Raw genomic sequence first — 102,488 nt, 5'->3', positions numbered from 1 at the left:
ATGACAAGAGTTAATAAAGTAACGATTTTTGGTAACAACATACTCTATGTAAACCTCTTTCTCGGGCCTTAAAGCAAGAGTCTATAGTTAGTAATTCTGAATTGATTAAAATCACTTAGATTTGTATCTGATCGTATTGCTTAGGAAGTATATAATAGCAATTACTATTATAGCTTTGTTGTACATAAGCTAAATAATCCAAAAAGATAGATTCAAGTTTTCAATGGAAATAATTATTAACTTTTTTAAAAATAAAAAAATAAATTTTTGGGTTAGAAACGGCTTTATAATTGTAGTGCTTTCTATTTTGATTAACCACCTTACTGAGCCAGAAAATTTTCCACTAAATAAATCCTACAAATTCCCTTGGTTTCCTATTGTTGCTTCAATTATTGTAGGAGGTATAGTACTTATTATCGCTAGCTTTAATTTTAAATATTTCAAAAACAAATATTTCACTAAAAAAATTAACACACAAATATTATTACGTTTCCTATTTTCAACTTTAGGTTATATTACCATACTATATATCCCTTTATATTATGGTTTAAATGGTTTGATTAATGGCACTGAATCATACAGTATTTATCATCTACTAACGGGATTTTCAATCTCCCTACTAATGTGCACTCTTGGAATTGCTCTTTTATTTTCAAAAGATATTTATAAACTTCACAAACTTACCTCTATAGAAGGTACACTTAAAGTTCGGCAAGGAGGTAAAATAACCTTGGTTAAGTATCCTGAAATTGCCTTTATATATAGTGAAAACAAAATAGTATATATTGTAAAAACTGACGGAACTACAATTAGTACAGATTTTACTTTAAATGAAGTTGAAAGTAAAATTAGCGAACAGAGTTTTTTTAGAGCGAATAGACAAATAATTCTTCATGCTCGTTCTATAGAACAAGTACAATCAATAGAAAATGGAAAACTATCTATACTACTTAAATCTATTTTTTCAGATAAAAAAACTTCTCAAATAACTATAAGTAGATATAAGAGACAAGCGTTTATGGATTGGTTTAATAAGAAATTATAAATTAAGGTTGATTATTCAGGTACTTTTTTGATACCATTCGGTAAAAGTTGCTGTTTTTCAGGAGTTTTTCTTACTTGATCATTGTTACTTCGTTTAAAATTTAAAAACGAAAAAAATGAACAAAACTTCTTTAAAAACAAATTTGACTCCTATAATCACTATAATTCTTTTCTGCCTTTTATACTTATCTGGCTATTTTCAAATGATTACAGCAGCTTTTTTAGTATTAATTGCGAGTGCAATAGAATACAAAAAAGACCTCTTTAAATCATTAGGTTTTCAACGAAAAAGGTTAAATATAAAAAGCCTCTTAGTTATAGCACCTCTATTGGGTACAACTTTTTTTCTATTTTATTACTACATCATGGTGCCAAGTGTTACTTATATTACAGGGCAACCTATAGACTTTTCTGTATTCGAACCTTATAAAGGGAATCTACCTGGTATATTGAATTTACTTGTTTTTATGTGGGCAGCAGCAGCATTCGGCGAAGAAATTGTGTTTAGGGGATATTTAATGAGACAGTTTACCAAGTTTTTTGGCTCAAGCAACATAAGCCTTGTAATCAATATTTTATTATTTGGATTTATTTTTGGTTGGGTACACGCATATCAAGGTATAACTGGTCAAATCGTAGCAGGTATAACTGGTATGCTTTTAGCAATTATTTTTCATATTCGTAAGAACGATTTGTGGTTTAATGTTGCTGTTCACGGATTTATTGACACTGTTGCTTTTCTATTTATATATTATGGGTGGATTTAATAGTTTACTATGTAAAAAGCTTATGTATAAGAAAACATAAGGCTTTTGCGCTTAATCAAAAAGTCTAGTTCATTTACAAAGTCGTTAAATACAAAATTTACATTTCTAAAAAGATAAAAGTAAAATACTATATTTGGCTTAGTATGGATCCGAAACGTATCGATTATCACCTACCCCACGTTTCTTATACTAGGCATTGGCAGTAATTTAGTTAAATCGAACTTTTTAAAAAAATGTAATAAATTGAATTTCGAAAAATATGCAATACGATTATTAAAGATAAATGATTTAAATAATTATTTTCATCTTATCAATGATAATCGAAAACGACTTGAAGAAATATTTACTGGAACTGTTCTTGAGACAAAAACTATTGAATCAACCAAAGTCTTTATGCTCAAGAATTTAGAACGAATAAAAGATAAATCATACTTCCCGTATGTCATTATAGATGAATCTGACAACAGGTTTGTTGGATTTATTGATTTAAAAAATATTGACTATAATATCAAAAAAGCCGAATTAGGATTTTATATGGATGAGAACTATGCTAGAAAAGGTATTATGACCAAAGCACTTAATTGTTTTTGTGATTATTATTTTGAAAAATATCAATTCAACAAATTATTTTTAAGGACTCATCCTGACAACTTCTCAACACGGAAGCTAGCTGAAAAGTGTGGATTCAAAATTGAGGGAGTTATTCGAAATGATTATATGACAACTTCAGGTAAAATTATTGATTTAGTATATTATGGTAGATTGAGCTATGAAAAACAAACTACTACCAACAATGAATAACTGTTAAGAAGAATAAGGTAAAAAACAAATAAAACACTCTACAACAATTCATATAAGCCATATCTACCATACAATAGAAGTCGCGCATCATTAGAACAGAAATATGAAAAAACATAAATATTGGGGGAAAATCGAAGAGGACTGGGCTGGATTTTCGGCAGAAATAGTTTTTAATTCTCAATATTTTGATAATAATAAAGTCACCATATTCTTAGGTAGTGAATTTGATGATGATGGGGAAGAAATTGAAACCATCCCAAATGAAGTTGAATTAAACAATTTTGAAAATACTTTTATAAAGTTCATTTCCAATTTAGATACAATCATAAATAATATAATGCATAAGACTTTTGAAAGGTATCTTAAATTGTATGCTCATTATTATGAAAATGAAGAAAAATCAGGAGAAAAACCTTTAAATATTGATTCAAAAGAAAAACATTTTGAAAAAATCAGAAACCTTATTTATATAAGAATACTTGATAACGGAAATATTAAAATTCTAATTCGTTATGAATTAGATATAGAACACGGCCTTGAAATAAGATTAGAAAACAATAAAATAATTGCTATTGGAGGAATAGCAGAAACGTAAAAGACAACGTTATACAACAATAACTACATACAAATAGATTGTATGTAATTTCATCACAAAATCGAAAATTCTCTAAAAAACATGAATTCAATAATTCGCTATACACTAGAAACTATACACCCTCTTTCAGAAAGTGAATGGAAATTTATTGAACCTCTTTTTAAACGAAAGCAATATTCAAAAAATGAACATATTCTAAATGTCGGTGAAGTCGAAAAATACCTTTACTTTATTGAAAAAGGAGTTTTGAGGTCTTATGTAGATAGAAATGAAAGTGAAGTTACTTTAGAATTTTCTTTTGAAGAAACCATATTTAGTGCTTACGATTCCTTTTTACTGCAAACTAATTCTCTAATCAATGTGCAGGCAATCACACCAACCGTAATTTGGCGAATCCATTATAATGAGCTGCAAACCATTTATAACAAATTTCCAATCGGAAACTTAATAGGACGAGTTGCCACAGAAAAGATTTATCTTGAAAAAAGCAATAGAGAATTATCTTTATTAACAAAAACTGCCGAAGAACTTTATTTGGATTTATTATCCCAACAGCCAGAATTAATTAGGGAAATTCCTCTAAAATATATTGCATCATTTATTGGTATTACTCCGCAAGCATTGAGTAGAATAAGAAGACGAATTACTTAACTTGGGTTCAGCAGATTCACCAATCTCTTTCAGAAATTTGCATCGTAAAAAAATAAAGATGCAAAGAAAAAAAGAATCTAAGTTTTATAGTGTGCTTGCCATCGCTTTGTTGGTGTTCTCGATCGCGCCGTACGCGTTCGTTCTACTACTTCCGTATTTTTCTCTTACAGCAACGCAAAATGCACTTTTTGTAAGTATACTAATTGTATGCGGAGAAGTTATACAATGGATTGCTATACTGATCATTGGTAAACAACTTATTATAAAATTTAAAAAACAACTGAATCCAATGAACTGGTTCAAAAAAGAAAACATTAAAGTTTTTGTATTTAAAACTTCGGTGACAAATGAAACAGATATTTCGATCATAAAATCTCATTTAGATGATTTACCTCAAATATTAAAATGGAATTTTGATCTTGAAGATGATGATAATATTCTTAGAATAGAGTCACAGTCAAATATCATACAACAAGTCGTCAAAGAATTTAAAAAGTTAGGTTACCAATGCGAGGAGCTTATATAAAAATAGAATACCCATATTACAATAAATAAAGAACATAATGAACTTAAAAACAAAAAGATTAGAGCTTACCCCAATCACAAATAAAGATTTGGATGTTTTTCACAATACAAATACGAATCCATTTGTAAAAAAATATTTGTGGGACAATCAGGATATTCCAAAATCAGTCTCTATAGATATTCTTAACAAAACCGAAACAAAATTTAAAACCGAAAAGTGGGGCCTTTGGAAAATTATTAATTTAGACAATGAAGAATACATGGGATATATTGGGTTTTGGTTCTTTTTTGACGAAAAATTGCCTCAGCTTTTATATGCTTTATTACCAGAATTTACTGGAAATGGTTATGCAACTGAAGCTTCACATGAAATTATTGATTATGCCTTTAAAAAGTTACGTTTTAAACATCTAATTGCAACAATGGATAAACCCAATCATAATTCGGTTCATGTTTGCAAAAGATTAAATATGGAATTAATTGAAGAAAGAGTAATAAATGAAAAAACCACATTATTCTTTAAACTGGAAAATAGAAACTATAACTAATGAAAAGTATAGTGTATTGCTTCTGAAACTCTTACTATGAATTTTAACGTAAATAACTATCTTAGTTCCTCTATTGAAAAATCTAAATAGATTTTCATACAACCAAACTATGTATAAATTGTGATAACCAATCATCGAAATAATAAGTTATATGAAACAACCACTTTATCTTTTCCTGTTTTTTTCACTATGCTATTCGTGCAATTCTAATGTTAAAAAGCAACAGGAAAACACAAGAGAAAAAAACTCTATTGAACAGTTATTTTCAGAAATAGAAAACGGGAAATACCCTGCAACTAATGCCATTCTTATTTCCCAAAATGATAGTCTTCTTTTTGAAAAGTACTTTAATGGTTATGGAAAAGATAGCCTGCAAGATGTTCGATCAACCACCAAATCAATAACAGCACTATTGACAGGAATTGCTGTAGATAAAGGAATTCTGAAAGTAGACGAGCCCATTTTCACCTATCTTTCGCAGTACAACAAAGATAATCTCGACAATTGGGACGATAGAAAATCTTTGATAACCGTTGAAGATTTACTGACTATGCGAACCGGAATTGGTTGTGAGCAGTTTTTTGGAGATATGGGATTTCCGGATTGTGAAGATAAAATGTTTGACCAAAAAGACTGGGTTAAATACGGACTTGATCAAAAGATGGCTTTTTCTCCAAAAGAAAAATGGTTATACACAGGAACGGCTCCAATGATTATGGGAGCTGTAATTAGTGATGCATCTCATGTTAATATTGCAGAATTTGCATCAGACTATTTATTTACTCCTTTAGATATTACAAACCATTATCGATGGGCAAAGAATAAAATGACAGGAAGATATTTTACTGCCGGTAATCTAAGAATATCACCAAGAAATATGCTTACTATAGGTCATATGGTTATCAATAAAGGAAAATATAACGGAAAGCAGGTGATTTCGGAGAAAATGATCAGCGAAATTTTAAGCGAAAAGGTAGAATTACCGCAAAATTATTCTTTTTTTAATACAGCTGGCAATTCCTGGGAAGGGCAAGATGCTGCTACTTATGGTTATTATTGGTACACTGAAAAAGTAAAAATAGATGACCGGGAAATTACGTTAAAATTCACTTTCGGAAACGGAGGTAACTATATTGTACTCGTACCTGAATTAGATAATTTGGTCATTGTTTTTACAGGAAGTAATTATGGTAAACCTATCATAAACAAGCAACCTTTTGACATGATGTACACCTATGTATTACCTCATTTCCTGAAATAATATAACCGATATCTAAAATGAAATAGGAGAATAAATGGTAAAAGAAACAGAAACAACTAGAGGAAGAAGAATATAAAGGAGGTATGGCTTTTATAATAGTGATTGCCATTGTAGTTTTAGCTTCACTATTTGGGATCGTTAACTATTTTGGGGGTTAGTATTTTTGTAATTTGGTCTTTGGAAAATGACTAAACTAAAAACAGCATGCATGTATCTGCAAGAATCAAAAAACTTCTTAAAAGATTACCCTAAGATAACTTCAAAATTCAGAGGTTGCTCCGAGCAAGAAATAAATAAATTAGCTTCAATACTTGATGAGGAAATACCTGAAGCTTTTAAAGAGTTTTTAAGATGGTTTGGAAAAAGCGGAGGAAAAATTCTTAGAGGAACCGATTACTATTATGAATACTTATCTGGGGAAGTATATGAGGATTTAAAAGAAGAAGAAATCTTATCTCAAAACTATACGTTTAAAAATGTAGGAATAGATTTGTTAAACGAAAACAATTTTAATGGTAAAGAATTATTAAAAGATACCATTTTATTTATGAGTCATCAAGGCTATTCGATTGAATATATCAAAACCAATGAAGGAGACAATCCGCCCGTATATACTTTTGTAGAACAAGGAGAATGGCTAGAAAAAGGTCCAACCCTTTGGGCTAATTCTTTTAGTGAATATCTTTTAAATATGCTACAACAAGAAATTAAAGCACTCAAACAGATCGGTCAAGTAAAATAAAGAATATATATAATATATATATATAGAACTCATTTAAACTTTTTTGATATTAATAGCAGAAAAACGTTAATTTGAGTGATTTTACGGTTTTTTCATAACCATCGAATTAGTTATTTTAGTAGTTTCAGTTACAGGCTAATTTATAATGAATCTATGTGTACTAGCACACACATACCTTTGTTGGTAGTAATTCCCTAGCATTTGTCCCAGGTTTGTCCTTCTATATTAAATACCTTTTTTCGGTGTTCTACACCCCAACGATACAATTCACTCATCACAGATTTACACGTTTTTCCGTATTCTGTAATGCTGTAAGTAACAGTAATCGGACGGGTATCTTCTACCTTTCTGATGATCAATAAATTCTCCTCGAGAAACTTTAATTCTTTCGACAACATTTTCGGTGTTATCCCTTCTACAATACGCTCCAATTCTTTAAAACCGCAAGTCTCGTAAAAAGTAAGTGCCGTAATAATTGGAATCTTCCACTTACCACTAAAAACCTCAAGTGCATCTCGAACGGGTACCATGTAATTACCAAAATGCTCCTTCATAGGAATCTTTATATCCTTCACTTCTTTGTTTTTCATATCACTATACTTTTGGATACCACTATATTTTATATAGTTGCTTTCCAAATTAAAGCAATCGAGTTAAATTTGCCAAACAAAACAGTAAATAAATTTTAAGATGAAAAAAAGAGATTTAATAATCTACCGTGTGGTAACAGCCTTATTTAGTTTAATGCTTCTAGCTGGGGCTATCACCTATTTCGTCCAATACGAAATGGTAAGTAAAATGTTCACTAGCTTAGGTGTTCCCACCGAAATAATATATCCTCTGGCAATAGTAAAAATACTGGGGGTATTGGCGATTTGGCTGATCAAAAACCCGGTAATCAAAACGTTAGCCTACCTGGGATTCGCGCTTGACCTCGTCTTTGCGATAATTGCCCATTTAAATGCTGGTGACGGCGGTGCTATTGGCCCAGCTATTCCGCTTGTCTTGTTGATCATATCTTATGTGTTTTATAGGAAAAAAAGGCAGGTATATAACTAAAATATTGACGTGTACTCGTTGGGAACAAAAGTTAGCAATCAATGCACAAGAAAAATCAAAAAACAAAGTAACAATTACCCAGCTACGACACAAATATTAAACATTAGTAGTAATTAAAATAAATAATGGATAATTTCGAATTTGTATCAGACGATGCATTCTATATTTGGGGTCGATGTTTCAACTTTCAAGGAAAAGTTGTTTCAGGGGAGGTTTCTACAGATGAAGAAGTAATGATTCAAACCAAAGATGGATCATTGTATGCCAAGGTAGATCTAATAATTAGGCTATCGGATAGAAAAGTCATAGAAAAATCCATCAATGGAGAACGAATAGCTATCGGACTTCATAAATTTAGTAGAGAGAAGTTAAACAATGTCGATAAAAAATTTAATCCTGAGGTTGATAAAGAACCATCAACTACTGAACTTTTAGGTGTAGAATACCCTATTCATATACACAAGTCAGACAAAACGTAAAAACAATTTTTTTTAATGATGGGGTACATAGAATGTAAAATTCACGGAGGAAATGTAGCTGGTTTAATATCTGAATATCACGCTGAGAAAATAAATAAAATGGAGGAACCCATTGATTCTGAGATTCTGAATATCGAAGTGTTAGACAAAAAAGGGCTTTTTAATGGACATTATATTGTTGATCCAACTTTGGTAAGCGAAGCAGGAATTCGAGAATCAAAAATTGACGTACAATCGGAATTTGAAAAGTATGAAATGATGTTTAATAAGCTCTCCCCTATTTGCCCAAAATGCCTTAATAATTATTTGAAAAAAGAATAAAACTACTCACAACAACATACATATGATCATAGTAACTAATGCGAAGCAAAAACAGAAACCTTTACTATGATACATAAATTAAACGCTAACACTAAAGAAAACCCAACTACTACAAAAAAATTAATTCAGAATTAATATCTTTATAGTCTGTTATACTAATTCGACATATGATCTGAGTCTTTATAAAAAGACATTCTCTATACAACGAGAAATTAATGCATAAAAATTCTTCTGATTTTTTAATGCACAGATAAGCATATCCAATTATTTTATCAAATTTTAATACTAGTAATCGATTAGAAATCAATTGCTTTATCACTATGCAATGCATGCTGCATTTCGAAATGTGATGATAATACAGTGATTAAAAATGAATAGTAAACAGTTAATAAGCAGAAACATAGAACTCTTTTATAATACAGCATCCGAAGAAACCAGGCTTAACAAAGGAATGGGTATTTTTGAATTTGAGAGAATCAAATCACTCATAGAAAAATACATTTCGACCTCACCATCAAAAATAATTGACATTGGTGGCGGAACAGGAAAATATTCAGAATGGCTTGCCAACAAAGGACACCAGGTACATTTGGTCGAACCTATTCCTAAACATATAAAAATAGCCCAAAACAGAGCTCATAAATTAAAAAATAAGTATTCGGTTCATTTGGGGGAGTCTAGAAATTTAAAATTTCCTAATAATTTTGCCGATCTAATACTGCTGCACGGCCCTTTGTATCATCTTCAAAAAAAAGAAGATAGAGCGTTAAGTATCCGCGAAGCAAAACGTGTTTTGAAGAATAACGGAATCATTTTGGGTTTTGCCATTAATTATACTGCATCTACCCTGGTCGGTCTTTTAAATGGTCTTATTCATAAAAAATCGTTTTTTGAAATGTGTAAAGACGAATTAACAAGTGGAATACACAATCCCCCTGATGATTTCCCCTGGCTTTTGGCAGAAGCATATTATCATACACCAAAACAGCTTAAAAACGAATTCATAAGTCAAGAATTAACGTATCTTACTACTTATGCAGTTGAGGGAATGGCCTGGTTAGACAAAAATTATTTTACTAATATGCTAAATGACAAAAAGAAAGAAACATTGTTAGAACTTACAAAGATTACAGAAAACGACAGCTATCTTTTACCTTTTAGCCCACATATGATGATAGCGGTAAAAAAACAAACAACGTATGAAAAATAAAGAAAAATATTATAACGCATTAATAGAAAATAATGGTCGGTTAAACGAAATCGACCTTGGAGAAAAACTCGGATTTGATGAAAAGGAAACAAGAGAAATCATTGTTCGACTGTTATCTGAACATAAAATTGAATATTTAGAGAATGGAGCTTGCGATTATAGTCGTATGAAAACAGCGAAAAGGAAAAATAAAAAGGAAACACAATATCAAAAAATATAATCATAGCAACTAAGTGATAAAGCAAATGCCTCGACTTTTGGAAAAACACAATGCTTACAATAAAAAAGTTTTGTAATTAATGCTCAAAAAAAAACAAAAAGCGAGGTAACAATTTGCACTACTTCGATACTTACGTATACTGTTGTGATTAACACAGAAATTCTAAAATATAAAACATATGCAAAAAATTGTTTATTACGTAGCAAGTTCTCTCGACGGATTTATAGCAGGAAAGAACGACGACATAAGTAAATTCATACTTGAAGGGAAAGGAGTTGAAAAATATCAGGCTGAACTTTTAAAATTTGAAACTGTAATAATGGGAAGAAGAACGTATGAGTATGGTTTTCAATACGGTCTTCAGCCGGGACAAGCTGCCTATCCAAATATGGAGCATTACATTTTTTCGGATTCAATGAAAATTGAAAACCTGGCAAACTCTGTTCATATTGAAAAAAGATCAATTCATCGGGTAAAGGAAATTAAAGCAAATTCTAAAACAGATATTTACTTATGTGGTGGTGGAGACTTTGCGGGCTGGCTTTTAGATAATGATTTGATTGATCAGCTCAAACTAAAACTTAATCCAATAATTATTGGAGATGGAATTCATTTATTTGGTAATTCTATAACGAACAAAAAATGGAAGTTGATCGAAAAAGAATCTTTTGATGATGGGCTTCAGATCTTAACGTATGAAAAAGAATAATATAAATAATGAATCATAAAAAAATACAGAAAACACATCAGTTGATATATTCATCAATTAAACAATAAACATAAAGAATATAAAAATATAATGCGATCTATAGTAATTTTAATAATTATTCTGTTTAACAACACCTGTTTTGCTCAGAAGGAATTAAGTTGTTTAAAAAACATCAAAAAAAGTAACTGGAATTACGCTATTTGTACCGATTCTATCATGGACGTTAATTTGGCTAACATGTCTGAAATACTTATAAAACAGCAAGAAATTTCGGATTCAGGAAAACTTACTCGTCAATTATCGATAAGAATGTTATACAATTATAAAAATAAGTCTGTTAAAGAGTTATGGTCTTCTGAATTTGAAGACATAAAGTTTAAAGAATCTAAATTGGTTTCTGCAACAGATAGTCTTTTTAAAGTAAATGACAATAGTTTTTATTCAAAACACATAGTTTATAAAGATGAAAAAGACAAAATATGGACTTTATCTTCGGCAATTGGGATTTATAAAAGTCAATATTATTCTTTTCATACTATGGGGATTAATAAGGGGAATGACTCCTACAAATACCTTTTAAAAGTAATTAATCGAAGTAATTTCTTTGATACCCCTACATTAAAAAATGATAATAAAATAAGAGACAGTTTTCTCGATAATTTAATCAAAAGCATAACGAATGAGAAATCTTTAAATGAAATTCTTTTAGACGTTAATACTTTTATATCGATTGCTCCAGAAGAAGAGAAACAAATATTAGAAAAGGATCATCCAAAAATTGAATTGATGATTAATAGTTGGAATAAATCGGTTTATCCTTTCATAAAAGAAATGAAAGAATTCGAAACTGTTAGTATTAAAAACTCATCTTTTATACCAGATAATCCACAACCAAATGCAACAACTTATTTTATTAGGGTTCTTTTTAATTGCGATCAACAAGAAATCAGTTACAAAATGCTTTGTATGGCAATAGATGGAAAAATATACTTAGGACAAATGATGAAAAGTTAATTCGATACACGTTATAGAAAAACGTTATTTACGATTAACGGTATGAAATTATTCGCAGGAAGTAAAAAAGAAAATGGGAAAATAAAGCTTGTAATTATAGTCTTATAAAAACAGCTAGCCATATATCCTATGCAAAGCGTCGTCTAAAATCTTAGGCAAAAAGATGTGGTTTTCTACCATGAATATTAAGATAAACTTAGTAATTTGGAGTGTTAAATAAACATTGAGAATACAAAAAGGATATATGTATACCGCACATATATCCTTTTGTTGGCAACAAGCTAAAAAAAAAATGCAACAAGAGTATAAAAAATATATCGAAGACTATATCAAATTATTTCCCGATTTAAACTCAGAGGAAATAGCTTTTATGAATTCATATCTAACCATAGCCAAGTATGCTAAAAAGGAGTTTTTATTCAAAAGCGGAGAAGTGCAAAAAGAGGTTGGGTTTGTGTGTAAAGGGCTCTTAAGAAGATATTACATAAACGAAAAAGGGAATAAAATAACAACTGGGTTTATTAATGAAAACAAATACGCAACCGATTATCCTTCCTTTATAAGACAAAAACCATCTAAGTATTTTATTGAATGTTTAGAACCATCTGTTATAATAAAGTTGCCCTATGACAAAATCCAGGAAGGATACAGCAAATTTAAGGTTAGCGAAATGTACGGAAGGTTAATCGCCGAATATGTGTTAACAGTACAAACCGACAGGGTTGAAAGTTTTTTATTCGAAAATGCCGAAGAAAGATATCTTAACTTTATTGAGCAAAATAAAGATATTATTAATAGAATTAGTCTATCCCATTTAGCATCTCATCTTGGTATTGAGCGCCAATCATTAAGCAGAATAAGAAGTAAAATTGCCAAAAAATGATTTTGTCACAAATGTGACAGGTAAATCATACTACAATATCACATTTTTGCAGTATACATTTTAAAGAATTGTAAAATATGACTTCAAAAATAAAAATAATTAGACTTATCCTAACCGTACAATTTCTACTTCTTGGATTGGTTTCTTGCGGTCAAAGCACAAATTCTCAACCTTCTATACATGCAAAGATCCAGGAACAGACCCATAAAATTTTCGATAGTCTTGTCACCATCCGTCGAGACTTTCATATGAACCCTGAAGTGTCTGGAAAAGAGAAAAGAACGTCAGATAAGATTGCTAAATATTTATTGTCCTTAGGATACGAAGTGAAAAGAGGTATTGGTGGTTACGGTGTTGTTGGTATCTTAAATACCGGAAAAAAAGGAAAGCGAATTGCCTGGAGAGCAGATATTGATGCAATGCCATCGGATATACCAGATGTAGTAGGTTTTGCATCAAAAAACGAAGGTGTTCGTCATATTTGCGGGCATGATGTAAATACAACAATCGCACTTGGTATAGCCAACGTAATAGCTAGCCAGAAAGAAGAATTGACAGGTGTTGTATATTTTATTTTCCAACCTTCAGAAGAGCCTTATACGGGCGCAAAAGCAATGATCGATGATGGTTTATTCGAGATGATTACTCCTGATGAAATTTATGGTTCGCATATTGCACCTATGGCAACAACTATGATTTCAACAAAACCCGAATGGATGTTTGCCGATTACAAAGTACTTAACATATCATTTAAAAATTCAAGTGAAAATGAATCAATCATAGCATATGGTAGAGAACTCATTATGAGTCTACAAAATGTAGGGCCTTCAAGCAAATTTTGGAATCCCCAAAGTTTATCAGATCCTAATATAGGTCTTGCAAGTCCAAACACCATTTTCAAGAACTATACCTTTGTAAATCAAGACAGTTTTAACGTAGAGAAAACTGAGAATGAAATATCTATAAAGGCTTATATCGGATCAAGCGTAAAGGAGAAGTTTGATGCTATACCTCCACAATTAAAACAAAAGATAAGCAACTCTAAATTTGCAGAAAACCTAATTGAAGTTGAGTATACTTACGAAAGAGCAAATCTATACAATGACAAAACTCTAACTCAAAATTCTTTAGCTCACATAGCTCAAATTTACGGAGCAGAAAACATTATTTTTTTACACGGAATAATGGCTGATTATCGAGGAGATGATTTTGCATATTATCAAGAGAAAGTACCAGGAGTGTATTTTTATTTAGGGGGTTCAAATTTTCAAAAAGGAATACTCTCTATGCCACATGCACCCAATTTTCAAGTTGATGAAAATTGTATTAAAACAGGAGTGAATTATTTTTCATCATTGATAATTGAAAGGCTGTTTAACTAAATAGAAAAGGTAAAACTCTCTAAAAGGATGTTTCAGAGAACCTTTAGTTTTAGACTTAAATTCTCAAAAATACATTATGCTATAATGTGTTTAAATATTGATTTTATGGTTTCCACAATAAACGTTTACAAATTTACTACATACGTTTATGCTTAAATTAATTACAATTACCAATCAAACAAGATTGTCTAAATAAAATCAATTAATATAGATCTACATAACTTAAAAATATAACATGAAAACATTACAACAAAAATTCAGCAATTTCAAAATTGAAAAAAAGAAATTAAAAACCATTTATGGAGGAGGTATACAAACTATTTCTAAAGAAAAAATTACATACAAATGTTGGCATTCAAGGTCTTCATTACATCCTACCACATTTCATCATATAAAAGATGTCCAAAGATGGGAATCCCTGGTGCCAAAAGGGGAGTGTTTTATTGTTCGCTAACAATATAAAAAAAAGCTACCTATTTATGGGTAGCTTTTTTTTATTCATTTTTTAATAAATGTATTGGAAAAGAACCACGCATCTCTGCTCCTAATCTATTAATCCAGGAACAAAAAACATAACCGTTTGTATCAACTCCGCTAACAGTCATTTTTGGACTATCTGTTTCTAGTTGTACGATGTCATTTTTTGTTAACTCGTCCATTTTTATTTATTGAAATTTATTTTTATTCCTTCTATTTCTTACGTACTCAATATACCATAAACATAATAACCATAGGTGAATCATAATGATTAAATGCCACCATTCAAACTTATATTCCATTCTATTTTATTTCTCTTTCTTAATAATAGATTGAAAATATCTAACACCTAATTGCCCTCCGTAAAATAAAGCAGATACTCCTCCTGTAGGTTTCCATTCATCATCTAAATAAATATTAACCTTTTTTTCCAGTTTTTCTTCAGATGAATCAGAGAGTATTTTATATATCATTTACTGTTACTTTATTAAAGTGATTTTATCAATAAACAAATCTATAATTACTCTTTATTTTTTCTTTACGGTAATCCGCAATCAAGTTAAATTCTTTATCAGTAGATTTTAACCCCACTCAAACTTATACTGCATCAGATTATTAGAAATCATATCTAGTTTGTTTTCTTTGATTATTATGCCTTCTTTTTTTAGATCAGATTTTAGATGTCTACATATTTTGTTCTCTACGTTTATGATAATATATCCTTTTAGGCGTTTGCTTTTTATTTCTAATATCTTTTTAAAAATAAGAGCATCTATTGATTCCTTGAAACCAAGATTCATAATAAAACATTATTTAATTTTTCCCCAAGTAAATCTACCAATTATAAACTTTCCTTCCACACTTAAGACAACACTTACTTTCTGGGGTTAATAATTTTATAGGGTTACAAATACACAGATTGTTCTTTTTTGATCTGTAATTGAAGAATCAATATGCCAGCCATTTTTTATTATAACTCTAAGATACAATAGGGTTATTTTATGTTCTTGTAATTTTCCATAGAGCTTATTAAATTAAAATAGTTTCCATTCTGAAATCATGTTTCTTGCGCTTATAAATTTAGCTATTTCATTTAGCCAAATTTTCCTTACACTTATAAACTACCCACAATATGGTCGCTTAATAATTATACTTTAGAAGTATGTTTAATTTTAAAATATATTATGAAAAATACTCTTAAAGATCTCAAAAAATTCAAATTATCTAACCTATCCGCTATTAATGCCGGAAACATGAGCTCAACCCTTGATCCTAAACCTACAAGTTGGACTTGTGAAAAAACTGTTAATGGAAGAACTTTAGAACAGGATGTTAAAAATGCTGACTTTCTTATAAACCATGGATGGGAATGTTACCCAGTTTATGGATAGTTCTATGTAAACATACTCATCCTATTTTTAGCTAAATTTAAAAATGGGGTGAGTTCATAGATTAGTCTTGATCTTAGATTAAAAGCATGTAATCTAGTGATAAAAGAAGATAATTAAAACCTATTAGAAGTGTATTCTATAAAGATATATACTATTACCTAAGGATAATTCTAAGTAAAATCTTCTCATTTGCCTTACTTCTTATATATACAAATATAAAAAAGGGATTACCAAAAAATAATCCCTTTGATAGATTTAAAAAACAAATGCCCAAAATTTGTTATATCTCTATTACTTACGAATTGCATAACTAGAAGCCTTAGGGAGTTCTCTTAAAAAATTTACAATACTCTTAAAATTCAACCCAAAAGTGGAATAAAAATGATTCATAATTGTGTGATTTAAGGTTAATTACCTGTAATATAACAAGTTATTAACAATATTCCAAATTATTTGTTGATTTAATGTTAATAATTTGTTTAAAACTACAATAATAACGATATAATACCTTATTTATCTATTTTTATTAATAATTAACACGTAAAAACCTACTTTTATTGTTAATAACCATGTTAATAACTCTAACAAGCCTTATCCATCAACGATTTACATATCAAACAGTTATCAAAAAAAGTACAAAAAACATAAAGTTATCTTGGTATAAAAGGATCAAAGTGCCGATATACTATTGTTATAAGTTAAAAATGAGTTAGCGGTTAGAAACTATTGTTTTATTTAAATTGCATACAGGAAAAGTATCACCATAAAACAAGCACTACGTATAGATGAAAACTGCTACCGTAAAAGAACTAAAAACCGAATTAACAGATCGTTCACACCAGGAGCTTATAGAATTATGTCTTCGTCTATCCCGATTTAAAAAAGAAAATAAAGAATTACTTACCTATTTATTATTCGAATCAACCCATGAAGAAGAATATATCATAAGCATACATAGAGAAATTGATGAGCAATTCGAAATGATCAACACCACATCATATTATTATATTAAAAAGAGTATTCGAAAAATTTTGCGTACGATAAAGAAATATATTCGATATTCGAAAAACAAAGAAACCGAAATAGAATTGCTTCTTTATTTTTGCAAAAAGTTAAAAAACTTCACTCCTTCTATACAAAAAAATACAGTTCTCAAAAACATCTATCATCGCGAAACATCAGCTATCAAAAAGAAGATTACAGTACTGCACGAAGATTTACAGTACGACTATACATTAGAATTACAAAAACTACTTTTTTAAGTAATTACATAATATACAATCATTTATAACTGTATATTATATGTATTCAGGAGTCTTTGAGATTTGTCAAATTAATTATTTTATACCTATATTAGCAATAAACACTTAAAAATTGTGTTAACAAGTAAAGTAAAAAACATCTTGATGATGATCATTTAGATATTTGGCGTTATCTTTGATTTTTATTAACTAATTTAAATTTTAACAATGAACAAAGGAACAGTAAAATTTTTCAACGATGCCAAAGGATTTGGATTTATCACTGAAGAAGATTCTAACAAAGAACATTTTGTACACATCTCTGGACTAATCGACGAAATTCGAGAAGGGGATGTAGTAGAATTTGATTTGCAAGAAGGCAAAAAAGGATTAAACGCAGTAAATGTAAAAGTAATTTAATATATACTACTTAATTTTTTAAAGCACTATAACCTGTCAAAAATGACAGGTTTTTTTTATCTATATCAAATCCTAAGTTCCATTTTAAGCACTTATACCAATTATAAGTATATCTTCTCATTTTAAAAAAAATCAAAACAAACCTAACTAAAGTAAAAACAAACTGTAAATCAACATAATATACATCTTAATCCCTTTTTTTTGTGTAATCACAAGTAATAATTACTAATTAAAAATCGTTTTTTAAGGGTTTATATATCTAATGTTTTAACAATTGTTCGTAGCTTTAAGGGGCTTAAAAATTATATGTTATACACAAATAGGTTAACCAAAGAATCTAAAAACGCCTATTAAATGTAGCATTAGACTCTTATGGACACACTAATTTTCTATCAAATCTTAATTTTTCTTTTTCAAGGATTTGTTGTTGCCTTCCTAATATTACTACTGTTTCGTTTGCGAACGATAATAGGCTTAGGAGTGCTATTCGCTTCTTTGGGATTATTTCAGTTTGTACAGGTTTTTATGGCCAGTACGCTTTACTTTAAAATCTCTGATGCTATTGTAGTTTCTCCGGGTTCATCTGTTTTATTTTCTGCTACACTTTTTGCCATACTTTTAATATACATCAAAGAAGATGCAACTACAGCTCGAAAACTAATTTATGCATTAGTTATAGCCAATATTGTATTATGCTTTCTTTTACTTGCTTTTAGAATGAATATGGAAGGAGCTTATAGCTATAATCCTTTCGAAATTTCTACAGATTTCTTCTATACGAATGTACTGGTACTATTTGTAGGAACAGGAGTACTTTACCTGGATGCCATATTGATCATATTTTTATACGAATTTATCTCAAAACATACTTCTAGCTTATTTCTTAGAGTAATGTTTACTATGGTACTAGTACTTAGTTTTGATGCTATCTTTTTTACACTAGGCTCGTTTTGGTATTTTGAAAACATACCAAAACTCTTGTTATCAGGGTTATTATCAAAGGGATCTATGGCTATTTTTTATAGTGTAATATTTACGTTATATCTAAAGTATTTTGAAAAAGAAACCTACCATGTAAATTATCTTACTTTTAAAGATATTTTTCATTCCCTAACGTACAAACAAAAATATGAAGTAGCCGAAAAAGCAGCTCAATTCACCAAAGGCAGATATCAAACATTAACCAATCTGATACCGGTAGGTGTATTTATGACTCAAAGTGATGGAAAGACCATATTTGTTAATCCCAAATGGTGTTCCATCTCGGGGTTATCACAAGAAGAAGCCTTAAATGATGGATGGCTTAATGCAGTACATCCAGAGGATAGAAAAAGACTAAAACAAGGATGGTATTCGGCTACAGATAAAAAAGAAACCTCTGATGCCGAATACCGATTTCTTAAACCCGACGGTACGGTAACTTGGGTATTAGGTCGTGCTATACCCGAGTACAATGATAAACATCAAATTATTGGGTATGTTGGTACTCTAACAGATATCACAGATATTAAGTTATATGAAATTGAGCTAAGTCGATTAAAGGAAAAAGCCGAAGAAAGCGATCGCCTTAAATCTGCTTTTCTTGCTAATATGAGTCACGAAATAAGAACTCCCATGAATGGTATTCTTGGTCTTGCAGAACTCTTAAACGAACCTAAACTTACCGGTGACGAACAACAGCTGTATCTGGATCTTATCAAAGAAAGTGGAGCACGCATGCTTAATATTATCAGGGATATTATCGATATCTCCAGAATAGCCGCAGATCAGGTTAAAGTCAATATCGAAGAGGTTGACATCAACAAACAAACCAAGTATTTATTTAACCTCTTTAAACCGCAAACAGATAAAAAAGATATTGTTCTATCATTATCAAATGATTTATCAACAGAAGATGCAACCATCAAAACCGATAAAGAAAAATTTAATGCAATCCTTTCTAACTTAATAAAAAATGCTATTAAGTACACGAATGAAGGAGGAATTGAATTTGGATATCTAAGAGATAAAGATATTCTTCAATTTTATGTAAAAGATACTGGTATGGGGATTGCAAAAGATCGTCAGAAAGCTATTTTTGAACGATTTGTACAGGCAGATCTCGAAGATCGCTATGCGCTAGAAGGTGCAGGTATTGGATTATCTATTGCCAAAGCCTATGTCGAAATGCTAACAGGAAAAATTTGGTTAGAAAGTAAAAAAGGTAAAGGATCTACATTTTATTTTACTATTCCATACACCAAAGTATCTCAAACAACAGTCTAATTCTTAGCATTAAAAACAATACATTTCAAAGAAATAAAAGATATCCAAAATTCTTTTTTGGCCTTTATGCAATCGTTCAAACCATAAGAAATGACATATGAATCAAAGGTCTGCAGCTAGTTATCTAATCTCTTACATCAAAAACACGCATATATTACACCTCAACCCTAATAATCTTAGCTCCTATTGCTCTAAGGCGTTCGTCAATATTTTCATATCCACGATCAATTTGTTCGATATTATGAATAGTTGATGTTCCCTTAGCACTTAATGCAGCAATTAATAATGATATTCCAGCTCTAATATCGGGAGACACCATTGTAGTTGCTTTTAATGTAGACTGAAAATCATGACCAATAATTGTAGCTCTATGCGGGTCACATAAAATAATTTTTGCCCCCATATCAATAAGCTTATCTACAAAGAATAAACGACTCTCGAACATTTTTTGGTGCACCATTACTTCTCCTCTTGCTTGAGTAGCTATAACCAAAACGATACTCAATAAATCGGGGGTAAATCCAGGCCATGGAGCATCTGCAATGGTCATAAATGAACCATCAATATAACTTTCGATCTGGTATCCATTCGTATGTGCAGGGATATAAATATCATCCCCTACCCGCTCCAGGGTAATTCCTAATTTTCTAAATGTGTTTGGGATCAATCCCAGGTTTTCCCAGCTTACATTTTTAATAGTAATTTCACTTTTTGTCATAGCAGCTAATCCTATCCATGATCCAATCTCGATCATATCAGGTAGTACACGGTGTTCACATCCACCTAAAGCTTTAACTCCATCAATCACTAACAAATTAGAGCCCACACCAGAGATTTTTGCTCCCATAGCATTAAGCATCTTACATAACTGCTGTAAATAAGGTTCGCAGGCTGCATTATAAATTGTAGTTGTACCTTTGGCAAGTACAGCTGCCATTACAATATTTGCAGTACCGGTTACCGAAGCTTCATCAAGTAACATATAGGTACCTGTTAAACCTTCTGGTGCCTCGACACCATAAAAACGTTCTTCTTTATTATATCTAAATTCTGCACCAAGATTAATAAACCCTTCAAAGTGGGTATCCAAACGTCTTCTTCCTATTTTATCACCTCCCGGGCGAGGAATATATCCTTTACCAAACCTTGCTAACAAAGGTCCAACAATCATAATAGAACCTCTAAGACCACTTCCTTCTTTCTTAAACTGTTCACTCTCCAGGTATTCTAAATTAAGTTCATCACTCTTAAAAGAGTATTTTCCTTTTCCTAATTTTTGAATTTTCACTCCTAAATTTCTGAGAATGTCTATTAATTTATTTACATCTCGTATATCAGGAATATTAGAAATTATAACTTCTTCTGGTGTTAATAATACTGCGCAAAGAATTTGTAAGGCTTCATTTTTGGCGCCCTGAGGTGTAATTTCCCCTTTGAGCTGATGCCCTCCTTCTATCTGAAAAGTACCCATGTAATCGTTAGTCGTTAGCGGTTAGTAATTGGTAGTTAATTAATTTTAATAGCGTTTTTTACCACGATTGTTTCGGTAATTCTTTTTACCGCTATTATTAGAATTGTGTTTTTTCTTTTTTCCTCTCATCAGATTAGAGGAGTCCGTAAGATCTTCATTGCTTCCTTTAAGATCGATCTTACCATCACTCAATTCAAACAAATGGTTAAAAATAACACTATCTTCTACTGTATCTTTATTCCAGTTCAGATAGCATTTTTTCATGTGATTAGCAATCGTTAAAGTAAGTGCATTTTTTAAATCTCCATCTTCCCAACTATTTGCGACATCTATCATTCGCTTAATATTGTTTCCGTAAAAGCGATATTTCGGAAAATTCTGAGGATATTTAAGAGGTTCTGGTCTTTCCTGCAATTTTTCTTTAGTCAATACAGGAAAAGGAGTATCTACATCTAATTTAAAATCACTCATTATAAACAACTGATCCCATAATTTATGCTGAAACTCAGGTACATCTCGTAAATGCGGCTGCAGATTACCCATTACTGCTATAATCGACTTTGCAACCTTATTACGTTCTTCACGATCTTCGATAGTAACCGTATGGTTTATCATTTTCTGCATATGACGACCATATTCTGGGATAATGAGCTTTTCGCGCTCGGTATTGTATTCTATATTATATATATCCATAAAATGTATGTGAAAATTGCGTAGAGATAGCCTAAAAAATCAATATGTAAGTTTGTTGTGAATATAAGCTCTTGAAAACTATTTATAAGTAATTATGTATAACCTCTTTAGATTCAGTTTGACAATTGATTACTTTTCGGACTATTCTATAATTCGTTTCGCAAAATACTAAAATAAAATAAGTAAGCTACTGTCAATACTATATTTTATTTATTAATCAATGGTATTTAACAAACAAAAACAGGTAATAAAGTCATCTCAACTTTTATACCTACCTATAAATCGGTTGTTTTACCTCTTTACAATATCTGGTACAACCTAAGTATTACAATGAAATTACCTCTTTACAATATCTGGTACAACCTAAGTATTACAATGAAATTACCCCTTCTACTTTTTCGGCAACTTCTTTATATTTAGCAATCACCTGATCTGGATTTTTCATTCTAACATTGATAGATACACTAGTATATTTACCATTTTTAGATTGTTTTGTTTGAATTACCGAACCCAGGTTATCAAAAATTGATTCGATCTGTTCAATCTTTTCTGTATTTGTAGGTACAATAAATTTATATAAATATGAAGTTGGCCATAGTGATGTATCTGCCAACTGCTCTTTTAATTTTTTATAAAATTCTTCAGGGTCTTTCATAGTAACATGTATCAAATCAAAATTTAGGCCAAAGATACATCTTACGATTTATAAAAACGAAGTTATACTAGAAACTCCTTTTGCTTTTTTTAAGAAGAAAAATTGCTTTTTATCATAGCATGATATTGTGCTATCGTATCAATATCTACTCCTTTGTCAAGAGCATCAACTGTATTTATATGATCTATATGTTTTTTAATAATGTATCGTGCACCAAAATCTGCCTGTAATTGCAATAACTCATAGAAATATTTAGATGGAATAATTGCAGGGACCCCAATACCAGAGCCCAAATCTGTAGCGGTAATAACACTTGGTTCTTTACTAAATTGAGTGATTAATGCATTAAAATGAACTGTATCTAATAGTGGTTGATCTACCAATGAAATTAACACTCCGTCATACGACAATTTGTCTTGTTGTATAGCCTTAATTCCAGAACGTATTGTAGATCCCATTCCCGATTGCCATTCTGTATTTCTGAGTATAGTAACAGGAAAATGGCAAATCTCTTTATATACAGTATCATAATGTGCTCCCAAAACCACATAGATTGATGTTTCTTGTAGTAGCAGTGCCCTCTGTATAGCGTGACCAATCAATGTAGTATTGTGCCATGGCAATACCTGTTTTGGTTCTCCCATTCTACTAGAGGAACCTGCTGCCAGGATAAGTTGTGCTATTTTAGGTTTTGGTAGGAATGGCATTTATTTTTTTCCTTTTAGGATCATCATGAATCGCTCCTTTCTTCTCCTGCAATGGTATCGGATTTTGGCCTCTGATCACAGACAATATTTCAGCAATTATAGAAATAGCTATTTCCTGAGGAGTTTCTGCCCCCAGATTTAAACCAGCAGGACCATGAATAGCATCGAGAAATCCATCGGTAACCTCTGGAAAATACTCTATAAAAGCAGACAATAATTTTTCCCTACGCTGCGCGGGTCCCAATAAGCCGATATACACCGGACTGGTTTCTTTTAACGCCTGAAGATATAATAAATCTTTGGCAAAATTATGAGACATTAGAATAATAGCTGTCTGATCATCTATATGATCTATACTCAAATCTTCTGGAGCACTATGAATTATCTCTTTTGCTCCCGGAAAATCTTCAAGTTTTTTAGAATGTTGTGGTGAACCTACAATATCTACTTCCCAGCCAGTAGTTGATGCCAGTTTGCATAACTGCACTGCATCGTGCTCTGTACCAATAATTATTAATCTGAAACAAGGTTGCATTTCCCTCACAAAACTCTCTAAATAATCATCTGGCTTGGTATCTTGCGAAAAACAAAATGCCTCATCTCCTTTAAATTGAACAATAGACCCCATAGTAGAGATTTCCTGTTCTGTTTTTGAGTACCATGATTTAATTTCAAACGGTACTCTGGATTTTAAATGCCTTTGTATTGTCGCAATCTCAATAGTACTAATATCAAAAGTTTCAATCAAAATATACAATAGTCCTTCGCATCCCAGCCTATATTTACCATCGTAGGTCATCATTTTAGGTTTCCCGGAAACGAAAACAGATTGTGCTTGTCGTAACACTTCTTTTTCAACACATCCCCCACTTACGGCACCTGTCATTTTTCCATTTTGAAGAATAAGCATACCCACTCCTGGTCTTCTATAAGAAGATCCTTCTACATCTACTACTGTAGCCATAACAGCAGGTATCTCCTGCTGTTTGGCTTTATGATAAGATGCTATTATTTCTTTGAATTCGTGTGTCATAAACGTACTATCCCAATGGTGCTTTGGAGTTCATGTTTTTAATAAAAGGTTGCTTATACAATCGTATCCCTTTTGCTGCCTTAATTGCATTTGCTACAGCTGCTCCTGCAGGAGGTAATGTGGGTTCTCCTAACCCTGTTGGGGCGATATCGCTTTCTATAAAGTGTGTTTCGACCACAGGAGTTTCATTAATACGAATTAAACGATAAGTATTAAAATTCTTGTCTTGCGGTACTCCATCTTTAAATGAAAAATCACCATACATCGCATGGCCAACACCATCAATAACTCCACCCTCGATCTGGTTTTTGGCTCCGAGTGGGTTCACTACGATTCCGCAATCTACCACACAAGTTACTTTTTTTACCACAGGTATATCATTCTCTAATACTACATCTGCTACTTCTGCTACATGAGTATTATGGCAATAATATGCACTAAACCCCTGGTACGTTCCTTCTTTTGCTTTTCCCCATCCGGATTTATCTACAGCTACTTTTATTACTTTCTCTAATCGTTCTGGAGAATACTGGATTCTATCATCTGTAGTTCCTTTTACTTTCTGTAGTAAGTCTAAGCGAAGTTGAATACGGTCAATTTCTAGTAACTCTGCTAATTCATCAAAGAAGCTTTGTTCTGCAAAAGACAAGAAATTAGTATACGGAGCTCTCCAGGCTCCTGTTGTAATTTTACTATTATAATTGGCAACATCTACCTGGTAATTTTCAATAGCTCCAGCTGGAAAAAAATTAGGGATTAACCCATACATATTCGAATTTACAGAGGCTTCTTTAAGGTGATATCCACTAATTTTACCATCTTTAATTGATGCACTAATTTTATATTTTATTGCCGGACGATATATCCCTGCAGACATATCATCTTCTCTAGAATATACTACTTTAACTGGTTTTTGGGCAATTTTTGATATTTCTGCTGCTTCCAAAGCAAAATCACCATAGAGCCGTCTTCCAAAACCTCCTCCCATTCTGGTCATTTCTACAGAAACATCTTCTGGATCACGCTCTAACAAATTAGCAACTCTACGTGCTGTACCTGCTGGTGTTTGTATAGGGCCAACCAAACGAATTTTTTCTGGAGTAACATCTGCAAAGAAGTTCATCGGTTCCATACAATTATGAGGTAAGAATGGTGACTCATAAGTTCTCTCGATCACCTGATCTGCCTGAGTAAATGCTTTTTTTACATCTCCATCGGCACGTAGTGTATTAAACTCCTTTCCATTAAGAAGATCCATCAGTATTTTATCATGATCTTCTGTATTTTCTAATTTTGAATCCGAAGTCCAATTAGCTTTCAATGCCTTTTTTCCTTTCATTGCTGTCCAAGTATCTTTTGCCAGGACTGCAATTTTATCACCAAACTTAACTACATCATGTACTCCCGAAATAGCTCTAACTGCAGTATCATCAAAATCAACCAGTTTTTTTCCAAAAGCAGGAGGTCTTAATACTGATACATATGCCATTCCTTCCTCTTTATAATCCATTCCGTAAAGAGGTTTTCCAACAATAATCTTATCTACATCTACATTAGAAATATTTTTTCCTATGATTTTAAAATCTTTAGGGTCTTTTAGTGTTATATTTTCTGGAACTTCAAGAGCTGCTGCTTCTTTCACTACATCTCCGTATCCAAGTTTATCACCATTGGCATTGATAATTACTCCGTTTTCTGTTTTACATTCTGAAGCATCCACTCCCCATTTGGCTGCGGCTGCATTAATTAACATCTGTCTTGCTGTAGCTCCCGTTTGGCGTAGAGGTTCCCATCCTTGCCTTAAGGATTGGCTTCCTCCGGCTACTTGTCGTGTAAAATTTTTGGTGTCTAATGCCCCTTGCGCTACATGAACATTATCCCATGATACATCAAGCTCTTCTGCAATAAGCATTGGCATAGATGTTTTAACCCCCTGACCTATTTCTGGATTTGGAGAGAAGATAGTTACCATACCGTTATCGGCTATTTTGATAAAGGCATTAAAATCATTGAAGTTTAATTGAGAAATATCGATCGGTATATCAACAGGTGGTTTCGCTTCAGGTTTACATGCCTGAAATAAATTAAACCCAATTAACATTCCGCCACCAGCCAATGCCGATGTTTTTATAAATGACCTTCTGCTAAATGAAGGTGATACATTATCTTTCATACGTTTAAAATTTAAAAGGGTTAACTCATTTTACTGGCAGCAACTTCTACAGCTTCTTCTATTCTGTTGTACGAAGCGCATCTACATATATTGCCACTCATTGCATCCCTGATTTCTGATTTATTAGGGTTTGCATTTTGCTGTAAGAAAGCAGCGGCAGACATCATTTGCCCCGCCTGGCAGTATCCGCATTGTGGTACATCTACTTCTTTCCAGGCTTGTTGAACAGGATGTGAAGCATCTTCAGATAAGCCTTCGATTGTAGTAATTTCCATATTTTCTACCATAGAAACCTGAAGTAAGCAGCTTCTGTTAGCAGAACCATCTACATGTATGGTACATGCACCACATTGACCTATACCACAGCCAAATTTGGTGCCAACCATATCAAGGTGATCTCTTAATATCCATAAAAGAGGAGTATCCTGATCAGCCTCGACACTATGAGATTGACCATTAATTTTTAAATTATAAACAGGCATGAGTTTTAATTTTTAAAGATTTGTGTTTAACTAGTCTAAATAAAGCAAATGCGTATCAATTGCTATTGAAGTTACTAAAAATTCACTATGTTGATTCAACTTTAACAGATCATTACAAATTAATTATGATTCCCGAAAATCGAATTAAATAGATAATATCTGCTTTTATTAATATCTTATATACTGTCTTTTTGTTCATATAAAACCTGGTTGTAGTAAAATCCATTTATTTTAGTTCTGATGCTTACTACACTATCTAAAATAACCTTATCGATTTAGTTTTTTAGCTCCTGGTTTTTCTGATACTGTAAACTAACACATAATACCATAAAGCAAATAATAGAGCCCAGGAAATGAAAACCACAAAATGAGCCAAAACAGTAGCTTCATATCTTGTATGTAATCGTTTCAGCATAAAGTAAAACACGCAACAAATAACTAATGTATTACTAACATTTAGAAATATTTTTTCAATCCTACTTTTCTGTTTTGATCGATGCTTCCTTTTTAAAGAGATATAAATACCAGAAAGTATCAAGATTGAGATAATTAACCCCAAAATGAACCAAATTATTTTGGTTGTTATCCCACCCCAATATCCAAAATGCAAAGGATCTGCTATATCATTAATCCACATAATAGTACTGCTCTTTGCTGCATTTTGAATATGTTCTATTTTATAGTTATATGGATTAATATATACGCGGTTAGCCCTTTGCCTAACTAATGGGACATTACTATTTCCCATTACATATATTGTTTCTGTAGAATCAATAGCAGGAGAAATGTTTTTTACTTTAAAATGAGGAATAGCTTTTTCTGCAATCTTAACTGCCTTATCATAATCTATATTAAAAGGGAACAAACTCTTCTTCTTATTTTGATAATTGAGGATATCTAATTTTATATGCTTAGGATTTACCAGTGGTTTAATACCTGCAATATTTGTGCGTTCTATAAAATACCAGCTATTAATAATCACAATAAGAAAGATAAAAGGAATAGCCCATAAGCCAACGAACCTGTGCGAACTTCTACTAAACTTGTTTCCTCCATTTTTTACATCGAGTACAAAAAATTTCTTCCACCAGGATTTATAAAAATAAAGTGCTGAGACTACAGAAACAAGGATAAGAAATCCAAAAAGTAAAACGATGTAATTTCCAATTTGAAAAGGTATAAAAAGGTAATAATGCAAATCTCTTAGATAGAGTTGAGCCGTAAGACTTGTCTCTCCCTGAATTTCTCCCGTATAAGGGTTTGCAAATACAAACGAAAGTTTCTCATTCTCTTCTTTATACAATAAATCACATAGGTAAGGTTCATCATGTCGTATCCAATAAGTTATTTTGGCTTTTGGATATGTCTTTGCAAAATTATTTGAAATAACATTTCTCGAGATATAAGTCGATTGTGGTGTGGCTCTATAATCTGATTGTATTAACCAATCTAACTCATGACTAACAGTTGAGATTGTTCCTGAAAAACATATTATAAAAAAAAGCAGTCCTAGTTGTCTCCCAATCCATCCATGTAATAAAAATAACTTCTTTTTCACGTTTGTATAATATACTATGTTTAGCATTAAAGTAAGACAATCATATTCTTTGTATGAAATCTTTTTGCTGAATAACTCGATTACTCCTTCAAATTGAATATCTACCTCGATATCTTGTAAAAAACTGAATATTTGTATTTCATCGAGACATAGATGTTATTCAGAGTGTATAATAATCAGTTTTACCTTAATACATAGAAAATATAATTTTTTATATCTAATTTCTGCAATTACCTTACTACACATCAAAGTGTTTCGGTTTATTAGAATAGAAAACTTTAAACAACTTCTTTTCAAAATCCTTTTATAATTCCGAAATTTGCATCAAAATTATTCCTTTGAGAAAGAAAAGAATTGTAATTACCGGAGCACCGGGAACAGGCAAGACCTCGGTTATCCATAAACTTGAAGAAGCAAAATTTTTCTGTTTTCATGAGATTATACGAAGTATGACTCAGGAAGCATTAAAAAGTAATGACTCTAAGGCTATTGTTTCTAATCCCATAATTTCTGTCTCTGATCCCTATCAATTTAATACACAAATCCTTAACGGAAGGGTTGATCAATTTAAAGATGCCATATCCCAAAAAGAAGATCTTACATTTTATGATAGAGGTATACCAGATGTTTTGGCCTATATGAACTATTTTGATCAATCATACGACGACAATTTTATAAATGCTTGTAAGAATCATATGTATGATCAGGTTTTTTTACTGCCGCCGTGGGAAGATATCTATATATCAGACAATGAGCGTTATGAAAGCTTTGAACAAGCAAAAGAAATCCATCATCATCTGCTTGAAACTTATAGCCAATTAGGTTATGATTGTATCGAAGTGCCTTTTGGAACTGTACAGGAACGTTATGATTTTATTCTCAAAAACATAAAATAAATTGCTAAAATCTCCTCTTAAAATATTACAGCAATATTGGAAATACAATAGCTTTAAGCCATTGCAGGAAGAGATTATAGCTTCGGTACTGGAAGGTGAAGATACTTTTGCATTACTCCCTACTGGTGGAGGGAAATCAATTTGTTTTCAGGTGCCTGCTCTAATAATGGAAGGTATTTGTATTGTTATTTCTCCATTAATTGCATTAATGCAAGATCAGGTATTACACCTTCAGCAAAAAAATATAAAAGCAATTGCACTACCTAGTGGCATTAAATATTCAGAATTAGATACTTTGCTCGATAATTGTATTTATGGCAATTATAAATTCCTTTATCTTTCTCCAGAACGTCTTCAGCAAGACATTGTACAGGAACGATTAAAGCAAATGAATATTAATCTTATTGCAGTAGATGAAGCGCACTGTATTTCGCAATGGGGAAATGACTTTAGGCCCTCTTATAAAAAAATAGAAGTGCTGAGAAAAATACATCCCGCGGTACCTGTTATTGCACTAACCGCTTCTGCCACCAAAGAAGTAGTAGATGATATTGTGGCAGAACTCGATCTTTTTCAACCCAAAATACTTAAACAATCATTTTTTAGACCTAATCTTGGGTATAGGGTAGAAAATGTAATCGACAAAAAGTATAAACTCACTCAGGTTTTAGATAAATACCCGGGAACTTCGATCGTTTATGTTCGAAATAGAAAATCTGCAGTTGAATTGAGTGATTTTCTTAATACAAGTGGTTATTTAGCAACATACTATCATGGTGGCGTAGATGCACAAGAAAAAACCAAACGATTTAACCAGTGGTTAAAAGAAGAAATTAGAGTAATGGTTGCTACAAATGCCTTTGGTATGGGGATCGATAAGCCCAATGTACGCACAGTAATTCATTATACGATTCCAGAAAGTATAGAAAGCTATTTTCAGGAAGCAGGCAGAGCTGGTCGTGATGGCAAACCATCTTTTGCCTATCTTTTAAAAAACACGAATGATAATCAGAGGTTACACAATCAATTTATAAAAGTATTGCCGGATATAGATGAAGTAAAACTAGTCTATAGAAAACTATGTAACTATTTTCAAATATCATATGGTGAAGGTGAACAGACCGTTCATAATTTTGAATTCAATACATTTTGCAAAACGTATGAGCTAAATACACTCATTACCTATAATACATTACAATTTTTAGATCGTTGTGGTGTAATTAGATTTATGCAACGATATACCAAAAAAAGTAGTGTTCATATTCTTACAACCGGAAATCACCTTTTAGAGTTCCTTGAAAACAATAAAGAATACCAACTAATTACCAAGGCTATCCTAAGAACATATGGCGGTATTTTTGACGAAAAAGTAACAATTAATCTACCTTTGATTGCTTCTAAAGTAGGAAAACCCGAATCAGAAGTTGTTACTGTATTACATAAACTACACGAAGCCGAATTAGTAGAATTTATATACAAAATTTCTGATGCAGAAATCATCTTCTTATTGCCACGTGAAGATGATCATACTATCAATAGTATTAAGCACCATTTAATAAAGCAAAATACTTCAAAAGTAAAGAAGGTAGAAGCGATATTAAGATTTACAGAAAATAATACGAAATGCAAAAGCAGGCAGTTACTTCATTATTTTGGAGAAAAAGAAACTACAGATTGTGGCATATGTAGTTTTTGTATTACCAAAAAAAACAATACTACACCAATAGATCTTAATAAAATACAAAAGGATATTATAAGACTTTTAGAAAGAAAAAACTTATCTTCAAGAGATTTACTGGCACAGTTAGCATATCCCGAAAAATTAACCTTACGAGTGTTACGGGAAATGAACGAACATCAAATTATAAGGATCAATCACGATAATCACTATCAATTAGCACAAAAATAATGAGAGACTTACGAATCCTGTTTATGGGGACACCGGATTTTGCCGTTGAAACCCTAAAAACCATAATAGAAAACAAGTATCATGTCGTTGGTGTTATTACTGCTCCTGATAGACCAGCGGGAAGAGGTAGAAAACTTAAAGCATCTGCTGTTAAGGAATATGCACTATCCAAAAATCTAAAAGTTCTTCAACCAACAAATCTAAAAGATGAAGGATTTATTGAAGAGTTAAGAGCTTTGGACGCTAATCTTAATATAGTTGTTGCTTTTAGAATGCTCCCTAAAGTAGTTTGGGATATGCCAGAGTATGGTACTTTTAATTTACATGCATCTCTGCTTCCGGATTATAGAGGTGCGGCACCAATTAACTGGGCTGTTATTAATGGAGAGCAAAAAACCGGAATTACGACTTTCTTCATTGATGAAAAAATAGATACTGGTCATCTTATTTTTCAGAAAGAAGTTGAAATAAAAAATGATGATACGGCGGGAATACTACATGATAAATTAATGGAAAAAGGTGCTGATTTGGTATTAGATACCATAAAAGCAATAGAAAATGATTCGGTAACGGTAAACCCTCAACCCAAAGACAGTACTTTTAAAACGGCATATAAGCTAAATCGTGAGAACACCAAAATTAATTGGAAAGACGATCTATATACTATTCATAACCTGATTAGAGGACTAAGTCCTTATCCTGCCGCCTGGTGTGAATTGTATAATAAAGGAGTGTCTGAAAACATAAAGGTATACGATGCTCAACCTATCGAAGAAGCCCATACCTTTGATATAGGTAAAATTATTATTGAAGATTCTACAATCAAAGTAGCCGTAAAAAACGGGTACATTATATTGAAAAAACTTCAACTCCCTGGTAAAAAAGCAATGGAGTCAAAAGCATTGTTGAATGGTTATGTCTTTTACAGAGATGCAAAAATGTGTTAGCCCCTATGTAGTATAGGGTTTAAAAATCTATCTAAAACAACATTGGTTATTAACAATCGCATTGAGTTATCAACAAATCCCTGTATTTACTGGGCCAATCCTTGCATGAATCATAAATCCGTATAAATTTGTAAAGCGTTTAACATAAAAGATTGGTTTAACCAACAATTAATTTAAAAACAGAATTATGAACAAAACAGAATTAATCGATGCAATGGCAGCTGACGCTGGAATTACTAAAGCAGCGGCTAAAAAAGCCTTAGAATCTTTCTTAGGAAACGTTGAAGGTACTCTTAAAAAAGGAGGACGTGTTTCTTTAGTAGGATTTGGATCTTGGTCAGTTTCTAGAAGAGCTGCAAGAGAAGGTAGAAATCCACAAACTGGTAAGACTATTAAAATCGCTGCTAAAAACGTTGTTAAGTTTAAGGCTGGTGCTGATTTATCAAGTTCGGTAAACTAATCAGTTCGTTTTCGATATTATCTAAAAGCTCCCAAAATTGGGAGTTTTTTTTATGATTTTTTGGCAAAAAACACCTAACTCCTTTGATTATTAGAAATAATTATTTAGATTTAAGATAAGTAAAATTGTTAGTATGATATCACTACAACCATCAAAAGGACATTTATTAATCGCTGAGCCATCTATTATAGGAGATGTGTCTTTTAATCGTTCGGTTGTTCTTTTGGCGGATCATAGTGAGCAAGGGTCTATTGGTTTTATAATGAACAAACCTCTTGAGTATTTCCTTGCTGATCTGGTTCCTGAAATTGAAATGGAATTTAAGATTTATAATGGCGGCCCGGTTGAACAAGATAACCTGTATTTTATACACAAAGTTCCTGATCTAATTCCTAACAGTGTAGAAATATCTGGTGGTATTTATTGGGGAGGAGATTTTTCTATTGTCTCCAGACTTATTGTTGAAGATAAAATCACTCCAAATGAAATCAGATTTTTCCTAGGTTATTCTGGGTGGGATTCTAAGCAACTTAACCAGGAACTTGAAGCCAACTCATGGGTAATTGTCGAAAACAGTTACAAAAAGAATATTTTCGGAAAATCCTGTGATACTTTCTGGAAAGAAAAAATGATAGAACTAGGAGGAGAATATGTCCTTTGGTCTAACGCTCCAGAGAATCCTACTTACAATTAATTTCCTAATCTTATCCTGGTATTTAATATCCCTAATAATCTCTTACTCGTCTTAGAAGTATACTCCTTTTTTCTAAACTTGGTAATGGGTAAAATTCCTGTAATTACATTAGTAACAAATAATTCATCTGCTTTTTGTAACTCAAAAGGAGAAATAGAAGCTTCCTCTAATTGATATTCTGGTAATTTCTCAAGAATTCTTAACAATTGAGTTCTTAATATACCTTTTAGACACCCATCTGTTATTGGAGGCGTTTTTATCGTATTGCCCTTTACAAGAAATAAGTTTCCATTTAAAGCTTCTATAACCATTTTGTCAGAATTGATCAGCAAACAATTATCAAAACCATTTTCCCTGGCAAAAATCCCACCAAGAACATTAACCAGTTTATTTGTTGATTTTAGAGTAGACAGCATATCTGTACTTACATAATGGTCTTTAAACAGAGTAACTTCATACTTCTGATCAGAAATCGTATAAAAGTTAGATTGTAATTGAGAAACCAATATATTGTATTCTATATCACTAGAAGCGGGCGTATATAACCCGCCAGCTACCCTATTTACCATTATTTTTATCCTTACCGAAGCATTCATTAACTCATTTGCAGTGATAAGATCGATAATTTCCTTTTCCAAAAATTCTGGAGTAAATGACATAGGGATTTGCATTCTAAGAATACGCATCGAAGCCATTAGCCGAAAATAATGATCTTCCCAAAATAAAATAGTTCCAGAATTAACTCTGATAGTTTCAAATAAAGCATCTCCGTATGCATACCCTCTATTATCAATAGCCAATACTGCTTTATGATCTTCTAGTAAATTTCCGTTGATATTAACCATAAAAAATTCCCATAAATTTTAATGTTTATGGGGTATAAAGATTTGTATTATAAAAAGAAGAATTATGCCGAACCTAATACATGTTTTAGGTTTCCAATCATATTATCCCATAGCATTTTATTTTCATCCATTTCATCCTCTTCAGAATAATCGGTAACCATAAGAGAAACATCCTTGGTTATTTCATCAACCTGAATACGCATTTCAAAGAAGTAATCATTTCCATCATCTTCATCTTCTACCCATCTAAACTTTACCCGTTCACCACTTTTTTTACTTAAAAGTTTTGCATCTTCTTCAGAATCATCCCAGATAAATGTAAACAACTCTCCTCTGGAGTTTACATTATCTGCAAACCACTCTGAGAGTCCCGAAGGTGTAGATATATATTGATATAATAGTTGCGGTGATGACTGTACCACAAATTCAAGTTCATATTTAGTTTTTTCAGACATATCATTAATTGTTGGTAAGCCAATATATAGATTAATTACCGACTTTAAAAGTACATTGAAAAAAAAATTAATTATGCATTATTGTTTGTGTCATTCTATTTTGTTTTTATATTTGCACCCTCCTTAGCAGTACTGTAAAAAGTATTCTAATATATCAGACCTTTTTTAATGGTTTGGTTACATAGAAATAAAGGAAGATGGCGAGGTAGCTCAGTTGGTTAGAGCGTCGGATTCATAACCCGGAGGTCGGGGGATCGTGCCCCCCTCTCGCTACAGGATTAACAAAGGAAAGCTGATTTTAACGAGTCGGCTTTTTTTATTTATCTAACAAATACTATTTTTCTTCTTTTTTCTGATGAATATTCATAGAATGTTTCATACTAAATCACATAAATTTCAGTGATTACTTAACGTTTTACACATTTTTCATCGGAAGAATAGAGGGTTTCCTAAAGCATTCATGCTTTGTATTTTTATGCTTCTTATTCATCATCTATGGTTGAATTTTGTAATTAATGTTCCAAACGTATAGGCTTAAAGCCAGAACTACCTCCTTTCCTATGTGAAGGATGTGGCAATAGATTGAGCGCTCTTCTATGCATAAATGGCTACTTTCTCATTTACAAAAGTTATTACGGAAAATTACCACCTACTCCTTTAAACATCTGATAATCAATGTTAATTATTTTATCAACATAACTTTATGTTAAACAAAAATAAGCAATAGACTATATTATTAATACTATTATTATTATTATCAGAATCAATATCAATAGCCACAACCAAATCAAGTATCTTGATTTTACTTGCTCAACCGCTTTCTTAGGCTTACAAAATACCACTGGATCACTTCCTGGTTGTTGAATCAAAATACTTGGTTCTTCTGTTTTTGTAGGATCAACTTTTACATTCACACTGTAAGTCCCATCACCATTATCTTTCACTCCACTAGTAACATATGTACCAAAAGTCCCTTTCACACCCAATACATCTAATCGTCCTGGTCCTAAGAAATTATTGTATGGGTCTTTTGGTATAATGGTTACGATCCAGTCCTGTTTTCCATTACCATCGTCTCCCCTATTAATCGAGTCAATATTCGTATTGTTTTCATCAACTTTGGAATCGGTATAAATCGACCATACCAGCTCTCTTGTTGCCTCGCAATTATGTCCAAAAGTTGCAATCGCTCTAAAAGAATATAACCCTTCTGCATTGAAAAGATCTTTTAATGGACTACCAAAGATCCCGTCAGGCTCCATAGCACCATCGTCATGTCTGCCATCGTCGAAAAGTTCAAAATTTAACGTTTCATAATCTACCAATTGACCATTGTTTTGATTTTTAATAGCGGCCAAAGTTGAATAAACAGGTGGTACGGTATCACCCGACACTTGAATATTTTGTTTAAGCCCATTTTCTTTCAAGATATTACCCAAACTCTGTTTCGGCCTTTTCACTTCCAATTTCACCTTAGTATGAGCTGGAGAAATATTGTTTGGATAAAATAATCGCACTAAGGGATTGTAGTCATTACCTGTATAGTACCGCTTGCGATCGGCCATCAATTTGAGGGAAGGACCACCTTTGGCTACAATATTGACAAAGTATTTCAGGTCAATGACTGGTAGCGGAATATCGCCCCCAGAAGGACGGAAAACATTTACTTTCCAAACACCATCTTGTTCAGCATTTATAGGCAACTTTATTTTCACAAAAGCCCAAGTACGGCCTCTTCCCCTTGTCACGTTAGGATTCTCAAATGGGACGATTGCACCAGAAGGTGTTTCCATATTGAAAACCAGCAAAGACTCTGCTTTATCCCATCCTAAAACAACCGTAACGGCCTCTTCACCACAAACAGTAAATAGCAATGGTTCAGCTTTCTCTACAGTTCGAGGCATTTCAAAATCAGGATCCATCAAGAAGCCCGCTTCAAAAATGTCACCAAAGCAACTGGCAAAGAACTTTTTCAAGGATAATTCGTCTTGTGCAACAGTATAACTACCATCATTCAAAATGGCCAACCGTGCTAACAATGGTCCATTCAGATTCGATTCGTCACCGTACCCTACAATGCAGAGCCTTCTGTCCCCTATCCTTGATTCGATATCTTCTATCATGGGCGGGGTGTTTTCCATGCCATCGGTCAGCAACAGAATCACTTCATCCTTTGTATCTGAACCAGAGAATTGACTCAACGCCAAATCCAATCCACCTCCAATAGTGGTTGATCCACTTGGTATTAACCTTCCTACGATTCCCATTGAGTGAGGTGCAGGCCCGATCAATGTTTCCACATTCAAATCCGTATTTGGTTTTAACTCATGATCCCTAGAGGAAATGTTGTTAAAAGAAACTAAGCCTACTCGATGTCCTTCTTCTTGTTCGATCATAGAAACAAATAGTGAAACTGCATCCCTCGCTTCTTCGATTTTTGGTTGACCAGTGGAAGCATTCTGCGACATAGAGCCAGAACGATCCAAAACGATCATTACATCTCGGTCAACTGCAGGTGGCGGTGGAGTAGTACCTATTAGATTTAACATGGTCGCTGTTGGAAAATAGCCAAGGTAGTTACTACAACTCCCCTCTGAATCCCTTCTTTGACCAGAAGACAGTGTACCAATCACGTTTCCAAATTTATCATACAAACCAGAACCAGAACTTCCCCCCGCCACATCCAGATCAACACTGATACTACTACTCGTTACTCCCGAAATGGTCAAAAAATCAGCATCTCTTGGCGAGAACTTTTTCACTGCTCCATTTGGATGATGCACTACAAAGACCTCTTCCCCAAAAGAAGGAAGGTCAGTTCTCATGGATAATGGAGTAATACCCGTATTTCCTTTGGAAATATCAATCCGTAACAACACAAAATCATTGCCTCCATCATAACCATATTCTACTACTTCTACTACCTTGAAAATCTTAGGACTATATTCTTCTGGTTTTAATCCATCAGCATTGGTTTGGTAATTAAAAACAATCGATGCTGTCAATACACTGAACGGATCAAGAGGAGAAGGAGCATTAAGTACGGAAAAACAGTGCCCAGCAGAAAAGACCAAATCCTCTGCCACCAATGTAGCTGAACAGGTGGATAAATGATCACCATGCGCAGAAACAATCATACAAGCTGCCTGTCCTATAGTCTTACGCAGCCCAGCAGGCAATGCATTAAAATTTTTCCATTTCGGATCGGATATACAAGTGGAGGCATTCCCTCCACAAATCCAATAAGTGTCATAAACAGGTTTATCATATGGATCAGTATGCAGAAAAATATCCGCATTGGTAAAGGTACAAAGTTCATTACCTCCAGTACGATGTCCTCTTCCATAGCCTCCCAGCTCCACCCCACCACTGGAAGATCCGTCTTCTATATAGTTAATCGGAATGTTGCCTTCTGGGAGAGCATTAACGTTGATTGGTCTGGTCCAAAATTCAGACCCATTGGACTCATTAAAAACATCGGTATCATAGCCCAAATTCACTTCTAAACGGTTACCAGGTGGAAAAAAGGCATTCTTAAAATGAAGGATCACAAAACGAGTGGGTTGACCAGGTGCAGGCGTATGTGAAAAATTAAAGGAAGAATTCGCATGATCTGGACCAATACCAATAGATGCAATTTCAACGAGAGTACCAATATTGTGAGACATAATTTTAGGTTTTAAGGTTTTCTATTTGATGCTTGTTGTGAGAATGTATGAATATAAATTTTCCACATATATTCATTATAACTATTATTTAAACCAAGAAAATATAGTCAACTATAACTTGTAGTTTTAATAAAAACCAGTAATAAAGTTAATCCGTTGATAATAATAACACAAGGGGGATTTACCTGTTTTTTATGGGGGATTTTCGGTATGTTTTGTATGGAAATTTCCAATAAGATTTCTGAGACTACACACTTACATAACATATATCTCCTAACATTCAATTATAGAAGAGAAGCGTATCTCGAAGAAATGAAAGATCGCGGAATAGATATAGCATTTTTAACAAAAAAACTGCTTAATTGATGAGAATCCTTGATACAATAATATCGGTCTGGCACTAGAACATAATTTTGTAGCAGATGGTGGAGATGTTGATTCAGAAAACACATACTATTAATCATTTATATTGTTCTCTAAAAGATTTTGGAGAAATAGATACATATTTCTTAAAAAACTTCCAGAAATAGGCAGAATCTTCAAAGTGTAACTCAAAAGCAATCTCAGATATACTTTGTCTACCAAAAATCAAAAGTCGTTTAGCTTCTAAAATGACACGTTCTCTAATCAATTCTCCTGCTGTTTTTCCTGTTGATTTCTTTACTGTATCGTTTAGATAAGTTGGTGTGATATGTAATAACAAAGCATAGTAGCTAACGCTTCTTTCTTTTTTATACTCTTGTTCGATTAACGCTCTAAAAGATTTTACAATCATATTTCCCGATGTGCTAACTCCAAAATCCTGATCATTATGCATCTGCCGTTGAATATGGATCATCAAAATATTAAGATGATTTTTAATAATCTGATCTTTCTCTACATAATCATTGGTAAATTCTTTCCACAGTTCTATAATACTACTACTAATTGCTTTTTCTTCTTCATTAGTTCGTACTGCTAAAAATGTATTATGTATGGCAGCATTTATAATTTCAAAACTGGTATTAGCTCCGATTTGCGATAGCAAAACATCTGGAGAAAAGTGTAGTACAAACCCTTTAAAGTCGTTAGAATTTTCGCATGCATGAACTACACCGGGGTGAATATAAAATAGTGTTCCCTTCTTCATTTCATACATTTTTTCATCTATCATAATGTTTCCACGACCATGGGTTACCCATATGATTTGAAAGAGATTAAAGTGTCGATGAGGGTGATGTACTACATTATTAACGCCGTTGGATAATTCTTCTAAGCGTCTCATATTAAAAAATGAGGCAACTTCGCCTTCTATCTTATTACCATACAAATGATAATTTGGCACCTTTTCTATTGCTTTTACAGGCCTCATGTATCCAGGTTAATTACTTTATTCTTTCTATCAATATAAGCATAATATCATAATCTTAAATTTCTTCTCCTATGCTATTAAAAACTTTTTTAAAATTAAATGCATCAGAAGTTGGTCCATATTCTTCTATATGTCTCAATTTAGATAAGGCTTCTTCTGTTGTTGGTATATGATCACTATCTACCCACCATAGTACCATATGTGGACTCTTCATTCTTTCGAACCATTTTCTACCATCCCTTACAAAATAGCTATGCACAGTGCCATAGGCAAAATCTTTAAGAGATCTAAGATCTTCCCAAACAGACATATTAATGAGCATCATATCATCTTCTAAAGGAGATTCTATATTTGCGGCAGAACTGCCATCCTCATCCTTCAATCTCCACACAAATCCTGCACTCTCATCGGCTAGTTTATTAATTGGCTCCAGAAAATCTACGAATTCTTTTAGTAAAGGAGAATCCAGCGGAGCTTTCATTTTGGCAATATTAATTTCTGCAATATACTTTGTACTCATAATTTTAATTTTTTACTGTATTGTCAGTATTAATATTCAAAATTAGAGATAGGCAGTTTATATATGTGTATAAAGAATACGGTTGTTTCTGTACTTTTTACAGAATTCTTTCTTTAAATCATAAAATAAAACCTAAATAGTAGTATACACTAATTTTCTTCTTTTAATAGTTTATGAAATACATCTGCCAATCGTATTTCTATAAACTTTACAATATCTCTTTCTGGGGTATCATTTTGATACATAGAAAACACTTTTGATGCATTTTTCCGTTTTAGTACTTTAATATCTCCTTCTGGATATTCGATATCTTTGGTTTTCTTCAAAACCAACTTTAGCATCTTATTTCCCTTGATTAGCCAATTCGCACGGTATATTACATCAATAACAAATAAATTCAGTAAAAAAATCAGATTATTTAAAGTATTGGTTATGTTTAGAAATTAGAATCAAAAGGACACAACATAAACAATATTGTTAAAATTGAATATAAAAGTTAGGTGTAAAGAATTTTATTTAATTCTTTACACCTAACAATTTTGTTTTTTTAATAGGTTATATTATGAGTCAAAAGAGAAATGGAGATTACTTATTCCCTTTTTGAAAACACTGAATTTAAGAAGTTACATTTTAGAAGATAGTTCTGCAAGTTGTTCTGATTTAACTTGCATATATTCACTTAGTTTTTGTATTTCCTCGCCTGGAAGTATATTCATAAGACGATTATATTGCTTACTAAGATCATCACTTGCATCACTTAGTTTAAGAAAAGAATCCATATCATTTGCTTCTACAGCTTTCTTATAGTTTGCCACATATCGTTCATAATCTTTTATATACTTTTTAGAATAAGAGTTATCTGTAGTATCAAAAATTCCTGGTATGTGTAGTGTATTATCATCTTTTGTAGTCGTTTTATCTTTAGTCGCTTTTTTCTTCTTTTTAACTACAGGTTTTTTTTCTTCTTCAGTTTCTTCGATAAAATTAGAGGTATCACCTCTAGGGATTTCTACAGGATCTATGGTATCTGTTTTAGGATCTTTTTTACAAGAAACTACAGATAATAGCATCATACAAAGTAAAATGGACAAAATAGGGGTTTTCATAATTCTAGTTTTAAGACAATATATAGTTAAATTAATGTTATAAGTAGTAACGTTAATTTAGTATTTTATTTCTTAAAAATAAGAAAAAAATTATCGTAAAAGCTCTTTTAACTCCTTTAAATCCATTTCTTTTTGAGTTCCGGATTGCATATCCTTGACCGTAAATGTATTATTATTCATCTCAGAAGATCCTGCAAGTACGACATAAGGTATCGCTCTTTTATTCGCATACCCCATTTGTTTTTTCATTTTGGCATTATCGGGATATAGCTCAGCAATTATGTCATCATTTCTAAGCACATTAACTGTTTTTAAGCAATAAAATGCTTCTTCTTCTCCAAAATTTATGAATAGTACTTTGGTCGAAGGAGCAACAGTTTTTGGAAACAATCCTAATTCTTCAAGAACAAGATAAATTCTATCCAAACCAAAAGAAATCCCTACACCACTTATATTTTTTAGTCCAAAAATTCCCGTTAGATCGTCATATCGACCTCCTCCTCCAATAGATCCCATTTTTACAGTATCTGGTGCCGATACTTCAAAAATAGCCCCTGTATAATAATTTAATCCTCTTGCCAGGGTAACATCAAGATCTAAAGTTGCAGTCTCCAAAGGAATCTCCTTAAAAGCATTAATTATAAATTGTAATTCTTCTACTCCTTGCATTCCTTCTTCAGAAGAAGCCAACATATTTCGCAATTTATCTAGCTTTTCTGAAGTTGTTCCTGTAAAATTGAAAAGTGGTTTTACGCTTTCTATAGCAGTTTCAGAAATCCCTTTATTTAACATCTCCTTTTTTACTCCATCTTCACCAATTTTATCAAGTTTATCCAGGGCAACTGTAAAATCAATTAATTTATCGCTTGCCCCTATTACTTCTGCAATACCAGATAGGATTTTACGATTATTAATTTTAATGGTTACTCCTTCAAGTTTTAATTTGGTAAAAACCGAATCATATAGTTTAACAAAATCAACTTCTTGCCATAAAGAAGTACTTCCTACCACATCTGCATCACATTGATAAAATTCTCTAAAACGTCCTTTTTGCGGTCTGTCTGCCCTCCATACCGGCTGCATTTGATATCTCTTAAACGGAAAATCAATTTCATTTTGGTGTTGCACAACATAACGTGCAAATGGTACCGTAAGATCATAACGAAGCGCTTTTTCGCTGATCTTGGTAGTTATTTTAGTACTATTCTTAGATGAATATAAAACTTCATCCACTTTATTTAGGTAATCACCACTATTTAATATTTTAAAAATCAATCGATCTCCTTCTTCTCCATATTTGCCCATCAAAGTATCACTATTCTCAAAACTAGGAGTTTCGATAGGATGAAAACCAAATAATTGAAACTGTGATTTTATAACATTCATAATATAACTTCTCTTAGCCACTTCTATGGGAGAAAAGTCACGTGTTCCTTTTGGTATTGATGGTTTTTGTGCCATTATCTAGTTTTTATTAAGAGCCGATAGAAGATATATCACAGTGTTTATCAAATTTGTAAAGCGTGCAAATATAGTATTCTATACAGTACTCATATATCATTTTAATCTGTATACAAGAAGCAATTAGATAATTAAGGATCAACACTATAGCTACAAACCATTACCTCACTCTTAATACCTACCTGCTATTTCGAGCTGCAAATATCTAAAAAAAGTATAAAGACGTGGATCAATACTTATAAAAAATCTGGTTTTTTAAGTAACTTTAAACACGTTTTGTAGTCCTATATAAAGAACACACTATTAAAAACTATTATGTTTTCACTTTTTAGAGAAAATATCAGGATCGCAATGGACTCTATAAAAGGGCAAGTTCTACGAACTGTTCTTACTATATTAATCATTGCAATTGGTATTACATCATTGGTTGGAATACTTACTTTGGTTGGTGCTTTAGAAAATACAATTTCTGGAGATTTTGCTTCGATGGGTGCTAATACTTTTAATATCCAGCGTTACGAATTTAACACAAGAAATAGTAGAGATCGAGACAAAATCAATCCTATTATTAGTTATCGTAATGTAAAAGATTTTAAAGATAAATTTAGTTATCCTTTTTCAAAAACCTCTATTCACTTTACTGGTACACGTAATGCCGAAGTAAAATATGAAAGTGAAAAAACCGATCCCGAAGTATCTGTAGTAGGGATTAATGAAAATTATCTTGAAAACACAGGAACTGAAATAGACAATGGTAGAAATTTTACTTTTTTTGATGTAGAAAACAATAATCATGTGTGTCTCATAGGATCTGATTTCAAAAAGAATTTATTTAAGGATACAAATCCTTTGGGAAAAACAATAAGTATTCGAGGAGTAAAATTTAAAGTAATTGGGCTTCTGGAGAGTAAAGGAGCTACATTTAGAAATAATCAGGATTTACGAGTCCTTATTCCTTTGCAGATAGCGAGATCCATTTTTACACTCCCTAATATTAATTATGGTATTAGTGTAAAGGTAGATGACAAACAATTTCTAGAAGGCGCTCAGGATGAAGCTATTCTCACTTTTAGAAACATTAGAAAGTTAAATCCAATCGAAGAAAATAATTTTGGACTTGAGCGTAGTGATGACTTATTAAACAGAATAGCTAGTATTACTGTTTACCTATATTATGCTGCTTGGATTATTAGTATCATTACCATATTTGGCTCTTCAATTGCTTTAATGAATATCATGTTGGTTTCTGTTACCGAACGAACTCGGGAAATTGGGGTAAGAAAAGCGTTGGGGGCTAAAAAACATACTATTGCAGGTCAGTTTTTTATGGAAACCATAATTATTGGTCAAATTGGTGGCCTTGTAGGTATTATTCTGGGAATCCTGATTGGTGGAGGAATTTCGGCTGCTGCTAATTTTTCTTTTAGTACTCCCTGGCTCGCCATATTTGCGGCCACTACTATTTCTTTTGTTATTGCAGTTGTTTCTGGATTATATCCCGCTGTAAAAGCAGCAAAACAAGACCCTATAGAATCTTTGAGATACGAATAGTTAATTAACTACATATTAGCTTTCACAGTATATAAGACATTTCTTATGATACTGTGATTATAAATTATTGTTTTAAAACAGTTGCTATTATTCTCTGTTTTCGATCATATTAGCAAAATACTGATATAACTCTCCTTTAGTGATATTTGCTCCTTTTTGGATTAGTGTAAATTTATCCAGGTTTTTATCATCACTATATTGCTTAGACGCATTATAAAATACCACTTCGTCATTTAGTAAATTACTTTGTAACCATTGATACCCTTCTTGTGTAGTGATATCAATAGCATCATTATTTACCTTTACTGCAATAAGACACATCTCAGTGTCCTGCAATTCGAACAAATGTATCTGATCTTTCGAAAAATGTTCCAGATATTGTGCGTTAGTAAGTACTTTTTCCCATACCAAATCACTAAAAATATCAATCTCTTCTTCGGCAACCTGGGGTTTATTTTCTTTAATATCACTCCACTCTTCTGCTGTAATAGATTGTGTTGCCAAAAAGTTAATGAATTCTACATGTAATTCCTCTAATTGTTCTTTACTTAATCTTTGATATTTCATTGTAAAAAAATTGACTGCAAAAGTAAATATAAAAAGATGATTTTAAAACAATAAACACTGTCTTCTACCTTCTATTTTGCCTTTACATCAAAATACAAAATCTATAACTACTAAAGTCCTTATATTTATCCTTCAACAAATAACATCACACAACATGAATACTTTTTTTACCATACGTATCTCACATCTCTTTTTATTTCTTTTCATAACATTAACTATGAATGCTCAAAAACTTTCTAAAACAGAAAAAAAAATTATTAAATCAATAGAAGCTAATCATGAATCAGCGATTCAGTTTTTAGAGAAGGTTGTAAATATTAATAGCGGAACAATGCATCATGAAGGTGTAAAAGAGGTAGGAATGGTGTTTAAAGAGCAATTTGATGCAATTGATTTTAATACTCGATGGATTGATATGCCTGCAGAAGTAAATCGAGCCGGACATTTGTTTGCCGAAACTTCTGGAAGTAAAGGAAAAAAAATACTACTCATTGGGCACCTGGATACAGTATTTGAAAAAGATAGCCCGTTTCAGAAATTTAAGAAAGATGGTGATATTGCATATGGGCCCGGGACTAATGATATGAAAGGCGGAGATGTTGTTGTACTATATGCCCTAAAAGCCTTACACGAAAATAAATTACTTAATAATGCCCAAATTATAGTTGCTTTTACTGGCGATGAAGAAAGCACAGGACAACCATTAGATATTAGTAGAAAAGATTTAATTGATGCAGCAAAAAAAAGTGAAGTTGCTCTGGGCTTTGAGACCTCTACAGGGTTTAATTATGCTACTGTTGCCCGTAGAGGATCTTCTGGATGGAAACTAGAAGTTAAGGGAAAAAGAGCACATTCGTCTGGTGTTTTTAATGAACGTGTAGGTGCAGGTGCTATTTTTGAAGCTTCCAGAATTTTAAATAGCTTCTATACCGATGTTAAAGGAGAAGAATTTTTAACCTTTAACCCTGGAGTAATTCTGGGAGGAACAGAGGTTAAATTTGACAGCTCAATAAGTGAAGGGGAAGCCTTCGGAAAAAGTAATGTTGTACCACAAACTGTTATGGTAAAAGGAGGATTGCGTTTTATCTCTGAAGAACAAAAAGAAAGAGCCCGTTCAAAAATGAAAAAAATTACTGAAGAAAACTTACCTCACACCAGTGCGTCTATCACTTTTACTGATAGTTATCCTGCAATGCAACCAACTAAAGGCAATCACAAATTATTAGCATTGCTAAATGAAGTAAGTAAGGCTCTGGATCAAGGAGTAGTTGAAGCCTATGACCCTGGTAAACGTGGAGCTGCAGATACTTCTTTTGTAGCAGAGCATGTGGATTGTCTGGATGGATTAGGAACCATGGGTACCGGAGCACATACTCCAAAAGAAACATTAGATCTAACCACTTTTGAAGCTTTGACCAAACGTACCGCAATACTTATCTATCGATTAATCAATCAATAGTTTCCAATAAAATAAAAAAGCCTTCTAAATGAAGGCTTTTTTATGCTTTAAAAGAAGTATAAATTCTTTTTTTAGAATATATATCGTAGTCCTACCTGAGCCTGCCATCTTGATTGAAGGCTAGCGTCATATCCAAAAGTATCAACCAAATTAGGATCAAAAGAATATGTTGGAGTATTATTTGATGTATCTACATTAACCCCCAACACTTGCACATTATTTGGTTGTTGCACTAATCCCCAATCTGAATTGATTAAATTACCTAAATTTAAAACATCTAAGCTCAACTGTATTGTATTTGTTCTTTCTCCAACATTAATATTAAAATCCTGGAGTAATTTAAAATCAACTTTATTTCTCCACGGAGCAATAGCTCCATATCGTTTTGCATAACTTCCTCTATTTTCACTTAAATAATCATCTTGTCTTATATAGGCTTCAAAAGCAGCTCTTTGCGCCTCTCTTTCATTAAATGAAGCACCGCTAAATGCATATGTTGCCAATTCGGTCTGTGTAGGAATATAAATTAAATCATTCAAAGAAGACCCGTCTCCATTAATATCACCTGCATATGTATAATTAAACCTGCCTCCTTGTGCAAACTCAGCAAAAGCAGAAATAGTAGTAGCAAATTTCTCGTTACCATATGTCCATTTCTTAGAAGCAATAGCAATAATTCTGTGTCGATCTCCATATTTAGAGTATGACAAAACATCATTATTTACATTCCCTAAAGCAGGATTGCCTGCGAATGCATCTCCGGTAATTTCTGCTTCAATAGAATTTACATCTTTAGAATCCAAATAACTATAAGCAATACTCGCATATAAGTTATTTTTAAAATTCTTGGCTGCCTTAAAAGAGGCATTTACAATTCTTCCCTGATTAGAATTGGTTAGTACAAAAGCATTATTAGCTCCCCTATCTGTTGCTCCATATATTTGTCTATTGTCAACTCCCGACAGCGTCTGTGTTGGTTCGCGTAATCCCCAATTCTGAACATGAATTCCATTAATATCTTCTGTATAAGCAAAATCACCTGTTAGGATTATGCCATTACTTAATCGATAATCAACTCCTAAGCTAGATCTCCATACTTGTGGAAACTGAAAATCTGGATCTACAATTTGAAAGAAACCATCATCTGCCCCACTCACCTGGTTTCCTATCCATACAAATGGCAATCTACCTGTAAATATACCTGTACCTCCTCGTAGTTGAAAAGTTTTGTCTCCTCTTACATCATAATTAAACCCTAATCTTGGTGATATTAAAATCCTATCTGTTGGTAAAGTAGTAGAGTTTAAAGTTACGGCTCCTCCATTCGGATCAAAATACACAACACTCTCATCTCTACTAGCTCCATTATCTGTATCTATATACTCCTGTATACGTTCATCGGTATCAAAATATAATGGCTTATCAAGTCTAAGTCCATAACTAAACTTAAATCGCTCTGTAATATTCCATTCTTCCTGAATATAAAAAGCCAATTGCCCTACATTTAATTCTGCCAATTTCCATCCCCCATCATTACCATCTCCTGCAGCGTTTAGAGCAGCAAAACGATCTTGCGCAAATTGTAGGTTAGCAGCAACTACACCATTATTTGCATCATCTAAAAAAGAACTTACCGAACCATAGGGTGAAAATAATCCTCGATATGTCGAACCAAAATTAGCAAAGTCTTCATATGCAGTTAAATTAAACGAATTCTTAAATCTAAACATCTCGAAAGATGCTCCAACCGTAATGGTATGATCACCTAAGAAGATATTAAGATTATTAGTTGCCTGAATTACTTTTTGATCTAATTTATTATTGATAGAAAATGGTTCGTGACCAGCAATGATATAATTTGATCCAGCACCATCCTGAATTGTAATTACAGGTGCAGGTGTTGATAATGGATTTCTAAAATCATCAAAATGCGTGTAACCCGCCTGAAATTTATTAGCAAACTTACTAGAGAACGTAGAATTGACTTCTAACTGGAAAGAATTTATATTATTATTAATCTCATAGCCCGAATTTTCAAACTGTAATGTAGAAGCACTAGGTCCTCGAATTCCTAATGCTGTTGGGTGTGCAGGTTTTTCTTTAGAAGCTCTTAAAAAATTATAAATAATAGCTGCTCTATGTTTATCATTAATATTCCAATCTAATTTAAGAATTCCTTTGGTAGATTCAGAATCATACGTAAATCCTTGGTATGCGCCAGTAGTATACCCCAAATTTGAGAGTGCATTACTAACTGCAATCATATCAGACTCTAATACACGAGATTCATTTATTGCTCCACTACCTGTATTAGGTAACCAGGATGAACCTAAATCGGTACGTTGATCTCTTTCTGCATTCGCAAAAAAGAATAGTTTATTTTCTATGATAGGTCCGCCAATACTAAATCCGTATTGTGTTTGCTCGAGATCAGACTTAAACACATCTTCTCCCTTTACTTTTCCTCCGGTAAGACTTTCATTTCTAAAGAATCCATAAGCAGTTCCCTTAAAAGTATTAGTTCCACTTTTTGTAACTGCATTAACAGATGCTCCTGTAAACCCCGATAATGTTACATCATATGGAGCTGTAGACACCTGAATCTGATCGATAGCATCTAACGAGATTGGTTGTGCATCGGTTTGGCCTCCGGGAGTTGCAGCATCTAACCCAAAAGGATTATTAAATACAGCACCATCTAAGCTAAAATTATTAAACTGATCATTTCTTCCTCCAAAAGAATTTCCGCTTGCGGTAGGTTCCAGCCTTGTAAAATCGGCTGCAGAACGTGATATTGTAGGTAATGTTCGTAATTCTCTTCTACCTACACTGGTTTCTGCACCAGTGCGATCACTACTAAATGTAGAATTTTTATTCGTCGTAATTACAACTTCTTCTAATTGATTACTATCCTCGACCAATGTTATATTAAGATTGAAGGTTTGCCCTAATTGTAAAAACACTTCATCAATAAGTTGCTTTTTAAAACCTACATAACTTATTGTTATTCTATATGGCCCTCCTACACGTAAATTATTAAGATTAAAACGTCCGTCAAAATCAGTCACTCCACCATACGAAGTACCTGTAGGTCCATGCACTGCGGTAACATTAGCCCCTGGCAGTAATTGATTTCCACTATCACGTACTATCCCCGAAATATTAGAAGTAGTAACCTGAGCATTGATCGTACCCCCTATCAATACCAAAATTAATAGAATAATTTTTTTCATGTAATAATAACTTTTAATTAATTGATTAAGAATAAAAATAAAATAAAAAAATCGCTCAAAAGAGCGATTTTTTATAATATTATAAAACAGTTATCAACTGTTATTTATCTATTTAACCTGAGTGATTACTTCAAAAGTAATAGGAACAATCACTTCTCTATGAAGGCGAACAGAAGCTTCGTACTGACCTAGACGTTTAATGGTTCCACCTGGTACAGTAATAAATTTCTTTTCTAATTCAACTCCTTCTTTAGCAAATGCTTCTGCAACATCAGCATTAGATACAGAACCAAATAACTTGTCTCCAGCTCCGGCTTTTGCTAAAATTTTGATCTCTAATCCACTAAGTTTCTTCCCTACTTTTTCTGCATCTTCGATCTCTTTCTTTTCTTTAAAAGCACGTTGCTTTAATGTTTCGGCAAGTACTTTTTTTGCAGAAGGAGTTGCTAATAATGCAAGTCCATTAGGAATTAAATAGTTACGACCATAACCATTCTTAACTTCTACTACATCGTCTGCGAATCCTAGATTCTCAACGTCTTTCTTTAATATAAGTTCCATAATATGTTATGACGAGTTTTATTTTAATAAATCACCAACGTATGGCATTAAAGCTAGGTGTCTTGCTCTTTTTACAGCAACACTTACTTTACGTTGATATTTTAATGAAGTTCCTGTAAGACGACGAGGTAATAACTTACCTTGTTCATTTACAAATGCCATTAAGAAATCTGGATCTTTATAATCAATATACTTGATACCAGATTTTTTGAAACGACAATATTTCTTCGTTTTTGATGTATCTATATTAAGCGGAGTAAGATATCTGATCTCTCCGTCTTTTTTTCCTTTCGCTTGTTGTTCTATAGATGACATAATTAAGCTTTTTGTTTGTTTCTATTTCTTCTCTTCTCTGCCCAAGCAATTGCATGCTTATCAAGGCGTACAGTAAGGTAACGCATTACTCGTTCATCTCTTCTGTACTCAACTTCTAAAGCATTGATAGCTTCACCAGGTACCTGGTATTCGAATAAGTGGTAAAATCCACTTTTTTTGTGTTGGATTGCATAAGCAAGCTTTTTAAGCCCCCAATCCTCTTTTGATATCATCTTGGCACCATTAGAAACAAGAATGTCTTCGTATTTCTTAACTGTTTCCTTTATCTGATCTTCAGATAAAACGGGATTCAAGATGAAAACAGTTTCGTATTGATTCATAAAAATCTATATTTAAATTAAAATTGGGTGCAAAAGTAAGACTATTTTTTGGATTTTCAAACCCTAATATCATTTCGACGAAACACTATTTTTATCGATAAAAAGCCGAAATTGTTTGTGCAAATAAGATATATTCATTAATATTGTATTGGAATATATAACACTAAACAAGTGGAGCAATCTCAATTAAAATGTGCGGTAGTAGATGATTCCCGCCTCCAAAGACTAGCTATTGTAAAGCTAATAGACGAACATTCTTCACTAGAATTAGTGGCTGAGTGGAATAATGCTATTGAAACAAAAAATGGTTTACTCGACACTCAAGTTGACTTATTATTCTTAGATATTGAAATGCCAATTCTTACTGGCTTTGATCTTTTGGATGATTTAGAGAACAAACCTCATATTATTTTTGTCACAGGAAAAACGAAATATGCATTTAAAGCTTTCGACTATGATGCAATAGATTATTTAAGAAAACCATTAAAAAAAGATCGTTTTAACGCTGCTGTTGATAAAGCTTTGAGTATGTCTCGTATAGGAGGAGAAAATACTACTGTAGAAGATGACGATTATATTTTTGTAAAGAGTAATCTGAAAAAAAGAAAAATTTTCCTTAATCAATTAAAGTATGTAGAAGCTTTAGGAGATTATGTAAAACTTATAATGGAAGAAGGTGATCCTATTGTTGTATTAGCTACGATGAAATCTTTTGAAGCCCAACTACCTAGTGATCGTTTTTTAAGAATTCATAAATCTTATATTGTGAATCTGGATAAAGTAGAGCGTTACAATAGTCGTAATATAGAAATAGCGGATGAAAAAATACCACTTAGCAGGCATAAAAAACATTCTCTGATAGAAGCTTTAAATAATTAGTAGTTATCTACATTAATTATAACTCTTACCCCCGAAAATTCTTTAATACTCTTAAAAGAAGTGCTGATTTTTTTTATCACCTCTTTTGTTTTATTTAAAGATTGACCTTGCGGTATTTTTATTACTATATTTTTATGATATTGATTTCGTATTCTTGAAATTGGAGGGAATTCTGGTCCCAGAACATTATCATTAAATACGTTTCTAAATGATTTAGCTAACCAATTTGTAGCTTCATTTACTCTATTATAATCTTTATGTTTACCAGTAATCTTTATTATTTTATAAAAAGGAGGGTATTTATATTGATGTCTTTCCTCAATTTGATCGGTAAACATTCCAGAATAATCATTAACAGATACCTGTTGTAAAATCTGATGAAAAGGATTATAAGTTTGAATCAGAACTTTACCTCTTTTTTTGGTTCTACCTGCCCTACCCGCTACCTGCTGCATTAATTGAAAACTACGTTCATGCGCTCTAAAATCCGGAAAATTAAGTAAGTTATCAGCATTCATTATACCAACCAGACTCACATTTCTAAAATCTAATCCCTTAGAGAGCATTTGTGTACCCACCATAATATCAATATCCCCTTCTTCAAACCGATTTATAATCTTTTCATATCCATGTTTCCCTCTGGTTGTATCCTGATCCATTCTTCCAATATTATGATCAGGAAAAAGCTCTTGTAACTCTTTCTCTATTTGCTCTGTTCCGAAACCTTTTGTCGTTAAATCAACACTATCACAAGCCATACACTTTTGAGGCATTGCTATATGATACCCACAGTAATGACATCGTAATTGATTTCTAAAGCTATGAAACGTAAGACTAACATCGCAGTTTGGACATTGCGGAGAGTGCCCACAAGTATTACACTCTACCACAGGAGAATATCCTCTTCTGTTTTGAAAAAGAATAACTTGCTCTCCTTCTTTTAAAGCGTTGTGAATACCTGTTAACAAGGTGTCACTAAAATGACCTGTCATTTCTTTTTTTCGATATTTTGTCTTTATATCTACTAAACTAATATCTGGCATTAGTACATCACCATATCTTCTGGTCAATTGTACAAATCCGTACTTTTTTTGTCGGGCATTATAGTACGTTTCAAGGGCCGGAGTCGCAGACCCTAGCACCACTTTGGCGTAAAACATTTTTGCTAAGACGATTGCTGTATCTCTGGCATGATATCTAGGCGCAGGGTCATATTGCTTGAAGGTATTCTCGTGTTCTTCATCTACAATAATTAATCCCAAATTGGCAAACGGCAAAAATATGGCCGACCTAGCACCAATAACTACTTGTGCTTTTGATTTTTTGGCCTTTACATTGTTCCATGCCTCTACTCTTTCATTAACAGAATACTTAGAATGATATACCGTGAGCTTTTCTCCGAAATATTCCTGTAATCGAGTAATAAGTTGTGTTGTTAGAGCTATTTCTGGTAGCAAATACAATACCTGTTCTCCTTTCTGGATAGCTTGCTCTATAAGCTTTACATATACTTCTGTTTTGCCAGATGAAGTAACCCCATGAAAAAGGCATACATCTTTATTTTCAAAAGAATCTTTTATTTCTTCATAAGCCTTATGTTGATATTCATTAAGCTGTTTGGTATTTCCTGTTGTCTCTCCCGTATATTGAACACGATCTGTTTGCAAATGGTATTCATCTAAGATATTCTTATCTACTAATGCTCGTATTACAGCTGCAGAACTATTAGAAGTTTTTACAAGCTCATTTACTTTAATTGGCTTAGTAGCTTGTGCCTGTAACGTAAATAAATGCATCAACACCTCTCGTTGTTTAGGTGCTCTGGTCATTGTATCTAGTAAATCCCTTAGTGCTTCTTCTTTTGTATATGTTGTGTTTAATCGGATATACCGAACTATTTTGGGTTTATATTGCTCATAAATTTCTTCCTGAACCGTAATAACTTCTTTTTCTATTAGTCGTTTTATAACGGGGAGTACATTTTTCTTACCTACAATATTCATCACTTCTTGTATACGAAGTAAGCTCTGATATTGTAATGCTTCATAAATCAAAAACTCATCATCTTTTAACAAGGATTCATCAAAAAGAGATTTTTCATTTTTCAGAATTATAGTTTCACTTTCTAGTAAGAAGGCCCCGGGAAGTGCTGCTCTCATTACCTCTCCTTTTGTACACATATAATAGTTAGAAATCCAGGACCATAGTTCTAATTGATGTTGAGTAACTATTGGTGATTCATCAAGAATATGTTCTATTTCTTTTGCTTCATATACCAAAGGTGGGTTTTGATGCACCTTGGTTACCAAAGCAGCATATATCTTACTTTTTCCAAATTGAACAGCCACACGCATTCCTGGTTGCAAAAATGCAGCTTCAGTTTTATTAATACTATAGGTAAACTCTTTATCAAGAGGTATAGGAAGAATTACATTTATAAAGTATGACATTACCAATTATAACAAAATTCGGAATAGTTTAGTGTAAAACAACAAAAATACAAGTTTAACCCATAGAATAAAGTTTAATTTTTAAGAATAAAAAAAGTCCGATTTAAATAATAAATCGGACTCGCTTATATAAATTTGTATTCCTTACTTACTCAACCCTAACATTCCTCCTTTAATAAGTTTGCAAGCAGGTTCATTTCCTAACCAGATCTTAAACAGAGCATATTTAAAATCTCTACCTTTTATAAAACCAAGTTCTTCACCGTTTTTATAGGTTTTGATTCCTTTTCCTTTTATGTACACCAAATCAAAGTAATCATTGATCTGCATTGGCGAAGCAAATAATTTTAAAAACTTTTCTATTCTTACATCTAAGGTTTGGGTATTACCAAACATTGCATCATCAAATCCTTTTCTAAAAACTTTAATCATTCGTTTATTTGTTACTTTCTTAGATACTATATTTAAACGAATAGACATACTCTCATCAGAATCCAAAACTACTCCCGGATCATTATATTTTTTCTTGGTATATAGACCACCAGAATAGGTGTCAAATCCAAGTATACTTCTCATTCCTGCTCCATTTAAAGACAGTTCTTCTCCGTCAAAACTAACTTTATAAGGCAATACAATATCCCCTACTCTTACCTGTGCCATTGCGAAGGTAGATATAAGGACTACAACTATTAATGTAATTATTTTTTTCATGGTTTAGATTTTTAAAATTTCAAGGAGTTAGTCCTAAATCTTTTAAAACCTAACCAAAAGAATTGTTAAAATTTATAATTCTCTAAATTTCAAGAAAGAAATATGTTGTGATTATTATACTCGAATCCACTTTTGTGTTCTATATAAAAAAGCTATATACCCTCTTACATTAAGCACATTTGGATTATCTTCATCAATCCAGATTTTACATCGATATACCTTGCCATTCTCGGGGTCCATAATAGTACCATCCTCGTATTGATTCCCATCTTTTTCAAGTTCTTTAATAATTACCATTCCCTCTATAGGTTTATTATGGTCATTCCCTTTACATTCGATGCATAACTTATTTCTTTCTGCCTCATCTAATACCTGTAAAATCTTCCCAAACAGTTTGTTTCCTTTCTTATAAATTTCTACAATAGATCGTGGTTCGCCAGTAGTATCATCAATAGTTTTCCATTGCCCTACTATTTGTTGTTGCGCACTCGCTGTTACAGACACTAATACTATTGCTACAAAAAATATGTTGCGAAAATTCATAATTTTCATGATAATTTGTGTTTATAGATTCTAAGATAAAAAAATATGGTAAAAACAAAAAAGCTACCGATTTAAACCGGTAGCTTTTTGCGTATTAAATTAATGATATTAGATTATTGTATACCTAACATTCCATTTTTAATTTCTTCACTTGCTGGTTCATCTCCTAGCCAAATTTTGAATAATGCATATTTAAAATCACGCCCCTTGATTACTCCAAGTTCTTTTTCATTTTTAAAAGCAGTTACTCCTTTACCTTTAATATATACGATATCAAAGATGTCGTTCTTTACTATAGGCTCTGAGAAAAATTTAATAAATTTATTTATTCTCCCATCCAATGCTTTGGTATTACCAAAAGTGGCTCTGTTAAAGCCATCTTTTACCGCTTTTATCATTTTCTTTTGGGTTACAAAACCAGAAACAATATTCAGTTTTATAGCCATAGTTTCATCTGCATCAAGAACTTCTTTAGGGTCTTTGCTCTTTTTTGTTAAATAAAGCCCTCCTGCATACATATCAATCCAGAGTACTTTTCTCATTCCGGCACCATTCAATTTCAAATCGGTATCACCAAAATTTTCTTCATAAGGCAAAATAGCTTTACCAACTCTAATTTGCGCAGTAGCGGTAGACAAGGAAATTAGTGCTACCAGTACTAAAGTAATTTTTTTCATTATAACTAAAGGTATTTGGGGTATTAATATTTGTTTAAACTTAATTTTCAAAGCGCACAAATATAAAAAATATTATGCATGCACAACATTCTGAAATACATTTACTTAAATTTTTAACAAAAATACGATTATATCTTATTGATTACTGAAGACCTAACATTTCTTTTTTGAGTCCTTTGTCTGCTGGTTTACTTCCTAACCAGATATTAAAAAGTGCTGTTTTAAAATCCAATCCTGTTACGTATCCTTTTTCTTTTCCATCTTTATAAATCACACTTCCTTTTCCTTTTTCATATACCATATCATAGATTTGACCAACCTCTATTTCATTATTAATAAAGCCTATAAATTTTTCTATTCTTTCGTTATAAGGCTTCATATTTCCGTTAGTTGATTTCTTAAACCCTTCACGTAATGCATTAGCCATTTTACTTCTAGACATCATACCAGAAAGAATATGCAATTTAATTGCCATAGTTTCGTCTGCTTTAGCTATTGCACTGGCATTGCTATTTTTTTTCTTAAGATATAAGGCTCCCGCATAAATATCAAAAAAGAATTTTTCTCTAAGACCTCCTCCATTAATCGTCAAATCTTCTTCATTAAATTTTACCGTATTAGGTAATGTAGCATCACCAATTTTGGTTTGAGCCTGAACAGATACAATAGTTAAAAGTGCTATAAATAATATACTTAGTTTTTTCATTTTAAAAAATTATTAGAAATCTATGTTAGTAAAATTATGTATTAAAATTTTTTCTTAATTGATTTAATGATGCATTAAGTTCAAAACCCAGCAATAACAAATTAGCATTAAGCCATATATACAACATTAATATCAACATTGCTCCAATAGAACCGTACAATTGATTATAATTAGAGAAGTTATCTATATATACTCCAAATAGATATGTTGTAATAATAATCAAAAAAGTGGTCATAAATGCACCAGGTGAAAAGAATTTATTTTGTTTTCCTTCTGAGGTACCGAAATAAAATAAAGTAGCAATAATTACAAATATCATAAAGACAAATAGCGCATATTTACCTAATGTTAACCAAAAAACAGTATCATCAACTACACCCATTTTATTTAAATCATCTACCAAATACGAAAAGTATAAAGTTCCTATAACTGTAATTAACAATAACGATGCCACGATAATAGACACCCCTAATGCTACTACATACTGCCGTACAAAATTTCTATTAAGCGTTACATGATACGAATATTCAAAACCAGAGAAAACTGCATTGATCCCATTAGTCATAAAAAGTATAGATAGTACAAAAACAGTTGATAGTAATCCCCCTCGAGGATTAGATGCAATATCTTCAAATATCCCGGAGAAAAAATCTGAAGATTGTTTAGGTAATGCTCCGTTAACAAATTCAAAAAAATTCTCCTCAAACCCATCTATTGGGACGTAAGGAATCAAATTAAGAAGAAATAATAAGAATGGAAATAGAGAAAGAAAAAAACTCCATGATATTGCGCTGGCTCTAGCCGAAAAAGTACCTTTTATAATCCCGATTACATAAATCTCTATTAGGTCGTATATCGACAGTCCCTCAAAACCAGGAAGAATAAGTTTCTTCCCTATTTTAACCAATATATTGATCACAGGAATCTTATTAAGCTTATCTTCTACGGGTTTCGACATATATTATACGGCTTTCAAGCTCAAATCCAGATTATATACAGAATGTGTTAGCGCGCCACTACTAATATAATCTACACCACATTCTGCATACTTGCGTACTGTTTCTTCATTAATCCCTCCGCTGGATTCAGTAAGACACGAATCACCAATTAATTTTACAGCTTCCCGAGTATCTTCATAATTAAAATTATCAATTAATATTCGATATACTCCTGGTGTTTGAAGTATTTCTTTGATCTCATTAAGGTCTCGGGCTTCAACAATAATTTTGAGATCAAGGTTTTGATTAGAAAGATATTGTTTGGTTTTTTCTATAGCTTTAGTAATTCCCCCGGCAAAATCGATATGGTTATCTTTTAGCATTACCATATCGTATAAGGCAAATCTATGGTTCTCTCCTCCTCCAATCTTTACCGCCCATTTTTCTAATGCTCGTATTCCCGGAGTTGTTTTTCGGGTATCTAAAATCTTTGTTCCTGTACCTTCTAAAAGGGTAACAAAATGATTCGTTTTGGTAGCAATTGCACTCATTCTTTGCATTGCATTAAGCACTAATCGTTCGGCTTTAAGAATAGACTGCGAGCTTCCTGAAACATAAAAAGCTATATCTCCATATTTCACCCTGGACCCATCTTCTAATAATACTTCGACCTTCATATTTGGGTCTACATAATTAAATACTCTTTTTGCAAATTCTACTCCCGCCAGGATCCCTTCATCCTTTACTAAAAGTTTTGCTTTTCCGGTGATTGATTCTGGGATACAAGCTAATGAACTATGATCACCATCTCCTACATCTTCGCGTATGGCATTGGTAATTATCAAATCAATTTCTTTATTGAATTGGGTTTCGCTAATCATATTGAATGGTTATTTTTGCTAATGTAAAAAAAGAAGTCGGAAGTACGAAGTGAGAAGCACATCGTATTTTTATTTACTTTACATCACAAATCTATATTCTATCTGGTTTTTGAGTAAAAACTATTATAATATTAAATACATATGAATATTAAATTACTTGCCGTTGGCAAAACAGATGACAAGCAACTCAATGACCTTATTAACAACTATATCAAAAGGTTACAGTTTTATATTAAATTTAGTTTTGAAATTATTCCGGATATTAAAAATGCTAAAAACTTAAGCGAAGCTCAACAAAAGGAAAAAGAAGGAAAATTAATCCTTAATCATGTAGAAAATTCTGATGTATTGATATTACTCGATGAAAATGGAAAGCAATATGATTCTGTACTATTTTCTGAGGTATTGCAAAAACATATGAATAGCGGAATCAAACAGTTAATTTTTGTTATAGGAGGGCCCTATGGCTTTAGCCCCGAGGTGTACAGTCGGGCTAATAGCAAACTATCGTTATCCAAAATGACATTTTCACATCAAATGATACGTTTATTTTTTGTAGAACAATTATATCGTGGATTTACCATATTAAAAAATGAACCTTACCATCACAGATAAGGTTCATTATATTATACAATTACAATTTTAGGTTAACATGTACTGTTAAAGCTAATTATAGCATTACTCAAGGTATTCTTTTAGATATTGATCAAATGATTTGTTTTCTATAAAAATATCTTCTTGATACTTTATTTTTAATTTTTCCAGAACTCGAGTTAAATTAAATCCTAAAGAATAATAATATCCTCCTCCTAAGTTATACATCCACTCGTCTTGTTTTAAATTATAATCTTTAAATCGATTAGCAACATATTTATTGTCTATTTCGGATAAAGTATGATTATTAGAACTCGTCGATAACGCTAATTTGGTACAGTATTCAATATACCTGGCAGTACCTTCTGATTTAGACAAGCTAGATTCTAATGCCGATATATCAATTCTGAATTCATTCTTAATCCTAGCATATCTTTGCTCTTTACTTTTTAAATATCCTGAAATGTAATTCTTAACACTATCATTATTATCTTCTTGTATTATCTTAAGAAGAAGTTGATTTTCGTTCTTAACTGTTGTAGTAAACCAATTCTCGTTTTTAAAGAAATAATTTAATGTATCTCTATCAAAATCTCTTTGGCTCGACATCTGTTTTTCTCGAAACTTTTTGAATTTTTTTTGATATTGATGAAATATTTCATGAATAACCATTGTCATCCATTCTTCTGTATCCTTAACATCGGTGATGAATTTTTCTGTTAATTCTACATCACTAAACATTCCTAATGTATTTTTATACTCTAATGCAGATGTGTTTTTATCTTCATAAGACACATTCATATAAAAATTTGTGGTGTCAATTATGGGGGTAAACCCTACAGATACATTAGAATCATCACAGTTATATGCTACTAGGTTTATTTTTTCTTTTAATGCTTCATTAGCATCTATTGTAAAAAGACCATCTTTTGTATAATATAACATAGGGCCAAAAAGTAACTGCTTATCAAAATCTTTCCAATATTTTTTTGCCACATTACTTTTTGTATCTACCAGGTAATTGATTCTTTCACAGATTAAATCAGAATCGTTTTTTTTACAACTCACTAGTCCTAATAAAACAACTGTAAATACTATTATTATTTTCATATACAAATTGTTATAAAAGATCTGGTTATTCTTTTACGATATCTTTAAGATCGCTAAACATATCTATCAAATCTTCTACTAAGTCGGCAGATACAAATTCTTTATCCATAAAAACATTTAGCTTTCCTCTTTTCAATTTCACAACATATCCTGTTTCTCCTTTGGCATTATATTTCCAGGTAGATGTCGTTCCGTTTTTAGTCATTTTTGGAGTTAAATGATCTTTTAAGAATTGTTTTAATTTTCCTGTTTTAGATGATGGAAAACTAGCTTTTAAGGTATACATATCTTCTGTATTAGAGATAGAAATATTAACTCTATAATTACCTTCTCCTGGTTCATCACTAGAGTAACTAATAGATACTTTAGAGTTTGAAGTTGAAGTTGTTTGAGCATTGCTCAAAGAAAGAGCAAATACAAGACTTAATGTACAAATGATTGTTTTCATAATTTCTGTTTTTTGATTGATGATTGATTTAATTTTCGTTTTTTGATGTAATTGATTTTAATTCTTTGCCGATTCGTTCAAATTTCTTAATCAATTTATTCGAGGCCAGTTCTTTATCTACATTGATTCTTAATTTATTGTCTTTGAGCCGCACTTCATATAATTCATCATCTTCTATTTCTTTTCTCCACAGATAGGCTTCATCGTCGATGATCATATTTTCTTTTCCAAATTGATCGATCAGATAAGATTTTACATCGCCCTTCATATATTTCATAAATCTTATTTTGATCCTAAAACTCTCTTCCATATCAATGATCGCAAAGGATCTAGAATAACTTTTCTCTCCAGAATCATCACTAATACTTATGGTTACTTGTGATGATGATTTAGAAGAACTTGTAGAACTTGTTTGCGCATTCATGGTTAGTAATCCTATTAGCAGGTTTACCAAAATGGTGATTAATGTTTTCATACTATTCGTTTTTTGATTGATGATTTAAGCTATACTAAATGTGAGACCAACCCCACGTACACTTTCTATATTTACATTGTTGTCTTCTTTAAAATATTTTCTTAATCGACTTATGAATACATCCATACTTCGACCAGAGAAGAAATCATCATTACCCCAAACATCTTTTAACACATCTTCTCTTTTAATCATTCTATTTCTATGTTCCCATAAATATTGAATAAGTAATGTTTCTTTTTCGGTTAATCGTTGTGATTCTCCATTCAATTTTAATTGATGATTAACAATATCAAACTCATACTTTCCAATTTTTACCACCTCGTCTTTTAAGGATTCTATTTTCTGTGTTCGCTTTAAAATATTCTGAAGTTTAAGGACTAGAATATCTGCTTCAAATGGTTTCACGATGTAATCATCTGCACCTAATTTTAATCCTCTTATTTTATCTTCTTTCATTTTCTTAGCAGTAAGGAAAACGAATGGAATTTCGGGATCTATTTCTACTACTTGCTCTGCTAATGTAAACCCATCCATTTTTGGCATCATCACATCAAAGACACATATATCAAATTTTCCTTCAGAAAATATCGATAGCGCTTCTTTACCGTCTTTTGCCCAGGTCACCTTATAATTATGTATTTCGAGATATTGCTTTAATATACTTCCAAAATCAAAATCATCTTCTGCGAGTAGTATATGCTTCATAACTATTAAATTATTGGTATGGTTATTTTAAAATCTGTTCCTTCTTCGGGTTTACTTTCAATATTAATTTCTCCCTGGTGTGCTTTAATGATTTGATTGGTATAGAACAATCCCAGACCTAATCCCTTTACATCATGTACGTTTCCTGTTGTTACTCTATAAAATTTTTCAAAAATCTTATGATGTTCTTTTTCAGAAATCCCAATCCCATTATCACGAATCGAAATTGTATACGTATCGTTTTTACGTTCTGTTCGTATTCTAATTTCAACTTTTTCTTTCCCGTATTTCACAGCATTTTCTAATACATTAAATAATGCTGTAGTAAATAGAAATTTATCGATATAAAGATTTACATCTCTAAATTCTATCTTCATATTTACGTCGACTTGCTTATCTTTAACCGATACCTTAAAATCCTCTACAACTTCTTTAAAATACTTAGTATCCAGAACCTGTTCTTTGCTCAAAATGATTTCTTCAGATCCTAAAGTATTATTCATTACCTGATCAATTAGTTTCTGCAATCGGTTATTTTGTCGATCTAATATATCTAGTGCACTAGAGAATATTTTTGGTGAATTTTGGGTCTCTTTACTCCTTAAACTTTTCGAAGCAATACCCAAAGTTGCCAAAGGAGTTTTAAGCTCATGAGTAATGTTATTTATAAAATCATTACGCACATCGGCTATTTTTTTTTGTCTAATTACAGTTTTAATCGAATAAAAAAGTAAGACAACTACAAATAGTAACAATATAACAGAGAATAAAAACAGGCTTGCCATTTGCCCAAAAACTATTCTCTTCCATCCAATAATACTGACAGCATCTACTGTTCGAATTTCGAGATTAAGCTGGGTTTTTATAATTTCACTACCACTATCATCTTCTATATCTTGTTCTGTAAACCATCTACCACTACTTATTACATTACCTTCTTGATCAGGAAAATCTTCTCCGAACAAAAAATAATTGCTCTGTCCTTTTGCATTAAATACAGTATCTAAAAGGTTATTGTCATGAATAACAATACTTTTTATTGTTTTCTTATATTTTAACTCGTACCCCAGATTAGCCTTACCAATTTCTTTTTTATAGTATTCATTAAATGTATCATTTAACGAATCTGTAAAAGGCTTGAAACGTTCTATAGTTTCATTTTTAAGAAGATTATTCTTTCTATACTCTATCAGATTCTTTGTTAGTTGATTATACCAAAGCTCTGCTATAGAATCCATTTCTTTAGTATTATCTATACTCGAAACTGCCTTCTTGGTTTCTTTAATAAATACATCCTTTTTAAGCTGATACGTGTTATAAATCAAATACCCTTGAATACCAGACAATGCCAATAAGGTTAAAATAGATGTAATAATGAGTATGTTTATCTTTTTCTTCATTATAGTGATATACACTTATTTGTTTTTTAATACCTATTCGTTTTTTGATTGATGATGATTCCAAAAGTATAGCAAACATCCTTTTATTCAATAGAATCAGCCTCCATTAACCCTCTATTAACGTTAATACACCTCTTCATTACTATAAATACAAGGCTTTTAAGTATCTATGTTAATAGGGCAAAAATTGGTATTAATTATTACATTTGCTGACTAATTAACCAATCACCTCTATGCTATCTTATCTGAAGCTTATAAAATTTGATAACTTACTAATAATAGCCTTTGCACAATTATGTCTTAAATATGGCCTTTTTGAACCCTTTAATATTGCTATTACCTTAAATGGCTTGGGTATTGCTATTTTAATGGCAGCAACATTTTGTATTGCTGCTGCAGGAAACATAATTATCGAAATTTACAATCAAGAAGATACTGATGTAAAAGGGATATTATATGATTCTATAACCGAAAAATCGGCCAATCGATTATTTATTATTCTTAATGTAATCGGTGTTCTTATTGGATTTTACTTAGCTAACCTTATTAACAGACCAGGTTTTGCTGCATTATTTATAGTAATTTCTGGAGTATTTTACATCTACGCTTCTTATTTAAAAGAAATTATTGTTCTTAAAAATTGTATTCTCGCACTACTTGTAGGGCTAAGTTTGATTGTCGTTGGGATTTTTGATCTTCTTCCTGCTATCACCGAAAAGAATAGAGAATCACAAACCGTTATTTTTTCTATTATTTTAGATTATTCAATATTTGCATTTATGATTATACTCTTAAGAGAAATTATAAAAGATTGTCTGCACATAGATCGAGATCATAATTTAGGCATTAGAACCATCCCAATAGTTCTGGGAAAAAATCGAACAACAAAATTAATCGGAGCATTAACATTGCTTCCAATTATATCTGTAATTTATTACATATACACTTATCTTTTTTCGAATAGTAAAGCTGTTATTTTTGTTTTGATACTTATTGTTGCTCCATTACTCTATTTTATGATCAAAAGCTTTAGTGCCGAATCAGATCAGCAGTTTAAAAGGTTAGTATTGCTTCTAAAGATAATTTTAATTGGGGCATCTATCTCATTGTTATTTTATCAATTTGTTTTAGTATAACATATGTTAAAAGATATATTAAAAGATAAAAATATAATTCTTGCATCTGGTTCTCCTAGAAGGCAACAATTTTTTAAGGATCTGGACCTGGATTTTTCAATACAAATAAAAGAGGTCGACGAGGTTTATCCTGATCATCTTAAAGCCGAAGAAATTTCGGATTATCTCGCTAAGCTTAAAGCAAATGTATTTACAGATTTACATCCAAAAGATATTTTAATCACCAGTGACACCATTGTTTGGTATAATAACAAAGCCTTAGGTAAGCCAAAAAACCTGATAAAAGCTTCAGAAATGATTAATTCTCTATCTGGAGATACGCATAAGGTTATTACTTCGGTGTGTTTTAAAACAATCAATCAGACCATTGTAGTACATCAAACTACCAAGGTTACTTTTAAGGAGTTATCTGCAGAAGAAATCGAATACTATGTACAAACTTATAAGCCTCTGGATAAAGCCGGAGCTTATGGTATACAAGAATGGATAGGTTTTATTGGTATAACCAACATAGAAGGGAGTCATTTTAATGTAATGGGGCTTCCTACACATCTTGTATACGAAACGTTGAGGCAGTTAGCCTAAAAGAACCATCTCAACAAATTTAGAGCATAGCATATAGATTAATTTTTCTATTGATATTTCTTATAGTAACAAAATGTTAAATGAGGTTTTTCCGTAATTACCTGGTTTTTATTTTGTTTATATTTCTTAAATCATTTTTAAAACTTAATATTATGCTAAAGCATCTCTTAAACCTAGATGGTATCAAAACACTGAACAAAACAGAACAAAAATCTCTAAAAGGAGGATGGACTTATGTTATGTGTCACTCTTGTGATCAATATTTACCACCAGGATATGTATGTATGAATCAGGTTTTTTGTGGACCTAACTAATACCATTTAAAAAATTAAAAAACGGGTTCTCAGTATCCCGTTTTTAATTTTTAAATTTTGAAGTATTTCCTAAATTGTCTTTATTAACTTGTACCTGTTCTCTCTCCCTTATTCTTATAGGTAGATTTCTCTATACCAAAAAACGTTCTTAACTACCTATAACAATAGATCATTTCTCATTCATCTGTCAATTATAAGGATTAGATCGTTACTGAAACGTTAACAGCACTTGCCAAATCCAAGGTTTATTGTAATTTGCTATATAAAAACGTTATCATGAAAAAGTCAATACTACTGTTCGCTTTATTAGGCGTATTAGTCTTTATTGCTTTTAGCAATATTAAGGCAGACGAAGTGAGCAAAGTTTCTACAACAGAAGAGATTATTAAAGAAAATATACCACCTGCAAAAACGCTCTCTGAAGATTTTAAGAAATACTGGTATGCTGGTGAAGCCGAAATATCATCATATCGACTAGAACAAGCTCGATATGGTGAAATAAGAAAAGGAACTGCGGTTCTTATTTATGTTACTGAGGATTTTTTACCCAAAAAACAGGTAAAAGCAGATCGCCAAAATACAAGTAACATACCCATTTTAAAACTTAATGCTACCAAAAAATTTAATACAGGAATCTACCCATATTCTGTGATGCAGAGTACATTTTATCCTGTGGCAGATAATCGACATGCTATTAAAGTATCTAATTCGATGCAAGAATGGTGTGGTCATGTATATGCGCAATTAAATAACAGAAAACAATTCGAGATTACCTCGCATTCCTATTTTGAAAATGAAGCAGATCAGGATTTTAAATTAGACAAAGCTATTTTAGAAAATGAACTTTGGACAAAAATCAGAATTAATCCTGATGCATTACCGCAAGGAGATCTACAAATCATTCCATCTTTTGAGTATTCTAGATTAAGGCACAAAGATATTAAAGCATACTCGGCTAAAGCATCTATACAAAAAGGTACTGATACTAATACATATACTCTAGAATACCCAGAACTCGATAGAAGTATCAGTATTACTTTTAATGCCTCTTTTCCGTATGAAATTGAGCATTGGACAGAAACCTATAAAAGTGGGTTTGGTCCAAATGCAAAGAAGCTCACTACAAAAGCAACTAAAATCAAAAGCATTAAATCTGCTTATTGGGGTAAAAACAGTAATAAAGATGAAGTCTTGCGTGAAGAATTAGGGCTTACAAATCAAAAATAAACATTAAGTAACTTACAACTAAACTAATACAATACTAATGGTAAAATTATCAGAATCTGAGATAAAAGAAAAATTAAACGACATAGATGGTTGGGAATACCATGATAATGCTCTTCATACCACTTTTGAATTTAACGATTTTAAAGATGCGTTCTCTGTTATGACTCGTATTGCTTTTGAAGCCGAAGCGCAACAACATCATCCAGACTGGTCGAATGTTTATAATAAATTACACATTAGCCTTTCTACTCATGATGCTGGTGGTATAACCGAAAACGATTTTAATCTTGCAAAAACCATAGATAACATTATCGAAGGAGAATAGTTATTAAATTCATTTTAAATCAAAAAACAAATATCAAATTCTAAGGCCAAAACTTCTTGTTTTACTTTTTGAATTTTGGTATTTTAGGCGTAGAACTTATTTTAATCAAAATTGATAGTATACAAACATTTGTCAAAAACTTGGTTTCTACTTATGTTTGTATTTAGATTTTAAAATTAGCATATGGGAAGAGCTTTTGAATTTAGAAAAGCACGTAAGATGAAACGCTGGTCGGCAATGGCAAAAGCGTTTACTCGAATTGGTAAAGATATTGTAATGGCAGTAAAAGAAGGTGGGCCTGACCCAGCTTCTAACTCTCGTCTAAGAGCAGTGATCCAGAATGCCAAATCTGTGAACATGCCAAAAGATAATATCGAAAGAGCAATTAAAAAAGCATCGGATAAAGAACAAGGAGATTACAAAGAAGTTCTTTTTGAAGGGTATGCTCCTCACGGAATTGCAATTTTGGTAGAAACTGCGACAGATAACAATAACAGAACAGTTGCCAATATTCGATCCTATTTTAATAAATGCGATGGTAACCTGGGAACATCTGGTTCTGTAGAGTTTATGTTTGATCATACGTGCAATTTTAGAATTAATGGTGAAGGATTAGATCCAGAAGAACTCGAACTTGAATTTATTGATTTTGGAGCAGAAGAAGTTTTTCAGGATGATGATGGAATATTGATCTATGCTCCTTTTGGAAGTTTTGGAACGATACAAAAGGAATTAGAAAGCCGTGAAATCGAAATTCTATCCTCTGGATTTGAACGTATCCCACAGGTTACTAAAAAAATAACTCCAGAGCAAGCTGCAGATGTAGAAAAATTACTAGAAAAAATAGAAGAAGATGATGACGTGCAGAACGTTTATCATACCATGGAAGAATCTTCTTCTGAAGGATAAAGACATTTCTTATTATTATAAAAAAGAGTTTAGCATAGCTAAACTCTTTTTTTTGTTATGTTTACTATAATACCCCGACTATAGATAAAATATAAGCTATGAAAAGATTAGCCATACTTCTTCTATTTTCCTTTGCAGGTATAGTGCATGCTCAACATATGGATAATGCCAAACTAGAGTTAATTATCAAAAAAAATGCAGATACTCTAGATGGTATTCCCGGGAACTGGAAATTTATATACAAAGACACTCCTATGCTTTGTGTTACCGATGAAACCAATAATCGAATGAGAATTATCTCTCCTATCACAGCATCAGATCGTCTTGATAAAGACTTATTACTTGATGCAATGACCGCTAATTTTCATTCTGCTCTTGATGTAAAGTATGCTATTACCAATAAAATTTTATGGTCGGTTTATATCCATCCGTTAAAAGAACTTACAACTGATCAGGTAAACAGTGCCATATCACAAGTATATTATGCTGCAAAAACTTTTGGTACTACTTTTTCTAGTACAGAGCTTATTTTTGGAGCCGGAAGCGTAAAGGAAAAACCTAAAGATGCTACCCCAGAAGAAAAAATTCATAAATTTTAAGTTTCGTCAAAGCTGTTTTCAGGGACTTTGCCTTTAACGTCTTTAAAGAAACGATACATATATTCAAAATCCTTTTTAACATCCTCTGTAGGATAATAAGGATCAGAGACCACACATTGTTTTTTTCCAAAATCAAAAGCAACCATAATAATAGGAATATTTGCAGCTTTGGCGATATGGTAAAACCCTGTTTTCCACTCTTTAACTTTTTTCCTTGTTCCTTCGGGGGCAATAGTTAAACGCAATTCATCCTTTTTTTCAAATAACTCTGCAATAGCTTCAACCTTATTCTGGCCAGGGGTTCTATCCAGAGAAATCCCCCCTACTCTTCTAAGATACCAACCTAATGGCCATTTAAAAAGTTCTTTTTTAGCCAAAAAACTTATCTTAATTCCGGCTAATTGTCGTACCAAAAGACCAATATAAAAATCGTGCCAGCTTGTATGAGGTACTACGATAACGATACATTTTTTTACAGTATCAGCACTGAAATCACCGATAAACTTCCAACCAATAATTTTATGATATATGAAGGAAGAAAAGTATCGCATGAAAATAAAAGATTGAAAAACAATTTACAAAGAACGATAAAGTTCTTTCAATATATCTGCATTTATTTTAGATTTCCAATCGCACCCCAGGGCATTTTCCCAGAGCGGTTCTAGACTTAGTGCAACCTTAGTCATTACATCTAATTGCTCTTCGGTTACATTAGCACAAACTCCTGTGGGTAAATTGATATTATGATACTCTTTCATTTTTTTAAACACAGCTACACCTTCAGGATAGTATTTTTCTAATTTATCAAATACGATGCAGTTACCTATTCCATGCTTTGTTCCTAACACATATGCCAGTCCATAACTCATCGCATGAGCAACACCAACCTGAGAGTACGCAATACTCATTCCGCCATGCCAGGAAGCCATCATTAGTTTTGCATCTACCTCTTCTTTGCTTAGGTTATTTTCGAGAAAAATCTCTTTGCATAAGTCTAAGGCTTTTTCGCCATAGCTCTGGCTAAATGCATTTAAATACGTTCCGTCTAGTGATTCAATACAGTGAATGTAACAATCCATACCTGTATAGAACCATTGATCTTTAGGAACATCTTTTATTAATTCTGGATCTAATACAACCTGATCAAAGGGTGTAAAATCAGAATTGATTCCTAATTTACGTTCGGGCCCTGTAAGCACAGTAGTGCGAGACACTTCTGCTCCTGTTCCTGAGATTGTAGGAACCCCAACATGAAATACAGCTTTATTTTTTACCAGATCCCATCCCTGGTATTCTGCAGCACTTCCCGGATTGGTAAGCATGATTGCTACAGCCTTGGACAGATCCAATATAGAGCCCCCTCCTATTCCAATAATTCCGCTGGGAACATATTGATAATCATTTCTTATTTTAGTAACGATATCATCTACCTGAGATGTTTTAGGTTCTTCAACAGTTGATACATAAATTATCTCATCTGTATAAGATAATGGTATTCTATCCTCTATAAACGAGGTATTGTTCTTAAAAACGTCATCTACTAAAAAGATAAAAGGAGCAACACCATTTCGTTCGGGCGAAATAATATCATAAATCTGATTAAAAGCTCCTTTCCCAAATACTACTTTTGGTACCATTGGGAAATTTTTATGCGTAGAAGTAGATTCTTCTGGAGTAATTATAGATTTTGGATTCAATAGATTTTCTTTATTTATTATTCTTTTTGCTCTTTCTAAATCTTCCGGGGTATCAATTTCTACACCTTCATGGTGCGTTTCAACCATTTTAATATTTTTACCATATTCGAGATATCGAATACATTCTATTTTCTCTGAAGCTTCCAAAGAACGCATTGATAAACGGTAAAAATCTAAAATAGCTTGTTTCTTAAATGCATAAACACCTTTGTGCTTATGGTAAACGTGGTTTATTTCTTTATCTCTTGGGTATGGTATAGGTGCACGAGAAAAATATAATGCGTAATTGTTTTCATCTACAATAACCTTTACACTATTAGGATTCATGATATCATCCCAGTCATCCATAGGAGTCATTAGACTGGCTAAGTCTATACGATCAGAATCTTCTTGGTAAAATACGTTTAGTACTTTTTCTAAGCTTTCTCTATCGGTAAAGGGTTCATCTCCCTGGACATTTACTACAATGTCAACATCCATATCTTCGACCGCTTCGGCTATTCTATCACTACCGCAGCTATGTTCCTTCTTACTCATAATAGCTATACCACCATGAGAAGTAATTTCTTTATATATAACATCGCTATCGGTAACAACGTATACAGCATCAAAAAGTCCAGAATTTAGGGTCGCTTCATACGTTCTTCGTATAACGCTTTTCCCTTCGAGATCCTGCATTAGCTTGCCAGGAAAACGCGTGGCAGCATACCTCGCAGGTATCATTGCGATAGTTTTTAGAGTATTTTTGTTCAAAATTTGTTGCTTTTCTAGAATTGCAAAAATAACTTTTTTAAATCAATTTTCGGGCCAACCATTATATTTAGTTTCACATTTCTTTCTTAAAGAAATCTTAAAATATGCTTTATACACTTTCTGTTAATTTTAATTTTCAATAAAAAAATCATCTTTAAACCCTATTAAATATAACTTTTTCTTAGCTCTGGTAACAGCGGTATACAACCATCTCAAATAATCTTTATTGATCCCATCCGGAAGATATGGCTGCTCTATAAAAACATTATCCCATTGTCCTCCTTGTGACTTATGACATGTAATAGCATAAGAAAATTTAACCTGTAAACTATTAAAAAACTTATTATTCTTTACTCCCATAAATCGTTTGTACTTCGATTTCTCATCTTCAAAATCTTTTAATACTTCCTGGTACAACTTGTTTGATTCTTCATAGGATAAAGATGGGGTTTCTGATGTTAATGTATCTAGTAACAATACCGTTTCAAAAGGTTTTTGATTTGGATAATCAACCATACTAACATTAACTATCGCAAACCGAAATCCATATAATTCTTTTATAGAAAAAATCTCCAAAATTTTAATTATATCTCCATTAGCAATGAAACCAGCTTCGCTTTTGTTATCTAGCCAAAAATAATTATTCTTAACCACCATTAAATAATCACCGGGTGACAGTTCTTCTTCCTGAAAAAGTATCCTTGAGCGAATCTGCTGATTATAAATATTAGCTCTTTTATTAGAACGAAGTATAATCACAGATTCTTCGTGCCCCACACTAGCATATGCTTCATTTAATGCATCCATAATCTCATGGCCATCAAAAAACCTAACTACATCTGGATATCCTGACACTTGAAACTGAAAAGAGTCGTAAAAACCGTCATTAATAGTTTCTCTTAGCTGGGTAGCATTCATTAAAATACCACTATTCTCTGCTTGTCGCACTACTTCGTCTAACTCTATCTGGGTAACCTCTTTATTAAATCCCATTGCAAGGTTATTGGGATCGAGTGCCGGGCTTACTTCTAGTTTTACTGGTGGTAATTGTGCAGTATCCCCAATAAAAAGGATTTTACAATTATACCCAGAATACACATACATCATTAGATCATCTAGTAAAGATCCGTTTTCGAACAATTTACTATCACTAGGTGTGTCTGGTATCATAGAAGCTTCATCTACAATAAAAATAGTATTACGGCTTTTATTTTGTTTTAGTTGAAAAGCTAATCCACCACTTTTATCCTTTTTGGGATAATAAATATTTCTATGTATGGTTTGAGCCTGCTTTCCCGAAAAATTACTAATTACTTTAGCCGCACGACCGGTCGGAGCAAGTAAAACAGCATTTAATTTAGCTTTCCAAAGGTTTTTTACCAAAGATCCTATCAAAGTAGTTTTTCCGGTACCTGCATATCCTTTTAGTAGAAAAAGTGATTCTTTTGCCCCTGATAACACAAAATAAGATAGTTTTTGTAGGACAATATCTTGTTTTATAGTAGGTTCAAAAGGAAAATCTTCTTTTAATAATTCATAAAATTCTTTTTCCTTCATTAAAAAAACTTGTCTATATGATTCATATCGCTATTAATAAATCAAAGATAGGGATGATTTTTTGGCAATAAACTTTTACGATTAAAAAAAAATTGTAGATTTGCGTATACACTAATGTTTAAAGCTAAATCATAAAATGAAAATTGTTGTTCAATTAGTTCTGTGGGTTATTATAGGAGTTTTAGGATACTTGGTATTCAATTCTGTTAATGGTCCTGTAAAGTTCAATAAAATAAAGCAAGCTAGATATGCAAAAGCTGTTGAAAATTTAAGAGATATTCGTACAGCTCAATTGGCATACAGATCAGTAACTGGAAAATTTGCTAAAGATCCTGTTAAATTAGTTGCTTTTATAGATACTGCTAAATTTACACTAACCCAAAGAAGAGATTCTAGTTATATTGCATTTAATAAGATCCTAAAAATTGATGAGCCAAGAGATACAGTTATTGTTGATACCCTTGGATATGCATCGGTAAAAGATTCCTTATTTAAAACAGGAAATCATAAAAATATGATTAAAATACCAATCGAAGGTGTTGAATCGAATTTTGAAATGGATGCAGGTTATATTAACAAAAATGATCTACGAATTCCGGTTTTTGAAGCTAAAGTAGCTAAAGATGTACTACTACACGATCAAGATAAAGATTTATTAGCTCAAGAGAAAGAAGTGCGTTCTGTTGATGAAGTTAATGGAGGATTCCTTTCGGTAGGATCAATGACAGAAGTAATGACTTCTGGTAACTGGCCAAGAACTTATGGTGCAAACGATCAATAATACAATTGATAATACATCAAAAACATTGTCCATTCAGGTAAGCTTGAATGGACTTTCTTTTTGTACTGTAAATACTAATAATCAAATAACGTCGATAGCGCATGAACCCTTTGGTATACAATTAACGCCCACACAAGTACTTGATAAAATCAAATATGCTTTTGATCACAATCATAATCTAAAAGGGACTTTTGATACCATCGAAGTAATTCATCAAAATGACCTATATACTGTTGTTCCTAAAGCTCTATTTAACGAAGATTCATTAAAGGAATACCTTAAATTTAATACAAAGGTGCTTCAAAATGATTTTATTGCCTATGATGAATTACACCCTCATAATATGGTAACGGTCTACATTCCTTATACCAACATCAATAACTTCTTTTTTGACACATTTGGTTCTTTTACTTATAAGCATTCTAGTACCATTTTAATAAATTCTTTACTTACTCAAGAAAAGAACAGTGAATCTATCACCGTTTTTGCGAATATAAGTGATGCTTCTTTCGATATTATAGTAATCAATAAAGGGAATTTGATATTAAGTAATACATATAAATATCAAACTAAAGAAGATTTTTTGTATTATCTATTGTACACTACAGAACAACTACAACTAAATCCAGAAGAATTTAGTTTAGTGTTTTTGGGAGATATTTCTAGAGATAGTGAGTTTTTCAATATTGCATATACTTATATTCGTCATATACGTTTCGGAAACCTTCTTAAGAAACCACAAACAACAGAGGATATAACATCTTTTGAGCCTCATAAACATTTTGTACTACTTAGCCATTTTTAAATATGCGTATTATTTCAGGAAAATATAAAGGAAAAAGACTTACAGCACCTAAAAAACTGCCTGTACGCCCTACTACCGATATGGCAAAAGAAGCATTATTTAATATCCTAAGAAATCAATATAACTTCTCTCAGATATCGTTTCTAGATCTTTTTGCAGGTACAGGAAACATAAGCTATGAATTCTTATCCAGAGGAACAGAGGATATAACTGCAGTAGATGTTCACTATGCCTGTCTTGGGTATATCAAAAGCGTAGCAAAAGAACTAGATGCTCCTATTGAAACTATAAAAAGTGATGTGTACAGTTACCTCGAAAAAGTAAAACGAAAAGTAGACATTATTTTTGCTGATCCCCCATATGATTTTACAACAGATCAGTTTCATAAAATTGCAGCATTAGTTTTTGAAAATGAATTATTAAATGAGCATGGGGTTTTGATCATTGAGCACTCTAAACATACCTCTCTCGAGGAATCGCCATATTTTAGTAATTCGAGAAAATATGGTGGATCTGTTTTTAGCTTTTTTGAAATATAAATCTACGTAAAAACCTGCATGCTAGATATTAAGTCTCATTCATTACCGAAGTTCGTATTGAAAATTCATCAATAGTAGTAAGGTTACTTAAAGAATTAATTTGATGAGCAGCATTACTAATAATATCTTCATAAAAAGCCAAAACTTTTACATCAAAACCAGGAGTATCTTCTGCCGTGATTTTAAATATATCCATTTGATAAATAAAATTATTTAGGATATGATGACTAGAAGAAAGCATAGCTTTATAAATATTTAGCTTAGCGTTTTCCATCTTTACTTTTTTAGCATTTTGTTGTGTATCTATAAATAGAAATACAAAAAACACTATTAATGGGATTATCATTTCGTCAAACTCAAATTGCTCTATACTCTCCAATAATGCGATAGCTTTTTCAAACAATTCTAATTCTAAAACAATAGTTGTTACATAAATAAAAATAGACAACACTAATCCGATACATGTTAGTTTATACTTATTCATTAGTTTAGGGTTAGGGGTTAGGGGGATAACGATTTGTGAAGAATTTAAATGTTACGGTTTACAAATACTACATAAAATTGTAAATAAACGTTTGATTTTCAATATTAAATATATAGTAAAAAACACCAACTTGCAGCAATTTACAAGTATTTTAACATTATGTGTAGATCTAATTAACATGCTCTCACATGTATGTAAAGCAAAGAAACCGGACAATCAATTATATATACATTAAGGCATACTTTATAACTAAAGCAGCCTTCTTCTAAGCTACTTCTTTCCCTTTAGAAGCTTCCCAAATCATAAACCATTCCTCGTCTGTAATGTGAATAGCTAAAGCATCTTTTGCAGATTTAATACGATTGATTTTGGTTGAACCGATAATTGGGAGAATACCAGAAGGGTGTTTTATGATCCAGGATGTTAGAATCTGGTCGGGCGCAACATTATATTTTTCTGCCAATGCATTTACCACCTTATTAATCCTCATAACCCTATCTTCTGGCTGTTTGGCAAAGAATTTTCCTCCTGCTAATGTAGAATATCCCATGGGTATAATATGCTTGGTAATACACTGATCTAAAGTACCATCTACAAAAGGATCCAGATGAAGAGGAGATACTTCAATCTGATTTGTTACCAGAGATATAAACTTATGTAACATTTCAAATTGGTGTATCGTAAAGTTTGATACTCCAAAATGCAAAACCTTACCATCATTTTTAAGTTGGGTAAAAGCCTCTGCAATCTCTTCAGGGTTCATTAACGGACTTGGTCTATGAATCAAAAACAGGTCTATATAATCTGTATTTAGATTCTGCAAAGATTGTTCTGCAGAACGTATAATATAATCTTTACTAGTATTGTATGACTTAATAGTAGTATCAGGACGATTAGGTGTTACTAGTTTAATACCACATTTGGTAACGAGTTGCATTTTTTCTCGAAGAGAAGGTCGTTTTTTAAGCGCTTTACCAAATAATGTTTCTGTAGTATAATGCCCATAGATATCTGCATGATCAAAAGTGGTAACATTTATAGCAAGACAATCTTCTATCAATTCCTGAGCCTGATTTATGGTTAAATTAGCTCCCCATTCTCCCCAATTCATACACCCGGCTATTATACGTGAGCATATAGCATCTTGATTCGAAACCCTGACACTCATAATTCTTAACTTTTGAAAATTATTGTTTTTCTTTTGATACAATCAATAGTCTATTGCTTCATAGATCAACCTTTGTATCTCTGAGCGAATATCATGTGATATGAGTTTTCTATTTGCAGCATTAGGAAAAGTACGATTACTTAAAAAGACATATATCATTTCCTGTTCTGGATCTGCCCAGGTAAATGTTCCTGTAAATCCACTATGCCCGAAACTAGTCATTGATATACACCCACAAGTCGGGCCTATATCTCCTAACTGTGGTTTATCAAAACCTATTCCCCGTCGAACATTTCGATGACAATAATGACATGTATTAAACTCATCTAATGTTTCTTCTCTAAAATATTGCTTACCTCCATAATACCCCTTATTGAGATACATTTGCATTATCTTGGCAACATCATTAGCATTAGCAAATAGTCCTGCATGCCCAGCGATTCCTCCTAACATAGCGGCTCCCTGATCATGAACATATCCATGAACAACTTCGTCTCTAAAGATCTTATCATACTCTGTAGGAACTATTCTTTTTTTCCTGAAACGTGTTAGAGGTAAATACGAGGTATTATTAGCTCCCAATGGTTTATAAAAATGTTGCTGGGTTAGCTTATGCAATGTATTGCTATAATGGCCTTCTATATACGCTTTTAAAAGATAGTACGGTAAATCACTATACTTATATTTTAACCTATCTCTCAATTCACTATCTCTAATTCTTAGCAGTAAAGAATCCTTCATATCACTTCTGAAATAAAGGTTATTAGTAACTTCTATATTAAAATCTTTAGAGCGACTATTTCGATAATACTTCTTATCTGGTTTTCGGGTAATAGAATCCATTGTTTGCAAATAAAAAGGAATCCAGGCTTTTAATTTTGCATAATGCGACAGCATTGATCTTATGGTAATATGCTCTTTATTAGAACCTTTAAAGGAAGGCAACATCTTTCCTACCTTTGTATTTAAGGAAATTATTCCCTTATCCTTTAACTCTATAGTAAGTGGTAAAGTGGCCAATATTTTGGTTAAAGATGCCAAATCATAAACATCAGACCCTTTAACTTTTCTAAATTTACTATAGGTATGATACCCATAATTTTTATTAAATACTACTTTTCCTTTTCTTGCAACAATGAGTTGCACACCAGGTGTCATTTTTTCTTTTAGTGCAAAATCTACTATAGAATCAATTCTATTAAGTTTATAAGAATTCATCCCAACACTTTCGGGTAACCCATAAGATAATCTATTTAAAATCCTGGTATGATGCCCTGTACCAGCAGGAAACTCTTCTCCGATGCTAACAGGAAGTTTTCCTTTGGCTTCTAACGCTCCAAAAAGTAATTGCGCCGTTTTTTCCTGAGCCACTTTACTATTTTGATAAGACATCACTATACCTTCAAAATTCGTAGTGGTTAACATATCTAACATTGCATAAGGTCTTGCAAATACACTAAGAACTGTAGTATTTAACCTGGCAATCTCATATAACCAAACTAATTCTTTATCCTTAAACTTATATTCTGCCCAGGGTGAATCATTTGATTTATGAAAACCTACAATAACATAATTATAGTTTTTCAATTGTTCTACCATTTCACCCAATTGATTAGCCTTTACCCATTCGACCTGTGTGTATTTACTTAATTCTTCATAAAAAGCTTCTCCAGAGTCATCACCAAGAGAAACATAAGCAATTTTTTTCAGGTCAAGGTTTTTAATTGGCAGTGTTGCTCTTTCATTCTTTATAACGGTTAAAGAATTTTCGACCAAATCATGAAGCAATACTTTATTTTTAACACTATTTAGTTCCTCATAAAGAAAATCTGTTTCTACAGGCTTATAGGCATTAAGACCAGCTTTATATTTGGCAAATAAGATCTTTCTAACAGAATAAGATAAACGCTCTTCTGTTAGAGCTCCAGAGTAATATGCAGATACTATTTTCTGAGATGCCAACGGTACATCTTCAGACATTAAAAGAATATCATTTCCTGCCAAAAAAGCTGCCAAATCAATATCTCCAGGTGCTTTAAAATCTGAAGCTCCTTTCATATTAAGAGCATCTGTAAAAATTAAACCTTCAAACTTTAAGCTATCTTTTAATACTCCAGAAACTACTTTTTTAGAAACAGAAGACGGGTAGTCTGATCTATATTCTAAACTAGGAATATTAAGATGAGCCACCATAATACTAGATAGCCCTTCATTAATAAGTTTTTTATATGGGTATAATTCTATACTATCAATTCTTTTGGCATCAAAATTAATAGTAGGTAATGTATTATGCGAATCGGTATCGGTATCTCCATGACCAGGAAAATGCTTAGCGGCAGCCAGAATACCTTCTCGTTGCATACCTTTCATAAAAGCCAGTGCTTTTTGAGCTACCTTTTCTTTATCTTCTCCAAAAGAACGGTTACCAATTATCGGGTTTTTGGGGTTTGTATTAATATCTACTACAGGGGCAAAATTAATATGCACTCCCATTCGTTTACAATGCCGTGCTACCTGTCTTCCGGTTTCTTCTATTAAATGATCATCTTGTATTGCTCCAAGAGTCATATTCCAAGGGAAAGCTTGTGTCGAATCTAATCGCATACCAAGTCCCCACTCTGCATCAATACCTATTAACAATGGTATTTTGGATAATTGCTGATATTCATTATTTAGTTTAACCTGTCGTTTAGGTCCTCCTTTAGAAAAAATAACGCCTCCGATCATAAACTCATCAATGAGTCGTTTTATTTTATCTGTTTCTTTTTGGGAATCAGAAGAAGATACATTTACCATAAACAATTGCCCCACTTTTTCCTTAAGGGTCATTCTATTGTAAATACTATCCACCCATCTTCTTTGGGTCTCAAAATCTTCTACTAATAAAGGATTTTCTGATTGAGCATCAACGCCAAAAGTTATTAGAAAAAATATAAAATAAAAATACTTTTTTATGATCTGCCGCACGTAAATTTTAATTTAAAAAACGGTTATGCCAACTATCTTTTGCAGGGATTTCCCAATTGATTCGATATTCGGCAATATTAGTAACCAGGTTATTGAAAACGATAGTATTTGGGGATACTGATCTATTTTTAGCCATTTTCTTAAAATCTGCAAGAGGTTTATAGGCTACAAATTCTCCTTGCTTAAAAGACACGTTCATCTTGTCCATTAAGTCTACATTATATGCTTGTTCCAGTTCCTGAATAAAATGAACAGAAGCATCTATAGAGCATCCGGTTGCCTGGTTCACTCCTTGATCTAGTCCTATGGTTATAAATCGCTTATACTTTATTTCATAACCCGCTTTTAGATCAGCACCGTGGGCTGTCCACTGAGTTATAAATTCCTTTATTTTTTCCTCGATCTCTTCCAGTTCATCCAAAGTGAATGACCGATTTGCCTGATAAATCCATACTCGAGATGTTTCCGGAAGGTCATTAAAATCTACCAACATGAGCTATTTTTTACTAAAATAACAAAAACTATTGCTATTTACGGTTATAGAAAAGAGTTAATATGAAAAAACATATTAACTCTAATAAAATTGTAATATAATTAAGAAAAAATCTACAAATCCTGAGCGTTGGCAATAAGTTCGGCCACATCCATCACTTGTACACTCTCTTCTTTTTCTTTACTTTTTACCCCATCTGTCATCATTGTATTACAAAAAGGACATCCGGCGGCAATAATATCTGGTTTGGTTTCTAAGGCATCTTCTGTTCTTTCGACATTAACATCCTTATTTCCAGGTTCTGGTTCTTTAAACATCTGTGCACCACCTGCTCCACAACATAAGCCATTTCGCTTACAGCGTTTCATTTCTACAAGTTCTACTTCTAATTTTCTAAGTAAATCTCTTGGTGCCTCGTATACATTATTTGCTCTACCGAGATAGCAGGGATCGTGAAATGTAATTCGTTTACCTTTAAATTTCCCTCCTTCAACTTTTAATCTACCTTCATCAAGAAGGGATTTTAAGAATTGAGTATGGTGCATTACTTCATAATCTCCTCCTAGTACAGGATATTCATTTTTTAAAGTATTAAAACAGTGAGGACATGCAGTAACTACTTTTTTAATTTCGTAAGCATTCATTACCTCTATATTTGTAACGGCCTGCATTTGAAACAAGAATTCATTACCTGCTCTTTTTGCTGGATCTCCCGTACAGCTTTCTTCGGTACCTAATACAGCAAAATCCACATTTGCATTATGAAGTAATTTCACAAAAGCTTTTGTAATTTTTTTAGCTCTGTCATCAAAACTACCAGCACAACCCACCCAAAATAAAACTTCTGGTTTTTTGCCTTCTGCCATATATTCTGCCATTGTTGGCACCTTTACTGTCTCACTCATATTATACTATTTAAAGTTTAGGAATACACTCCCAAAACTCATATTTTAATCATGTTTTCCATCATCAAAAACTTCGATGGTCACAACTCTTTCTACCAGTTCTGTAAATTTACCAGTATATCGTGTTGCTTTTACCAGGTGATTATCAATCCAATGATAGTTTCCTCCTCTTGGTTTTCCCATCAAAAGGCTATGATACTTAAAGCCACATTTCCTTAACCATGTTTCGGTCACATCTCTGTGTTCTTCGGTTCTTGAAGTAAAGAAACATATAATATGTCCCTGATCATACCACTTGTTTAATGTAATCAATGCATCAGGAAAAGGTTCGCAAGTAACCATTCGTTCTGGTTCTTCATTGGGTACATCTTCGGTTATGGTTCCGTCAATATCAATAAGGTAATTCTTGACACCTTCTGGCAAGACCGGACTTACATGCTCTCCTTCTTCTATTTTATCATGCAATAATTTTTCTACTTCTTCCTTTTTCATAATTTCTATTAATTTGTGGTTTAATTGGTTAAAAGTTTTGGTTAAAATTTATTGTATTCTGGTTGGTTATTTAATAAAAATTATTCGTTGCTCCAGTTTAATCTATCCATTTGGTTAAATGGCCATGGAGCTCCATTATTTTCTATATTGGTCATCATATTATTTAGATCAGATGGTGCTGCACTTTGCTCCATTACCAAATAACGTCTCATATCTATGATAATAGATAATGGGCTAATACTTACCGGGCAAGTTTCTACACAGGCATTACAACTGGTGCAAGCCCATAATTCTTCGGGAGTGATGTAGTCATTCAGCAATTGCTTTCCATCATCTACAAAACTACCATTCTTATCAATATTGTCTCCTACTTCTTTTAAACGATCTCTGGTATCCATCATAATTTTACGCGGAGATAGTTTTTTTCCTGTTTGATTTGCAGGACATTCGCTTGTACAACGACCACACTCGGTACACGTGTATGCATTTAGTAATTGAACCCAGTTTAGATCTGCAACATCTGATGCTCCAAATTTCTCGGGTTCTCCTTCTTGTTGATCATCTGCAGGAGCAGCAAAAGGGTCTGCACTTGGGTCCATCATTAGTTGCACTTCTTTGGTAACAGCCTCGAGGTTATCAAGCTCTCCTTTGGGGTTTAAGTCTCCATAATATGTATTCGGAAATGCCAACAGGATATGTAAATGTTTTGAAAAATATAAATAATTTAAAAACACTAATATCCCTATAATATGCAACCACCAACAGGTTCTTTCTAATACTATTAAAGCAGTTTCTGACATCCCATCAAAAAGTGGTAATAGAAACTGACTAACCGGATATGCTCCAGCCTTACTATAATGATCTGCTCCTAACGTTTGTAGTTGAAGATCTGATGCATTCATTACCAAAAACAAAGTCATCAAAACCATCTCGAAATACAGGATGAAGTTTCCATCATTTTTTGGCCATCCTTTCATTTCTGGGTTCCAGAAACGTTTTAATTTAATCACATTACGACGAATCCAAAATAAAACTACCCCTACAAATACTAGAAATGCCAAAATCTCAAACGCTCCTATTAAGAAATCATATAACCCTCCTAAAAAGGCAAAAATCCTATGTGTACCAAAAATACCATCGATGATAATCTCTAGTACTTCTATATTTATGATTATAAATCCCAGGTATACAACAATATGCAATATTCCTGCTACAGGACGTCGTACCATCTTAGACTGTCCTAATGCTATCATAGCCATATTTTTAAACCGTTCTCCTTTATTATCAGAACGATCTACGTCTTTTCCTAATCGGATATTACGAATGACTTTACGGACATTTTTTGTAAAATATCCAATACCTGCTATCAAAACAAGTATAAACAGGATATTAGGGATGTATTGCATAATTTTTTAATTTATAGAATCTGTTGGTTTTTCGTAAGGCGTATTTTTCTTTCCGAAAACCGAAATATGAACATATCGTTTAGGATTTAATCGCAAATCCTGTATCAGCAACTCTAGCTGTTTACTGGTTTTTTCTAAATTATCATATAATTTATCGTCTTTCAGTAATTTTCCAACTGTTCCTCTTCCCGAATTAATGTCTTTAGAAATTTTCTCAAAATTAGCTAATACCTTTTCCAGGTCTTTCCCTAATTTGGCTACATTTATCTGAGCTAGAGAATCTGAAACCTTGTTAAGATTAGTCGACATTTTATCCAGGTTTGTAAATGTATTGTTTAGCTTTTCTTCATTACCAGAAAGAATTGTGTTTAAAGAGTTTGAAGCTCCTTTAAAATTCTTAACTGTTATGCTTAAATCTTTAAAAATAGAATTCAGATTATTTTTATTATCTACATTAAGAATTCCATTAACCGAGTTTAGAAGTGTATCTGCATCTGTAATTGCAGCTTCAAGTTTTTCTTGTAAAGGGGCGAGTTTATCATTTACCAATTCTAGTAAACCTGCTTCTATTCTACCGGGCAGTGTGTCTTTATTTTTTGCTTCAAGGCCTTGTTCATATTTAGGCATTATCGCAAGGGATTTTCCGCCTATTAACCCACCTCCATATACCTTGGCCAGGCTATTCTTTGAAAACGAAAAATCGCTATCTACATTAAACTCTACAACAAGATTACCCTTGGTGTCTGCAAAACTTATAGAAACCACCTGCCCTACAACCATACCATTTATGGTTACGGGAGAAGAAGGTATTAAGCCTTCTACATTATCATAAACGGCATAAAAGGTTCTATCGTTTTCTAAGAGATTTTTTCCCTTCAGGAAACTATAGCCAAAGATTAAAAGTGCTATTGCGCAGATTGCTAATATTCCTGTTTTGACTTCTCGAGTTAATTTCAAAATAGATTACATTTTAGGACACAAATTTAGAATAAAAATACATTTCTACTGGTAATTTCCTAAGGAATTATCAGTATTTATTTAGATTAATTCGAAGATGTATCAGCTTTTAAAGCTTCGGTTAAAGGAATCGATTCACTATTACGAAAAGCAACGATAAAGCTAGAATCAAATCCTTTACCAACTGCAATTTCTCTTAATTCCTGTATTAAAGTATAATTAGACGTATTTCCGAAGTAATACTTATAGAGGTCTCCTGTTTTATTTTTAGACAGTTGATCCAAGCCATTAAAATTAAACGATTGTAGCTCTATATCACTGGATCCAGCTGCTATTTGCACCTTAAACGTAATATCATCAAACACGCGATCTCCATCCATTTTGGCAGTTACTTTTGTTACTTCGGGAGTTTTAGGAGGATCTACTTTATAGATAGCATCGAGGCTCTCTTTATAATCTATAATCGAGGTAGTGATAGATTTTGCCATCTCTCCCTGTCCTTTTTTAGAGTTAAGATATTTTCCTTCGCTATTGTTAGTTAGAAAACCTAGTTCGATAAGAACACTAGGCATATAGGTTTGATGTAAAACGACAAAACCAGCTTGTTTTACTCCTCTACTCTTTCTGTCTAATGCTTTTTTAAATCTATTCTGCACAAAACTAGCTAGTGTAAGGCTCTGATCCAGATATTCTTCCTGCATTAAAGTAAGTCCGATAATTGATTCTGGAGAATTAGGATCAAACCCATCATAATTAGCTTCGTAATTATCTTCCAGAAGGATTACCGAGTTTTCGTTTTTTGCTACATTAAAATTTTCATTGTTAGCATGTAACCCTAAAACAAAGGTTTCTGTACCAAAAGCCTGAGAGCGATGTGAGTTGCAATGTACAGATACAAAAAGATTTGCTCCCGCCTTATTAGCAATACTTCCTCTCTCATGTAATTCTATAAAGGTATCTGTTTTTCGGGTATACACTACTTTAAACCTACCATCATCTTCTAAAGCCGCACCTACGGCCAAAACTACATCTAGTGCAATTTCTTTTTCTTTATAGCCATTTCCTCGGTTACCAGGATCATGACCACCATGTCCGGCATCCAAAACAACAATAAACTTTTCTTTTTCCTGGGCAACCACATCTGTGTTAAAAACAGATATAACAAACATAAAGACCAGTAAAAAAACACTACATACTATACTTCGTCTCATCAACTACAAATAATTTTACTACTAATTTTGAAACATTTTTGTTATGTTTCAGTATTTAATATAACAAGTTAAAAATCTAAAGATTGTGATTTATATAATAAACCTATATCTTCTATGTTTATACAGCTTAGAAGGTATGCTTTTGACATAATTTTTTATTTTTTTCTGAATTACAATCTAAGCATAAAAAATATATGTAATTTTGGCACTTCAAAAACTGAGCCATAGTTATACAAAAATAGGATTTAAACCATTGCAAACAACGGTACGTTACATACTTTATTCACTAAGTTTTTCACTGCTTTGTATTTATCAAATTACAGCACAGGAAATAAACGAAACTAAGGAGGTGCCCATTCCTGCTAATCAGGATACTATAAAACCTGTTCAAATCAATCCAGAGGAATTACTTAATGAAAAAGCTCAGGATACGGTTAAAAAAGATACACTTGCAGAACCTCAACTATTAACAGACAAAGTGGTCTACAAAGCTACTGATTATATGAGATTGAGTCGTAAAGAGAACAAAATGTATCTTTATGATAATGCTGAAATCGTATATGGAGAGATGCAGATTAATGCGGGGTTTATTGTAGTAGACAATAGCAAAAATGAAGTATATGCTTATGGAATTAAAGATTCTCTGGGCGAATATGTACAAACTCCTGTTTTTAAACAGGCACAAAATGTAGTAGAGCCAGATTCTATTCGTTTTAATTTTGATACCGAAAAAGCACTGATATACAATTCTAGAACAGAACAGAACGGGTTTAGAATTAAAAATGAGATTTCAAAACGGGAGAATGACTCTGTGATTTACATGAAAAATGTAAAATTCACTACTTCAGAAAATATTGAAGATCCAGAATATTATTTCTATGCTCGTAGAATTAAGTTTGTTCCTAAAAAGAAAATTGTAACAGGACTTGTGAATATGTTTATTGCCGATGTCCCTACACCGTTAGGATTACCCTTTGGGTATTTTCCTTTAACAGAAGATAGAACTTCGGGATTTATTATTCCCAGTCCGGGAGAGGAGAATAATCGTGGATATTTCCTTCAAAATGGTGGGTATTATTTTGCCATTAGTGATTATTTAGATCTAACTCTTATGGGAGATTATTATACTAATGGTAGTTATACTTTTGCTGCAGAATCGGCCTATGCCTTACGCTATAAATACAGAGGAAGTCTTAGGTTTAGGTATGAAAATAACCTGCGTAGCGAAAGAGGATTTCCCGATTTTGCCAAAACCACCACATACAATATCCAATGGACACATAGCCAGGATGCAAAAGCCAATCCAAACTCCAGGTTCTCGGCCTCTGTAAATTTTGGTAGTAGTGACTTTTTTCAGCAGTCTACTAATCAACTTAATACAGGTAATTTCCTGAATAATCAAATTAGTTCTAATATATCCTATGCAAAGACATTTCAGGGAGATCCACAGGTTAATGTTAATCTTGCAGCTACTCATAATTCTAATACCAATACCGGAACTGTAAATTTATCGCTTCCTAATATGAATGTGAGTGTATCCAGGGTATTTCCGTTTGCTCCAAAAGTAGGTGCAAAAAAAGGAATCATACAGAATATAAATACACAATATAATTTTAAAGGAGAAAACAGAATACAAACTACCGATGATGATTTATTCTCGTCTAATATGTTTAAAGGCGCCAAAGTAGGAATGCAACATACAATTCCTTTGACTACAAATTTTAAGCTGTTTAAATATCTTAGTGCTACTGCGGGAACGAATTTTCAGGAAAATTGGGTATTTGAAACGATAAAGCAAAGTTATGATTCTAGTGCTAATGATGGTGCTGGCGAAGTGGTACGGGATACTATAAAAGGTTTTGATGCTTTTCGTACGTATAATTTTTCAACAAGTCTGGGTACCACTATTTATGGTACTTTTAAGTTTAAGAAAGGCAAAAAAATAGAAGCTATTCGCCATACTATGAGGCCATCTATTAGCTATAGTATTAACCCCGCATTTAGTGAGTTTTATGATAGCTATACGGTTACCGATGATCCTAATACGACTAATATTGATGAAACAGAAGTTGTAGAATACTCCAGATTTGAAGGAGGCTATTTTGGAGCGCCTAACAATACATTTTCTAGCAGCATTGGATTTTCTCTTAGTAACAATGTAGAAATGAAGGTAAAAAGTAAGGACAGTACGGCTACAGAAGCTAAAAAAATAACCTTATTAAACAACCTTAACTTTAGTACATCTTATAATGTGGCGGGAGATTCTTTAAAATTAAGTCCGCTATCCATTACCGGTAATATTCCGATAATCCAAAATAAACTGGATATTAACTTTAATGCACAATTAGATCCTTATGCATTAGATAACAATAATCGCAAAATCGATGTATGGAACATCGATAATGGAGGTAGTCTTTTTCGTTTAACCAGAGCTAGTGCTAATTTTGGGTATTCGTTTTCGAGTAAAGATTTTGAAAAAGGAAAAGTTAATGAAGACCCATTAGACAATCAAAACTTTAGAAACGAAGGTCGACCTGATAATCTATTTGGTGGAGTTACTGATTTTGGGGAGAATCGTTCTTTTGATAAAGACAAGAGTAAAGATACTGATAAAGACATAAAAAACTATAATTATAAAATCCCCTGGACATTGCGATTGTCATACAATGTTAATTATAGCAATAGCGCCCGGCAAAATGAAATATCATCGCACTCTATCATGTTTTCTGGTGATGTAGAACTCGCACCGCGATGGTCGGTTGGAGTATCTTCGGGATATGATCTAAAGAACCCCGGGTTTACCTATACGAATCTAAGATTTCAACGAGATCTGGAAAGTTGGGTGATGAATTTTAATTGGATTCCTTTTAGTGAAAGAACATCATGGAATTTCTTTATAGGTATCAAATCATCGATGCTTAGTGATATTAAATGGGACAAACGACGTGAGCCAGACAGACAACTATAATTTTCTGGTTTCGAGTTAAGTTTCTGGTTTTCAAGTTTCAGATTAGCAATAAAATTATAAATTAATATTATATCCTATCACATGAAAAAAATCATAACTACGACCAAAGCCCCTGCTCCTATTGGTCCTTATAGTCAGGCTATTTTAACCGGAAATACATTATATACATCAGGTCAGATTGCAATTAATCCAGAAACAGGAGCATTAGTTCTGGATGATATCACTACTGAAGCCAAACAGGTAATGCAGAATCTAAAAGCTGTGTTGGATGAAGCCGGAATGACATTCGAAAATGTGATTAAAACCACTATTTTTTTAAGTGACATGAATAATTTTGCTGAAGTAAATGCTGTATATGGCAGTTATTTTAATGAAGAGACTGCACCTGCAAGAGAGACTGTAGCGGTATTAACTCTACCAAAATCTGTGAATGTAGAGATTTCTGTAATTGCTGTAAAATAACATTTTTTCAATACTAGTAAAGACCCCAGACTAGATAGTCTGGGGTTTCTTTTTTTTAGGTGATCGTATGTATTCTTATCTAATTATGATCTTTCTACTTGTCTTTATGTTTCCTGCTTCAATAACCACCACATAATTTCCCTTTTTAACATTGCTTACATCAAAAGCCAGGTTATAAATCCCTTTGGCCACTTGTTGATTTTGCAGTTGCTGTATTCGCTTTCCGTTTATATCATAAAGAGAAATGAGCAGTTTGGAAATTGGTTTATTAACTAAATAATGAATATTCCCTTCATTTTCCATTGGATTTGGGTACACTCCTATTACTATAAAATCTTCTTTAGGAGTTTCTATCGTAGGTTCTTTGGTGTTAGATAGTTCTTGGTGTACACTTCTGGTTGTTGCTACAGCTGCGTTTGAAGCTTCTTTTATTCTACAATCATTAGTACTTACATACCAGCTTCTTGATCTTTTTTCGCCGATAACAGGTTTTGACAAATCATCGATATCAAACCAATCTGCCTGCACCTTATTTTCTGTGACATCCAGCACAAAATATCCGTGGTTATCCATATCTACATCTTTGATATGTTTATTCAGTAATTTTGTATAGAATTCTACTACTCCAGAGGCAAATCCACCTAAAAAATCTAAGTTCTGTGATGTAATACTAGGAACTACAAACTCACACATTTCACATTCGCCTTTATATCTAATTTCTCCGGCAAAAGTACTATGAATATCCCCTGTAAGAACCACTACATTAGTTATAGCATTTGTTTTTACATAGTTTAATAACCTATCTCTTTCTTCTGCATATCCGTCCCAGGCATCATTAGAAGGTACTCCATTCCATGGCATCACCATTACCTGGTTCCCAATAATTCTCCATTTTGCAGTAGAAATTGACAACTGATCTGTTAGCCAATCAAATTGTTCTGATCCAAGTATCGATTTATAGGTAGCTTTATTTTCTTTACTATTAAATTGCTCATCATACACTACGCCTTTTCTTAGTAATGCTTCTAATTCTGTTTGCTGTTTGCTCTCTATACCGATAGTTTTTTTCTCGACAATAAAATCGGCAAAGCTATGCACGACTGTCTTAAATTCTTCTTTGGATAATCCAACCTGATTTTTCTTTGAATCATTTGATATTGTAAGTATCATCGGAAGCACAGTGGTCAAAATTTCTTTTACATCTTCCTTATTCGTAAGGTCTTTTTTAGCAATAACATTTTTAGCATATTGCTTAAATTCTCTATTAGAAGCCGCCGCACTGATCAGGTTTTTTGAACTATTTACCTGGGTATCCCTACCTTCAATACGAGTATCCAACATAATAAGATCCATAAGTTTACCATAAGATATGGTACGATATAACCTGTATTGTTCTATTGTATTGGCACGAACAGGCATCCATTCGAAATAGGCTTTATGGGCATTATTTTTTCTTACCTCCCAGCTACCTTCTGTTTCAGGACTGTGATTTTGTGCTCCATATTTATTAGCATCATTTGCAAACTCATGGTCATCCCAAATATTAATAAAAGGATGTTGTTGATGAACATTACGAAGCATTGGATCTAATCGGTAATAAGAGTAGCGCACACGATAATCGTCTAGCGTAATAATTTCATTTTCAGGAAGGTGCCCTCGCCCTATTTCGTCGCTGTATCCATATCCTCCGGACTCGTATTCATAAATATAATCTCCAAGATGAATAACTGCATCGATATCACTACGACTTGCAATCTGATTATATGCATTAAAATATCCATTTTGATAATTAGAGCATGATACTACAGCAAATCTTAGATTATTTACAAGATCTTCTTTTGCCGGAGCAGTTCTCGTTTTACCAATAATTGATTTTATTCCCAGCGCTTCAAATTGGTAATAATACGTTCTAAAAGCATCCAGATCCTTTACATCAATCTTAACTGTATAATCTTTATTCTGATTAGTAATTACCTGGCCTTGTTTTACGATTTGAGTCATTTTTGAATCCGTTGCTATTGTCCAACGTACAGGTACCGAAGCATCGTTTGTTGTAACTCTTGTCCAGATAATAACAGCATCTTCTAATGGATCTCCAGATGCAACCCCATGATAAAAGGGAGCAAGGTTGGCATCAAAATAATCATCGATAGCTTTGTTATTGGTGGTACGATCAATTTTTGTTAACCTGGTTTCTATATGTTGAGCATAGAAACATTGTGTTATAAAAAATAACACCATTAGTTTTTGTAAGAATAATTTCATGTGAGTTTTGTTTAAGTTAGTATTAGATGATTTTCACGAAATTATAGGAATGATCAAACAAAAAACAGAAGCAATTTTCTATTTAATAGAATCTTAATTTGGATAACAATCTGTTGGAGATTTCAAAAAGAAAAATTAACCTTTTACTAATCGATTAATCTTATTAATTTATTATGCACGCATAATTGTTTTACTGTTCTTCCGTAACCATATAGATTAAGAAATTATTTTCATGCTATACAGTAACATTTTGCTTTGCTATGACACATACATATACAGCAAATTCATTTAAACATTTTCGATACAGTATAAACATAAAGTCATTTTTTCATGAAACTATCAGGGGTAATAAAAACAATCAACTTAGTAATACTGACTCTAACACTAATAGGATGTTCTAAAAGTGATGATTTTACAGAACAGGATTCACACACAAAATCGTTAAACAGCTGCTCTACAGCAATACCAAACAATGATCCTATTGATAGTAACAATGCCAATTTTAGGGTAAAAAACTTGAGTGAATTGAAAGATGCTATTCATCAAGCAGTCGATGGTAATATTATTTATATAGAAGACAACGCTACTATTAATGTTGCGGAGTTTGATACAATAGTCATTAACAAATCGATCACTTTGGCAAGTGGCAGAGGAATACACGAAAAATGTGGTGCTCTTATAAAAACCGATGCTTACGGTCTTGTAAATGCTACTACAAGTCCTAGTCAATGGGTAAACAACAGTTATTCATCTCATCTTCCAATTTTGGTTATCCAATCTTCTGGAGTACGAATTACAGGAATTCGATTTCAAGGGCCTTATGGAAATATAGAAAGTAACAGAGCCAGATTAAAAGTTAAAAAAGGGATAAACATCGCTAATGCATCCGAAAATGTAGTTATCGATAATTGCGAACTTTATGATTTTCCGTATTATGCCATAGGTGTAGAAAAAAATGTAAATAATAAAATCATCATAAAGCACAATCATTTTCACAACAATAGACAAAGTGATTATGGATATGGAGTTGCTATAGGTGGAGAAGCTGCTTTTTCTCTGGTAACGCATAATATTTTTGATAAAAACAGGCACGATATTACCTGTAGCGGACACAAAGGAAGTGGTTATGAGTTCTCATATAATGAAATACGAGGAAATAATGTTCATCCTAATATAGATGTACACGGTGGACAAGATTTTGGCGGCGAAGGAGACTCCTATAAAATAGCAGGTTCCTTTTTTTATGTACATCATAATACTTTTATAAATAGCCCACAAACAGCACGAAATATTTTAATTCGGGGTATTCCTGAAATCATGTTCTTAGCAGAAAAAAACAAATTTGTATATGATAACATGGGAGATGTATTTGCTATTGATGCAAGCAGATTGGCTGATGGCACTAATGTTTTTGCTTTTAATAATTCTTATGGCGGATATGTAAAAGGTCATATTTTTCCAGAAAACTATCATCACAATGTTTCAGATATCACTTATTTACCTATGATGAACACAGGAGCTAGTATTTTAAATATGATGCAAGTTGGATGCGGTGATTTTGATGGAAATGGAAGATCCGAAATTTTTGTAAACAGAAATAACAGGTGGTATACCATAAATTATCCGAAACCAGAAACAATGCATATCAGAGCAGAATTCGATAAGTATAAATGGGTCGACCTGGGTGGTTCTGGTTATCAACCAAATAATTTGAAAATAGCCGATTTTAACGGAGATGGCAAAACCGATATTTTTTCTACTACAGGTAATGATTGGCAAATAGCATATTCTCCAATAGTTGGATGGGAAAAAGTTAACTACTCACCATCTTATAACCTTACAAACCTAAAATTTGGTGATTTTGATGGAGATGGTAAAACCGATACTTTTAAATCTAATGGTACAAATTGGTCTATCTCTAAAGGAGCAAAAACAACCTGGATCGAGATAGGGTCATCTGATTATGACCTAAGTCAATTACTAACAGGAAATTTCAATAGTAATATAACAACAGATGTATTTGTATCTAACGAAGTGAAATGGTTTTACGCAGACTATACTTCTGGAAATAATTGGCAGGTGTTAAATACTAGTAGCGAAAAAAGAGAAAACTTATTTTCTGCAGATCTTGATAATAATGGGGAAACAGATATATACAGAAAATTTGGTAATGGATATAAAGTATCAAAAGGCGGAAAAAGCAATTGGGAAATATTTAGTTTGGAATAAACACTTTATAAATTTGGGATTACCTTGGATATGGTAAAAACGTATAGTTTTAGTTGCCAGCATTTTAACATGCCGGTAACTAGAGTTAATCCCCTCCTATAATTTCTATTTGCATCATATCAATATGTTCGTCTAAAAGAATTTGGCAGGCCAATCTACTGTTGGGATAATAGTCTAATTGATTTTTTAATATATTCTCTTCTAGTCCTTCAAAAAATTGCATTGTAGTATTAGATGAATGTACCCGAATATGACAGGTACCACATAGTCCTCTACCCTTACAATCTCCTATTTCATCATGTAGCCTGTTTACTAATAACTCCATAAGGTTACGATACTCAAATTTTTTAAACTCTAAAAGATGAGCTTCCCCAATAGTATCTATGACATTTATCGTATACATTATATTTGATTATGCCTGCAAATTACGATTAGGAGTTTACTTTACCTTATGATTTAACTCATAAAACAAGCAGAAGAATATCATTAGTTTTGTTGTATAAAAAACAATTACTATGCAATTAACCTCATTACTCAAGGATCTTACCTACGGGGATACAAAACCTGTCATCACCAAATTAATAGAAAATGATGCGACCAAAGAAATTAGGATCGTTTTTAAAAAAGGACAGGAAATGAAAAGTCATAAAACCCCATTCCCTATTACTGTTTCTATTTTTGAAGGTGAAATTAATTTTGGAGTCGACAATACCGAACATATGCTTAAAAAAGGAGATCTAATTTCTCTGGAGCCTAGCATCATGCATAATTTAATCGCATTAGAGGATAGTATTGTTCGGCTTTCGCTTTCTAAAAATGATTCTATAGAGAGGGTACAAAAAGTAACCGATCAATAAACTTTAAATAGAAGTGAAAACAAAAAACAGTCACTATAATGTGACTGTTTTCTTCTTTCGTTATGTTTTATAACTTGTAAATCTAAGCTGGAAACATGATTACAATCATGCCTTATTGTAGTTCTAAAATTGCACGCTCCAGAACTTCATCTTTTGTCAAATCACTCCAATCTATCAAGGCTTCAATATCTGGTGGAACTCCATTTTCGTAATCAGGATTCTTATCTAATGTTAATGCTTGTGTAATAGAGAATCTATAGGTCCAACCATTAGGCAATTGTCCGCCATTGGGTAGGCCAAGTCCCCCGCCTGTAGTATCCCCAATAAGTGTAATATTTGGAAGCGCTTTGGTCGCAAGTGAGAAAAATGAACCGGCACTATATGTTCCCCGATCTACTAATACGACAATCTTATTTTTATATCGTATTCCACTATATGGAGAGACATATACCGGCTCTGCTGCAGAAAAATCATTTCGCCCTGGGCCACTTTTTATTCTAGAATAGTTAACCAGTGTTTTGCGCTCTACAAAACGGCTTAAAATTGCAAAAATATCGGTTACAGCTCCTCCTCCGTTTTCTCGCATATCTAAGATTAATCCTTTTGTATTTTTATATCTGTTTAGAACAAAATTTAGGTTATCGGCATCTACAGTACCAGGAAAAGAGGGAAACCGTACGTATCCTATTTCTTTATTGTCAAGAAAATTATGCAAAAATGGCCCTGTAACATAATAGTCCCGATTTAAATAGTGGTCCTCGATGATACGCCAGTCAAAATTATCCTGCCCCAGGTAATCTACTCTAAAAGTAGAGACATTAAAGTTAGATATTAGATTCGTATGATCATCTCTTAATTCTGTTAACATTCCTCCCAATACGTTAAATAGGGAATCCTCACTCATTCCATCATAAATTTTGGCAGCATATTCAGATTTTACAACATCCCAATCAATATTTTTTACATCAAAATAGGAATATTTTTCATTGCATTCGTTCCATAGATATTCAAAATTATCTTTTGGATTTGTAGAGGCCAGGTCGTTTTCAAAAAGTGCTTTCTCACAAGAGATAAGAGATAGACTTATTAATAATATACTATATAACTTTCTCATTACTTATTATTGGTATTAAATAGAAAAGTGAGTTTTAAAAGATGGGCAGACATCTCGAATTTATCAAAATCTCCCCCTGTTTTATACGCATCCCATACATACGAAAATCGTAATGCATTTTTGTTCTGAAGCGAAATTGTATAGTCTAAAGAACTATTCACCCTAAACCCAGAAAATATATCGAACTCATACTCATCAAATATATTTGCTTCGTTTAACAAGCCAGATTGCCCATTATACACATATCCATTTCGAAATGAGCTATTAACCAATCCGACATTTAGCCTAAATGCCAAATTCCTTGTTCTTTTCTTTAGTTTATATTTAATAAATAAGAATTTTTTACTCTTTTCTTCTTTACGGCTTATATCTTTTTCGATTTTAACAGAGCCAAATAGAGTTGGAATAATTTCGACTCCTACTCCGTTATTACCAAATCCTTCATTCGTTCTAAAATTAGTAGTGGTATTAAATAATCCACCCACTTTTACATTTAACTTAGGAGAACTAAGCATGTTTAACCTGTATAACCTAGAATAGAACAAGGATACACTATGTAGCTTACTACTTTGGGAATGGCTATTAAAGTTATTGTGGAACTGCCCAAAAAGGTAGGATGCTCCAATTTCGGATTCTCTTTCTATATCAGCTTTAGTATATGATAGCACTATGTTTCTTGGTGTACCTTTATAAAAAAGTGGAGAGGTTGCAAAATCTCTAAAAGATGATTTCCCTAGTCCCGCTGTAAACCCTATATAAGCAGGTCTGTTTTTTCTTTTTTCTTTCTTAGAAAGCTCTGGATTTTCTGTTTGTGAAATACCTGCTACCGACATAAACAGTAACAGCACAATGACAATTCTATTTTTTCTTATCATTTAGGCGTTAGTTTTAATTTTTAATGATGTAATGATATGAATGTATGTTGTTCATCTAATGACAACCGGAAAAACAATAGGTTGCATCTTTTTCTAAATCTTTTCTTAAATCTGTCTTTATTTTGGTTTAGATAAGTATTCATAGTTCTTACATATCTAATACAGAGAGAGATCCAGAGGGTACTTCGTAAGTACCCTCCCCCTACTGAAGAAGTCCCCCTCCCCCTGTGCAAACACAGGCCAATCCTATATAAAACAGAGGCGGCACCTCTGTTGAACACAAGTGCTACCTCTGTTTTTAGTACCCCCACCCCTCTAATGGAAGTACCCCTAACCGAGATCACAGCGGACTATACCCACTACCATAAGTACCCCCTGTAGCATGTATATCATTAACATACCTACTTCTATAAGTACCTACCCCCACTTGTATAAGTGGGGTCTCGCCCTGTTTTACCTGTTTTATCCTAAAAATGGCTTTACAAACTATTAATTCATCCTAGTAGTAGTAGTTGATAGTGATCAGTTTTTTTGTATGCTAATCTGGTAGTTCACTTTTATATAAAAAAACAGTTACATTACTGTAACTGTTTTATATTTTGTTATGTTTCACGGATTGCAAATCCGCGCTATCGGGTTTGCAAATCTGTGTCATCGAGAAACACCTTATCATTTCGAAAATAAGAAAAGTTCTAAGTTTTGAAGTTTTGCATTAGATAATGGCTTAATTTGATCAAAATACTTCCGTTTAAACAAATTTTTAATACTTCTAATTATTAACTCTTTTTTAACTTCTTCTACTATTATCATATTGGGTTCTGAGGAGAAAACACCGTAAACTTCTATTTCTGTTTCAAAATCTTGTTTTAAACGTATTATATCATAAAAGTTCAAGTTAAAATATTCTTCTTTAACTTTGACATAAATATCTCCTCTAAAACCTCTATGTATTGAATCAATTTCTCTGGACTCAGTATCATCTAAACAAAAAACCTCTAGCTTTTTCATATTTAATTTTTCTTTATTAAAAAATGAACACGATGGTACGGATTTGCAATCCGTGTTTTTAAAACTTCAAAATAAATTTAAAACAACAATTTCTATACACCTCCATTTAAGTGATCAAACTCGTTTATTTATACTCCGAGTGATAGGGGTTTCAGTCAAAATTTAATTAGTATACTCTATATCAACAACAACCCAATTTTCTTCTCGGTTTTCTAAAGAATAAACAATTTCTTTTACTTGAGATTCTTTGTTAATTTTAGCAAATATAACTTCTGCTTTTGATTGTTTGACTACTTCACTAATTCTATAATTAAAATACTTAAAATGATTCGTGAATTTCTTATCATTTCCTAGGTTATAAAAAAGCGTAACCATTTCTTTCCATTGTTTTTCCACATCACGAAGTTCAGGAGATTTTTCAAAAACTTTATCTAAATCAATATATTTCTTTGCCTCTTCGAAGTTTAATACTGCTTCAGCAGATTTTAATTTAATAACTGAAACTAAAGGTGTTTCTTTCATATTTTTATTTTGACTATTACATCCTATATGTAATGCTAATAAAAAAATTACTATAAGGTTTTTCATAATTTAATTTTTTGAGAAATATTCTAAAAACACGATAACGCGGATTTGCAATCCGTGTTTTTAAAACTTTAAAATAAATTTAAAACAACAATTTCTATACACCATACCTCTCTATTAAAATGATCAAACTTGTTTATTTATACTTCTATTACTTTTGTTTTAGACAATGTATCATGCCAGCCCGAACCGTCACCCAAAAACGAAAATGCATTAAAAGGAATATACCTGCATAGACTACGTACTAATATGGTTTGTATATCAGGATTATTTCCATACTCATCAACTACTTTTGTTCCCGTAATCAACTTACCAATGGTTCTACCTGTGGTAATTTCAAAAAAAGAATAATAAATCATTCCTAATATAAAACCTAATCCATAGTCTATAATTCGGCTATCTGTTTCTAAAATCGATAGCATAGATGGAAAAATAAAGGCTACAACAACACCAAACATAAAACCAAATACCAAAATACATATAGAATCCAGGATATAGTTGGTAAATCTTTTTCCCTGACTCGCTTCTTTACCCGCTACTGTTCTTGTTATCGCAAGTTGCTTTTCTTTTTCTGCAAGTATCGGGTCTTCTTCAAATGTAGTGCAGGTATTTTCAAAATTTGCAATTGCATCGGTTAATCTGCAAACTATACCTTGTTTTGAATCAAATTTTTGATTTGTACAGATTTTACAAAATTGTAAATGTTCTTGTCTGGTCATAACGGTATCTAATTATTGTTTGATGCTACAATAATACGTCCCGCCAGTTTCATTTTTCGGAACTGAACAATTATTAATAATTTATGATAATAAAAAAACAGTCATTTATGATATGACTGTTTTTGTATTTTGGTATGTTTCACGGATTGCAAATCCGTGCCATTGGGTATAATCTCACTTTGCGTTATAGCACCATCTTTGTTAGCATCTTTATAAGACAATCGTATGTTTCCTAAGTGATCTTTAAACTGATATACATAACCCAAGAGGTTTATGCATAAAAAAACCTCTATCTCTAAGAAAAAACTAAAAGATAATCTTACGAATCTAATTTCTTGGTAACTATATCGCATAAAAACAGCTACAAACCATAGGCCTGTAACTGTTTATTATATGTATTACTCATTTACCTCTATGAAGTCACAGAAATTCGCAGAGTAATCGCTCTTTGGAGAGCGAGTAAATCATCGAAATTAGTCACTTCAATTACATCATTTCTCTCTTTAAATGATTCTTTAAGAGTAATATTATTTTCTGTTTTACTAAAAACACCTATTAATTTATATTTTATTTTTCCGGTGTCTAATAAGTTTTCTAAATACTTTAATTGTTGTGCAGTTCTAGGAAAACCTAATAGTATATAATTTTCAATAATGTTTTCAACAAACTGTTCCAAAATTAGATTGCAAATATCTTCATCCTTTATAGGCTTACCAGATAATATATCATTGTTAATTGAAGTCCATAAATCGCTTTTATTTGACACATTATTTCTTATCAATTCAGAAAAATAAATAATTTTATAACCTTCAAATAAATTGTTCAATTTATTATATAATGATTTTGAAGGAGTTGAAACTACTGAAATTATATTCATAATATTTTAAATTATTTTGTAAAATCAAGACTAACAACCCCCGCTCCCGCTAGCGTCTCGCTAGTGACACTACAGTTTTAGATAACCCAAAAAATATCAATCTCTACATGGTATAGTCATCCTAATAATTTTTTATACTACTATATTTACAATACACCATAGCGAAACTAAACACATATAACCAGATGTATTATGAAATATTATAATTCCTGCTCATCTTGCCAAAATACAATAGTACAGTTTCAAAAAATGAAACTAGAATATTTTAACTAAATAAAAAAACCAGCTACATCCCTGTAAACTGGTTTTATCATTTATTTACTCTTATCACTTACTTATGTCTAGCACAGAAAACATTTCTGCGCTATCATATCCGATCGATCGGGTTCTTATCATTTATATATTCTTATCCTTAAAGCTTTGACGCCACTAGCGAGACGCTAGCGGGAGCGGGGGACCCATTACCCATTACCGCCATTACCCTTGCATTAATAGTTTCCTGCAAAATATTTTTTCTTCTTTTTAGCATGATATCTTCTATACAAACCTAGAAAAATTAAAATGCAAGTAAATATTGGTATCGGATAACCAAATAGCCAAAATTCACTCCATCCTACAAGAATAATATCTAAAATTACACCTAAAATAATAAAGTTGTATAACCCATGAGTTGATTTGAATCCATAATTATATATCATGTATTTACCTGAAGGAAATATAAATTTTGTGTAATTTTCTATACTTTCGAACTTATTAAACTCTAAATTTTTGTTGAAAATTAATTCGTAATAATCAAAAATCTGCTGTCTTAATTCTTTAGGTCTTTTTTTATTCTTCATATTTGTTAGCATATCTGTAATATTTAGTAAAGAATAAAAATGAATACTCTTTTTAATTGAATTGGCATCATCCATTTCATTTAACAGGTTAATGAGCTTGTTTTTTTGAGCAATTAAAGTTTCTTCATTCATAATTTTTGCGCTAGTCAAACATACCTGCTCCTCCGCGTACTACTTTATTAAATACCTTAGGCCCTTTAAAGAACAAATGTTTTGAAAGATCTATATCCTTAAGCTTTTTAGGGTTCAGTAGGGTTCTATATATCTGCTTATTGAAAAGTAACCTTCGGATAGGTTTCGGAGCATTTTTTAAATAATAAGAGCCTAAAGAGGTCATAGATGATTGAAAATATACATTTCCATAAGCATTTACATAAGTATATGCATATGTACTGTAAGCCTGATAAGTAGCATATCCACTAGAAGCTGCATTTCCAATAGCACCGTAACTAGCATAACTTCCTATAATAGATCCACCAGCTACTCCTGTCAAAGTTCCACCAATAGCATAAGATGTATATTGCATCACATCATAACCTAGTTCTCCGGGTTTCCAATTTTTCCAACCAGCAGCGAAGTTTTCTCCAAATCCTCTAGCATCTATGGAATTTTTTCTATGAGCAAGTGGTATATAGGTGTCTCCCCATTTCGTTTTATATTGAGAAAATACGTCATCATAACCTCCAGAAAAACCATATCGACCTTTATAACTACTTAATCCTCCACTATAGTCAGATTCTCCTCCGTAGTCAGCATTTCTAGAACCATTAATAACTACAGTGTCTAATTCAATAGGATTATTCGGATTTGCAACACCATCACAACCACTAGGACAACCACTATTCCCGCTACTTTTTCCTGCCTCTCCAGATGCAAATACATTTCCTGGAAGATTTCCAAATGTGTCATAAGGGTTAATTCCTTGTTGGTAGAGATCATGCGGTGAGGAATCAGCTCCACTAGGATCAGCCCAAAAGACAGGATTATTATCAAAAGCATTATAGGTAGACATCGAGTGGTGAGTAACAGGATCAATAGCAGTCCATCTTGCGATGGTAGGATCGTACTTGCGTAAATCCATCTCATAGAGATTCAAGTCTAAACTCTCAGTAAGCTCTATACCATTAAACCCATAATTATGATTTCTCCCTCGTAGTGTAGTATTATATCCAGAATGAGTCATCCCAAAAGGATAATAATTCTTCTCCTGTACAATCTCACTTTGCGTTATAGTACCATTCTTATCGGCATCTTTGTATGATAATCTGATGTTTCCTAAATGGTCTTTGTATTGGTATACATATTTATACCCATCGGCTTCATGTTCTACAATCCCTTCTGTATGGTTAAAGAACTCTAAAACTCCATTCTTATACACATAATTACCAGCATACTCTGTTGTTGATGAACTTCCTTCTGTTGTAATCTTTTTTAGTTTTACCCCAGTGGCGTCGTAAATATAAGTAATATTTCCGGTATGAGAAGCATTATTTACAGTTACTGTTTTTGGTAAGTTTAAATGATTATAGGTAATGCTTGTGATCCCTTTGTTTTGATCTATAATCATGTTTCCATTGGCATCATAGGTATAATCATCATTGGTATTGGTGCCATCTTTAAAACCAAAAGTTGTATTTCCGGTATCAGTCACTCTTAAGAGTTTATTACCACTATCATAGGTGTATGCTAGCATATCTATATCCCCAAAAGAATTAGCTGCAGTATTTAAATGCCCCTTTCGATTTAAAGAGAGGATATTACCAACTCTATCGTAGGTGATACCACTTACATCATAATGACCACTAGTACTGCGTCCTTGAGTAATTCGATTTAGATGATCATACTGATATCCATAGGCACGTTTGGTATTGTCATTTGCTGTTTTCCAAGTGGTTTCACTAATATTACCATTGTACAAAGCCGTTGCTCCCAGGTTTTCTGTAGTGGTGTTATAATTGATCTTAAAAGCAAACAGTTTGTTACCAAGAGCTATATCAGGATCATTGATTTTAGTCAACCATCCCCTTACATTATAGGTATAATCAACTTCTTGTAATCCTCCTCCAACTTCTTTAGAAATTAATTGCCCTAACTTATCATAAGTATTAGATACAATCAATTCTCCCGGGAATTCCTCATTCTGGATCTTAGCAAAGAAAGAAGTACTAGCCGTAGCTGCAAAATGAAATCCATTAGATAGGGTAATGGTATTACCTGCTACAGTAGTTGTGGTCTGAGTGATTGGTTGTGATAAGGTTACTGCTGGTGTAATCCCAGTATTACCCGTACAATTTACCCCAGAGGCGTCTTCTATACATTGTCGTTGGGTGAGCATTCTACCCATATGATCGTAGGTAAAACTATCTATGGTTATAATGGGTGCGTTATTTCCCTTAGTATGCGTCGTTTTAGTTTGTTTCACTTTACCTGTAAAATCAAGATCATTTTCTGTAATATTGATAGTACTAAGATACTCATTTTTACTAGCTACATAGATAGGTCGTGCTTTTTTATCATACCAGGTAATGGTAGTAATCCAATCATAGGTGTCTAACACTCGTACCTTGTTTCCTGTAGGTAGTGTCTTGGTTTGATCTGATATAGTCTCACCATATACCGTACCGGGATTGGTTAATCCGGCAAGATCAAACCCATAATCATCATAATAGTTGATGGTATATAGCTCCAGATTTGTTTTTGGAAATGCTGTATTGCTGTAATAGATGGTAGCACCATCGATCTGGGCG

At 32.4% G+C, this 102,488-nt stretch carries 105 protein-coding genes, 1 tRNA gene and 1 pseudogene; 47 read left to right on the top strand and 60 right to left on the bottom strand.

The genetic code is table 11. The features are described from left to right. The first annotated feature begins 223 nt into the window (after positions 1-223). The 9 genes from Z053_RS0121440 to Z053_RS0121400 all read left to right on the top strand — a co-directional run bounded on the left by Z053_RS0121440 (position 224) and on the right by Z053_RS0121400 (position 6,934). On the top strand, positions 224-1,045 hold the full coding sequence (locus tag Z053_RS0121440; protein ID WP_025667019.1) for a LytR/AlgR family response regulator transcription factor: 822 nt from the start codon (positions 224-226) through the stop codon (positions 1,043-1,045). 115 nt (positions 1,046-1,160) lie between these two features. Continuing rightward, positions 1,161-1,811, top strand: a complete 651-nt coding sequence (locus Z053_RS0121435) for a CPBP family intramembrane glutamic endopeptidase (protein WP_025667018.1) — start codon at positions 1,161-1,163, stop codon at positions 1,809-1,811. Positions 1,812-2,054: 243 nt separating this feature from the next. After that, the gene (locus tag Z053_RS0121430; RefSeq protein WP_025667017.1) at positions 2,055-2,612 is read left to right on the top strand and encodes a GNAT family N-acetyltransferase; all 558 of its coding nucleotides are present in this window, start codon (positions 2,055-2,057) and stop codon (positions 2,610-2,612) included. A 103-nt stretch (positions 2,613-2,715) separates the two neighbouring features. After that, a complete protein-coding gene (locus Z053_RS0121425) occupies positions 2,716-3,207 on the top strand; it encodes a DUF6985 domain-containing protein (protein ID WP_025667016.1) in 492 nt (163 codons plus the stop codon). Between the two features lie 81 nt (positions 3,208-3,288). Beyond that, positions 3,289-3,858 carry a Crp/Fnr family transcriptional regulator gene (locus tag Z053_RS0121420; RefSeq protein WP_025667015.1) on the top strand — a complete coding sequence of 190 codons (570 nt, stop codon included), beginning with the start codon at positions 3,289-3,291 and terminating at the stop codon, positions 3,856-3,858. Positions 3,859-3,916: 58 nt separating this feature from the next. Beyond that, the gene (locus tag Z053_RS31160; protein WP_152538363.1) at positions 3,917-4,384 is read left to right on the top strand and encodes a transporter suffix domain-containing protein; all 468 of its coding nucleotides are present in this window, start codon (positions 3,917-3,919) and stop codon (positions 4,382-4,384) included. Positions 4,385-4,421: 37 nt separating this feature from the next. Continuing rightward, positions 4,422-4,931, top strand: coding sequence for a GNAT family N-acetyltransferase (locus Z053_RS0121410; RefSeq protein WP_025667013.1), 510 nt, complete (start codon positions 4,422-4,424; stop codon positions 4,929-4,931). A gap of 151 nt (positions 4,932-5,082) precedes the next feature. After that, positions 5,083-6,192, top strand: a complete 1,110-nt coding sequence (locus Z053_RS0121405; protein WP_025667012.1) for a serine hydrolase domain-containing protein — start codon at positions 5,083-5,085, stop codon at positions 6,190-6,192. Positions 6,193-6,376: 184 nt separating this feature from the next. After that, a complete protein-coding gene (locus tag Z053_RS0121400; protein WP_025667011.1) occupies positions 6,377-6,934 on the top strand; it encodes an SMI1/KNR4 family protein in 558 nt (185 codons plus the stop codon). A gap of 194 nt (positions 6,935-7,128) precedes the next feature. Here the strand turns inward: Z053_RS0121400 and Z053_RS29085 are convergent, their stop codons facing one another. After that, on the bottom strand, positions 7,129-7,572 hold the full coding sequence (locus tag Z053_RS29085) for a winged helix-turn-helix transcriptional regulator (protein ID WP_025667010.1): 444 nt from the start codon (positions 7,570-7,572) through the stop codon (positions 7,129-7,131). 52 nt (positions 7,573-7,624) lie between these two features. On the opposite strand from Z053_RS29085, the gene Z053_RS0121390 reads away from it, so the two are divergent. The 10 genes from Z053_RS0121390 (at position 7,625) to Z053_RS0121345 (ending at position 14,665) form a co-directional block, all read left to right on the top strand. Continuing rightward, a complete protein-coding gene (locus Z053_RS0121390; protein WP_025667009.1) occupies positions 7,625-7,993 on the top strand; it encodes a DoxX family protein in 369 nt (122 codons plus the stop codon). A 125-nt stretch (positions 7,994-8,118) separates the two neighbouring features. Next, positions 8,119-8,472 (top strand): hypothetical protein, encoded by a 354-nt coding sequence (locus Z053_RS0121385; RefSeq protein WP_025667008.1) that lies wholly within the window; start codon positions 8,119-8,121, stop codon positions 8,470-8,472. 15 nt (positions 8,473-8,487) lie between these two features. Next, on the top strand, positions 8,488-8,793 hold the full coding sequence (locus tag Z053_RS0121380) for a hypothetical protein (RefSeq protein ID WP_035096521.1): 306 nt from the start codon (positions 8,488-8,490) through the stop codon (positions 8,791-8,793). Between the two features lie 370 nt (positions 8,794-9,163). Then, the gene (locus Z053_RS0121375; RefSeq protein ID WP_025667006.1) at positions 9,164-10,003 is read left to right on the top strand and encodes a class I SAM-dependent methyltransferase; all 840 of its coding nucleotides are present in this window, start codon (positions 9,164-9,166) and stop codon (positions 10,001-10,003) included. After that, positions 9,993-10,223 (top strand): hypothetical protein, encoded by a 231-nt coding sequence (locus Z053_RS0121370; protein ID WP_025667005.1) that lies wholly within the window; start codon positions 9,993-9,995, stop codon positions 10,221-10,223. The genes Z053_RS0121375 and Z053_RS0121370 overlap by 11 nt, the downstream gene beginning before the upstream one ends. A gap of 178 nt (positions 10,224-10,401) precedes the next feature. Then, the gene (locus tag Z053_RS0121365; RefSeq protein ID WP_025667004.1) at positions 10,402-10,932 is read left to right on the top strand and encodes a dihydrofolate reductase family protein; all 531 of its coding nucleotides are present in this window, start codon (positions 10,402-10,404) and stop codon (positions 10,930-10,932) included. Between the two features lie 237 nt (positions 10,933-11,169). Beyond that, positions 11,170-11,946 carry a hypothetical protein gene (locus Z053_RS0121360; RefSeq protein ID WP_025667003.1) on the top strand — a complete coding sequence of 259 codons (777 nt, stop codon included), beginning with the start codon at positions 11,170-11,172 and terminating at the stop codon, positions 11,944-11,946. Positions 11,947-12,169: 223 nt separating this feature from the next. Then, the gene (locus tag Z053_RS0121355) at positions 12,170-12,829 is read left to right on the top strand and encodes a Crp/Fnr family transcriptional regulator (protein ID WP_241459850.1); all 660 of its coding nucleotides are present in this window, start codon (positions 12,170-12,172) and stop codon (positions 12,827-12,829) included. A gap of 77 nt (positions 12,830-12,906) precedes the next feature. Further along, positions 12,907-14,211 (top strand): M20 metallopeptidase family protein, encoded by a 1,305-nt coding sequence (locus Z053_RS0121350; RefSeq protein WP_035096519.1) that lies wholly within the window; start codon positions 12,907-12,909, stop codon positions 14,209-14,211. Positions 14,212-14,446: 235 nt separating this feature from the next. Then, complete coding sequence (locus Z053_RS0121345; protein ID WP_025667000.1) at positions 14,447-14,665, top strand: hypothetical protein; 219 nt, start codon at positions 14,447-14,449, stop codon at positions 14,663-14,665. 40 nt (positions 14,666-14,705) lie between these two features. Here Z053_RS0121345 and Z053_RS31155 read toward each other — a convergent pair whose 3' ends face one another. The 3 genes from Z053_RS31155 to Z053_RS0121330 all read right to left on the bottom strand — a co-directional run bounded on the left by Z053_RS31155 (position 14,706) and on the right by Z053_RS0121330 (position 15,488). Continuing rightward, positions 14,706-14,870 (bottom strand): DUF2158 domain-containing protein, encoded by a 165-nt coding sequence (locus Z053_RS31155; RefSeq protein WP_152538362.1) that lies wholly within the window; start codon positions 14,868-14,870, stop codon positions 14,706-14,708. Positions 14,871-14,996: 126 nt separating this feature from the next. Then, on the bottom strand, positions 14,997-15,161 hold the full coding sequence (locus Z053_RS30865; RefSeq protein WP_081748312.1) for a DUF1737 domain-containing protein: 165 nt from the start codon (positions 15,159-15,161) through the stop codon (positions 14,997-14,999). A gap of 108 nt (positions 15,162-15,269) precedes the next feature. After that, a complete protein-coding gene (locus Z053_RS0121330) occupies positions 15,270-15,488 on the bottom strand; it encodes a hypothetical protein (protein WP_025666999.1) in 219 nt (72 codons plus the stop codon). 453 nt (positions 15,489-15,941) lie between these two features. On the opposite strand from Z053_RS0121330, the gene Z053_RS31635 reads away from it, so the two are divergent. From Z053_RS31635 to Z053_RS30430, 4 genes are all read left to right on the top strand, one after another. After that, a complete protein-coding gene (locus tag Z053_RS31635) occupies positions 15,942-16,079 on the top strand; it encodes a hypothetical protein (protein WP_160170134.1) in 138 nt (45 codons plus the stop codon). 785 nt (positions 16,080-16,864) lie between these two features. After that, positions 16,865-17,341: a hypothetical protein gene (locus Z053_RS0121320; protein ID WP_025666997.1), complete on the top strand. Its 477-nt coding sequence runs from the start codon at positions 16,865-16,867 to the stop codon at positions 17,339-17,341. A gap of 207 nt (positions 17,342-17,548) precedes the next feature. Continuing rightward, positions 17,549-17,740, top strand: a complete 192-nt coding sequence (locus Z053_RS0121315) for a cold-shock protein (protein WP_025666996.1) — start codon at positions 17,549-17,551, stop codon at positions 17,738-17,740. A 372-nt stretch (positions 17,741-18,112) separates the two neighbouring features. Then, positions 18,113-20,005, top strand: coding sequence for a PAS domain-containing sensor histidine kinase (locus Z053_RS30430; RefSeq protein WP_025666995.1), 1,893 nt, complete (start codon positions 18,113-18,115; stop codon positions 20,003-20,005). A gap of 154 nt (positions 20,006-20,159) precedes the next feature. On the opposite strand, the gene murA is transcribed toward Z053_RS30430, so the two are convergent. The 8 genes from murA to Z053_RS0121270 all read right to left on the bottom strand — a co-directional run bounded on the left by murA (position 20,160) and on the right by Z053_RS0121270 (position 28,777). Beyond that, positions 20,160-21,476, bottom strand: coding sequence for a UDP-N-acetylglucosamine 1-carboxyvinyltransferase (gene murA / locus Z053_RS0121305; protein WP_025666994.1), 1,317 nt, complete (start codon positions 21,474-21,476; stop codon positions 20,160-20,162). Between the two features lie 45 nt (positions 21,477-21,521). Continuing rightward, positions 21,522-22,169 (bottom strand): DUF4290 domain-containing protein, encoded by a 648-nt coding sequence (locus Z053_RS0121300; protein ID WP_025666993.1) that lies wholly within the window; start codon positions 22,167-22,169, stop codon positions 21,522-21,524. Positions 22,170-22,539: 370 nt separating this feature from the next. Further along, positions 22,540-22,824: a DUF493 family protein gene (locus Z053_RS0121295; RefSeq protein ID WP_025666992.1), complete on the bottom strand. Its 285-nt coding sequence runs from the start codon at positions 22,822-22,824 to the stop codon at positions 22,540-22,542. Positions 22,825-22,913: 89 nt separating this feature from the next. Continuing rightward, entirely contained in the window at positions 22,914-23,531 is a 618-nt protein-coding gene (locus Z053_RS0121290) for a nucleotidyltransferase family protein (protein WP_025666991.1), read from the bottom strand. After that, positions 23,509-24,564 carry an XdhC family protein gene (locus Z053_RS0121285; RefSeq protein WP_025666990.1) on the bottom strand — a complete coding sequence of 352 codons (1,056 nt, stop codon included), beginning with the start codon at positions 24,562-24,564 and terminating at the stop codon, positions 23,509-23,511. Before Z053_RS0121285 ends, Z053_RS0121290 begins: the two co-directional genes overlap by 23 nt. Before the next feature lie 7 nt (positions 24,565-24,571). Beyond that, complete coding sequence (locus Z053_RS0121280; protein ID WP_025666989.1) at positions 24,572-26,737, bottom strand: xanthine dehydrogenase family protein molybdopterin-binding subunit; 2,166 nt, start codon at positions 26,735-26,737, stop codon at positions 24,572-24,574. 20 nt (positions 26,738-26,757) lie between these two features. Continuing rightward, positions 26,758-27,219, bottom strand: coding sequence for a (2Fe-2S)-binding protein (locus tag Z053_RS0121275; RefSeq protein WP_025666988.1), 462 nt, complete (start codon positions 27,217-27,219; stop codon positions 26,758-26,760). Positions 27,220-27,502: 283 nt separating this feature from the next. After that, complete coding sequence (locus Z053_RS0121270) at positions 27,503-28,777, bottom strand: PepSY-associated TM helix domain-containing protein (RefSeq protein WP_160170132.1); 1,275 nt, start codon at positions 28,775-28,777, stop codon at positions 27,503-27,505. Between the two features lie 338 nt (positions 28,778-29,115). Here Z053_RS0121270 and Z053_RS0121265 point away from each other — a divergent pair, with 338 nt between their 5' ends. The 5 genes from Z053_RS0121265 (at position 29,116) to Z053_RS0121245 (ending at position 33,683) form a co-directional block, all read left to right on the top strand. Beyond that, complete coding sequence (locus Z053_RS0121265; RefSeq protein WP_025666986.1) at positions 29,116-29,673, top strand: AAA family ATPase; 558 nt, start codon at positions 29,116-29,118, stop codon at positions 29,671-29,673. Between the two features lies 1 nt (position 29,674). Continuing rightward, positions 29,675-31,582 (top strand): RecQ family ATP-dependent DNA helicase, encoded by a 1,908-nt coding sequence (locus Z053_RS0121260; protein ID WP_025666985.1) that lies wholly within the window; start codon positions 29,675-29,677, stop codon positions 31,580-31,582. Next, positions 31,582-32,529 carry a methionyl-tRNA formyltransferase gene (fmt, locus tag Z053_RS0121255; RefSeq protein WP_025666984.1) on the top strand — a complete coding sequence of 316 codons (948 nt, stop codon included), beginning with the start codon at positions 31,582-31,584 and terminating at the stop codon, positions 32,527-32,529. Before Z053_RS0121260 ends, fmt begins: the two co-directional genes overlap by 1 nt. Positions 32,530-32,716: 187 nt before the next feature. Further along, positions 32,717-32,989 carry an HU family DNA-binding protein gene (locus tag Z053_RS0121250; RefSeq protein ID WP_024769076.1) on the top strand — a complete coding sequence of 91 codons (273 nt, stop codon included), beginning with the start codon at positions 32,717-32,719 and terminating at the stop codon, positions 32,987-32,989. 133 nt (positions 32,990-33,122) lie between these two features. Further along, positions 33,123-33,683 (top strand): YqgE/AlgH family protein, encoded by a 561-nt coding sequence (locus tag Z053_RS0121245; RefSeq protein WP_025666983.1) that lies wholly within the window; start codon positions 33,123-33,125, stop codon positions 33,681-33,683. Here the strand turns inward: Z053_RS0121245 and Z053_RS0121240 are convergent. Together Z053_RS0121240 and Z053_RS0121235 are read right to left on the bottom strand one after the other, a co-directional pair. After that, entirely contained in the window at positions 33,680-34,528 is an 849-nt protein-coding gene (locus tag Z053_RS0121240) for an aminotransferase class IV (protein WP_025666982.1), read from the bottom strand. The two genes, Z053_RS0121245 and Z053_RS0121240, sit on opposite strands and share 4 nt — an antisense overlap. A 62-nt stretch (positions 34,529-34,590) precedes the next feature. Beyond that, positions 34,591-34,983, bottom strand: a complete 393-nt coding sequence (locus Z053_RS0121235) for an START-like domain-containing protein (RefSeq protein WP_025666981.1) — start codon at positions 34,981-34,983, stop codon at positions 34,591-34,593. Between the two features lie 199 nt (positions 34,984-35,182). Here Z053_RS0121235 and Z053_RS0121230 point away from each other — a divergent pair. Further along, positions 35,183-35,256: transfer RNA gene (locus Z053_RS0121230), tRNA-Met, on the top strand. Positions 35,257-35,711: 455 nt separating this feature from the next. Here Z053_RS0121230 and Z053_RS0121225 read toward each other — a convergent pair. The 6 genes from Z053_RS0121225 to hisS all read right to left on the bottom strand — a co-directional run bounded on the left by Z053_RS0121225 (position 35,712) and on the right by hisS (position 43,089). Beyond that, a complete protein-coding gene (locus Z053_RS0121225) occupies positions 35,712-38,651 on the bottom strand; it encodes a VWA domain-containing protein (RefSeq protein ID WP_025666980.1) in 2,940 nt (979 codons plus the stop codon). Positions 38,652-39,111: 460 nt separating this feature from the next. Continuing rightward, a complete protein-coding gene (locus tag Z053_RS0121215; RefSeq protein ID WP_025666979.1) occupies positions 39,112-40,002 on the bottom strand; it encodes an AraC family transcriptional regulator in 891 nt (296 codons plus the stop codon). Between the two features lie 55 nt (positions 40,003-40,057). Next, positions 40,058-40,522, bottom strand: a complete 465-nt coding sequence (locus tag Z053_RS0121210) for a DUF3291 domain-containing protein (protein ID WP_035096518.1) — start codon at positions 40,520-40,522, stop codon at positions 40,058-40,060. Between the two features lie 149 nt (positions 40,523-40,671). Then, positions 40,672-40,848, bottom strand: coding sequence for a hypothetical protein (locus Z053_RS31630; protein WP_160170131.1), 177 nt, complete (start codon positions 40,846-40,848; stop codon positions 40,672-40,674). Between the two features lie 297 nt (positions 40,849-41,145). Beyond that, positions 41,146-41,628, bottom strand: coding sequence for a hypothetical protein (locus Z053_RS0121200; RefSeq protein WP_152538361.1), 483 nt, complete (start codon positions 41,626-41,628; stop codon positions 41,146-41,148). A gap of 90 nt (positions 41,629-41,718) precedes the next feature. Further along, complete coding sequence (hisS, locus tag Z053_RS0121195) at positions 41,719-43,089, bottom strand: histidine--tRNA ligase (RefSeq protein ID WP_025666975.1); 1,371 nt, start codon at positions 43,087-43,089, stop codon at positions 41,719-41,721. A 315-nt stretch (positions 43,090-43,404) separates the two neighbouring features. Between hisS and Z053_RS0121190 the strand changes: the two genes are divergently transcribed. Continuing rightward, positions 43,405-44,640, top strand: a complete 1,236-nt coding sequence (locus Z053_RS0121190; RefSeq protein ID WP_025666974.1) for an ABC transporter permease — start codon at positions 43,405-43,407, stop codon at positions 44,638-44,640. Positions 44,641-44,727: 87 nt separating this feature from the next. On the opposite strand, the gene Z053_RS0121185 is transcribed toward Z053_RS0121190, so the two are convergent. Continuing rightward, a complete protein-coding gene (locus tag Z053_RS0121185) occupies positions 44,728-45,207 on the bottom strand; it encodes a DUF6495 family protein (protein ID WP_025666973.1) in 480 nt (159 codons plus the stop codon). Between the two features lie 217 nt (positions 45,208-45,424). On the opposite strand from Z053_RS0121185, the gene Z053_RS0121180 reads away from it, so the two are divergent. Then, positions 45,425-46,666, top strand: coding sequence for a M20/M25/M40 family metallo-hydrolase (locus tag Z053_RS0121180; RefSeq protein WP_241459849.1), 1,242 nt, complete (start codon positions 45,425-45,427; stop codon positions 46,664-46,666). Between the two features lie 71 nt (positions 46,667-46,737). On the opposite strand, the gene Z053_RS0121175 is transcribed toward Z053_RS0121180, so the two are convergent. The 4 genes from Z053_RS0121175 to rpsF all read right to left on the bottom strand — a co-directional run bounded on the left by Z053_RS0121175 (position 46,738) and on the right by rpsF (position 51,116). Beyond that, the gene (locus Z053_RS0121175) at positions 46,738-49,899 is read right to left on the bottom strand and encodes a TonB-dependent receptor (protein ID WP_025666971.1); all 3,162 of its coding nucleotides are present in this window, start codon (positions 49,897-49,899) and stop codon (positions 46,738-46,740) included. A gap of 108 nt (positions 49,900-50,007) precedes the next feature. Next, positions 50,008-50,460 carry a 50S ribosomal protein L9 gene (gene rplI / locus Z053_RS0121170; protein WP_025666970.1) on the bottom strand — a complete coding sequence of 151 codons (453 nt, stop codon included), beginning with the start codon at positions 50,458-50,460 and terminating at the stop codon, positions 50,008-50,010. An 18-nt stretch (positions 50,461-50,478) separates the two neighbouring features. Further along, positions 50,479-50,778, bottom strand: coding sequence for a 30S ribosomal protein S18 (gene rpsR, locus Z053_RS0121165; RefSeq protein ID WP_174412104.1), 300 nt, complete (start codon positions 50,776-50,778; stop codon positions 50,479-50,481). Further along, entirely contained in the window at positions 50,778-51,116 is a 339-nt protein-coding gene (gene rpsF, locus Z053_RS0121160) for a 30S ribosomal protein S6 (protein ID WP_024769054.1), read from the bottom strand. The genes rpsR and rpsF overlap by 1 nt, the downstream gene beginning before the upstream one ends. Positions 51,117-51,287: 171 nt before the next feature. Between rpsF and Z053_RS0121155 the strand changes: the two genes are divergently transcribed. Then, the gene (locus Z053_RS0121155; protein ID WP_025666968.1) at positions 51,288-51,995 is read left to right on the top strand and encodes a LytR/AlgR family response regulator transcription factor; all 708 of its coding nucleotides are present in this window, start codon (positions 51,288-51,290) and stop codon (positions 51,993-51,995) included. On the opposite strand, the gene priA is transcribed toward Z053_RS0121155, so the two are convergent. The 7 genes from priA to nadC all read right to left on the bottom strand — a co-directional run bounded on the left by priA (position 51,992) and on the right by nadC (position 58,901). After that, entirely contained in the window at positions 51,992-54,445 is a 2,454-nt protein-coding gene (gene priA / locus Z053_RS0121150) for a replication restart helicase PriA (RefSeq protein ID WP_025666967.1), read from the bottom strand. The two genes, Z053_RS0121155 and priA, sit on opposite strands and share 4 nt — an antisense overlap. Before the next feature lie 144 nt (positions 54,446-54,589). Beyond that, a complete protein-coding gene (locus Z053_RS0121145; RefSeq protein ID WP_025666966.1) occupies positions 54,590-55,156 on the bottom strand; it encodes a chalcone isomerase family protein in 567 nt (188 codons plus the stop codon). Between the two features lie 114 nt (positions 55,157-55,270). Continuing rightward, positions 55,271-55,708, bottom strand: a complete 438-nt coding sequence (locus Z053_RS0121140; protein WP_025666965.1) for a DUF2147 domain-containing protein — start codon at positions 55,706-55,708, stop codon at positions 55,271-55,273. 104 nt (positions 55,709-55,812) lie between these two features. Next, positions 55,813-56,376 carry a chalcone isomerase family protein gene (locus tag Z053_RS0121135; protein ID WP_025666964.1) on the bottom strand — a complete coding sequence of 188 codons (564 nt, stop codon included), beginning with the start codon at positions 56,374-56,376 and terminating at the stop codon, positions 55,813-55,815. 142 nt (positions 56,377-56,518) lie between these two features. After that, complete coding sequence (locus Z053_RS0121130) at positions 56,519-57,082, bottom strand: chalcone isomerase family protein (protein WP_025666963.1); 564 nt, start codon at positions 57,080-57,082, stop codon at positions 56,519-56,521. A 34-nt stretch (positions 57,083-57,116) separates the two neighbouring features. Beyond that, positions 57,117-58,040, bottom strand: a complete 924-nt coding sequence (locus Z053_RS0121125) for a YihY/virulence factor BrkB family protein (protein WP_025666962.1) — start codon at positions 58,038-58,040, stop codon at positions 57,117-57,119. 3 nt (positions 58,041-58,043) lie between these two features. Continuing rightward, positions 58,044-58,901 carry a carboxylating nicotinate-nucleotide diphosphorylase gene (gene nadC, locus Z053_RS0121120; RefSeq protein WP_025666961.1) on the bottom strand — a complete coding sequence of 286 codons (858 nt, stop codon included), beginning with the start codon at positions 58,899-58,901 and terminating at the stop codon, positions 58,044-58,046. A gap of 141 nt (positions 58,902-59,042) precedes the next feature. On the opposite strand from nadC, the gene rlmH reads away from it, so the two are divergent. Further along, positions 59,043-59,516: a 23S rRNA (pseudouridine(1915)-N(3))-methyltransferase RlmH gene (gene rlmH, locus Z053_RS0121115; protein ID WP_025666960.1), complete on the top strand. Its 474-nt coding sequence runs from the start codon at positions 59,043-59,045 to the stop codon at positions 59,514-59,516. Between the two features lie 63 nt (positions 59,517-59,579). Here the strand turns inward: rlmH and Z053_RS0121110 are convergent, their stop codons facing one another. Genes Z053_RS0121110 through Z053_RS0121090 form a run of 5 tightly spaced genes read right to left on the bottom strand, consistent with a single transcriptional unit; the run spans position 59,580 to position 63,633 of the window. After that, a complete protein-coding gene (locus Z053_RS0121110) occupies positions 59,580-60,605 on the bottom strand; it encodes a hypothetical protein (RefSeq protein ID WP_025666959.1) in 1,026 nt (341 codons plus the stop codon). 25 nt (positions 60,606-60,630) lie between these two features. Beyond that, the gene (locus Z053_RS0121105; RefSeq protein ID WP_025666958.1) at positions 60,631-61,053 is read right to left on the bottom strand and encodes a hypothetical protein; all 423 of its coding nucleotides are present in this window, start codon (positions 61,051-61,053) and stop codon (positions 60,631-60,633) included. 28 nt (positions 61,054-61,081) lie between these two features. Beyond that, the gene (locus tag Z053_RS0121100) at positions 61,082-61,528 is read right to left on the bottom strand and encodes a hypothetical protein (protein ID WP_025666957.1); all 447 of its coding nucleotides are present in this window, start codon (positions 61,526-61,528) and stop codon (positions 61,082-61,084) included. A 24-nt stretch (positions 61,529-61,552) separates the two neighbouring features. Then, entirely contained in the window at positions 61,553-62,233 is a 681-nt protein-coding gene (locus tag Z053_RS0121095) for a response regulator transcription factor (RefSeq protein ID WP_025666956.1), read from the bottom strand. 5 nt (positions 62,234-62,238) lie between these two features. Beyond that, complete coding sequence (locus Z053_RS0121090; RefSeq protein ID WP_025666955.1) at positions 62,239-63,633, bottom strand: sensor histidine kinase; 1,395 nt, start codon at positions 63,631-63,633, stop codon at positions 62,239-62,241. 233 nt (positions 63,634-63,866) lie between these two features. On the opposite strand from Z053_RS0121090, the gene Z053_RS0121085 reads away from it, so the two are divergent. The 7 genes from Z053_RS0121085 to Z053_RS0121060 all read left to right on the top strand — a co-directional run bounded on the left by Z053_RS0121085 (position 63,867) and on the right by Z053_RS0121060 (position 68,728). Next, complete coding sequence (locus Z053_RS0121085; RefSeq protein WP_051476111.1) at positions 63,867-64,769, top strand: geranylgeranylglycerol-phosphate geranylgeranyltransferase; 903 nt, start codon at positions 63,867-63,869, stop codon at positions 64,767-64,769. A 3-nt stretch (positions 64,770-64,772) separates the two neighbouring features. After that, on the top strand, positions 64,773-65,354 hold the full coding sequence (locus Z053_RS0121080) for a Maf-like protein (protein ID WP_025666953.1): 582 nt from the start codon (positions 64,773-64,775) through the stop codon (positions 65,352-65,354). A gap of 152 nt (positions 65,355-65,506) precedes the next feature. Next, positions 65,507-65,668 (top strand): hypothetical protein, encoded by a 162-nt coding sequence (locus tag Z053_RS31625; protein ID WP_160170130.1) that lies wholly within the window; start codon positions 65,507-65,509, stop codon positions 65,666-65,668. Between the two features lie 276 nt (positions 65,669-65,944). Continuing rightward, entirely contained in the window at positions 65,945-66,895 is a 951-nt protein-coding gene (locus Z053_RS0121075) for a hypothetical protein (protein ID WP_025666952.1), read from the top strand. 37 nt (positions 66,896-66,932) lie between these two features. Then, complete coding sequence (locus tag Z053_RS0121070) at positions 66,933-67,220, top strand: 4a-hydroxytetrahydrobiopterin dehydratase (protein WP_025666951.1); 288 nt, start codon at positions 66,933-66,935, stop codon at positions 67,218-67,220. A 183-nt stretch (positions 67,221-67,403) separates the two neighbouring features. After that, entirely contained in the window at positions 67,404-68,129 is a 726-nt protein-coding gene (locus Z053_RS0121065) for a YebC/PmpR family DNA-binding transcriptional regulator (RefSeq protein WP_025666950.1), read from the top strand. A gap of 98 nt (positions 68,130-68,227) precedes the next feature. Further along, the gene (locus Z053_RS0121060; protein ID WP_231389176.1) at positions 68,228-68,728 is read left to right on the top strand and encodes a hypothetical protein; all 501 of its coding nucleotides are present in this window, start codon (positions 68,228-68,230) and stop codon (positions 68,726-68,728) included. On the opposite strand, the gene Z053_RS0121055 is transcribed toward Z053_RS0121060, so the two are convergent. The 4 genes and pseudogenes from Z053_RS0121055 to Z053_RS0121045 form a co-directional block, all read right to left on the bottom strand. Further along, complete coding sequence (locus tag Z053_RS0121055) at positions 68,725-69,279, bottom strand: 1-acyl-sn-glycerol-3-phosphate acyltransferase (RefSeq protein ID WP_025666948.1); 555 nt, start codon at positions 69,277-69,279, stop codon at positions 68,725-68,727. The two genes, Z053_RS0121060 and Z053_RS0121055, sit on opposite strands and share 4 nt — an antisense overlap. A gap of 24 nt (positions 69,280-69,303) precedes the next feature. Continuing rightward, entirely contained in the window at positions 69,304-70,365 is a 1,062-nt protein-coding gene (locus tag Z053_RS31985) for an iron-containing alcohol dehydrogenase family protein (RefSeq protein WP_025666947.1), read from the bottom strand. A 78-nt stretch (positions 70,366-70,443) separates the two neighbouring features. Continuing rightward, positions 70,444-71,148 (bottom strand): annotated as a pseudogene (gene kdsB / locus Z053_RS31980) (3-deoxy-manno-octulosonate cytidylyltransferase); the annotation flags it as partial. A 159-nt stretch (positions 71,149-71,307) separates the two neighbouring features. Continuing rightward, on the bottom strand, positions 71,308-72,735 hold the full coding sequence (locus tag Z053_RS0121045; RefSeq protein WP_025666946.1) for an ATP-dependent DNA helicase: 1,428 nt from the start codon (positions 72,733-72,735) through the stop codon (positions 71,308-71,310). Positions 72,736-72,871: 136 nt separating this feature from the next. Here Z053_RS0121045 and Z053_RS0121040 point away from each other — a divergent pair, with 136 nt between their 5' ends. The 3 genes from Z053_RS0121040 to rsmD are packed head-to-tail and all read left to right on the top strand — an operon-like array spanning position 72,872 to position 74,860. Then, the gene (locus tag Z053_RS0121040; RefSeq protein WP_025666945.1) at positions 72,872-73,516 is read left to right on the top strand and encodes a type II secretion system protein; all 645 of its coding nucleotides are present in this window, start codon (positions 72,872-72,874) and stop codon (positions 73,514-73,516) included. Continuing rightward, a complete protein-coding gene (locus Z053_RS0121035; RefSeq protein WP_025666944.1) occupies positions 73,497-74,321 on the top strand; it encodes a DUF3822 family protein in 825 nt (274 codons plus the stop codon). Before Z053_RS0121040 ends, Z053_RS0121035 begins: the two co-directional genes overlap by 20 nt. Positions 74,322-74,323: 2 nt before the next feature. Next, positions 74,324-74,860 (top strand): 16S rRNA (guanine(966)-N(2))-methyltransferase RsmD, encoded by a 537-nt coding sequence (gene rsmD / locus Z053_RS0121030; protein ID WP_025666943.1) that lies wholly within the window; start codon positions 74,324-74,326, stop codon positions 74,858-74,860. A 28-nt stretch (positions 74,861-74,888) separates the two neighbouring features. On the opposite strand, the gene Z053_RS0121025 is transcribed toward rsmD, so the two are convergent. From Z053_RS0121025 to Z053_RS0120985, 9 genes are all read right to left on the bottom strand, one after another. After that, positions 74,889-75,344 (bottom strand): hypothetical protein, encoded by a 456-nt coding sequence (locus Z053_RS0121025; protein ID WP_025666942.1) that lies wholly within the window; start codon positions 75,342-75,344, stop codon positions 74,889-74,891. Between the two features lie 265 nt (positions 75,345-75,609). After that, positions 75,610-76,512 (bottom strand): aldo/keto reductase, encoded by a 903-nt coding sequence (locus tag Z053_RS0121020; protein WP_035096515.1) that lies wholly within the window; start codon positions 76,510-76,512, stop codon positions 75,610-75,612. A 42-nt stretch (positions 76,513-76,554) separates the two neighbouring features. After that, positions 76,555-79,479: a glycoside hydrolase family 3 N-terminal domain-containing protein gene (locus Z053_RS0121015; RefSeq protein WP_370540757.1), complete on the bottom strand. Its 2,925-nt coding sequence runs from the start codon at positions 79,477-79,479 to the stop codon at positions 76,555-76,557. Between the two features lie 7 nt (positions 79,480-79,486). Beyond that, positions 79,487-79,972: a hypothetical protein gene (locus Z053_RS0121010; protein WP_025666939.1), complete on the bottom strand. Its 486-nt coding sequence runs from the start codon at positions 79,970-79,972 to the stop codon at positions 79,487-79,489. 113 nt (positions 79,973-80,085) lie between these two features. Continuing rightward, entirely contained in the window at positions 80,086-80,877 is a 792-nt protein-coding gene (locus Z053_RS0121005; protein ID WP_025666938.1) for a (Fe-S)-binding protein, read from the bottom strand. A 45-nt stretch (positions 80,878-80,922) separates the two neighbouring features. Further along, the gene (locus tag Z053_RS0121000) at positions 80,923-81,369 is read right to left on the bottom strand and encodes an HAD family hydrolase (RefSeq protein WP_025666937.1); all 447 of its coding nucleotides are present in this window, start codon (positions 81,367-81,369) and stop codon (positions 80,923-80,925) included. Positions 81,370-81,449: 80 nt separating this feature from the next. After that, positions 81,450-82,775 (bottom strand): (Fe-S)-binding protein, encoded by a 1,326-nt coding sequence (locus Z053_RS0120995; protein ID WP_025666936.1) that lies wholly within the window; start codon positions 82,773-82,775, stop codon positions 81,450-81,452. Between the two features lie 6 nt (positions 82,776-82,781). Next, a complete protein-coding gene (locus tag Z053_RS0120990) occupies positions 82,782-83,732 on the bottom strand; it encodes an MlaD family protein (RefSeq protein WP_025666935.1) in 951 nt (316 codons plus the stop codon). An 86-nt stretch (positions 83,733-83,818) separates the two neighbouring features. Then, positions 83,819-84,943, bottom strand: coding sequence for an N-acetylmuramoyl-L-alanine amidase family protein (locus Z053_RS0120985; protein ID WP_025666934.1), 1,125 nt, complete (start codon positions 84,941-84,943; stop codon positions 83,819-83,821). A 202-nt stretch (positions 84,944-85,145) separates the two neighbouring features. Between Z053_RS0120985 and Z053_RS0120980 the strand changes: the two genes are divergently transcribed. Then, complete coding sequence (locus Z053_RS0120980) at positions 85,146-87,911, top strand: putative LPS assembly protein LptD (protein WP_025666933.1); 2,766 nt, start codon at positions 85,146-85,148, stop codon at positions 87,909-87,911. 81 nt (positions 87,912-87,992) lie between these two features. Next, positions 87,993-88,373, top strand: a complete 381-nt coding sequence (locus Z053_RS0120975) for a RidA family protein (RefSeq protein WP_025666932.1) — start codon at positions 87,993-87,995, stop codon at positions 88,371-88,373. A gap of 75 nt (positions 88,374-88,448) precedes the next feature. Here Z053_RS0120975 and Z053_RS30425 read toward each other — a convergent pair whose 3' ends face one another. Next, positions 88,449-90,638, bottom strand: a complete 2,190-nt coding sequence (locus Z053_RS30425) for an alkaline phosphatase D family protein (RefSeq protein WP_025666931.1) — start codon at positions 90,636-90,638, stop codon at positions 88,449-88,451. A gap of 330 nt (positions 90,639-90,968) precedes the next feature. Here Z053_RS30425 and Z053_RS0120965 point away from each other — a divergent pair, with 330 nt between their 5' ends. Next, on the top strand, positions 90,969-92,867 hold the full coding sequence (locus tag Z053_RS0120965; protein ID WP_025666930.1) for an FG-GAP repeat domain-containing protein: 1,899 nt from the start codon (positions 90,969-90,971) through the stop codon (positions 92,865-92,867). An 85-nt stretch (positions 92,868-92,952) separates the two neighbouring features. Here the strand turns inward: Z053_RS0120965 and Z053_RS0120960 are convergent, their stop codons facing one another. Then, positions 92,953-93,270 (bottom strand): 2Fe-2S iron-sulfur cluster-binding protein, encoded by a 318-nt coding sequence (locus Z053_RS0120960; protein ID WP_025666929.1) that lies wholly within the window; start codon positions 93,268-93,270, stop codon positions 92,953-92,955. A 112-nt stretch (positions 93,271-93,382) separates the two neighbouring features. Here Z053_RS0120960 and Z053_RS0120955 point away from each other — a divergent pair, with 112 nt between their 5' ends. Then, positions 93,383-93,724 (top strand): cupin domain-containing protein, encoded by a 342-nt coding sequence (locus tag Z053_RS0120955; RefSeq protein ID WP_025666928.1) that lies wholly within the window; start codon positions 93,383-93,385, stop codon positions 93,722-93,724. A 112-nt stretch (positions 93,725-93,836) separates the two neighbouring features. Here Z053_RS0120955 and Z053_RS0120950 read toward each other — a convergent pair whose 3' ends face one another. From Z053_RS0120950 to Z053_RS30420, 8 genes are all read right to left on the bottom strand, one after another. Continuing rightward, positions 93,837-94,838, bottom strand: coding sequence for a S41 family peptidase (locus Z053_RS0120950; RefSeq protein ID WP_025666927.1), 1,002 nt, complete (start codon positions 94,836-94,838; stop codon positions 93,837-93,839). Next, positions 94,838-95,713: a hypothetical protein gene (locus Z053_RS0120945; protein WP_152538360.1), complete on the bottom strand. Its 876-nt coding sequence runs from the start codon at positions 95,711-95,713 to the stop codon at positions 94,838-94,840. Before Z053_RS0120945 ends, Z053_RS0120950 begins: the two co-directional genes overlap by 1 nt. Before the next feature lie 669 nt (positions 95,714-96,382). Next, positions 96,383-96,721: a hypothetical protein gene (locus Z053_RS0120940; RefSeq protein ID WP_025666925.1), complete on the bottom strand. Its 339-nt coding sequence runs from the start codon at positions 96,719-96,721 to the stop codon at positions 96,383-96,385. A 162-nt stretch (positions 96,722-96,883) separates the two neighbouring features. After that, positions 96,884-97,309, bottom strand: coding sequence for a hypothetical protein (locus Z053_RS0120935; protein WP_025666924.1), 426 nt, complete (start codon positions 97,307-97,309; stop codon positions 96,884-96,886). 137 nt (positions 97,310-97,446) lie between these two features. Beyond that, complete coding sequence (locus tag Z053_RS29070) at positions 97,447-98,025, bottom strand: RDD family protein (RefSeq protein ID WP_025666923.1); 579 nt, start codon at positions 98,023-98,025, stop codon at positions 97,447-97,449. Between the two features lie 412 nt (positions 98,026-98,437). Beyond that, positions 98,438-98,902, bottom strand: a complete 465-nt coding sequence (locus Z053_RS0120920) for a nucleoside monophosphate kinase (RefSeq protein WP_025666920.1) — start codon at positions 98,900-98,902, stop codon at positions 98,438-98,440. 488 nt (positions 98,903-99,390) lie between these two features. Continuing rightward, the gene (locus tag Z053_RS0120915) at positions 99,391-99,873 is read right to left on the bottom strand and encodes a hypothetical protein (RefSeq protein ID WP_025666919.1); all 483 of its coding nucleotides are present in this window, start codon (positions 99,871-99,873) and stop codon (positions 99,391-99,393) included. Between the two features lie 10 nt (positions 99,874-99,883). Then, the coding region (locus tag Z053_RS30420; protein ID WP_316930202.1) for an RHS repeat domain-containing protein at positions 99,884-102,488 on the bottom strand (2,605 nt) is incomplete at its 5' end.

This window comes from Aquimarina megaterium XH134, from assembly GCF_000520975.1.
GTDB lineage: Bacteria > Bacteroidota > Bacteroidia > Flavobacteriales > Flavobacteriaceae > Aquimarina > Aquimarina megaterium.
The sequence above is the reverse complement of the archived record's forward strand: the minus strand, read 5'-3'. Positions and strand labels throughout refer to the sequence as shown.

Bases quoted from the DNA above. Each gene is read 5' to 3' on its own strand.
- Z053_RS0121005 (WP_025666938.1), bottom strand. From the start codon at position 80,877: ATGAGTGAGACAGTAAAGGTGCCAACAATGGCAGAATATATGGCAGAA.
- nadC (WP_025666961.1), bottom strand. From the start codon at position 58,901: ATGATTAGCGAAACCCAATTCAATAAAGAAATTGATTTGATAATTACC.
- Z053_RS0121035 (WP_025666944.1), top strand. From the start codon at position 73,497: ATGGTGCAAACGATCAATAATACAATTGATAATACATCAAAAACATTG.
- Z053_RS31160 (WP_152538363.1), top strand. From the start codon at position 3,917: ATGCAAAGAAAAAAAGAATCTAAGTTTTATAGTGTGCTTGCCATCGCT.
- rplI (WP_025666970.1), bottom strand. From the start codon at position 50,460: ATGGAACTTATATTAAAGAAAGACGTTGAGAATCTAGGATTCGCAGAC.
- Z053_RS0121385 (WP_025667008.1), top strand. From the start codon at position 8,119: ATGGATAATTTCGAATTTGTATCAGACGATGCATTCTATATTTGGGGT.
- Z053_RS0121175 (WP_025666971.1), bottom strand. From the start codon at position 49,899: ATGAAAAAAATTATTCTATTAATTTTGGTATTGATAGGGGGTACGATC.
- priA (WP_025666967.1), bottom strand. From the start codon at position 54,445: ATGTCATACTTTATAAATGTAATTCTTCCTATACCTCTTGATAAAGAG.
- Z053_RS0121410 (WP_025667013.1), top strand. From the start codon at position 4,422: ATGAACTTAAAAACAAAAAGATTAGAGCTTACCCCAATCACAAATAAA.
- Z053_RS0121405 (WP_025667012.1), top strand. From the start codon at position 5,083: ATGAAACAACCACTTTATCTTTTCCTGTTTTTTTCACTATGCTATTCG.
- Z053_RS31155 (WP_152538362.1), bottom strand. From the start codon at position 14,870: ATGGACGAGTTAACAAAAAATGACATCGTACAACTAGAAACAGATAGT.
- Z053_RS29070 (WP_025666923.1), bottom strand. From the start codon at position 98,025: ATGACCAGACAAGAACATTTACAATTTTGTAAAATCTGTACAAATCAA.
- Z053_RS0121025 (WP_025666942.1), bottom strand. From the start codon at position 75,344: ATGAATAAGTATAAACTAACATGTATCGGATTAGTGTTGTCTATTTTT.
- Z053_RS0120975 (WP_025666932.1), top strand. From the start codon at position 87,993: ATGAAAAAAATCATAACTACGACCAAAGCCCCTGCTCCTATTGGTCCT.
- Z053_RS0121210 (WP_035096518.1), bottom strand. From the start codon at position 40,522: ATGAGTACAAAGTATATTGCAGAAATTAATATTGCCAAAATGAAAGCT.
- Z053_RS0121060 (WP_231389176.1), top strand. From the start codon at position 68,228: ATGAAAAGATTAGCCATACTTCTTCTATTTTCCTTTGCAGGTATAGTG.
- Z053_RS0121365 (WP_025667004.1), top strand. From the start codon at position 10,402: ATGCAAAAAATTGTTTATTACGTAGCAAGTTCTCTCGACGGATTTATA.
- Z053_RS0120940 (WP_025666925.1), bottom strand. From the start codon at position 96,721: ATGAAAAAGCTAGAGGTTTTTTGTTTAGATGATACTGAGTCCAGAGAA.
- Z053_RS0121055 (WP_025666948.1), bottom strand. From the start codon at position 69,279: ATGCGATACTTTTCTTCCTTCATATATCATAAAATTATTGGTTGGAAG.
- Z053_RS0121245 (WP_025666983.1), top strand. From the start codon at position 33,123: ATGATATCACTACAACCATCAAAAGGACATTTATTAATCGCTGAGCCA.
- Z053_RS0121290 (WP_025666991.1), bottom strand. From the start codon at position 23,531: ATGCCATTCCTACCAAAACCTAAAATAGCACAACTTATCCTGGCAGCA.
- Z053_RS0121185 (WP_025666973.1), bottom strand. From the start codon at position 45,207: ATGAAATATCAAAGATTAAGTAAAGAACAATTAGAGGAATTACATGTA.
- Z053_RS0121000 (WP_025666937.1), bottom strand. From the start codon at position 81,369: ATGAAAAAGGAAGAAGTAGAAAAATTATTGCATGATAAAATAGAAGAA.
- Z053_RS0121280 (WP_025666989.1), bottom strand. From the start codon at position 26,737: ATGAAAGATAATGTATCACCTTCATTTAGCAGAAGGTCATTTATAAAA.
- Z053_RS0121425 (WP_025667016.1), top strand. From the start codon at position 2,716: ATGAAAAAACATAAATATTGGGGGAAAATCGAAGAGGACTGGGCTGGA.
- Z053_RS0121130 (WP_025666963.1), bottom strand. From the start codon at position 57,082: ATGAAAAAACTAAGTATATTATTTATAGCACTTTTAACTATTGTATCT.
- Z053_RS31985 (WP_025666947.1), bottom strand. From the start codon at position 70,365: ATGGTACCAAAAGTAGTATTTGGGAAAGGAGCTTTTAATCAGATTTAT.
- Z053_RS0121075 (WP_025666952.1), top strand. From the start codon at position 65,945: ATGAAAAAGTCAATACTACTGTTCGCTTTATTAGGCGTATTAGTCTTT.
- Z053_RS0121390 (WP_025667009.1), top strand. From the start codon at position 7,625: ATGAAAAAAAGAGATTTAATAATCTACCGTGTGGTAACAGCCTTATTT.
- Z053_RS0121140 (WP_025666965.1), bottom strand. From the start codon at position 55,708: ATGAAAATTATGAATTTTCGCAACATATTTTTTGTAGCAATAGTATTA.
- Z053_RS0121320 (WP_025666997.1), top strand. From the start codon at position 16,865: ATGAAAACTGCTACCGTAAAAGAACTAAAAACCGAATTAACAGATCGT.
- Z053_RS0121420 (WP_025667015.1), top strand. From the start codon at position 3,289: ATGAATTCAATAATTCGCTATACACTAGAAACTATACACCCTCTTTCA.
- rsmD (WP_025666943.1), top strand. From the start codon at position 74,324: ATGCGTATTATTTCAGGAAAATATAAAGGAAAAAGACTTACAGCACCT.
- Z053_RS0121100 (WP_025666957.1), bottom strand. From the start codon at position 61,528: ATGAAAACATTAATCACCATTTTGGTAAACCTGCTAATAGGATTACTA.
- Z053_RS30865 (WP_081748312.1), bottom strand. From the start codon at position 15,161: ATGATATATAAAATACTCTCTGATTCATCTGAAGAAAAACTGGAAAAA.
- Z053_RS0121300 (WP_025666993.1), bottom strand. From the start codon at position 22,169: ATGGATATATATAATATAGAATACAATACCGAGCGCGAAAAGCTCATT.
- Z053_RS0120955 (WP_025666928.1), top strand. From the start codon at position 93,383: ATGCAATTAACCTCATTACTCAAGGATCTTACCTACGGGGATACAAAA.
- Z053_RS0121125 (WP_025666962.1), bottom strand. From the start codon at position 58,040: ATGTCGAAACCCGTAGAAGATAAGCTTAATAAGATTCCTGTGATCAAT.
- Z053_RS0121275 (WP_025666988.1), bottom strand. From the start codon at position 27,219: ATGCCTGTTTATAATTTAAAAATTAATGGTCAATCTCATAGTGTCGAG.
- Z053_RS0120960 (WP_025666929.1), bottom strand. From the start codon at position 93,270: ATGTATACGATAAATGTCATAGATACTATTGGGGAAGCTCATCTTTTA.
- Z053_RS0120950 (WP_025666927.1), bottom strand. From the start codon at position 94,838: ATGAGAAAGTTATATAGTATATTATTAATAAGTCTATCTCTTATCTCT.
- Z053_RS0120915 (WP_025666919.1), bottom strand. From the start codon at position 99,873: ATGAATGAAGAAACTTTAATTGCTCAAAAAAACAAGCTCATTAACCTG.
- Z053_RS31635 (WP_160170134.1), top strand. From the start codon at position 15,942: ATGAGCTCAACCCTTGATCCTAAACCTACAAGTTGGACTTGTGAAAAA.
- Z053_RS0121200 (WP_152538361.1), bottom strand. From the start codon at position 41,628: ATGAAAACCCCTATTTTGTCCATTTTACTTTGTATGATGCTATTATCT.
- Z053_RS0121110 (WP_025666959.1), bottom strand. From the start codon at position 60,605: ATGAAAATAATAATAGTATTTACAGTTGTTTTATTAGGACTAGTGAGT.
- Z053_RS0121135 (WP_025666964.1), bottom strand. From the start codon at position 56,376: ATGAAAAAAATTACTTTAGTACTGGTAGCACTAATTTCCTTGTCTACC.
- Z053_RS0121380 (WP_035096521.1), top strand. From the start codon at position 8,488: ATGATGGGGTACATAGAATGTAAAATTCACGGAGGAAATGTAGCTGGT.
- Z053_RS30430 (WP_025666995.1), top strand. From the start codon at position 18,113: ATGGACACACTAATTTTCTATCAAATCTTAATTTTTCTTTTTCAAGGA.
- Z053_RS0121435 (WP_025667018.1), top strand. From the start codon at position 1,161: ATGAACAAAACTTCTTTAAAAACAAATTTGACTCCTATAATCACTATA.
- Z053_RS0121345 (WP_025667000.1), top strand. From the start codon at position 14,447: ATGAAAACATTACAACAAAAATTCAGCAATTTCAAAATTGAAAAAAAG.
- Z053_RS0121095 (WP_025666956.1), bottom strand. From the start codon at position 62,233: ATGAAGCATATACTACTCGCAGAAGATGATTTTGATTTTGGAAGTATA.
- rpsF (WP_024769054.1), bottom strand. From the start codon at position 51,116: ATGAATCAATACGAAACTGTTTTCATCTTGAATCCCGTTTTATCTGAA.
- rlmH (WP_025666960.1), top strand. From the start codon at position 59,043: ATGAATATTAAATTACTTGCCGTTGGCAAAACAGATGACAAGCAACTC.
- Z053_RS0121440 (WP_025667019.1), top strand. From the start codon at position 224: ATGGAAATAATTATTAACTTTTTTAAAAATAAAAAAATAAATTTTTGG.
- Z053_RS0121285 (WP_025666990.1), bottom strand. From the start codon at position 24,564: ATGACACACGAATTCAAAGAAATAATAGCATCTTATCATAAAGCCAAA.
- Z053_RS0121375 (WP_025667006.1), top strand. From the start codon at position 9,164: ATGAATAGTAAACAGTTAATAAGCAGAAACATAGAACTCTTTTATAAT.
- Z053_RS0121145 (WP_025666966.1), bottom strand. From the start codon at position 55,156: ATGAAAAAAATAATTACATTAATAGTTGTAGTCCTTATATCTACCTTC.
- Z053_RS0120935 (WP_025666924.1), bottom strand. From the start codon at position 97,309: ATGAAAAACCTTATAGTAATTTTTTTATTAGCATTACATATAGGATGT.
- Z053_RS0121020 (WP_035096515.1), bottom strand. From the start codon at position 76,512: ATGAGTGTCAGGGTTTCGAATCAAGATGCTATATGCTCACGTATAATA.
- Z053_RS0121080 (WP_025666953.1), top strand. From the start codon at position 64,773: ATGTTAAAAGATATATTAAAAGATAAAAATATAATTCTTGCATCTGGT.
- Z053_RS0121400 (WP_025667011.1), top strand. From the start codon at position 6,377: ATGACTAAACTAAAAACAGCATGCATGTATCTGCAAGAATCAAAAAAC.
- Z053_RS0121235 (WP_025666981.1), bottom strand. From the start codon at position 34,983: ATGTCTGAAAAAACTAAATATGAACTTGAATTTGTGGTACAGTCATCA.
- Z053_RS0121085 (WP_051476111.1), top strand. From the start codon at position 63,867: ATGCTATCTTATCTGAAGCTTATAAAATTTGATAACTTACTAATAATA.
- Z053_RS0121360 (WP_025667003.1), top strand. From the start codon at position 11,170: ATGTCTGAAATACTTATAAAACAGCAAGAAATTTCGGATTCAGGAAAA.
- Z053_RS30425 (WP_025666931.1), bottom strand. From the start codon at position 90,638: ATGAAATTATTCTTACAAAAACTAATGGTGTTATTTTTTATAACACAA.
- hisS (WP_025666975.1), bottom strand. From the start codon at position 43,089: ATGGCACAAAAACCATCAATACCAAAAGGAACACGTGACTTTTCTCCC.
- Z053_RS0121065 (WP_025666950.1), top strand. From the start codon at position 67,404: ATGGGAAGAGCTTTTGAATTTAGAAAAGCACGTAAGATGAAACGCTGG.
- Z053_RS0121105 (WP_025666958.1), bottom strand. From the start codon at position 61,053: ATGAAAACAATCATTTGTACATTAAGTCTTGTATTTGCTCTTTCTTTG.
- Z053_RS0121190 (WP_025666974.1), top strand. From the start codon at position 43,405: ATGTTTTCACTTTTTAGAGAAAATATCAGGATCGCAATGGACTCTATA.
- Z053_RS0121370 (WP_025667005.1), top strand. From the start codon at position 9,993: ATGAAAAATAAAGAAAAATATTATAACGCATTAATAGAAAATAATGGT.
- Z053_RS0121040 (WP_025666945.1), top strand. From the start codon at position 72,872: ATGAAAATTGTTGTTCAATTAGTTCTGTGGGTTATTATAGGAGTTTTA.
- Z053_RS0121010 (WP_025666939.1), bottom strand. From the start codon at position 79,972: ATGTTGGTAGATTTTAATGACCTTCCGGAAACATCTCGAGTATGGATT.
- Z053_RS0121045 (WP_025666946.1), bottom strand. From the start codon at position 72,735: ATGAAGGAAAAAGAATTTTATGAATTATTAAAAGAAGATTTTCCTTTT.
- Z053_RS0121070 (WP_025666951.1), top strand. From the start codon at position 66,933: ATGGTAAAATTATCAGAATCTGAGATAAAAGAAAAATTAAACGACATA.
- Z053_RS0121215 (WP_025666979.1), bottom strand. From the start codon at position 40,002: ATGAGGCCTGTAAAAGCAATAGAAAAGGTGCCAAATTATCATTTGTAT.
- Z053_RS0120920 (WP_025666920.1), bottom strand. From the start codon at position 98,902: ATGAATATAATTTCAGTAGTTTCAACTCCTTCAAAATCATTATATAAT.
- Z053_RS0121295 (WP_025666992.1), bottom strand. From the start codon at position 22,824: ATGAAAGACCCTGAAGAATTTTATAAAAAATTAAAAGAGCAGTTGGCA.
- Z053_RS0121240 (WP_025666982.1), bottom strand. From the start codon at position 34,528: ATGGTTAATATCAACGGAAATTTACTAGAAGATCATAAAGCAGTATTG.
- Z053_RS0120985 (WP_025666934.1), bottom strand. From the start codon at position 84,943: ATGAGACGAAGTATAGTATGTAGTGTTTTTTTACTGGTCTTTATGTTT.
- fmt (WP_025666984.1), top strand. From the start codon at position 31,582: ATGAGAGACTTACGAATCCTGTTTATGGGGACACCGGATTTTGCCGTT.
- Z053_RS0121315 (WP_025666996.1), top strand. From the start codon at position 17,549: ATGAACAAAGGAACAGTAAAATTTTTCAACGATGCCAAAGGATTTGGA.
- Z053_RS0120945 (WP_152538360.1), bottom strand. From the start codon at position 95,713: ATGATAAGAAAAAATAGAATTGTCATTGTGCTGTTACTGTTTATGTCG.
- Z053_RS0121180 (WP_241459849.1), top strand. From the start codon at position 45,425: ATGAATGCTCAAAAACTTTCTAAAACAGAAAAAAAAATTATTAAATCA.
- Z053_RS0121225 (WP_025666980.1), bottom strand. From the start codon at position 38,651: ATGTCTCACAATATTGGTACTCTCGTTGAAATTGCATCTATTGGTATT.
- murA (WP_025666994.1), bottom strand. From the start codon at position 21,476: ATGGGTACTTTTCAGATAGAAGGAGGGCATCAGCTCAAAGGGGAAATT.
- Z053_RS0120995 (WP_025666936.1), bottom strand. From the start codon at position 82,775: ATGCAATACATCCCTAATATCCTGTTTATACTTGTTTTGATAGCAGGT.
- Z053_RS0121090 (WP_025666955.1), bottom strand. From the start codon at position 63,633: ATGAAGAAAAAGATAAACATACTCATTATTACATCTATTTTAACCTTA.
- Z053_RS31625 (WP_160170130.1), top strand. From the start codon at position 65,507: ATGCTAAAGCATCTCTTAAACCTAGATGGTATCAAAACACTGAACAAA.
- Z053_RS0121350 (WP_035096519.1), top strand. From the start codon at position 12,907: ATGACTTCAAAAATAAAAATAATTAGACTTATCCTAACCGTACAATTT.
- Z053_RS0120965 (WP_025666930.1), top strand. From the start codon at position 90,969: ATGAAACTATCAGGGGTAATAAAAACAATCAACTTAGTAATACTGACT.
- Z053_RS0121250 (WP_024769076.1), top strand. From the start codon at position 32,717: ATGAACAAAACAGAATTAATCGATGCAATGGCAGCTGACGCTGGAATT.
- Z053_RS0121330 (WP_025666999.1), bottom strand. From the start codon at position 15,488: ATGAATCTTGGTTTCAAGGAATCAATAGATGCTCTTATTTTTAAAAAG.